This is a genomic window from Arthrobacter sp. SPG23 (assembly GCF_000876655.1).
Taxonomy (GTDB): domain Bacteria; phylum Actinomycetota; class Actinomycetes; order Actinomycetales; family Micrococcaceae; genus Arthrobacter.
This window is the reverse complement of the sequence record NZ_JYCN01000013.1, coordinates 1-115,343: the sequence shown is the minus strand read 5'-3', so window position 1 is coordinate 115,343 and position 115,343 is coordinate 1. Positions and strand designations below refer to the sequence as shown.

Genomic DNA, 115,343 nt, shown 5'->3' with positions numbered 1-115,343 from the left:
GGGCCTTCCTTATGGTGGAGGCACGGGGACTCGAACCCCGAACCCCCTGCTTGCAAAGCAGGTGCGCTACCAATTGCGCCATGCCCCCATAAGAAGCAACCCGTCAATCATACCCTAGTTCCGGAAGCCTTCTGACCAGCTTCCAGACCGGGGACCTGCGCTACTCGACTGTGTCAGTCGACTCGCTCCAGACCGTTTTCCGGGCTTCGGATTCCTGCACCTTCTTGACGAGCAAGGCGCCTGCGATAGCCACTGCAACAACCAGCAACTTCTTCACATGCACCCCGTTCCGGTTCGGTTTCATCCGAACCATTTCCAAAACCTGTGCAGGTTCCGTGGGCGTACCAGGACTTGAACCTGGGACCTCTTCGTTATCAGCGAAGCGCTCTAACCGCCTGAGCTATACGCCCCGATGCCTCATCGGGCCGAGATATGACTTTACAGCACATCCCGGCCCGATCTCAAATCGAGGCATTTCGCGGGTGAAATTCCGGCGAAATTCCGCGGACTAGTCGTCCGTGAGGGTCACGCCGATACCCCCGACAAGGGTGGCGGAAATGTTGTACAGCACCGCCGAAAGCATGGACAGGGCAGTCAGCAGTACAACGTTCACCACGGCGATGATGACCGCGAACGAGGCCACCTGGCCCAGCGACGCGACCTTCTTCAGTTCGAACCCGCCGCCTTCGGAACCGGCAAGGGTTCCGAGCAGGCTGTCCACCTGGTCGAAGATGCCGGTCAGGTCCAGGACGGTCCAAAGAACGATTGCCGCAACGACTGTGACGATGCCGAGGGCAACGGACAGCAGGAAGGCCATCTTCAGCACGGACCAGGGGTCCACCTTGCTGACGAGGAGCCGGGCACGGCGTACCTTCGCCTTAGGAGCCGGCTTGACCAGGCCGGGGGCACCCTGGGCACTGCCTTGGCCGGGACGCTGGGCGGGAACCCCGGGACGCTGGCCCTGGGGCGCCTGGCCGGGGCGCTGGCCCTGCGCCGGGCGCTGGCCGGGAACCACCGGACGCTGGGCCGGGGCACCCGGCGTCGACGGCCGCTGCTGGGGACGTACGGGGGCGTTCACGCGCGGAGCGGACGCCGGCTGCCTGATCCCGCCGGGAGTGTTGCTGTTCGGCTTGGGATATGAGTCGGAATTACTCACTCGTTACCTCCGGTATTTTCTTCGTCCAGCTCAGCGTCGTCCGATGACTCGTCGGATTCCACGGCCGGTGCTGAATCTGCCTCTGCGGACCCGTCATGGGACCCGGCACCTTCAGCCAACGTTACGTCATCCCCGGCCGCAGCCGGGCTTTCAGCCGGGTTTTCCGGGTCGATGGCTTCGGCCTCCTCAGCCTCAAGGCCGCGTTCGCTGTTCCGGGCCACCTCGATGATGCGGTCGTTCTTGTCCGGCTTGGCGAAGATGACGCCCATGGTGTCGCGGCCCTTGGCGGGCACCCCGGCCACCGAGGACCGGACCACCTTGCCGCCTTCCATGACCACCAGGACTTCATCCTCTTCCTGGACAATGAGGGCGCCTACGAGATGGCCCCGCTCTTCCTGGTATTTACCAACCTTGATGCCCAGGCCGCCGCGGCCCTGGAGGCGGTATTCTTCCACCGCGGTCCGCTTGGCGTAGCCGCCCTCGGTGACGATGAAGACGAAGGAGCCGTCCTTGACGACGTCGGCCGCCAGCAGTTCATCGTCCTCGCGGAACTTCATGCCGGTCACACCGGAGGTGGCACGCCCCATGGGGCGCAGCGCATCGTCGGTGGCCGTGAAGCGGATGGACTGGCCCATCCGTGAGACCAGCATCAGGTCGTCGGTTTCCGAGACAAGCTGGGCGGAAACCAGTTCGTCGCCGTCGCGCAGGTTGATGGCGATGACGCCGGCCGAGCGGTTGGTGTCGTAGTCCTCCAGGCGGGTCTTCTTGACCAGGCCGCGCTTGGTGGCCAGCACCAGGTACGGGGCGTGCTGGTAGTCGCGGAGGTCCAGCACCTGGGCAATGTGCTCGTCCGGCTGGAAGGCCAGCAGGTTGGCGACGTGCTGGCCCTTCGCATCGCGTCCCGCTTCCACGAGTTCGTAGGCCTTGGCACGGTAGACGCGTCCCAGGTTGGTGAAGAACAGCAGCCAGTGGTGGGTGGTGGTCACAAAGAAGTGCTCCACCACGTCATCCCCGCGCAGCTGGGCACCCTTGATGCCCTTGCCGCCCCGCTGCTGTGAGCGGTAGTTGTCGCTGCGCGTGCGCTTCACATAGCCGCCACGCGTGATGGTGACCACCATTTCCTCTTCGGGAATGAGGTCCTCCATGGACATGTCACCGTCGAAGCCCATCAGGATCTTCGTGCGGCGGTCATCCCCGTGCTTTGCGACAATTTCCGACAGCTCGGTGCTGATGATCTCGCGCTGGCGCTCCTCCGAGGCAAGGATCGAGTTGTACTCCGCGATCAGGGCCTCGAGTTCAGCGTGGCGGTCCTGGATCTTCTGGCGTTCCAGGGCTGCAAGGCGCCGCAGCTGCATGTCCAGGATGGCGCGGGCCTGCAGTTCGTCGATGTCCAGCAGCTGCATCAGGCCGTCGCGGGCAGCCTCGGTGGTGTTGGACGCGCGGATGAGGGCAATGACCTCGTCCAACATGTCCAGTGCCTTGAGGAGGGCGCGCAGGATGTGCGCCTCTTCTTCAGCCTTGCGCAGGCGGTACCGGGTCCGGCGTGCGATGACGTCCATCTGGTGGGTCACCCAGTGGCGGATGAAGGCATCCAGGCTGAGCGTCCGCGGAACACCGTCAACAATCGCCAGCATGTTGGCCGCGAAGTTGTCCTGCAGCTGGGTGTGCTTGTAGAGGTTGTTCAGCACCACCTTCGCCACGGCGTCGCGCTTGAGCACGATGACCAGGCGCTGGCCGGTGCGGCCGGAGGTCTCATCCCGAAGGTCGGCGATGCCGGAGATCTTCCCGTCCTTGACCAGTTCGGCGATCTTGATGGCCAGGTTGTCCGGGTTTGCCTGGTACGGCAGTTCGGTGACCACAAGGCAGGTGCGGCCCTGGAGCTCTTCGACGTTCACCACGGCACGCATGGTGATGGAGCCGCGTCCGGTCCGGTAGGCGTCTTCGATGCCCTTGTGGCCCAGGATGGTGGCGCCGGTCGGGAAGTCCGGGCCCTTAATGCGCAGCAACAGTTCTTCCAGCAGCTCTTCGCGGCTGGCGGTCGGATTGGCCAGGTACCACTGGACACCGTCGGCAACCTCGCGGAGGTTGTGCGGCGGAATGTTGGTGGCCATGCCGACGGCGATGCCCGAGGAGCCGTTGACCAGCAGGTTCGGGAAACGCGCCGGCAGGATGGTGGGTTCCTGGTTCTTGCCGTCATAGTTGTCCTGGAAATCGACGGTTTCCTCGTCGATGTCGCGGACCATTTCCATGGCAAGCGGGGCCATTTTCGTTTCGGTGTACCGCGGTGCTGCTGCACCGTCGTTGCCGGGCGAACCGAAGTTACCCTGCCCCAGGGCCAGCGGGTAGCGCATGGTCCAGTCCTGGATCAGGCGCACCAGGGCATCGTAGATGGCCGTGTCGCCGTGCGGGTGGTACTGGCCCATGACCTCGCCCACCACACGGGCGCACTTGTTGAAGGAGCGGTCCGGGCGGTAGCCGCCGTCGAACATGGCGTAGAGAACGCGGCGGTGGACGGGCTTGAGGCCGTCGCGGACGTCCGGCAACGCGCGGCCGACAATGACGGCCATGGCGTAGTCGAGGTAGGAGCGCTGCATTTCCGTCTGCAGGTCCACCTGTTCCACGCGGTCGACCAGCACGTCGCCCTCCAGAACGGGCTCGACGGGGCCGGCGGAATCCGCGGGAACCTCGGGTGTTTCGTCACTCATAGTCTATATTTTCCGTTTCAGGTATATGTCGATTCAAGAATACTTACGGGCCGGCTAGAGGCTCGTTAGATATCCAGGAACCTGACATCCTTGGCGTTTTGCTGAATGAAGTTTCGGCGTGATTCAACGTCCTCGCCCATCAGCACGGTGAAGATCTGGTCGGCCGCCAGGGCGTCGTCCATGGTGACCTGCAGCAGTGTCCGGTGGTCCGGATCCATGGTGGTGTCCCACAGTTCCGTGTAGTCCATCTCGCCAAGGCCCTTGTACCGCTGGATGCCGTTGTCCTTCGGAATGCGGCGTCCTGCGGCCTGGCCGGCCACAAGACGCGCGTCGCGTTCGCGGTCGCTGTAGACGTAATCGTGCGGAGCGTTGGACCATTTGATCCGGTACAGCGGCGGCTGGGCCAGGTATACATAACCGTTTTCAATCAGCGGGCGCATGTAGCGGAACAGCAGGGTCATCAGCAGCGTGGTGATGTGCTGGCCGTCCACGTCGGCATCGGCCATGAGCACGATCTTGTGGTAGCGCAGCTTGGCGAGGTCGAAGTCCTCGCCGATGCCCGTACCGAACGCGGTGATCATGGACTGGACCTCGTTGTTGCCCAGGGCCTTGTCCAGCCGCGCCCGCTCAACGTTCAGGATCTTGCCGCGCAGCGGAAGGATGGCCTGCGTTTCCGGATTGCGGCCCCGCTTGGCCGAACCACCGGCGGAGTCACCCTCCACGATGTAGACCTCGCACTTTTCCGGGTCCTTGGAGGAGCAGTCTGACAGCTTGCCCGGCATGCCGAAGGACTCCAGCGGGCTCTTGCGGCGTGCGTTATCGCGGGCCTTACGGGCCGCCATGCGGGCCTGCGCTGCGGAAATCGCTTTGCGGATAACGTCGCGGGCCGGGCCGGGATTGCGCTCCAGCCAGTCGCCCAGGCCATCGGTGACTACGCGCTGGACGAAGCCCTTAACCTCGGAGTTGCCCAGTTTGGTCTTGGTCTGGCCTTCGAACTGCGGCTCGGCCAGCTTCACGGAAATGACGGCGGTGAGGCCTTCACGGATGTCATCACCCGTGAGGTTGTCGTCTTTTTCCTTGATGATGTTCTTCTCGCGCGCATAGCGGTTGATGAGCGACGTCATGGCGGCGCGGAAGCCCTCTTCGTGGGTGCCACCCTCGTGCGTATTGATGGTGTTGGCGTAGGTGTGGACGCTCTCGGAGTACGCGTTGGTCCACTGCATCGCCATTTCCAGGGCGATCTTCCGGTCCTTGTCCTCGGTTTCGAAGGCGATGACGTCCTCGTGGACCACGTCAACCTTCTTGCCGGAGTTCAAGTGCTTCACGTAGTCAAGCAGGCCGTCGTCGTACTGGTACACCACGGTCCGGTATTCGGCGGCGACTTCACCTTCGGTGGGAACGGCGTCCAGGTCCAGGTCGCCGTCCTCGGGCGATTCCTGTGGAACACTGCGCTCATCGGTCAGCGTGATGCGCAGGCCCTTGTTGAGGAAGGCCATCTGCTGGAAGCGGGCGCGCAGCGTCTCGAAGTCGAATTCCGTGCTCTCGAAAATGCTGGCATCAGGATAGAACGTTTGCGTTGTGCCCGTCTGGTCCGTCTCTTCACCCTTGACCAGGCTGCCCTGGGGCTTGCCGCCGTCGGCGAAGGACATCCGCCAGACGTGGCCCTGGCGCCGCACTTCGGTGTCCACGCGGCTGGAAAGCGCGTTGACTACGGAAATGCCCACGCCGTGGAGGCCGCCGGAGACGGCATACCCGCCACCGCCGAACTTTCCACCGGCGTGCAGGATGGTCATGACAACCTCAACGGTGGGCTTGTGCTCGGTGGGGTGCATGTCCACCGGGATGCCGCGGCCATCGTCAACTACTTTGACGCCGCCGTCCGCCTGCAGAACAACCTCAATGTGGGTGCAATACCCGGCGAGGGCTTCATCTACGGAGTTGTCCACCACTTCGTACACAAGGTGGTGGAGTCCGCGGGGTCCGGTGGAACCGATGTACATGCCGGGACGTTTCCGAACAGCTTCAAGTCCTTCAAGGACGGTGATGTCGCTCGCACCGTATCCCTTGCGTTCGGCTGCCTCCGCCGGCGCATCGGGTGTACGGGCATCCTCAGCTGCGGGTTCCACTGCCGGGATATCTGCATTGTCGTTAGCCACAGGCGCTTTCGACTCCTCTGTATTCGTATGGCCGGCCGTCACCGTCTCCGATAGAAGAGGCTCCTGCCAACAGGCACGTCACTGATAACGCCGCTTACTTCGTTGGCTGGCGGAACCGTGCCCCGGCTGCAGGAAAAGCGCCGGAAAACGGACTCAGTCAACGTTTCACCGGCGCCCAGTTATCTATCACGATTCTACCGTGCTGGAGAGCGTAATCCCGCATTCCAGGCCCGTAAACGCGCGGGAATATGCTGCTGGCAGGCCATTGGCCGCGCCTGCAAGGCTCCAGGGGTCCGGTCTCTGGGTTCCTATACGGCCAAGGGGCGTTAGAGCGCCCTACACGCCGTTTGGCCATTTTTCAAGAGTCCGGCCCGGCGACGGCCGGGATCGCACCGGCCGTCAGGATCCGCGGCGTTATCCGTACGTGTCCCGCGGGCCGCGGCCGTTGACTGTCCGCCCGCCCTTCCGCCAACTCGGGGCCGCCGGTCCGAGGACCTGGATCTTGGTGACTACGCCCTCGCCCAGTTCGGTCCGGAACTTCTCCAGGAGGCTGAAGCTGAGCAGGCGCAGCTGGGTGGCCCACGCCGTGGAATCGCAGCGCACATGGAGCGTGGTGTCGGTGAAGCTCTCCGGGGTGCAGTGCGCCGAAATTTCCGGACCCACCAGGGTTCCCCACTCCGCCATGACGGAACCGACCGCAACCGGTGACGTCCAGCCCCGTTCGGCCACCAGCCGCCCCACCACTTTGCCCAGGCCCAGCGGGTCCCGGCCCGTGCCGTGGAACTGGGTGAAACCCCGGGTTCCGGCGCCGCTGCGCCCCGGCTTCTTGGCTGCGCCGCCGGGAAGCGGAGCCTTGCGGCGGATTTCGCCGCGGGCGGCGGCCGCCTCGCGCATCCGGTTGAGCGCCGCCTGGGCAGCGTCGATGTCGTCGGGGTCGCGGCCCGGCTGCAGGCCACCAGCGTCTTTATTCATCGGGATTCCGACTCATCGATTCCTCCGGGGACCACCTTCACCCGCCGCCCGGCCAACTCGTCCGGAATATCGGCGTCGACGGCGGCAGTCACCAGCACCTGTTCGGCACCGGATACTATTGCCGCCAGTTTACGCCGCCGCTGGACGTCCAGTTCGGCGAACACATCGTCCAGGATGAGGATCGGGGCGGAGCCGCCGGTGCGGGCGTCGTCGAGCATCACGTAGTAGGACGCGAGCCGCAGGGAAAGGCACATGGACCACGTTTCGCCGTGGGAGGCATATCCCTTCGCCGGCGCCTCGCCGAGGATGAGTTCGACGTCGTCGCGGTGCGGACCCACGAGGGAAATGCCCCGTTCCAGTTCCTTGCGGCGGGACGCAGCAAAGGCCTGCACATAGCGCTGGGTAAGTTCATCGACGGACAGTAACCGGAGGTCCTCAACGCGTTCGACGGCGGCGGGTTCCGCCGTGTAGCCCGCGCCGGCGCCGTCGTCGTCCATCATGCCCTGGAGCGTGGACCGGTAGATCGCATCCGCCGCTTTGGACCCGTCGGTGAGTTGGGCATACGCCTTCGCAAGGTGCGGCCTGATCCGTTCCACAAGTTCCAGCCGGGCATGCAGCAGCTCCGCACCGGCCCTGGCCATGTGCTGGTCCCAGACATCGAGGGTTGCCTCGTGCCCGGCGGTGAACTTCCCGGTCCGGCCGGATTTCAGGAGGGCGTTGCGCTGCTTGAGGACGCGGTCGTAATCAGTCCGCGTGGCTGAATGGCGCGGTGTGAGGCTGACCAGCAACTCGTCGAGGAAACGGCGGCGGTTGGACGGGTCCCCCTTCACCAGGGCAAGGTCTTCAGGCGCAAAAAGCACCGTCTGGCAGATACCAAGGATGTCGCGGGCACGAACGGGGTTGCTGCGGTTGATACGCCCGCGGTTGGCGCGGCTTCCGTTGATTTCCAACTCCAGCACGGTGGACTGCTCGCCGCGGACCAGCTTGGCCCTGATCAGCGCGCGCTCGGTGCCGAAACGCAGCAGCGGAGCATCCGAACTGACGCGGTGCGAGCTGAGCGTGGCCAGGTACCCGATGGCTTCCATGAGGTTGGTTTTGCCAATGCCGTTGTACCCCACGAGCACCGTCACCCCGGGTTCGAGGGTGAGGTCCACCTGGGCATAACTGCGAAAATCGGTCAGCGAAAGCTTTTCTAGGTACACGCCGTCTTCAGGATTCCCGGACTGCTCGGATTGCCGCTACTTGGCCGGACGGGTGGCATGCCCGCCAAACTGATGGCGCAGCGCGGACACCATCTTCATGGCCGGAGAGTTGTCCTCGCGGGACGAGAACCGCGCAAACAACGCCGCTGTAATGGCCGGCGCCGGAACCGCATTGGCGATTGCCTCTTCAACAGTCCAGCGGCCTTCACCGGAATCCTCGACGTAGTCGTCGATTGAGGCCAGGCCCGGGTCCTCGTCCAGGGCTTTGACCATAAGGTCCAGCAGCCAGGAACGCACAACCGTTCCCTTCTGCCAGGCGCGGAAGGTTCCCGGCAGGTCGGTGACAATGTCCTTTGCCGCCAGCAGTTCGTAGCCCTCTGCATATGCCTGCATGAGCCCGTACTCGATGCCGTTGTGCACCATCTTGGCGTAGTGGCCCGCGCCGATACCGCCCACGTGGACAAAGCTGTCCGCCCGGTCGCCTTCGGGGCGGAGTGCGTCAAAAGCCGGCATTGCCCGCTCGATGTCGGCTGCATCTCCGCCGGCCATCAGTCCGTAACCGTTCTGCAGGCCCCAGACTCCGCCGGATACGCCGCAGTCCGCGAAGCGGATGCCCTTTTCAGCCAGCGCGGCGCCGTGTTTCTGGTCTTCCGTGAAGCGGGAGTTGCCGCCGTCAATCACCAGGTCGCCTGCGTCGAGCTTGGAACCCAGCTCGGTGATTACGGCATCGGTGATCTCGCCGGCGGGCACCATGACCCAGATGACGCGCGGAGCGGGAACAGCTGCGATGAGTTCGTCCACCGTGGCCACGTCGGTGACGTCGGGGTTGCGGTCGAAGCCGGTAACTTCGACGCCTCCCTTGCGCAGCCTTTCGCGCATGTTGAAACCCATTTTGCCAAGGCCGATCAGTCCGATGTGCACGGTAGGAACTCTTTTCTGCGCTGGTGAGGTGGGGGGCTGCGGTGGTGAACCCGACCGGGCGGGCTGCTACCTAGTTGGGCAGGCGCACCGGCATGACCAAGTACCGGTAGTCGTCCTGGTCTTCACCGTCGGCATCGACCTGTGCCGTGATCATGGCCGGCTTCGGTGCCGTGGTAAAGGAGAACCGGACGAACTTGGTTTCGATGACGCTCAGGCCCTCGATGAGGTAGTGCGGGTTGAACGCAACCGTGATTTCATCACCTGTCAGCTGGGCTTCGAGCTCTTCCGAAGCCTGGGCGTCCTCGCCTGTGCCGGCGTCGAGGTGAAGCTGGCCGTCGGTGAATGCCAGCCGGACCGGGGTATTGCGCTCGGCAACCAGGGACACACGCCGGACCGCTTCGACCAGTTCCTGGGTCTGCACGGTGGCGTGGATCGGGGTGGCGTCCGGGAACAGCGAACGGATCTTCGGGTAGTCGCCGTCCACCAACAGGGACGTTGTGGTGCGGCCGCCGCTTTCGAAGCCGATGAGCCGGCTGTCGTCGTCGGCCAGGGCAAGGTTGATGTCGCCGCTGTTGCCCAGCGTTTTAGCAACTTCGTTGAGGGTTTTGGCCTTCACCAGGGCACTGGTGGAAATCCCGGGGGTGACAGGCTTCCAGGGCACTTCGCGCATGGCCAGGCGATAGCGGTCCGTGGCCAGCAGGGTGATGAGGTCGTCCTCGATTTCCATCCGGACGCCGGTGAGGATCGGCAGCGTGTCGTCCTTGCTGGCAGCGATGATCACCTGGGAGACGGCCTGGGCGAAGGAATCGCCCGGGACGGTTCCGCTGATGGTGGGCAGCGCAGGCAGCGGCGGGTATTCGGCCTCAGGCATGGTGGCCAGGTGGAAGCTGCTGCGGCGGCAGGTGAGTGTGACTTTGTTGCCGTCGGTCTCAACGTCGACAGGAGCAGATGGCAGGCTGCGGCAGATGTCCGCGAGGAGCCGACCGGAAACCAGGATGGTGCCCTCAACGCTGATGTCGGCCGGGATCTCAAGGCGGGCCGACGTTTCGTAGTCGAAGCTCGAGAGGCTGACGGTGCCGGCTTCGGCCTTGAGGAGGAGTCCGGAGAGCACCGGAACCGGCGGCCGCGGAGACAACGACCGGGCGGTCCATGTAACGGCTTCTGCCAGGACGTCCCGTTCGACTCTGAACTTCACGGAAGGGTGCCGCCTTTCATTGCTGCTGCCATTTTCTCAACGGGAACCCCACAGGGAGTTCAAAAAACCTTGCCCCCGGACACCGGAACCTGCATGGTCCGCGCTTGCTGAACCACAAACAGACCCAAGGATGGGAGCGCTGCTGACAGCTTAGCCGGAAGATTGAGGATTTCCCCATCCCCGGCCGGCCCGGAGGCCCCTCGGGGCCGAGGCCACGAGGCTCTGTGCGGCGGGGAACGAGATTGTTGTTTGAGGGAATTTCAATTTTTTGGGATTAGTAGTGTTAATAACTGCTGTGGAAACTGTGGATAACCCTGTTTCACGGTGCGGTTCCGCGGTTAAGCCCTGTTCATCCGTTGTGGGCGAAGCAGGTTTTAAACAGGGTGTGGATGGGGACAACTTTTTCGGCCGTTTCGCTGATCCACAGATGCCTTAAGGGTTTTAAGCCCATTAACCGTGGTTGTCCCCTTAACTATCCACAGGCTTATCCACATGTGCCTGTTAATAAGGTAAGGAGGCGGGGCGGAAGCCCGGCTTAGGAATCCCGCTGCTGCTGCTTGATGCGGTTGGTCAGCTCCGTCACCTGGTTGTAGATCACACGACGCTCGGCCATCAGTTCGCGGATCTTGCGGTCTGCGTGGATCACCGTGGTGTGGTCGCGGCCGCCGAGCTCCTGTCCGATCTTGGGGAGTGACATGTCGGTCAGCTCGCGGCACAGGTACATGGCGATCTGCCGCGCCGTCACCAGGGTGCGGGTCCGGGACTTGCTGCAGAGTTCCTCCATGCTGAGCTTGAAGTAGTCTGCCGTCTGCGTCAGGATCTGCGCCGAAGTGATCTCCTGGGCGCCGTCGTCCGTGATGAGGTCCTTGAGGACCATTTCGGCGAGGGCAACGTCCACCGGCTGCCGGTTCAGGCTGGCGAACGCGGTGACACGGATGAGTGCGCCTTCGAGTTCACGGATGTTGCTGGAGATCTTGGATGCGATGTACTCCAGGGCGTCGTCCGGTGCGGAGAGGCCTTCGCTGAGGGCCTTCTTGCGGAGGATCGCGATGCGCGTTTCCAGTTCCGGCGGCTGGATGTCGGTCAGCAGGCCCCACTCGAAGCGGGACTTCATCCGGTCCTCGAACCCGGCGAGCAGCTTGGGCGGCTGGTCGGAGGTGATGACCACCTGCTTGTTGTTGTTGTGGAGCGCGTTGAACGTGTGGAAGAACTCCTCCAGCGTGCGGTCCTTGCCGGCCAGGAACTGGATGTCGTCGATCAGCAGGACGTCCACGTTGCGGTACGTGGTCTTGAAGCTGGTGCCCTCATCGTCCCGGATGGAGTTGATGAAGTCGTTAGTGAATTCTTCGGAGTTCACGTAGCGGACCCGGATGCCGCTGTAGAGGCGGCGGGCGTAGTGCCCGATCGCGTGCAGCAGGTGGGTCTTTCCCAGACCCGAATCACCGTAGATGAACAGCGGGTTGTAGGCCTTGGCCGGCGCCTCGGCAACGGCGACGGCCGCCGCGTGCGCGAACCGGTTCGACGAACCGATCACAAACGTGTCGAAGACATACTTCGGGTTGAGCCGGCCGAATTCGTGGGAGGTACTCGGCAGCATGGGCTGCGGCTTCTGCTCCACGGTGGGATCAGTAGCGAGGGAAAGTTCGACGGCGGGTTCGGGCTCGGTGTGGAGGGGAACCAGATCCGTGTCCACATCGATGGCGCAGCGAATGTCGTCGGAGAAGACGTTGTGCAGGGCGTCGTCGAGGGCTTCCTTGACCTGGGTCTGGAGCACTTCGCGGGTGAGTTCGTTGGGCACTGCCACCAGGAGGGTTGAGCCGATCAGGCCCTGCGCCTGGGCGAGGATTACGAAGCCGCGCTGCCGGGGTGAAACCCGGTGGTCCTGCTCCAGAAGACTCACAACCCGCCGCCAGGAACTTCCGACAGTATTCGCGTGGTTGGCTTCGTCTACTGTCATCAATCAGTTCCTCAAACTTGCTTGCCTGCATTACCTGCAGCCACAAGTCCTGAACCAGGGGTCTGGTTCCGGCTTAATCCACAGGGTTATGCACAGAGCGTGGATAATCGGCTACTGAGCCACTCTAGGGGATGAAAAGCCTAGAAGATAGCTGGGTACAGGCTTGTGGATAATTACACCGTTGTGGTTCGAAATCGCGCCTTGTGAGCCACTTCATCCACAGGCTGTGGGCAGAGGTTAACCACAACGGCCGGAGGGTGGTGAAGACCCACCCGGTTTGACTACGCGACGCTTTTTGGCCTAACGTTGTGAAGTCCTTTGTGTCCGCTTTTCGACCTCATTTGAATCTCTCTGACGTTCTGCGTCCTACGAGCCGAGGGCAGCGTGTGCACATACAAAACTTAGCGTCGGCCAGTTCTTCCCCTTTTTGATCGGGTGGGCGCACCTTTGATCCACTGGAGTAACTAACGTGAGCAAGCGGACTTTTCAGCCGAATAACCGCCGTCGAGCCAAGAAGCACGGCTTCCGCCTTCGTATGCGTACCCGTGCCGGCCGTGCCATCCTGGCAGCCCGTCGTGGCAAGGGCCGCACCGAACTGTCGGCCTAAATACACTGACTCGTCGGTCAACATCCCTTTGCGAGTTTAAAGGTGCTAGCCACCAGGAACCGTCTGAGGACCCCAACCGATTTTTCAACAACTGTACGTTCGCGTCCGCAATGGACGCCGGAACGTAGTGTTATATACGGTAGCTATTGCTGCTGACGAACCAAGCCGGATCGGATTCATCGTTTCCAAGAGTGTTGGGAACGCTGTTGTCAGGAACCTCGTTAAGAGGAGACTGAGGGAAGCCGGCGCTTTGTCGTTGCAGGAATACGGTACCGGGTTCGCCATTGTGGTCCGGGCACTGCCTGCGGCCGCGTCTGCCAGCTGGGACCAACTGCTGGCAGACTACAACGCCGCTCTGGAAACGACCATGAAACGGCTGGGCGGCCGCCTTCCTCGGGCCGCGTCAGCGGTTTCACGGGAAACAACACAGGAAGGGACACCGCGTGCGTAACCCCATTGCCGCCGTCGTCCGCTTCCTAAAACCAACAGCGGTCCTCGTTGGCAGGACGCTCTGGAACCTGCCCCGCAACTTTCTCATTCTGCTGCTGATGACCTACCGCAAGGTGATTTCGCCCTTGTACGGACAGGTCTGCCGCTTCTTTCCTTCGTGCTCGGCGTACGCCCTCGAAGCAATCACGGTGCACGGTGCCGTGAAGGGAAGCTGGCTCGCGGCCCGGCGCCTGCTGCGCTGCCATCCTTGGAACGCCGGTGGTGTGGACCACGTCCCCGCCGGCCACCGCCACTGGCCTGAAAGCCAGACCCCCACAATTGTTGTACTGAACAACCCGGACAAGTACCTGGCTGCACAGTCTGATGGAGAAGGCCGCTCTGCGGCCTAACGAATAGGGATATCGTATGGACTTCTTTGAAACAATCATGTTTCCGTTCAAGTGGCTGGTGTCAGTCATCATGGTGGGCTTCCACGAAGGCCTGAGTGCCATTGGCCTGCCGGCTGCCAACGGCTGGACGTGGACGCTGTCCATCATCGGGCTGGTGCTGGTGATCCGTGCTGCCCTGATCCCCGTGTTCGTCAAGCAGATCAAGGCCCAGCGCGGCATGCAGCTCCTGCAGCCGGACCTGAAGAAGCTGCAGGACAAGTACAAGGGCAAGACAGACCAGCTGTCCCGCCAGGCCATGGCGCAGGAACAGATGGCCATGTACAAGAAGCATGGCACCAACCCGTTCTCGGCCTGCCTGCCCATGCTGATCCAGATGCCCTTCTTCTTCGCACTGTTCCAGGTTCTTTCGGGAATCACCGCGGCCCGTACCAAAGGCGCCGGTATCGGGGCGATGAGCCACGAGCAGGTTGTGCAGTTCGACGATTCCAGCATCTTCGGGGCCACGCTTTCGGCTTCCCTCCTGCACGGCGGCGCGGGCAACCAGACCGCCGTCTGGATCCTCTCGATCGTGATGATCCTTGCCATGACGGCGTCGCAGTTCATCACGCAGAAGCAGATCATGGCCAAGAACATGTCCGAAGAGGCCATGGCCAGCCCGTTCATGCGCCAGCAGAAGATGATGCTCTACATCCTGCCGATTGTCTTTGGCGTGGGTGGCATCAACTTCCCCATCGGTGTCCTCATTTACTGGACCACCACCAACCTCTGGACCATGGGACAGCAGTTCTTCGTCATCCGCCGCATGCCGACGCCGGGATCCCCCGCCGCCAAGGCCCTCGCCGAGCGCCGTGCCGCCAAGGGCCTTCCGGCCCTGCCCATCCTGGGAGGCAAGAAGGCCGACGTCGAGGCTGAAGCTGCCGCTGCCGCCGCGGTTGCCGAGGCCAAGAGCCAGCGCATCCAGCCACAACGCAAGAACAGGAAGAAGAAGTAATGTCTGTCGATAGCACCGAAAACGCCGTTTCCGCCGAGGCCATTGAAGACCAGGACGACGCCCAGGACGAGATCCAGGATGCTGGCAAGGGTTCCTCTGCAAGCCGGCTGGAAGAAGAAGGCGACGTCGCAGCAGACTACCTCGAGGAACTGCTGGACATCGCCGACATCGACGGCGACATCGACATCGAGGTCCGGAACGGACGGACCTACATTTCCATCGTGGCCGAGGAAGAGTCAGCCGGGCTTGAAAGCCTTGTTGGCCGCGACGGGGAAGTGCTGGAGGCCCTGCAGGAGCTGACCCGCCTGTCGGTACTGTCCGCCACCGAGAACCGCTCCCGCCTGGTCCTGGACATCAACGGATACCGCCAGGAGCGCGCAGGGCACCTGCAGAAGATCGCTGAGGATGCAGTCGCCTCCGTGAAGGAGTCCGGTAACGCAGTGGCGCTGGAACCGATGAGTGCGTACGAACGGAAGATTGTCCACGACGCTGTGGCCGATCTGGGTTTCGTTAGCGAATCCGAAGGCGAAGGTGCCGGGAGGCACATCGTTGTTTCCGCAGACTGAAGACGCCGGGACGCCGACAATGGTTGACATTACTGCCGCGGAGCTCAAGGCGGCCGAGGCGATCTTTGGTGATCGCCTGGAACTGGCCAAGCGCTACGTCGAACACCTGGCCACGTCCGGTACCGAGCGGGGCCTGATCGGCCCCCGCGAAGTGCCGAGGCTTTGGAGCCGCCACGTCTTGAATTGCGCCGTCATCGAGCGTGAGATTGCCCAGGGCAGCCACGTTGCGGACGTTGGGAGTGGTGCCGGGCTGCCGGGTCTATGCCTCGCAATAGCACGCCCTGACCTGGAACTGACGCTGATTGAGCCGCTGGAACGTCGCGTGATCTGGCTGCAGGAGGTGGTGGACGACCTCGGACTGACCAATGTCACGGTGATGCGCACCCGAGCTGAACTTGCCGTGGGTATGGTGAATGCCGATGTCGTCACTGCCCGTGCGGTGTCCGCATTGTCCAACCTGGCCGGGTTGACCATCCCCCTGCTCGCGGGCAAGGGCGAGGTGGTGGCCATCAAGGGACGCAGCGCCGGAGAAGAGATTGAGAAGGCGGCCAAAGCCATCCGCAAGCTCGGCGGCGTTCAGACATCTGTGGTGGTAGTCGGAGAAGACCTCCTCGAGGAGCCCACCACAGTAGTCCGAATCATCGTTAATAAGTCGCAAAAGATTGCCTAGCCGCTGGCCCGGTGCCGCGGGACTTTTGGGGGAAGCGGTTAGGCTAGTGAACGGCAGAAAAAGCCGAATGAGAGTGAGTGTGTCACAGTGACCAGTAGCGAAGCCTCCACACAGCGGATACCCCCGTTCGTGTCCCTGGGGTCCGCGCGGGCTATGGTCGCGCCCTCAATTGCGCCGACTGACTCGTGGAATCACCTGAATTCGGTTGCAAATCGTTCCAAGTCGGCCGCGGTTTCACGTGAAACTGCCGGACCGGCCAGCGGGAACATCATGGACTCCATTGACGACTCGAGCCCCATCGCCCGCGAACTGGCCCACGAAAACAAACGCCGTGAACGGTTGATCGGCCGCCAGCTTCCGAAGCCGGAAAAGACCCGTGTCTTCACCGTCTCGAACCAAAAGGGCGGGGTCGGCAAAACAACCACGACGGTCAACATTGCAGCCGCACTCGCTGCTGCCGGGCTAAACGTCCTGGTCATAGACATTGATCCCCAGGGCAACGCCTCAACGGCCCTGGGCATCGAACATCACGCAGATGTTGACAGCATCTATGACGTCCTGATCAACGACGTCCCCCTCAAGGACGTTGTGGCCCAGTGCCCGGACATTGCAAACCTGATTTGTGCCCCCGCCACGATCCATCTGGCCGGCGCGGAAATCGAGCTCGTTTCCCTAGTTGCCAGGGAACAGCGCCTCCGCCGCGCGATTGACGTCTATGCCAAGGAACGCCAGAAGGCCGGCGAGGCGCGTCTCGATTACATCTTCATTGACTGCCCGCCGAGCCTGGGCCTCCTGACGGTCAATGCCTTCTGCGCCGCCAGCGAGGTCCTGATTCCCATCCAGTGCGAGTACTACGCCCTGGAAGGTCTTAGCCAGCTGTTGAAGAACATCGAGATGATCCAGAAGCACCTCAATGCCGAGCTGGTAGTTTCCACCATTCTCCTGACCATGTACGACGGTCGTACAAACCTTGCCGCGCAGGTGGCTGCAGAGGTCCGTCAACACTTCCCGGAACAAGTTCTCGGTGCCGTGGTACCACGGTCGGTCAGAATCTCGGAAGCACCCAGTTACCAGCAGACTGTGATGACTTACGATCCGTCCTCCAGCGGTGCACTCTCCTATCTGGAAGCCGCAGCGGAAATCGCTGAACGTTAGAATTTTCAACAATTGCACTAGCCAGAGCCGGATCTGCCGGGCTCTTCCATTGGAGGGATTTATCCATGAGCGATAAGCGACGCGGCCTCGGCCGTGGTCTTGGCGCACTCATTCCAAGTTCCGCTCCGGCTAACGCATCCGGAAACGGCGCAGCGCCTTCACGCCCAGTGGACCTGTTCTTTCCTGAGGCCCGGAAGACCGCTACCGCAGTCCCCGCCATTCCCCTCGAGGAGGACACAGCTCCTCCGGCAGCACCGGCACCCAGGAAGTCCGCCGGCGCTACCACGCCGTCGGAGCCCAAGCCTCCGACCCGGAAACCTGCGGCCAAGTCGGCTGCCAAGCAGACAGGCACTGAGTCGTCCGAGGAGCGCCCCGACGTTTCTGCATCAGCGGCGGGGGCCTCCGACGCCGGACCGGAACTGGTGGAAGTCCCCGGCGTCCGGTTTGCGGAAATCCCAGTTGGTGACATCCACCCGAACCGCAAACAGCCTCGGTCCGTCTTCGATGAAGACGACATGGCGGAGCTCATTCACTCTGTCCGTGAAATAGGCGTCCTCCAGCCAATTGTGGTGCGTACTTCAACCGAAAAGGGTGGCGAACCCTTTGAGCTTGTTATGGGTGAGCGTCGCTGGCGGGCAGTACAGGCCGCGGGGCTGGAAACCATCCCTGCAATTGTCAGGGACACCACTGATGATGACCTCCTTCGGGACGCCCTTCTCGAAAACCTTCACCGCAGCCAGCTGAACCCTCTGGAAGAAGCGGCCGCGTACCAGCAGCTGCTCGAGGACTTCGGTACAACGCATGAACAACTTGCCGACCGCATCGGCCGGTCGCGGCCCCAGGTGTCGAACACGCTGCGCCTGCTCAAGCTGCCGCCGTTGGTGCAGCGGCGCGTTGCCGCGAGCGTTTTGTCCGCTGGCCATGCTCGCGCCCTGCTTGCTCTTCCCGATGCAGCGGCGATGGAACGCCTGGCGCAGAAGATCGTCGCTGAGGGAATGTCGGTTCGTGCAACCGAAGAAGCCGTCACCCTGTACCAGAGCCCGGGCACGCCGGCCAAGAGTAACGTTCCCCGCCCTGGTGCTCGTCACGAACGCCTGGATTACCTCGCGTCCTCCCTGTCGGATCGGCTCGATACCAACGTGAAGATCTCTCTTGGTGCCCGGAAGGGCCGCGTCAGTATCGAGTTCGCCAGCGTTGAGGACCTGAACCGGATTATGGAAGTTTTGACGCCCGGTTCTGAGAACTAGATATTTAGCAGAACGAGGGGGCTTGTTTCACGTGAAACAGGTCCCCTTTGTTGTGTCCAGACAGCTGTGTACTCCTTACGGGTGCTGCGCCCCCTCGCCTCGGGCATCGGGAGTGTTCCCGCAAGCCATAATCGCCTGGGACGTTAGTTTGGGGATCCTGTGTCCGGCCCATCCGCTGAATTGGTGTGACTTGGTGGTGAAAGGGATTGTGCCTAGGCCGCTTTTGCGTGGTTTTCGGATCGTTTGGAGGCGCCGCGCGGGTTTCCTCGCAGACGGTACGAGCGCCGTGGGGCGTCGACGTGGCTCCTGGGGCGGGGACGGGCAGCTAGCGCGTGGATTGGGCCCCTGGACTGCAGTTGGCCCCTAGGGGGCGCGGGGTAACGGACGTCCCCCCTTGGTGCCAGCGAGGATGGCCTGTACCCGTGCGGGTCCCTACTTGCGTGGTACCGACTATGCCGACGGGCCGAATGCGTGCCTGTTGTCGGCGGCGTGACCTAAAGGGCGGAGGTGGATAGCTTCACCGGTCACCGTGCGTAATCCACTATGGTGCAGCTCTGTACCCTATGGCTTGTTGGTTCGGCCTAAACGGACGTCCTTTGTCGATTCGGCCGCCGCGGTCCGGTTGAGTTGATCCCGTTTAGTCACGTTCATCGGCAGGGGGTGGTTACAGTGCCAAAGTGCGTGGAATTCCTGATGGGCAGCAGGTGTCTCTTGGCGGGGTGAAGTTGAACTACTGGACTCCGGTCGTCGATTGCTCTTTGGGTGGTGGCCTCCGACCCACCTGTCGGGGATGAGGTGGTTGTGGTTGGGCGGTTCGGTCCATCTTGATGAGGCGGGTTGGCTTTGTGCGCCCCGCTACGCATGTCGCGCCAATCCCCCGTCGCTTTTGTACGACGGGATCCCCCAAACATCCGGCGGCTCAATCGTTGCCCGTAAGGGGCCCTCTTTGGCCGGCGCCAGTACCAGGCTGCCAGTACCGGGCTGGCTCACGGGATGTTTCACGTGAAACTACCGCACTAGGGCCGCGTGGTGGGTCCTCGCGGTGTGCCCCGTCGCTCTGCGCGACCCTGTTAGCCTGCTTGTGGCTCGGCTGGGACGCTCTTACGGGGTTCGCCTGGTTAGGCATCAAACATCACCGTCACCTTCAGCACGGCTGCGTGGCAGCTGAAGGACGCTGGTTACTGGGTTACCCATCGCCCGGCTGACTCCATGCGGAACCCCCGTTCAGTACGAGTCTGAGTTTCGGGGCCGCCAGTCCCCGCCCTTCTGGCTTATGCTCATACGCTCGGAAATCGGCCCGAGCAGGATCATCAGTCCAGGCCAGATGTTACCGGTGTTGCTGCTCGCTTCAAACCCGGCCAGTGGTGCGCAGGCCATCGGCCGGTGCTCTTTTGCTCCCCCAGAACGGCGCGATCCCCGGCATCAAGACAATTATGCGGACGAGCTGCCGTCGCACCCGGGAACGAGCCGCCAATGTTTCACGTGAAACCAAGCGATCATTGGTTAGATAAAGTCATATTTATGGATCATGATGGACAGGCTCACAAGGCCTTGGGATAGGCCCGCGTGGTGGAGCGTCCCCAGTCCAACGGCAACTTGATCAGCTTGGCTCATTCGTCGGCCGGTGGATGGGTGCAGTTCTAGAGGAAAAACCGACATACAGCGTTCCGGCCATGAGCCCGTGGATACCGGAGAGGCTTCTTGGATGAATGGATCCTCCCGGGTGAGTGGACATGTGTAGTAACTGGAATGCGTCGGGATGTGGCCTTGGGCATCCGTGAGGTTGCGCGACGTCCGTGACCACCGCTCCGTGGGCGGTTCCGCTTTTGCCGGGGTTCTTTGGTTCCCCCTGGCGTGGTTTTTCGATCGGCTCCACAGAGTGCCGGAACATGCGCACCAATCGGCGGGTCTTTCTACAGCGCAGGCACCCATCGGACTCTTCTGGCCTACCCTGGGGGCCTGACGTGGTTCGGGGAACTGAGTCACCAAGGTAAGAAGCCAGACGCTACGACATCCCGAGTGGCGCCAACTGCCGCCTGTTTGGGACTGTACAGCTTTCTGGGCTTATGTGTCGTGCGTTCCTCAGACGGCACGGCATCAACTCGAACGGACCAGGAGACTCAGCAAGAGCCCATCCAGCTGGAGATTCGACGGCTCAGGCAAATGTGCTCTGGACCATGTGCCGGCTGACAGGTGAGGCACCAGCCCTACACAGGCAGGAACCATGTGCATGTGGGGCTTCGTGGCAGATGCTCTCCGCCGATTCACAACCGCCAACGACCCGGCGTCCCGGCGGTCTACCCGCCGGCATTCCAGAAAGGACTGGGAGATGGTGTTCGGCGCAGTGCAGAGCTGGCATCTTGGTGGGCGTCAGGTGCAGCCGAAGCTACTCCGCATAGTCGACGGCCGCAAGGTCTTCGCTTTCCGAAGTTGGAACTGGCTGCGTTCACTTCGGGCAGTCCCCCTGTCGTGGCGTGGAGACACCCTCCCCACGACCCTTGAGGCTTCGGGTCGCGGCATCGGGTGCGGTGTGGATCCGTGGATAAGGAGTGCATAACAAGGTGGATATCTCTGTGGATAACTTTGTGGACAAATTGGCGCCGATTGAGTCCTTGGTGTGGATTGAGACCGCGGCACCATCGCAAGTAGCGACGCTCTCAATTGGCCGCGGGGGTTCGTTTCACGTGAAACATCGCAGATCTCTGTCTCCTGTCCCATAAACGGGGGGCTCATCGGGTAAATTCCCGCGAATAACACCAAAAGACGCCTATTTGGGTAATGCATAGAGGGTCCAGAAGGCATCCTTCACTCGGACCGCAGTAAGTGACACGCGCCACATGGCGACCGCTGCGGTCGGACGTGGAGAATATGTTCAAAGTCACGAAGTGTTGATATCGTCGACGGCTGTGGACAAGCCTGTGGAAAACTTCTGTGGAGAAATGCTCAACGGGTGGGGACAACCGTGGCCGAACCAGGCAAGGAAGACGAAACGAACTGCCCGGCTGGTGCTATTTTTCGGACTATGCAGGACAGTCCGATCCAACCTTCCTTTGACGACGTCCCCGAGATCTCGCCTATTTTGGGGGTGCTGGCATCATCGCAAAAGTTCCCTAGTCCAGTCCGAGGGGCAGATCACCGGCCACGATCTGGGAGACGCTCTTGTACCTATGGAGCTTGCTCCGATGCTGGCTGGATGGGGCGTTAGCGCGGCGGGATATTCTTCGTGGAATCTCCCAGCCTGGCTGGAATTTAGGGACTGTGGGTCTACCTTGATGCCGGTCCGGCCTTCTCACTCCGCCGTCAGCCGGTGTTCTTTTGGGGCTCGCCGAAGGTGGCTGTCGGTCAGACAGACGGGCCATATGACGGGTTAGGGTTGACCGTTGTGCCAGCCGTCCCGATGATCGGCCGGCACATCCCGAATCGTCAGGAGCGGCTGCTGCTGGGCGGCGCATAGGGCGTTTGTCTGGTGACGTAGATTCATTGGCACAGCGTCCGGGAGGTCACCTCCTGGGTTGGTTGCTAAGCGACGGGTTCGCTGAGTTCGCGCAGGACCAGCACTGCGGCTGAGCCCTCTTCGCAGGCTGGCCCGTACTGCATTGTGCCAGCCCGCTCGCTTGGGCGAAGCGTTGCTCGTAGATACCGCGGTGACAGAGGGTAGTCGGCCACTCACGTGCCCGGCGACATGCCTCTGGGCGTCGTCGAACCCACGATCCAGGACCGGACTTGTGCCAGGAAACAGGGGCGTGCTTGGTGCCAAACACTGAGAGCGGTGCCTCGCGGTGGTCACTGGAAGTACCGCTAGGTGGTTGCCCTGGTGACCTGTGGGCCGAGGGATGGAGTTGCTATTTCCGGCTGGTGTCCAGAAGCTCTATGCTCTGCTTGGTCCGCCCTTGGTACTCGTGTGTTGCTGGAGGTGCATATTCCTACGGGCGGGGGCTGGGAGAGCACAAATAACTAGGTGTCAGCTCCCAGGTAGCAGTTACGAAAGATCTCGACGGGAACTTGTCGTTGACCCCCTGTCGAACCTTGCTGCTGCGATGCTGTGACTGCATAGGCGTTGCCCCGCATCGGGTCGGCGTAGGCGGCAGGAGCGGTTCCTATGCTGCTGGAGTACGCGACGGGCGGATGTGCATGCACCTCCTCTCGGTTGGTTCCGGGTCCTGATGGAGCGGTCATTGCGGGACGCATCGCCGATGTTTCACGTGAAACGTATACAGGAGTCTGTGGCGTGAGTCGTCTATTGGCGGTGAGTCCAGGCTGGCTAGAGGTTCGCTTAGCCGCATGACTCTTAGAGGCTTTCCTCTGAAGGGACGGCGGTGGTCTCCGGTGACGTCCCGCCACATCTGCTAGTCATTGAACGGATGGAATACGGGGAACCTGAGCCAAGCTGATGTGCCGGACCTGGGCCATCTCCTCGGGGGCGTCCAGAGCTGTCAGGCATGGGAGGGCGGTCTGCGCTGGCAGTCATCGAATCCGGTCCCGCTGGGAAGCCAAGCCAATTCGTCTGATTAGAGAACTTATGCTGACTCCCCCACTCTGCCGGCGTAGATGGGGCGGCCCGTGAAGACTTTCAATATGAGGTACATGGACCGGAGCAGTCATCGACCTACTGGTCCGGCAGACATTTCGGCTATTCTCAGTGATCTGATCCACCGGCGTAAGAAGATTGGCTAGGCGGATACTAGGCGAGCATTCGTGGGGTGTTTCGAACGAAGGAGATAACTCCTGCTGGGCACCCCTTGGAGGCAGCCAGGGCTCACCATGGAGCGAGCAATCCAATGGCGATGTTTCACGTGAAACACGGCAGTGCAGTGTGACCCTTCAAGTCTCCAAGAAGGTCATCGAAGGATCGTTCATGCAGAATTGTTGGAATGGTCGCCACCCCCCCCCTAGGGGCTAGTGATCAGGTGAGCTTGCGGACTTGCGGGCTACAGAGTCAACCAGGCCAGAAGTCCGCGCGTACTCCGGGATTTTATATTTAGACTGGGGTGTTCGCGTAGAGTGAGGCCGAGTCCACGAGGGGCGTTGTCTGGAGGCCCGGTGCGCGTGAGGGTGAGAACAGGAAGAGTCACTGCTAAATCACCACCGGTAGCACTCGCGAACGTCCCGAAGGGCTACGGGCAGGCTCCGACACTGACTGGCTTTGATACCGGCATGCCCGGATCGCGACTTGTGGTTCGGACAGGTATCCCCCTGGCGCATGCGTCATGAGGGAAGGTCTACATACGAATCTGGCTGTCTCTCGGTCCTGGTTACTTTGACTGGTGAGAGTTTGCCGGGATGGTTAGCCGGCTTCGAGAACGGCTGCGTCGACCTGTGGGCAAATAAGACAAACCATCACCGCAGGGAGGATTATGCTGTTCGACTCGCAGTGCACCTTGTTGTGCCGCCATCGTGGCTTCTGCCTCTTGCGCACAGATAGAGAGGTACAGCTAAGGGCGGCCTTCAATTTATGGACGGAATACGGCACGAGTGATGTGCCTTAGCCATATTTGGAGCGCACCCCATTTCCACCCTGAGTACGTTTCACGTGAAACATGGGAGGGAGGAACACTCACCAGAGCGCCACGAAAATACCACGATACCGTTCCCTCGCCCCCTCACGGTCCTTCCCAAGAGGATCTCTGTCCGTCCTGCAGGCCTGCAGGAAGGGGTCCATTGAGGTCTGTTGTCTTTGGGATTAGGCCGTGGTCGCAGACGATCCGCAGGGCGCGCCTTCGCTAAGGGCGTGGTTGGTCCGACGTTTCACGTGAAACCAAGGTGCGCAGGCGAATGATTAGCACCCTTAAATCGGCACCAGCCGCGATGAGCTCCTGAAGCGACCTTGCCGCAGCCAAGGAGATGGCGCCATGGGACACGCGGCCGCTTCATTCCGCTGCATCCCGTTGTGCGGCACCGCTCCCCTCATTGGGCTCTACACGGTGGGGAAAGGAGCCAGCCCGCACCTTGGTGCCGGGAACCGCTCACCGGGGGGGGGCTGTAACAGCCTATCCAGTCAGTAAGTGAGTGCCCGGTGCCTGCCGTACGGGTCACGTTGTCGCCCGCGTTGCTCGTTGCCCGCAACCAGCGCTGTCCCGCCGCGCGCAACGTCATGCCAGCGCCCATCACAACCCCGTTACGTCCCGGTCCGGAGACGGCCCGGTGATTCCAAAGGCGGATTGGACTACCCCAAGCTAGAGAAAATACTCCATTCAAAGCCTGGCCAGACTGGGACAAGATAGAACTGCAAAACATCCCAGGAAGGTTGCTTACAGGAATGGCAACGACGCCGGCGCCTGGGTCCGGACAGGTCGCTGCCCTGGTTCCAGCCGAACTGACTGCCCCTCAGTATCAACCGGCCACTACATACGAAAAGCGGCGGCCAGCCCTCCTTATGAGAGGGGTGGCCACCGCTTCTAGCTAACCGGATCCCCGGTTAGCACGTGAACCGCCTAGGCGGTCCTCAAGCTAGGACAGGACGTCCGCAAATTCCTTCTCGAAGAACTGCTTAGGCTTGGCGCCAATAACGGTGTTCTTCACCTCGCCGCCCTGGAACAGGTAGACGGCGGGAATGGAGGTGATGCCGTACTCGGCTGCGATGGCAGGGTTGTCGTCAACGTTTACCTTGACCACATTGACCTTCTCGCTGTACTCAACAGAGATCTCGTCCAGGATGGGGCCCAGCTTGCGGCAGGGACCGCACCACTCAGCCCAGAAATCCACGATGACCGGCTTGTCGGCCGACAGTACATCCGCGCTGAAGCTTGCATCCGTTACGTCTTTTGCGTTGCTCATAACCTTGTTGTTTCCCTTCGGATCAATAGTGCGCTGTTTAGGCGTGGAAGTCTGCGAGGTAGTGCTCCACATCGATAGCTGCGACGCAGCCCGAGCCGGAAGCGGTAATGGCCTGGCGGTACGTGGGATCAACAACGTCGCCGGCGGCGAACACGCCCTTGACGCTCGTCCTGGAGCTGCGGCCCTCAACGGCAATGGTGCCCTCTGGCGTGAGTTCCAGAGTGTCCTTGATGAGGTCGGTGCGCGGATCGTTTCCGATGGCCACGAAGACGCCAGTTACGGCGAGTTCGGACTCGGTGCCGTCAACGAGGTTCTTCAACTTCAGTCCGGTGACCTTCTCTCCGCCGAGGACATCCTCGACGGCCGTGTTCCAGACAAAGTTGATCTTCTCGTGGGCCTGGGCACGGTCGGCCATGATCTTGGACGCCCTGAGCGTGTCCCGGCGGTGCACCACGGTGACGGACTTGGCGAACTTGGTGAGGAACAGCGCCTCCTCCATGGCTGAGTCTCCGCCGCCGATCACTGCAATGTCCTGGTCCTTGAAAAAGAAACCGTCGCAGGTTGCACACCAGCTAACGCCGTGGCCGGAGAGTCGCTTTTCATTGGGAAGACCAAGCTCGCGGTACGCCGATCCGGTGGACAGGATAACGGCGCGGGACTGGAAGGTCTCCCCCGTTGCGATGGTGACCGTCTTGATGTCGCCGTCGAGATCCAACGCGGTGACGTCCTCGAACTGGATTTCCGTGCCGAAGCGGGCGGCCTGCTTTTCGAAGTTCTCCATGAGGTCAGGACCCATGATGCCTTCAGGGAAACCGGGGTAGTTTTCCACGTCGGTGGTGTTCATCAGTTCCCCGCCGGCAGTGACGGAACCGGCAAGGAGCAGCGGCTTCAGGTTGGCTCGCGCCGTATAAACTGCGGCCGTGTAGCCTGCAGGGCCGGAGCCGACGATGATGACATCACGTACCTGGGACGCGGTGTTTTCTGCGTTGCTCACTGAACGGTGAACCTCTTCCTTTGTCGATGCGCCTGCTTTTGCTGGCCGGCCACATGGCACAACCCATTGTTGATCCTGAATATTCCGGGCATGGACGGAGGCCAACAAGACGCCACCACTCAGGGTACCGTCTTGCCGGGGCGGGAGACACCGTGTTACCGGGCCTCGAGGGTCTCTAGGGTCTGTTCCTGCAGGGGGTCAGGGGGCTACTGAACCTTGATCTCGGCGAGGCGGAGGCCGTAGCCGAAGCGGGTCTTCGGTGCGGCCAGCTTGGGGAGGTTCTTGATGGACACGATCACGTACTGCGCCGTGACCGGCTCGGAAAGCGGCATGGTCAGGTCCGGTGACGTGAAGCTGTTGGTTCCCACCTGCTTGGCGCCTTCCAGCGAGGGGCGATCATTCGTCAGGACGCTGATGTTGCCGCCGCTGCCGCCGAGCTGGCTGAGCGTGATGGACGAAACTTTCGAGGGACTCTTCAGCTTCACTACGAGGGAAACATCAGGAGCAAGACCGCCCCAGTTGTCGGTGGCGAACTCCATGTCCGACCAGTAACTGGCCCCGTTGCCGTCGAACGTCTTGGAAAGGTCACCGTCGTACGTTGCGGCAAAATCAAAGTTGCCCAGCCGGGAGACTCCTTCGACGGCCGGCGGACCCGCCACGGGAGCTGAGGACTCGGTGGCTGTCGGCGCTCCGGTGGTCTGCGGCTGGGACGTGTTGCTGGAGTTCCCCGGAGCGGGATTGGTCTGGGGTTCGCTCTTGAACAGGCTTCCGAGGTTGGAAACGGCGAAGATCAAACCCACCACGAGGACGGCGGCCAGCAGCCCACCCACGAGCCAGCGCATGGACCGCGGCTCGCGCTCCGGCGGCTCTTCGTCGTCGTAGTATTCGTCAGTTTCGTCGCCGCGGCCGCCACCGGCGAAGGCCGGGAATGTGGCTGCCATCCGCTCCCGGGCGGTCCTGGCCGGCCCGGTTGAGGGGGCCTCCTCCTCGGGGTGTTCGTAGTCGTTATCTTCCCACAGGGACACTTTGGGGGATTCGGCAGCGGGAGCCTGCGTATTGATGGCTTCGGTGTCCCGCCCGCCGTTGTGGACAGCCTGCTGCGGCGTCGTGGCCTGCGGCGCGGTGGAAGGACTTTTGGAGTCCCTGCCCGCAGCGGCCGCTCCGGCAGCAAGACCCGCTGCACCGGCCGCACCGGCGGCTGCAGCTCCTACCCCGTTTCCTCTCGCCCCGCCGGGACGCGCTGCACCGGCACCGGAGCCGGCGGAGCCAACAGACGGGGCCGACGCCGGACGCACGGGTGCGGCGCGGGGAGGAACTACAGGAGGTACAACGGGCGGAGATGACTGCTTGCGGTCCTGGGCGGCCGGATGGTTGTTGCCGTAGTTGATATAGCCGGCTTCAACCTCTTCTTCGTCGTATTGGCCGTCATATGTTTCCGGTTCGTGGGACCGCGCGTGGCCGAAAATTTCGCTACCCAGGGTGTCCGTAAAGAAGGGCTCAACGTAGGGCGGATTGGAGGCAACCACAAGGTCCAGGAGATCGGCAGCTGACGTGTGGTTGGTGATCAGGTAGGTGGTGGAGTCGCTGACGCCAAGGTCAAGGATCTGCACATTTCCGGGCCGCTCCCCGGTGGCAACCTCGCGGGCGCTCTGGGCCACCTGCTCCGCGTTGTCCGGACCCGCCACCAGGATGCTCACCGGCCGGTTGAGGACCTGGTCAACGCCATCCAGCACCAGATCATGGTCGTGTGAGGTCAATACGGTGGCGGTGACCTTGTAGCGGCCGCCGAGCACTGATCCAACATCGATCGGGTGGGACACGGGTTCCTCCTAGACTGTCCGGGGAACCGCGCCTCAATGCTGCGACAGCGGATACGCCGGTTAGCCGGTTAATTTCTGGTCTGTAACTACTACCCTAGTTAGCTTCTGATCCTAGCCGATGGTGCGTTACGGCCGCGTGAGACAGGCGCGGTGAACCGCGGCGATGTCACCTTTTCTTCCGGCGCCGACTTTCTGACCGCCCCCTGAAGTACGGGTTGCGACCGGCCCTGCCTTGGAATGTCCGGCGTCCAGGCAGCGGGATTTCGTCGCGCATGAAGCTCCCGCGCGCGGTGTTGGGTTCTTCCTCGGCCGGCAGGTATTCGCCGGTGGAGCCCTGGTGCACGTCGGGGTGGGCCACCGGTTCCTCAACCTGCGGTCCCGCACGGAACGACGCTGCGTCGAACTCGCCGGAAATCCGCGGGATCAACCCGGTGTCCACCGAAACGGTGGCTCGCTCCGGCGTCGTCCGTTCCGGCTGGGAACCGGTGCCCGCCGGTGTACCGGGGGCGGACTCCGCCGGTGCGGCTGCGGAAGCGGCCCTCCGGCCCAGGCGGCCGAGGAGCGGCTGCAGCAGGTCGCGAAGTTCCGTGACGTGGAAGAGCTTCAGCAGGAGGAGGTACGCCACGAGCATTACAGGCCCGACGACGACGATGGTCACCAGGGCCTGGATCCTGCCGCTCCAGGCGAAGCCGTCCGCGCTGTAGCTGCCCATCAGCCACAGCGCAACGGCACCGGCCAGCGCGGAACCCAAGGCGGCATACCCCATCCGGATGTACGAATTGGCGATCCGCGGGCCGTCCAGGTGCCCCAGGAGGCGGCGGAGGAAGAAAGCGCTCACAATCACGGAAAGAATATTGCCGCCCGTGTAGAGGATCGCGATGGCGAAGATGATCCGGTCGAAGGGCAGGAACTGGATGGAGAAGGCCGCAACCACATTCACGATGGCCAGGACCAACTGGATGTAGAAGGGAGTGCGGGCGTCCTCATTGGCATAGAAGACCCTGGACATCATGAAGTTGGCGCTCATGAACGGTGTGCTGAGGGCGAGGATGGTGAGCGTCTGGGCGAGCATCACGCCGTCCTGCACCTTGCCGCCGGAGAAGAACATGCCCAGCGGACCGGCCAGCGCAAAGAGCGCCAAAGCCCCGAACACCGTGGCCACCGCCATGGTGCGGAGCCCGTGGGACAGCGCCTCCCGGAGTCCTGCCCGGTCGCCGTCCTGGGATGCCCGGGTCATCCGGTTGAACAGCACCGTGGCCAGCGAGAGGGCAATGATGGAGTGCGGCAGCAGGTACAGCTGGCTGGCCACCTCCAGCACGGCGTTGCCGGGCAGGAAGCTTGCTGCCGGGTCCCCCGCCCGCTCAAGGCGGAGCCGCTCGGTACCCGGAATGGTGGCAATGCGCATGACGTACAGGAAGGCCAGCTGGCCGACGGCGGCAGTGAGGAGCGTCCACACGCTCAGTTTCGCTGCCTGCCCCAGGCCTACCCCGCGCCAGCCGAATTTCGGACGGAGCCCAAGACGGAGCCGGAACACCGGTATCAGCAGGATGGCTGTCTGGGACACCACGCCGATGGTGGAGAACCCGGCGATGAGGAACGTCTGCGTAGGTCCCCAGTTGTCCAGGGTGTGGGGGTTGGTGACGTTGGCCCCGAGGATCCAGATGAACATGCCCAGGCCGGCAATGGCCACGATGTTGTTCAGGATCGGTGCCCACATTGCCGGACCGAATGCCCCGTTGGCGTTCAAAACCTGCGTCAGGAGGGCATACAGGCCGTAAAAGAAGATCTGGGGCAGGCACCAGAACGCGAAAGAGACCGCCAGCGATTTCTGTTCGGGAGAATAGCCCTGCGTGGTCAGCTCAATGACCCAGGGAGCCAGCAGGGTGACGAGCAGGGTCAGGCTGAGAAGTACCACGACAGCCAGGGTGAGCAGGCGGCTGATGTAGTCCGCTCCCCTGTCCGGTGCCTTGCTGGCTTTGATGATCTGGGGCACCAAAACGGCGTTGAAGACTCCGCCGGCCACCAGCAGGAAGATCAGGTTTGGCAGGTTGTTGGCATTGATGAAGGTGTCATTGACCGTGGAGCCGAGGCCCAGGGCCGCTCCCAGCATCCACGTCTTGCCGAAGCCCAGGAAACGGGAGACCAGGGTCCCGGCGGCCATGATGGCGCTGGAACGGGCTTCTCCGTGCTGGACAGTCCTGGATTCGGCCTGGGAATCCGCGGAGCCGGATTCGGGGGAAGCTGGATTAGCTGCTGACATGGCCTTCATCGTCTCAAAGGTGCGCAGTTAGGCACGTGGGCGGCGCTTCATGGAATCAGTCACGGGACCTCAGAGGTGTTCCGGCAGGACTTCTCTGGCGAGGTCGGCGATGCGGCGCTCATTCGGAAAGGACAGCTTGCGGGCGAGTTCCTGGATGGGGACCCAGGCGACGTCCACGGCTTCCTGGTCGGGATCGTTTTCGATGGTCAGCTCGCCGCCCGTGGCCCGGAGCAGGTAGTGGTGTACGGTCTTGTGGACGCGGTGTCCGCTGACGGTGAACCAGTAGTCGATGCTCCCCAGCGGGGCCAGGATGTCGCCGCTGATGCCGGTTTCCTCGGCGATTTCGCGGACGGCCGCTTCCTCGTTCTTTTCCTTGCCCTCCGGGTGGCCCTTAGGCAGGCACCATTCGAGGCGTCCGCCGCGGTTGAGGCGGGCGATGATCGCAACCCTCAGCTCGCCGTCGGACGTGTCAACGACGACGCCGCCGGCGGAGATTTCCTCAACGGTGGGCAGCGAGGCCGGCCCGGGGTGCTGGGCGGGCGCGACATGGGCACCGATTGCCGACGGCAACGGTGGGTTTGTCCTCCTGCCAGGAGCACTCGGTACGGGATGGGCCATGAAGTCCACTCTAACGACTCTTGCCCGTTGGTGATGACCGGAACATGACAAGAAAGTGGACTGCGTGTGACGCGAATTCCGGAACCGGGGGCGTAACGGCGCGGTTAGGCGGCCCCGATTGGTGCTTGTTGGCGTGGTTTTCTGACAAGCTTAAGTAACTATGGCGCACGCACATCAAAAGTCCGACCCGCACACCGTCGATTTCCAGGTGGACCCGGTGGTCCTGGAGCTCGGGCAGCGCTTCGTCGATGCCGGGCATGAATTGTCGCTGGTGGGCGGCCCTGTGCGTGACCTCTTCCTCGGCAGGACCTCCCCCGATCTTGACTTCACCACGGACGCCACCCCGGACCAGACCCTCGCGCTGATCAAGAAATGGGCGGACAACTTCTGGGAGATCGGACGGGCATTCGGCACCATCGGAATGCGGAAGTCCGGCTTCCAGATCGAGATCACCACCTACCGCGCCGAAGCGTACGACCCCGAGTCGCGGAAACCCATGGTCGCCTTCGGGTCTTCGCTGACCGACGACCTTCTTCGCCGGGACTTCACCATCAATGCCATGGCGTTGCGGCTGCCCTCGATGGAGCTGATCGACCCCTTCGGCGGTGTCCGCGACCTCCACGCCTCCGTACTGGCTACGCCCGGTGCGCCGGAGACGTCCTTTTCCGACGACCCGCTGCGCATGATGCGGGCGGCCCGCTTTGCCTCCCAGCTCGGTGTGTCGGTCCGCGCGGACGTGAAGCAGGCAATGTCGCAGATGGCGGAACGGATCACCATCATTTCCGCGGAGCGTATTCGCGAGGAACTGGTGAAGCTCATCTGCGGAGCCCGTCCCCGCGTGGGCATCGACCTCCTGGTGGACACCGGCCTGGCCGAATTCGTCCTGCCGGAAGTCTCCGCCCTGCGCCTGGAAGCCGACGAACACCACCGGCACAAGGACGTCTACCAGCACTCGCTGCAGGTGCTGGAGCAGGCTGCGTCCCTGGAGACGGATTCCGACGGCGCCGTGCCCGGCCCCGATTTTGTCCTGCGGTTTGCGGCGCTGATGCACGACGTCGGCAAGCCGGTTACGCGCCGTTTTGAACCGGGCGGCGCGGTGAGCTTCCGACACCACGACATGGTGGGCTCCAAACTGACCAAGAAGCGGATGAAGGCCCTCCGCTTCGATAACGACACCATCAAGGCGGTTGCCCGGCTGGTAGAGCTGCACATGCGCTTCTACGGTTACGGAGAGGCCGGCTGGAGCGACTCGGCGGTCCGCCGCTATGTTACGGACGCAGGTCCCCTCCTGGAGCGGCTGCACCTGCTGACGAGGTCCGATGTGACCACCCGCAACCAGCGCAAGGCGGACCGGCTGTCCTTTGCCTATGACGACCTTGAGGCGCGCATCGCGGGGCTGCGTGAGCAGGAATCACTGGAAGCGGTCCGGCCCGACCTGGACGGCGGCCAGATCATGGCCTTGCTCGGACTGAAGCCCGGCCCCGTGGTGGGCAAGGCCTACAAGTTCCTGCTTGAACAGCGGATGGAGCACGGCCCGCTCGATCCGGCAGTGGCGGAGGCCAGGCTCCGCGAGTGGTGGGCGGACCAGCCCGAAGCCGCCGAACAACAGCCTGCCGCCGGCGTCGAACTTTCCACTACCGAGGAGTCCTAAGTGGTTTCACTTAACAGCACTGCCCGCCCCCAGCTCTGGATCCTGCGCCACGGCGAGACCGAATGGTCCAAGAGCGGCCAGTACACCGGACTCACCGACCTGCCCCTGACGGTGGAGGGCGAGCAGCAGTCTGTCGAGGCACGCAAGATCCTCGACGCCGTCGACTTCGACCTGGTGCTGACCTCACCGTTGCGGAGGGCACGCCGCACGGCGGAACTGGCGGGATTTCCCGATGCCGAACAGGAACCGCTCGCAGTGGAATGGAACTATGGCGATTATGAGGGAATCAGCTCCGACCTGATCCGCAAGGACAATCCGGAGTACCTGATCTGGACCCACGGCGTGCCCAACGGCGAAGCCCTGGAGGAAGTTGCTGCACGGGCGGACAAGATAGTGGCCCGTGTGCTGGAATCCGGACTGGACAATGTCCTCATTGTGGCCCACGGACACTTCTCCAGGATCCTGACGGCGCGCTGGCTGGGGCTGGACCCGCACGAAGGCCGCCATTTCATCCTGGGTACAGCGAAAGTCTGCACCCTTGGATGGGACAAGAAGACTCCAGCCATAGTCCGCTGGGGACTATAAAGACGATTTATAAAATACTTCCGGGAATCTTCTGAATTCAGTAGTCAAAGGCCCGGAGGATAGTGTAATTTTATTCCTGACCCTAGAGCGTTTTGCCAGGGTCATCGGCGCGCGTTGTTCGGCTGGTCAATTGTCCAGTCAGTCAACCGAACAGCGGCATAGCAGAAAAGGAGGTTGGGAAATGATTACTTTGACTAGCGGATGGAAGATGACCATCACCGCGTTCCCGGCCCCGGCTGCTTCCAACGCCCACTTCACGGACTGACTGCCTCCTAACCTGCGGACTCCGGCCCTTCGGCCGGCATCCTGGTAGCCGGCTTCCTGTCCAAGAAAACCGGCCGGCAGTCGGCCGTCCACGCGGGCCCATGCGGTTGCGCAACACCCCATAGTTCGGAACCAGCTTCTTGTCGGGACTGAGGCGTACCTGCATTCGGGGGCCATTCTTCGCTTAGCGAAATCCACCAATTGCTCCTGGCGTTTTTTGTTCCGGGAAATATCCACCCGGGCATTTCCATGCCCTAATTCCCGCCGTCAATTCCGTCAATTAACTGGCCCTAATTGTCATGCCCAATTTCGGGTGCAATCCAACTAACAAAGGATCCACGTGAGCATCACCGCCAGCACCACCACACAGGCCGATCGTGTCCGACGCCGCCGAACAACGCCGCGGGAGGAGGTAACCATGATGGAAAGACTCCGACGCGTTCTGCGCCTGGGTTGGCAGCCAGCGCTCAAAGACCAGACGCTGTTCAACGGCCAGCTCTTGGACCAGAAGCGTGAAGATGTCTACGTCGTACTGCACCAGATGGGCGGCGTCATCCGCTGAGCCGCGTCCTTCCTTTCTGAACATCCCGGGCTGCAGCCGGGAAGGAAATATCAAGGAGGAACCGATGGCATCGAGCCGTATCCATGCCCAAAAAGCCCACGCGGCGACGCGTGGGCTTTTTGTTTGCCGGAACGCCTGTCATTCCGGGGCAGTCGGAGCGCAACCGCGACGGTAAGCTCGGGGGATGCAGGAGACATTGCCGCCGGCGCACCGAAAGAGAACGCGCCTGGTCATCCCGAGCCGTAGCGATCTCCTGCTCAGGAACTTCACTGAACTCATCGGCGGCCCGATGGGGAGGCGTACCGCGCCGGGCATTGTCGCACCCGGAGTGTTCACCGTGGAACGCGTCCTCATCATCCTTACCGTGATGGCAGCCATGGCAAGCGTCCTGGTCAAGAACTACTGCCGGTCAAACGGCTGGGAGTCGCCGGGACAGTTCTACTCCACCTGCTACTCGGACTTCCCGGAGCTCTTCCGCAACAGGGGACTCGGCGAGGGCACCTTCCCCTTCTTCAGCGAAGGCAGTTTCTTCGAATATCCGGTCCTGATGGGCATCATCGCCGGGCTGACGGCCATGCTGCTCCCCGGACAGGGCGCCACGGACGCGCGCATCCTCGGTTACTTCGACGTCAACGCCACCCTCATCGCCGCCGTCTGGATCGTCACGGTCCTCGCAACAGCCCGCATGAGCAGGCGCCGGCCCTGGGACGCCGCCATGGTGGCCGTAGCCCCCGGAATAATCCTCGCCGGGGTGATCAACTGGGACATGTGGGCGGTGGGCCTGCTCGCCGTCGGCATGTATTTCTTTTCCCGCAAACGGCTGGTGCTGGCCGGCGTCTTCATTGGCCTGGGGACGGCCACCAAGCTGTATCCGTTGTTGGTCTTCGGCGCGATCCTCCTCCTGGCCCTGAGGACCGGAAAGATCCGGCCGCTGCTCGTCACGGCAGCGGCCGCCGCAGCGGCCTGGCTCGCCGTCAACGTTCCCATAGCCGCCATGAACCCCTCGGGCTGGACGTACTTCTACCAGTTCACGGAGGACCGCCCCGCCGGTTACAGCTCCCCCTGGTTCGCCTACAACCTGGTGGCCGGTCGCCTGCAGTGGCTGCCGCTGGGGTCCGAGGCCATCAACGCCCTCGCCCTCAACCTCTTCCTCATCAGCTGCATACTCATCGCCGTCCTGGCCCTGACAGCACCGCGCCGGCCCCGGCTGGCGCAGCTGGCGTTCCTGATCGTTGCCGCATTCATCCTGACGAACAAGGTGTACTCACCCCAGTTCGTCATCTGGCTCATCCCCCTGCTTGCCCTGGCCCGTCCGCGCTGGCGCGACTTCCTCATCTGGCAGGGGATCGAAGGACTTCACTGGGCGGCCGTGTGGATGTACCTGGGGCAGGCGACCAGCGGCGGCCCGACGCAGCACAACATCGATATGCCGTATTACGTACTGGCGGTGGCCCTGCATATGATTGCCACGGCCTACTTGATGGTCCGCGTGGCGTGGGACATCTGGGACCCGGGTTACGACGTGGTCCGCCGCCACTCGCTGGACGATCCCCAGGGCGGCCCGTTCGACGGCGTTGGGGACTGGCTGCGGATAAACCCGGCAGACCCCGCGGCCTCAACACTCCCCTGGCGGCGGGCGGCCAGCGATGCCTGACGTCGCCGTCGTCGGATCCGGCCCGAACGGGCTCGCCGCTGCCGTGGCCATGGCCCGCGCGGGCCTCAAGGTGCACGTATTCGAAGCCGCGGGCACCCCCGGAGGCGGCCTGCGGACGTCGGAGCTGATGCAGCCCGGCCACCTGCACGACATTTGCTCTGCTGTCCAGCCGATGGCCCTCGCCTCACCGTTCTTCCAGGCCTTCGAGCTGTCCCGTCGGATTGACCTCGTTACTCCGGAGCTTTCCTTCGGATCGCCCCTGGACGGCGGCCGGGCCGCCCTTGCCTTCCGCTCCCTGGACCGCACTGCCGCAGGGCTCGGCCGGGACGGCCCGGCCTACCGGCGCCTGATGGCACCGCTGGTCCGCCGGGTGGAGGGCATTGCCGACTTCACGCTCAACCAGCTCCTGCGGGTCCCCCGTGACCCGCTTGCCGCGGTGCTCTTCGGCCTGCGGACCCTCGGGCAGGGCTCAGCGGCCTGGAACGCCGGATTCAAGGACGAACTGGCGCCGGCCCTCCTGACCGGCGTCGCCGCGCACTCCGTGGGGCGGCTGCCGTCGCTGGCACCCGCGGGGGCGGGTCTGATGCTCGGGACGCTGGCGCATGCGCAGGGCTGGCCGATTCCCGTGGGCGGATCAGCGTCCATCGCCGGTGCCATGGTGCGGGATATCGAGGCCCACGGGGGCACGGTGGAAACAGGACGTCGGATCGAATCCCTGGCCGAACTTCCGCCTGCCAGGGCCACGCTGCTGGACATTGCCCCGCCGGCACTGCTCAGGCTTGCCGGGGACAGGCTGCCAGCCGGTTACCGCCGTTCCCTTGAGTCGTTCCGCTTTGGAAATGCCGCCTGCAAAGTCGATTTCATCCTGTCCGGTCCTGTTCCGTGGGAGGCTGCGGGACTGGCAGATGCGGGAACTGTCCACGTGGGCGGCACACGTGCCGAGATGGCCGAAGCGGAAAACCAGGTGGCCGCGGGGAAACATCCGGAACGGCCCTATGTCCTGGTGTCCCAGCCGTCACGGTTCGACGATTCCCGGGCACCGGAAGGGCGGCACATCCTGTGGACGTACTGCCATGTACCGGCAGGGTCAACGGTGGACATGGCGGAGGCGGTGACGGCCCAGCTGGAACGCTTCGCACCCGGTTTCCGGGACCTCGTGGTCCAGGTGCACGTGACGACGGCGGCGGGGCTGGCGGAATACAACCAGAACTATGTGGGCGGAGACTTTGCCGCCGGCCTGATGGATCTCCGCGGACTGATCCAGCGGCCGGTGATCAGCGCCGTACCCTGGCGCACCCCCCTGTCAGGCGTGTACTTGTGCTCCTCGTCAACACCTCCCGGGCCGGGCGTTACCGGCATGCCCGGGTTCCACGCTGCAAGATATGCCCTGAAAGATATATTCGGATTGCGTATGCCCGTTCTCGGACTGAAGCTTTAGGCAGGCCTTCCGGATCAGGAGACGGGGTACCCCGACGGAACCGCGTCCGGGTTCGGGTCCGGGTTTGCGACCGTGAAGCGGGAGCGGGGGTGGGACGGTGATTCCAACTCGTCCAGCATGGCCACGGCGAAGTCCTGCGTGGTGATGGACCGGCCGGCGGGCGAATTGTCCGCTGTCACGTACCTGCCGCTCCGGGTTCCCGGCTGCATGACGGGGGCGGGCGCCAGCATGGTCCAGTTGAGGGTCTCCGGAGCTGAGCGGATTTCATCGTAGGCGGCGGCCATGCTGCGTGCCTCGGGACGGTAGGGTTCGGGAAACTCGGGGGAATCGCAGAGCCGCGTTCCATTGATTTCGAGCGCCCCGGCTCCGCCCACCACCAGCAGCCGCGTGGTGCCGGCACTGGCAAAGGCTGCCTTCATGGCTGCCAGCCATTCGCCATGATCGCCGCCCGTCCGGCTGGGCACCGTGGCCAGCACAACGGCGTCGTGGTCCTGGGCGACGTTACTGAACGTGCGCAGGTCCGCCAGTTCTGCGCGGCATGCAGTGGCGCCCGGTACCGCTGCGCCCGTCCGCGAAATGGCGGTGACGTCATGGCCGCGCCGCAGCGATTCCTTGACGATCTGTCCGCCCACCATCCCGGTGGCACCGTACACTGCGATTTTCATGGCGCTCCTTGTATTGGGTACCGTAGGAATTCACAGTATCTCTAGGATACCTAGGGACGAAGCAGAAACGAGGTGCTGAATGGATACCATTACGACCGACGCCAGGCCCGGTGCAGACATCATGGATCCGCGGTGCCCGTCCAGGGTGGTTTTCCAGAGAATCGGCGACAAATGGGCGTCGCTGGTGGTCCAGGTGCTGGCCGATGGACCCGTCCGCTTCTCCGAATTACGCAAGCATGTCCATGTGATCACGCCCAAGGTGCTGACCCAGACCCTGAGGGCGCTGGAAAGGGACGGGCTGGTGACCCGGACCGTGTTCGCCCAAGTCCCGCCGCGGGTCGATTACCAGCTGACCGACCTGGGGCGGTCACTGCTCGGCCCCCTCGCCGTCCTCCGGGAATGGGCCGAGTCCAACGTCCCCACCATCCTGCACGCCAGGGATGCCTACGACGACGCCCGTGAGGGGACGCCGCCGGAGGGATGAAGGGCGGAAATCCGTCCATCCCGCATGGTGGCCACGGCATCCGTCAGCGGCACGAACTCGGTGTCGTGCGTGACCATCACCGTGGCCACGTTGAATTCGTCGGTGACCTCGCGCAGGAGCCGGACAATCCCGGCACTCCGCTCGTGGTCCAGCGCCGCAGTCGGTTCATCCACGAGCAGTACCTTGGGCCGGCCCATCAGTGCCCGTGCAATGTTGACGCGCTGCCGCTGTCCGCCCGACAACTGGTGAGGGCGCTTGTCCCCGACCGTCCCGAGTCCGACCACGTCCAGGAGTTCGGCCGCGCGCTTGCGGGCGGCCGGCAGCGGCTTCCCGCGCAGGTGGTCCGCCAGCAGGAGCTGTTCGGCCGCAGTCAACGACGGCAGGAGATTGGGTTGCTGGAAAATGATGCCGATCTTCTCCCTGCGCAGGGAGGTTAGCTCGGCGTCCCGCAGGGCCGTGACCTCCTGGCCATCGATTGCCACAGTGCCCGATGTGGGGCGGAGCAGCGCAGCGGAGACTGCCAGCACGGAGGACTTTCCGGAGCCTGAGGGCCCTACCAGGGCGAGGAAGTCCCCTGCGCCAAGGGCAAGGCTTACCTGGTCCAGCGCCTTGAGGGTGGAGTCTCCGTCCGGGTACTCGAGCGTGACGTTGACGAGGTTGAGCGGGGTATCCAATGAGTATTCCTTTCGAGGAATATAGCTGTGGTGGGAGAAATTAGTTGCCGCCGAGGGCGAGCAGCGGGTCAACCCGGGTAACGCCGCGGACTGCCACCGCGGCTCCGCCGAGGCCCAGGAGCAGGATTCCTGCGACCGGCACGAGGGTGGTGGCCGGCGTGACCAGGAACGGGGCAGCTTGTGCCGCAAGAAGCCCGCCCAGCAGTCCTGCCCCGCCGCCGGCGACCGTCCCTGCCGCCAACACCATGCCGGCCTGCGCCAGCGCATCCCGGAGCACATAACCCGGTGAGCCGCCCATCGCCTTGACCACGGCAATGTCCCGGGTCCGCTGAACAGTCCACACCGTCAGGAACGCCACGATCACCAGGGCCGAGATGCCGTACAGGAACGCCTGCATCAGGACCAGCGAGCCGTTCTCGCTTTTGTATGACCCCAGCGCCTGGAACGAACCTTGCCGGCTTGCGCTGACTGTTCCGGCCGCTGCATTGGCGGCCTCGACGTCAACCCGGGCGCCGGCGTCGAACGTCACGGCCAGCACGGTGCCGAGGGAGCCGCTGCCTGCCCGGGCCAATTGCCGCCAGTCATTCAGCGACGTCCAGATAACGCCCGTATGTGAATACCACTCGTCCGGGACGATGTCCGCGACGGCGAGTTCCAGCCCGCCCACTGACAGGAGGCTGCCGGGGCTGAGGCTAAGGTCCGCAGCGAGGGTTTCGCCCACCAGCACAGTTCCGTCCCCTGGAGAATCAGGCAGAACGGGCCGGTCCCCGGACAGTCCGTTGCCGGTTCCAAAGACGGCCACGTTTGCGGTGCCGCCGGGGGCGCCGGCGGGACCGACAGCCTGCGCGCGGGCCTGGCTGATGCCGAGCGCCTCCACGCCCGAAACACCGTCCTGTCCGGACCAGGCGGCAAGCTGGTCCCGGTTGACTTCCGACTCGGTGAAGGATGCCTTGGCCGGAGTGCCGTCGGGGGCGCCGAACACGATCTGGTCGGCACCCAGCGCGGCGATCGCCGACGTCGACTGGTTTCCCAAACCGGCGGTCAGGCCCGAGAGCATCACGAGCAACAGGGTGATCAGGGCGATGACGGCTGCCATCAGGGCAAAGCGTCCTTTGGCAAAGCGGAGATCTCGAATGGCGAGAAACAAGGGGTTCCTTTCGTGGCGGTGTGGACTGCTGGTTCCACTCTTCCGCCGCGTGCGGCAGTGCACATCGGCAGGCCGGTTGGTCGGCAGGGGCCACGTGATGGAGCCGAGTATCAACCGAAAGGTTGATCTCCGGCGGCACTGCCCCGTTTCGCCGGGAAACCCGGGCCCCGGAGGATACGCTGGATTGATGCGAGGCAAGTGTTGATACCTGGTGAATCCAGCGGTTCCGGGATTATCCTGCGGCTGCTGAGGGTCAGCCTCCACGTGGGCTTCGCCGTCCTGCTGCTGGTGGCCACGGCGCGCGTCCTGATGTCCGGCCCGGGGCTTTCCGGCTGGTTGGCCTTCATCCCCGCCCTGCTGCTCGCAGCCGTCTACTTCATCGGCACCGTGCTGGAGAAACGCCACTCCACGGATACGAAGCGATTCGATCCGCACCCTTATGCGGGGTGGTGGCTTGGTGCGGTCTCGGTCCTGTGGCTGGTGCTGATCTGGTTCAGCGCGGACTTCGTCTGGCTGGCCTTCCCGCTCTTCTTCCTGCAGCTGCACGTGCTGCCGAGACGCGTGGCCCTGCCGGTCATTGCGGCATCCACTGTGCTGGTTGTCGTTGCGCTCTGGTTCCACAATCGGGGTGCTGCCGGGCCGGCGCTGGAGATGCCGATGGTGCTGGGGCCGGTTTTCGGAGCAGCCTTCGCCGTGATCACCGGCCTCGCGTACCGGGCGCTGTACCTTGAGGCGGAGAATCAGCGCCTCGCGGCCGAGGAATTGCGCCGGACGCGCGGGGAACTGGCCCGCAGCCAGCACGACGCCGGAACGCTGACCGAGCGGGCACGGCTGGCCCGCGAAATACACGACACCCTGGCCCAGGGCTTCTCCAGCATCGTGCTGATGAGCCGCTCAGCTGAAAAGGCGCTCGACGACGGCGACACGGCCGCGGCGCGCGAGCGGCTCCGGACCGTGCAGGAGACTGCGTCCGCCAACCTCGCCGAGGCGCGGAACTTTGTCCGCGGCCTGCAGTCGCCGGCGCTCGAGCAGATGTCCCTGGTGGGCAGCCTCCGCCGGCTCTGTGAAAAGACGGAGACCGAGGCGGCGGCACGCGGGGCAGGCTTTCGGTGCCGATTCGACCTCGAGGGCACCCCCGTTGAGCTATCCAATCCGTACTCCACCACGCTCCTGCGTGCCGCCCAGGCGAGCCTCGCCAATGTCTGGGTGCACGCGAAGGCACGCAACGCCGTCGTGACCCTGTCCTTTATGGGGACCGAAGTGGCCATGGACATTTACGACGACGGTGTGGGGTTCCGCCCGCCGGCGGCGGCCGGCGGAGATCAGCCACAGCCACGAGACGGTTCCGGGTACGGCCTCCGGTCCCTCCGGGAACGCGTGACGGCCCTGGCCGGAACGCTGGACATCGAATCGGCCCCGGATGAGGGAACGGTGGTGGCCATCCGGCTCCCGCTGGTGGACAGTGCGGCGGCCGGGAAGCCGGCAAGCGGGTTGAGGGCATGAGCGGAATCCGGATCCTTCTGGTGGACGACCACCCCGTGGTCCGCGCCGGCCTCCGGGCCATGCTGGGCGACTTCGAGGGCATCACCGTGGCGGCCGAATCCGGCGACGGTGCCGCCGCACTGGCCCAGCTCGCCAGGTTCCGCGCGCTGGGCGAGCCCGTGGACGTGGTCCTGATGGACCTGCAAATGGGGGCAGGCATGGACGGCGTCACGGCCACGCAGAAAATCAAGGCCGGCGAGGCGGGAACTCCCGCCCCGCCGGTGCTGATCCTGACCACCTACGATTCCGACGCCGACATCCTCGCCGCCGTCGAAGCCGGCGCCAGCGGCTACATGCTCAAGGATGCGCCGCCTGAGCACATCCGCCAGGCCGTCCTTTCCGCCGCAGCAGGCAGGACGGCGCTGGCCCCCGAAGTGGCCGCCCGGCTGATGGGCAGGATCCGGAACCCCGAACCGGCGCTGTCCGCACGGGAAATCCAACTGCTGCAGCTCCTGGCCACCGGACTGACGAACCGCGCCATCGCCAGGCAGCTGTTCATTTCCGAGGCCACCGTCAAGACCCACCTGGTGCATATTTACGGGAAACTCGGCGTGGACAACCGCACGGCGGCGATCTCGGCGGCAACGCAGCGCCGGATCATCCGGCCCGTGTGAGCCGGCATCGCGGCCGGCGCCCTGTAGCCGCCGGGCAGGTGTCTTCCAGCACGGTCCATGTGACAAGAACTTTGTCCGTGCTTGCGGGCATAATGGCGCGATGGGGAACTTTCAGAAACTTTCGCTTGCTCTTGTCGGACTCATTATGGGTGGATCGCTGGTGGCCTGCGATGACGGCCGTGCCGGGGCGCAGGACGCAGCCAAGCAGCTCGCGTCCGCTGTGGCCGCCCTGGACGTCGGCTCCATCGCTTTTGAAGGTACCGACGCCGCGGCAGCAAACGAGCGCCTGAAAGAAGTCTTCCAAGGGCTCGGTCCCGCCAAGCCGGCTGTCGAGGCCGGAGAATTGACGTTTGATAAGGACACCGCCACGGTCCCGCTGAACTACAGCTGGAAGGTCGGCTCCGGCGAGTGGAAGTACACGGCCTCTGCCGAACTGAAGAAATCCGGCGACAAATGGCTGACCGTGTGGAAGCCTGCCCTGCTGGCCCCTGAACTGGCCGACGGCGAAGTCCTCGCCGCAGCCACCCAGTCGCCTCAGCGGGCGGACATCCTGGGAGCTGGCGACGCGAAACTCGTCACCTACCGTCCCGTGGTGGACGTTGGCATAGACAAGCCCAAGCTGGGTGCGGCCGACCCTGCCGCGTCGGCCGCCAAACTTGCCCAGCTGGTAGGAGTGGATCCCGCCGCCTACACTCAGCAGGTCCAGGCGGCCGGCCCCGAGGCCTTCGTCACCGCCATCACCCTGCGCCAGGACGGCCGAACCATTACGGACGAGCAGATCGCCCGGATCCCCGGCGCCCGGTCCATCGCCGGAGTCCTGCCGCTGGCGCCAAGCCGCACCTTCGCGCGCGCCCTCCTGGGCACCGCCGCCGAGGCCAACGCCGAACAGATCGAAAAATCCGGCGGAGCGCTCAAAGCCGGCGACACGACAGGTACCGGCGGGCTTCAGCAGCAGTACGACGCCCAGCTCCGCGGAACGGACGGAATCCAGGTTTTTGCCGAAAAGGCAGGACTGACAGCCGAGGAGAAGCAGGCGTTGCCCAACGAGGGCCGCCGGACCCTGTTCCAGGTCGGGATGGAACCGGGCACCCCGGTGAAAACCACGCTGGACCCCAGGCTGCAACAGCTCGCCGAGGATGTCCTGGCCGATGTTGGCCCGGCGTCCGCCATCGTTGCCCTCCGTCCCTCCAGCGGTGCGGTCCTGGCCGCAGCTTCGGGACCGGGCAGCAACGGGTACAACACCGCCATGCTGGGACAGTACGCTCCGGGTTCAACATTCAAGGTGGTGGATTCACTAGCCATGATCCGCAACGGAATGACCCCGGATTCCAAGGTTGAATGCACACCGACGCTCACGGTGGACGGCCGCACGTTCAAGAACGCCGAGGGCTATCCGGAAGGCTCCCTGGGGTCTGTCACCCTGCGGGACGCGTTTGCGCACTCCTGCAACACCGCCTTCATCGCCGCCCGCGACTCCGTCAGCCAGGCCCAGCTTGAATCCGCGGCCACCTCCCTCGGGGTCGCCGTCGAGGCGCCCGGCCTGGGGGCCGACGCCTTCCTGGGTTCCGTCCCCGGGGAAGCTGCCGGTACCGAGCATGCCGCCTCCATGATCGGGCAGGGCAAAGTACTGCTTTCCCCGCTTGCTGCGGCCGTGATGGCCGGTTCGGTGGCCAAGGGATCCCCGGTGTCTCCCACGCTTGTCCTGAACACGGACGCAGGATCCGGCACGGCAGCCCCCGAGGGCTCCGGAACCCCGACGGCGGCCGGAACGTCGCCGTCGTTGTCCTCCACCGCGCCTGCCCCCGCAAAAGCCGCCGAGAAGCCGGTTACGGCGGCGGAAGCAGCGGCCCTGGCCGACATGATGCGGGCCGTAGTCACCTCGGGCCACGCAGGATTCCTGGCATCCGTGCCGGGGGAACCGGTGGGAGCGAAGACGGGCACCGCCGAATTCGGCAACGAGAATCCGCCCAAGACGCACGCCTGGATCGTGGCCGTGCACGGAGACCTCGCCGTTGCCGTCTTCGTTGAAGAGGGCGGCCTGGGCGCCACAACCTCCGGTCCGTTGCTCAAGGAGTTCCTGACCTCGGCGGGATGACCCGTCCTCCCCTCAAAACTCAGAGGGTGCTGCCGTGGGAAGATTGAAGGCGTGGCTCATATTGACGTTTCCGGCATCGACTACTTCCTCTCCGACGGCACCCAGCTGCTCAACGGGGTGACCTTCAAGGTCCCGGACGGCACCAAGACGGCGTTGATCGGGCCCAACGGAACCGGCAAGACCACCCTGTTCCGGATCATTTCCGGCGACCTTGTGCCGGATGAAGGCGTGATCGGCCGGTCCGGCAACATGGGCATCATGCGCCAGTTCGTGGGCCAGGTCCGCGACGACTCCACCGTCCGCGACCTACTGGTGTCCGCCGCCCCGCCCGCGCTGGCCGCTGCCGCGCGCGCCGTCGACGACGCCGAACTCGCCATGATGGAGCACGACGACGAGCCCACCCAGATGCAGTACGCCCAGGCCATCGTGGACTGGGGGGACGCCGGCGGCTACGACGTCGAGACGGTCTGGGACGAGGTCTGCATGGCCGCGCTGGGACTTCCGTTTGACCGCGCGCAGCACCGCCCGGCGTCGAGCCTCTCCGGCGGCGAGCAAAAAAGGCTGGTGCTGGAGGCGCTGTTCGCCGGTCCCGACGAACTGCTGCTCCTCGATGAGCCGGACAACTACCTCGATGTCCCGGGCAAGCGCTGGCTCGAGGCCAAGCTCAACGAGTCCAAGAAGACCGTGTTCTTCATCAGCCACGACCGGGAACTGCTGAACAACGCAGCGGGCCGCATCGTGACCCTTGAGCCGGGCATCAACGGTGCCGGCGCCTGGATCCACGGCGGTGGCTTCGGCTCCTACGTGGACGCCCGCGCGGACCGTAACGCCCGCTTCGAGGAGCTTCGGAAGCGCTGGGACGAGGAGCACGTGAAGCTCAAGGAACTCGTCAACATGTACAAGAACAAAGCCGCGTTCCGCTCGGACATGGCCAACCGGTACCACGCCGCCCAGACCCGGCTGGCGAAGTTCCTGGAAGCCGGTCCGCCCGAGGCGCTGCCGATCGAGCAGAACGTGCAGATGCGGCTCAAGGGCGGCCGCACCGCCAAGCGCGCCATCGTGGCGGAGAAGCTGGAACTGACCGGGCTGATGAAGCCGTTCTCCACCGAGGTCTGGTTCGGGGACCGCGTCGGTGTGCTGGGCTCCAACGGCTCCGGCAAGAGCCACTTCCTGCGCCTGCTCGCCACGGGCGGAACGGATCCCGAGCGGGAGCACCTGCCGGTGTCCGACGTTGATATCGCCGAAGTGCCGCACGAAGGCACCGTCAAGCTCGGCGCCCGCATCCGTCCAGGCTTCTTCGCCCAGACCCACGTCCGCCCCGACCTGCTCGGCAAGACCCTGCTGGAAATCCTGCACCGCGGCGACGAACACCGCTCCGGCCTTGGCCGCGAGGCAGCCGCGGGCGCCCTGGACGGGTACGGCCTGGCGTCCCAGTCGGAGCAGAAGTACGAATCGCTGTCCGGCGGGCAGCAGGCGCGGTTCCAGATCCTGCTGCTGCAGCTCTCCGGGGCCACCCTGCTGCTCCTCGACGAGCCCACGGACAACCTGGACCTGCACTCGGCCGAGGCCCTGGAACGTGCCATCGACCACTTTGAGGGAACTGTCCTGGCCGTGACGCACGACCGCTGGTTCGCCCGGACCTTCGACCGCTTCCTGGTGTTCGGTTCCGACGGCAAGGTGTACGAATCCGCGGAGCCGGTCTGGGATGAGAAGCGCGTGGAACGCGCCCGCTAGAACGGTGCCGCTAGAACGGTGCCTGAACCGCGCCGCTGAACCGGCGTGTCAGTTGGTCCGGGAAACAGGGGCCAGTTACTCCGGCAGCAGTTCGGAGCGTACCCCGGCTTCCGGGCCGGCGGTCCCTCCCATGGCGGCCACCAGCCGTTCCCGCGCGCGCCCGAGGTGCTCGTCGAGCACCTCTGCCGCGGCGTCCCCCTGGCCGGATTCGATGAGTTCCAGGATTTTCTGGTGTTCGGCCTGGATCAGTGCGGTGTCCAGGAGGCGCAGGGACTGGATGCGGACCATGCACAGCCGCACCTCGCCCACGAGCGAGCGGTACATCCTGCTGATGCGCTCGTTGCCGACGGCGTCGATGAGACTGGTGTGAAACCGCATGTCCGGTTCGACGACGTCGAGCGGGGCACCCGTCTGCACCGCTGCGATGTCGCGGTTGGCCTGCAGGGCCGCCTCCGGGACGTCCCTGGTACGGGCGAGCCTGCGGAGCACTTCGCTTTCCAAATATGCGCGGGCCAGATAGATGTCCCGCACGGAGTCCGGGCCGAGGTCCACTACGCGGGCGGTCTTGTGCGTGCCGCGGTCCAGCAGTCCCTCTGCGACGAGCTTCTCGATCGACGCCTTCGCCGTGGGACGTGCCACCTCGTAGGACGAGGCGACGTCTGTCTCGGTGAGGGTCTGGCCGGAGCCGAGGTCACCGGCATAGATCCGGCTGCGCAGATCTGCGGCGATAGCGTCCACGATCGAGACTGCTGCAATTCGGCCGGCCACCGGAGCTCCATTTCCGCCTAGGGTTTCTTGATTTACCTCCATCTTGCCAGACAAGTCAACAAGTCTCTCTTGACCATCATGTGTACTTGTTAGACAATCGTAGGGCGCCACGGTGTTGTGACGCCTAACACAATCTGGAGACACATGTTTCAGCAGATCCTCGATCCCATTGCCGGGTCCCTAGTCATTTCAGCCCTTTGCGCGGCACTTCCCCTCGTCCTGCTCTTCGTCCTCCTGGGCGTCTTCAAGGTCAAGGCACCCAAGGCGGCCCTCGCCAGCCTCGCCCTCTCCCTCGTGCTGGCCATCGTCGGCTGGCGGATGCCGGTCAACCAGGCCTTGAGCGCCACCGCGGCCGGCATCTTCTACGGACTCTTCCCGATCCTGTGGATCCTGGTCAACGCGCTGTGGATCTACCGGCTCACCGTGGCCACCCCCTGGTTCGAAGTGCTGGGACGGACCATCCGCTCCATCTCGAACGACCTCCGCATCCTTTCAATCCTGATCGCCTTCTGCTTTGGCGCCCTGCTGGAATCCCTGGCCGGCTTCGGCGCGCCGGTGGCCATTTCCGCCGCCATGCTGATGGCCGCCGGCATGAAACCGCTGAAGTCGGCCGTGGTGTCGCTGCTGGCCAACACGGCTCCCGTAGCCTTCGGCGCCATGGCGGCGCCGATCATCGCCCTTAATGGCGTCACCGGCCTGCCGCTGCACGACCTTTCTTCGATGGCCGGACGCCAGACGCCTTTCATTGCGCTCATTGTGCCGTTGCTGCTGGTGTTCATCGTCGACGGACGGCGCGGCGTGAAGCAGACCTGGCCCGTGGCCCTGGTGGCCGGTGTCGCTTTCGGCGCGGCCCAGTTCGTCACCTCCAACTACTTCGCGGTGGAACTCACGGATGTTGTGGCCGCCGTCGTGACAGTGGCCGCCGTGCTGCTGATGCTCAAGGTCTGGCAGCCGAAAGAAACTGTCGGAATGGGAGGCGCCGTGGAGGCCGCACCGGAGGCCGCGCACGCCGCCGCCGCCGTCGGGGCCGTTGCCGGCTCCCGTGATGGCGGTTCCGCAGCCACGCCGGCGACAGGTTCCGGCGCGGAACACCCTGCAGCCGCCTCAGGGCCTTCGGTTCCGACCGACAACTCAAGGCCTGAACCGCGGCAGATCTGGATGGCGATCGCTCCCTACCTGATCATCATCGCTGTGTTCTCGGTGGCGCAGATCCCGTTCGTCAAGACCTGGCTGGGACAAGTGGGAAGCGTGACGTTCGCGTGGCCCGGGCTGGACATCACTGATTCGGCCGGCAAGCCGGTCGCGGCCACCAAATTCAAGCTCGACCACCTCAAGGCGACCGGCACCCTGCTCCTGTTCTCCGGCCTGCTCACCATGGTGCTGTACAAGATCTCTGCCTCAAAGGGCCTGCGGATCTACCGGGAAACCATTGTCCAGCTGCGCTGGACCATCGTCACCGTCACTGCCGTCCTGGGGTTGTCCTTCGTGATGAACCTGTCCGGCCAGACCACCACGCTGGGCTTTGCGCTGGCCTCCGCGGGCGGCTTTTTCGCCGTACTCTCACCACTGATCGGCTGGATCGGCGTGGCCCTGACCGGTTCTGACACCTCCTCCAACTCGCTGTTCGGCCAGATGCAGGCCACGGCCGCGGCGCAGACCGGCCTGTCTCCGGTACTGATGGCCGCGTCCAACTCCTCCGCCGGCGTGATGGGCAAGATGCTGTCACTGCAGAACCTGGCTGTTGCCTCCGCGGCGGTGGGCCTGGACGGCGCCGAGGGAACCCTCTTCCGGAAGCTCCTCGGCTGGAGCCTGGGCCTGCTGGCGTTGATTACTGTGCTGATCTTCCTGCAGTCCACCCCCGTACTGGGCTGGATGGTCCCCTGATGGCACCCTTGGACATGGCTGGCCTCCGCGCGGCGGTGAAGGATCCGGCCCAGGTGAAGACCCGGGCCATTGACCTGCACGCGAACGCCCATGACGCCTCTCATTTCCTGCTGATCCCGCAGGCCGTGGTCACCGCCGGGAGTGCTGCCGATGTGGGCGGACTGCTGCGCGCCAGCGCTGCCCAGGGCGTGCCGCTGACTTTCCGATCCGGCGGCACCAGCCTGAGCGGCCAGGCGGTCACCGACGGCGTGCTGGTGGACGTCCGGCGCAACTTCCGGGACATTGAAGTGCTTGACGACGGCGCCCGGGTCCGCGTCCAGCCCGGCGTCACCGTGCGGGCGCTCAACGCGAGGCTCGCCCGCTACGGCCGGAAGTTCGGCCCGGATCCGGCCAGCGAGGCGGCGTGCACGATCGGCGGCGTGGTGGCCAATAATTCCTCCGGCATGAACTGCGGCACCGTGGACAACACCTACCGCACACTGGAGTCCCTGACCGTGGTGCTGCCCTCCGGCACCGTGATCGACACCGGAGCGCCGGACGCCGACCGGAAACTCCGCGCCCTCGAACCGGAACTCTACGAGGGACTGGCCCGGCTGGCGGAACGGGTCCGGAACAACGCGGACTCCGTCCACAGGATCCGTCAGCAGTTCTCGATGAAGAACACCATGGGCTACGGGCTGAACTCCCTGCTGGACTTCCGGACCCCGGTGGACATCATGGCCCACCTGATCGTCGGCAGTGAAGGCACCCTGGGTTTCGTGGCGGAGGCGGTTTTCCGCACCATCCCGCGGCTCCAGCACGCTGCCGCGGGCCTGCTGGTGTTCCCCGACCTTGAGGCCGCCAATGCGGCCCTACCGGCGCTCGTCGACACGGGAGCCGCAACTATCGAGCTGATGGATGCCCTGTCCCTCAAGGTGGGGCAGACGCTCAAGGGGACTCCCGCCGTCGTGCAGGATCTGGCGGTCCGGGAGCATGCCGGCCTGCTCGTCGAGTATTCCGCCGGCAACGCCGGGGACCTGGCGGAACTCCAGGGCAACGGCGAGGGCATCCTCCCCGGGCTGGGACTTTCTGCTCCCGCCCGGTTCACCGGCGATGCCCGGGAACGCGGGCAGCTCTGGCAGTTGCGCAAGGGCCTCTACGCTTCGGTTGCCGGCGCGCGCCCCCAGGGCACCACCGCGCTGCTGGAAGACATTGTGGTCCCGGTTCCGGTGCTGGGCCGCACCTGCCGGGAACTGATCCGGCTCTTCGACAAGTACAGCTACGGCAACAGCGTGATCTTCGGCCATGCCAAGGACGGCAACGTCCACTTCATGCTCACCGACGGCTTCGCGTCCGCGGCCGAACTGGACCGCTACAGCGCCTTCACCGAAGACATGGTGGAGCTGGTGCTGGCCGAGGGCGGATCGCTCAAGGCCGAGCACGGGACCGGGCGCGTCATGGCCCCGTACGTCCGCCGGCAGTACGGCGATGAGCTCTACGACGTCATGCGCACCATCAAGCAGCTCTTCGACCCTGCCGGGATGCTCAACCCGGGCGTTCTGATGGACGAGGACCCGCTGGCACACCTGCGGCACATCAAGACTGCGCCGCCGGTGGCCGAGGAAGTGGACCGCTGTGTCTCCTGCGGCTACTGCGAGCCGGTTTGCCCCAGCAAGGACATCACCCTGACGCCGCGGCAGCGGATCGTCACGCTGCGCGCCATTGAATCCGCGCGGTTGGCCGGGGACCTAGCACTGGTCAGGGAGCTGGAAGAAGACTACGAATACGAGTCCGTGGACACTTGCGCCGTGGACGGGATGTGCCAGACCGCCTGCCCGGTGGACATCAATACCGGTTCGCTCGTCAAGAAACTGCGGAAGGACGACGCCGGCCCGCTCGCCAACGGCGTCTGGAATGTGGCGGCCAAGCACTGGGAAGGCGTCACCCGCGGTGCTGCCCTGGCGCTGACGGTAGTGGACAAGCTCCCGGCTGCCGCCATCGCACCGCCCAACAAGGCCGCGCGGGCCGTGCTGGGGAAGGACACCGTGCCGCTGTATTCCGCTGAACTGCCGGGCGGCGGTTCCGTACGGAAGCGCCCGACGCCGGCCGGCGAGGTTGACGCGGTCTACTTCCCGGCCTGCGTGGGGACCATGTTCGGACCCGCAGGCGGGGGCCCTGACGGCGAGGGACGCGGAGTGCAGTACAGCTTCGAACAGCTGTGCGCCCGGGCCGGGCTCACGCTCCTGGTCCCGGAAGGCATCGACGGCCTGTGCTGCGGCACCCCCTGGTCCTCCAAGGGCATGGACGCCGGCCGGAAGACCATGCGCGAGAAGACCCTGGCTGCCCTCCGGCTGGCAACCCGGGACGGCGAGCTGCCCATCGTCTGCGACGCATCCTCCTGCACCGAAGGCCTGCGCCAGGCCGTGGAGTCGGACGAACCCGCGGCCGGGCAGCGCGCCCTGCGCATGGTGGACGCCGTGGACTTCGTGGCCGAACGGATCCTTCCCGGCCTGCCCGACCACGGGAAGCTGGAGTCCCTGGCCCTCCACCCCACCTGTTCGTCCACCCGGATGGGGCTTAATGATGCCCTGGGTGCGGTGGCCGGTGCCGTGGCCGACCGGGTTGAGGTCCCCGAAAACTGGGGCTGCTGCGCGTTCGCCGGGGACCGCGGCATGCTGCATCCCGAGCTGACGGCGTCGGCCACCGCGAAACAGGCGGCGGAAGTGGCGGACATGGACACGGCCGCACACGCCTCGTGCAACCGGACGTGCGAACTGGGCATGACCCGGGCCACGGGCGCGCAGTACCGCCATGTGCTGGAGCTGTTGGAGGAAGTCACCCGCTAACCCGGACGCTCGTTAGGGCATCGCCGTCCATACGCTCATTCGTTCTGATTAAATGATCATTTTCGGCTAGCATTTGAACATGAGGACTGAAGAGCGGCACCGGCTGATCGGTGACCTGCTGCGGAGCCGTGAAGAGGTGACCGTCGACGAGCTGATGGCTGAGTGCGGAGCGTCCGGCGCCACTATCCGCCGCGACCTCGATGCCCTCGCGGTCCACGGCGTCCTCCGCCGGGTGCACGGCGGAGCCAAAAGCCTGGTCCTCCGCGGCGAGCTTCCAGGCTACGGGCAACGGGAACTTGAAGGGCAGGACGCCAAGGCCCGGATCGCCGCCGGAGTGGCAGGCCTGCTGCAGGACCGCGAACACGTCTGGCTCGACAGCGGCACCACAGCCACCGGGATCGCCCGCCAGCTGCGGCAACGCGAACTGACGCTGATGCCCATGTCGTTACCAGCCCTCAACGCGTTGACGGCGGAAGGCCAGTCCGGGCATCGGCCTGCCCTGCTGGTGCCGGGCGGAAGCCTGATCCCTGGCGAGCTGTGCTTTCGCGGGCCGCTGGCCGAGGCCAACATCCGCTCCCTCCGCTTTGATACCGCCGTGGTGACGCCCTGCGCCGTGAACCTCAAGGACGGGCTGCTGGCGCACGACCTCGACGACGCCGCCGTCAAGCGAGCCGGCCTGGAATCCGCCAGCCGGGTCATTGCCGCCTGCGCGGGATCCAAATGGAACGCCGCCGCCGTTGCACTGGTGGCTGGTCTGGGCGCCGTGGACGTCATCGTCACCGACAGGTCCTTCAGCCCGCAGGAACTCACACAACTTGGAAAATACTCAGTGAAAGTAGTGAATGTATGAGCATCGCCGTGTCCACACAGAAGCTGAACGCCGCGGCAGCCGCCACGTTCCTGATCTTCGGGATTAACGGCCTGGTGTTTGCCAGCTGGGCCGCCCGCATCCCCGCCGTCACCGAAATCCTGCATGTGACCTCCGGACAGATGGGAACGCTGCTCCTTTGCACGGCCGTGGGATCGCTGATCGCACTCCCCACTGCCGGGTGGGTGGTGGGACGGATCGGAACCGCCAATACGGTCCGGGCCAGCGGACTCCTGGCTGCGGTGGCCGGGGTGGGCATCGCCCTCTCCCTCACGGCCGAGTCAGTGCCCGGGACCGCCGTTGCACTGTTCTTCTTTGGCGTTGGCATCGGCCTGTGGGACGTCTCGCAGAACATCGAAGGGGCCGACGTCGAACACCGGCTTAAGCGCACCATCATGCCGCAGTTCCATGCGGCTTTCAGCGGCGGCGCCTTCGTGGGCGCCCTGATCGGTGCCGGCCTCTCCGGCCTGGGTGTGGGACTGCCTGCCCACCTGCTGGTCATTGCCGCCGTCGTGGCCGTGCTGACCATGGTGGCGCCCCGCTACTTCCTGCCGCACATTGCCGCTGAAGTCCCGTCCAGCGGTGACGCCGCTGCGCCGAAGGGGGCATCCGCGTGGCGGGACAGCCGCACGCTGCTGATCGGGGTGGTGGTCCTCGGCGCCACCCTGACAGAAGGTGCCGGAAACGACTGGATCGCCAAAGCCTCCGTTGACGGCCTGGGGACCAGCGAATCCACCGGAGCGCTCATGTTTGCGGTCTTTGTCCTGGCCATGACGGCCATGCGGTTCTGCGGCGGTTTCGTCATTGACAAGTACGGCCGGGTTGCCGTGCTGCGAGCCAGCATGGGGGCGGCCGCCGCGGGCCTTGGCCTCTTTGTGCTGGCGGGCAATGTGTGGCTCGCCACCGCCGGGGCCGCGCTCTGGGGAATCGGCGCGGCACTGGCCTTCCCGATGGGAATGTCCGCCGCGGCCGACGATCCCAAGAAAGCTGCCGCCCGTGTCTCGGTGGTCTCCACGCTGGGCTACATCTCCTTCCTGGCTGGACCGCCGCTCCTGGGCTACCTCGGCGACCTGACCGGAATCCACCTGGCCCTGCTCGCGATCATGGTGCCCATCCTGGTGGCGCTCCTCCTCGCCGGAGCGGCCAAGCCGCTGCCCGGGGCGCCGCTGCGCAACGAGTAGCCGCGGCCGCAGCCAACCCCGGCATCCGCCGGCGCGGCGGTAGGGTGGGGAAATGCGAAGGATGCTGAGGAAAGGCCCGGGCTTGGTGGCAGGGCTGGACCGGACCCTACTCAAAGCCGTGTCCAACCTGCCCGGCGGAAACCATGATGTCCTGTTCCGCCGGCTCTCTGCGGCTGCGAACCATGGAAAGCTGTGGTTCGCTGTGGCCGGTGGACTGGCCCTCGTTCCCGGCAAGCCCCGGCGCGCGGCACTGCACGGGCTGATTGCCCAGGGGGTCGCATCGGCGGTCACCAATGTGGTGTTCAAAACCCTCCTTCCGCGGGCCAGACCGCTGCCGGAGCATCTTCCCGTGTTCCGGTTCGTCAACCCGCAACCCACCAGTTCGTCGATGCCTTCAGGTCATTCGGCGTCCGCAGCCGCCTTTGCGGTGGGCGTAGGGCTGGTCCAGCCTGCCATTGGCTCCGCGCTGGCGCCGCTGGCCGCCGGCGTTGCATACTCCCGCGTGCATACCGGCGCACACTGGCCCTCGGATGTACTGTTCGGGTCCGCCATAGGAGCGGGCGCGGCCATGATCACCCGCAGGTGGTGGCCCGTCCGGCCGCCCTTCCCGGCGACCACCCGCACCGCCACCCAGGCAGCACCACTGCCCGGCGGCGAGGGGCTCAGCATAGCTGTCAACACATTGGGCGGCTCCTATGCGCCTGAAACCATCAAGGCGTTGCAGGATGTATTCCCCTTAGCGTATATACAGGAGATTGACGAGGACGGTGACGTCGCCGCAGAAATCAGGGCGGCCGCTGCCCGGCCGGGCGTGAAGGCGCTCGGCGTCTGGGGCGGGGACGGAACGGTAGGCACCGCGGCGGCGGTCGCCGTCGATCTTTCCCTCCCGTTGCTTGTGCTGCCCGGCGGCACGCTGAACCACTTCGCCCGTGACGCCGGAACCTCCAGCCTCGAGGATGCCGTGGAGGCGGCGTCCGCCGGCGAGGCGGCCCGGGCGGATGTGGGGCACGTCCGGGTGGAGCGGGGGCTCGCTGGAAGCCCGGAAAGACTGGAACGGACCATGCTCAACACAGCGAGCATCGGCCTCTACCCCAATCTGGTCCGACGCCGGGAACAGCTCCGGCCCGCACTCGGCAAACCGCTCGCCGGAGTCGCGGCCATGTTCCGGACCTTTGCGGCCGGAACGCCCACCACCATGATCGTGAACGGCGTCCGGCACAAGCTGTGGATCCTCTACGTTGGCCGCGGCCGTTACTACCCCCGCGACCATGCCCCGCTGGTGCGCCCGGTGATGGACGACGGCGTCCTGGACTTCCGGATGATCACTGCCGACGAATCCTTCGCACGGATCCGGCTGCTGTGGTCCGTGCTGACGGGCACGGTGGCCACGTCCAAGATCACGCATCTGAGCGAATCCACGAAAGTGACCGTGGAAGCGGCGGAGTCCCCCATGGCGCTGGCCGTGGACGGGGAAGCCCTGCCGGGCGTCCGCCGCGTCGAATTCTCGGTGCTGCCCGGGGCGCTCACCTATTACACCCCGAAGCCGGCGTAGGAGGCCGGCGCAGGCTTCGCGCCCGGCAGCCAGCACAGCCTCGCAGTCATCCCTTGGGACTACCCTGATTCCACCCTGAATCATCCCTGAGACCGGCGAAACGGGAGGCTTGCGTCTGTAGCGTGGGAGGTACGAACGGATCTGCGGCCAGCAGAAGCCGTCACAGCATCCACAGCTACGCAAAGGAACGCTTCCATGATTGAAGCAAGAAGCCTGTCCAAGGTCTACGGTGACAAGACCGCAGTGGGCGGCGTGGATTTCACGGTCCAGGCGGGCCGGGTCACCGGCTTCCTGGGTCCCAACGGAGCCGGCAAATCCACCACGATGAGGATGATCATGGGGCTGGACGCCCCGACGTCGGGCTCGGTCACGGTCAACGGAGTTCCGTTCACCAAGCATGCGGCCCCCCTGCGTGAAGTGGGCGCACTGCTGGACGCCAAAGCCGTCCACACCGGCCGTTCAGCCTACAACCACCTCCTGGCCATGGCCGCCACCCACAGCATTCCCAAGAAGCGCGTCAACGAGGTCATCGAAATGACCGGCCTGGCCGACGTCGCCAAAAAGAAGGTCAAAGGCTTCTCGCTCGGCATGGGCCAGCGGTTGGGCATTGCTGCGGCACTGCTCGGGGATCCCCAGACAGTCATTTTGGATGAGCCGGTCAACGGGCTGGACCCGGAGGGCGTGGTGTGGGTCCGCAACCTGGTGAAGTACCTGGCCTCGGAAGGGCGGACTGTCTTCCTGTCCAGCCACCTTATGAGCGAAATGGCCGTCACGGCGGACCATCTGATCGTCATCGGCCGCGGAAAAATCATCGCGGACGCCCCCATCAAGGACATCATCACCGGAAAAGGCGCGGTCCGCACCCGCGTCCGCACCGATGAACCGGACCAGCTGATGCACCTCCTTGCCGGAACGGGAGTTTCGGTGGAGGCCCAGGACCACGAACTATTGGAGGTCAAGGGCCTGGACCCGCGCCAGATCGCCCGTGCAGCCCTGGACAACCACGTCATGATCTATGAACTCACCCCGCTCCAGGCCAGCCTTGAGGAGGCCTACATGGAGCTGACCAAGGATGAGGTCGAATACCACTCGCTGATCACCACGGGAGCCCCCGTTCCCGCCCGGACCGGAGGCAAATAAGCCATGAGCTCTACAACTTTGGAACCCAACCCCTCCGGCCGCAGGGCTGAGGGCGGCGCATCCCGGGCCGGCGCCCCCTCCGGGCAGTCCGCCCGCCCGGGCACTCCGGCTTCCCCCGGACCCGGTCCCAGTTTCCTGCGGGTGCTGAACTCGGAATTCATCAAGTTCCGCACCCTGCTGTCCACGCTGATCCTGCTCGGCTCCACCATGCTGGTGATGGTGGGCTTTGGTGCCCTGGCGGCGTGGTCCACCGGCCAGTTCCGCGAGCAGATGGCGAACGACCCGGAAGCCGCGGCGCAGATGGCGGCCCAGGGCGGGGATATTGCGGTGAGCGCCCCCACGTCCGGCATCGCTTTTGCCCAGCTGATCCTCGGTTCCCTCGGCGTGCTGCTGATGAGCTCCGAGTTCACCACCGGAATGGCGCGGTCCACGTTCGCGGCAGTGCCGAAGAGGACCCCGGCCTTTGTGGCCAAATTCCTTGTGGTGGTAGCAGTGTCCTTCGTCCTGACCGGCGTTTCGACGCTGCTGGCCGGCCTGGTGTCGGTCCCGATCCTGGACAACTACGGCCTGAGCCTGGACCTGGCCAGCTCCCAGTCCGTCAAGCTCCTGCTCGTCAACAGCCTCTACGTGGCCGCGGTGGCCTCCATCGGCATGTCCTTGGGCAGCATCATCCGGAATTCCGCCGGCGGCATCATGAGCCTGGTGGGCCTGTTCTTCGTGGCTCCCATCGCCTTCCAGCTGATTCCCGGCGACTTCTTCGAGGAGGCGCGCAAGTACCTTCCCGGCAATACCGTGACGCCCCTGACCGCCGTGGAACACGTGGACGGAACCCTGGAGGCGTGGCAGGCAGCCCTGGTGCTTGGCGCGTGGGTGGTCATTCCGGCAGTCCTGGCCATGGTCCTGTTGAAGAAGCGGGACGTTTGAGCGGGGAGGGCGGCCGGACCGCCGTCTAGGCCCAGCACATGCACGCAGAACTCACGGCAAAGGACGCATCAGCCCTCATTCAGGTTGATGCGTCCTTTGCCGAGCTCGCCGACCGTCGCCGCGGCCGGCTCCGCCGCTATCTTTACCGGCGGCCCAGAGTCATGGATGCGGTGGTGGTGCTCTGCTACCTGCTGCTGGTCACGCCCACCGCCGTGGACGCCGTGCTCGACGGCGGGCGGCTGGCTACGGCGCTGCTCGCCGCCGTCGCCGTTTCACTCTTTTTCCGCCGGTCCCGGCCGGTGGCCGTTCTTGCCGCCGTGGCCGTGCTGGAAGTGGGCATCACCCTGCTGCACCCCTGGGGCTCCAATGTTTCCGCGGGCCTGTGGTTTGCCCTCTACGCGCTGGCGGTGCAGCGGTCCCGCCGGTTCTCCATCACGGCGCTGGCATTGGCTAACGCCCCGCTGTCCCTGTTGTACTTCCTGACCCTTGTGGGACCGCTGGAACGCGCCCTTCCCAACGGCGGTCCCGCGGCGCCGGAGAATTCGCAGCTGGTCTTTGGCATCGTTGCAGGGATCACCATCACGCTCTCCAACATCATCGCCACCGGCATCGGAATTTCCGTCCGGCAGCGGCGGGAACACGAAGAGGAAATCGCCGCCTGGGCGGCCCGGACCGCGGCACTGGGCTCAGTCACCGAGCGCAACCGGATCGCCCGGGAGATGCACGACGTCGTGGCCCACTCCCTGACGGTGATGCTCACCTTGTCCGACGGTGCCGCCGTGGTGGTCAGGAAGAGCCCGGAGCGCGCTGCTGAGGTCCTGGCGGAGATTTCCCGGACCGGACGGACGGCCTTGGGGGACATGCGCCGGGTGCTGGGCGTCCTGCGCGAGGAGTCGCCGGCAGGCCAGGCGCCCCGGCAGCCGCTGAGCGCCGGAAACAGCCTGGCCAAGCTCCTTGAGGGCTTCCGCACGGCGGGGTTGCCGCTGCACTATTCGCACACCGGGCCGGCCCTTCCCGAGGATGCAGCCTTCCAGCTGACCGTCTACCGGATCGTGCAGGAATCGCTCACCAATGTCCTCCGGTACGGCCGGGCGCTGAGCCGGGTGGAAGTGAGCATGGTCCGCGCTGGCGGCGCGGTCACCATTGAAGTGTTCGACGACGGCAAGGGCACCCTGGGCCACCGGGCGGTAGTCCTGGGCGGACCGGGGGCAGCGGCTGGCGGTGCCGGGCCGATGGGTTCCGGCCAGGGCCTGAACGGCATGCGCGAGCGTGCCGGCATTTACGGCGGTACGGTGGAAGCCGGACGCCCCGCAGGCGGCGGATGGCGCGTCCGGGCAGTTCTGAATTGGAATGGGGACCAAGGAAAAACATGAATGGCAGTGCACCGATCAAAGTCTTGCTGGTGGATGACCAGCCGCTGCTGAGGATGGGCTTCCGCCTGATCCTTGAGGGCGAGGATGACCTTCGGATCGTGGGCGAAGCATCTGACGGGGCGGAAGCAATCCGGCAGGTCAGGGAAGCGGACCCCGACGTGGTGCTGATGGATGTCCGGATGCCGGTGCTGGACGGCATCGAGGCTACCCGTGCAGTGACCTCTTCGGGCTCCAATGCGAAGGTGATCATCCTGACCACCTTTGATCTCGACGAATACGCCTTTGCCGGGCTGCAAGCGGGCGCTTCGGCATTTCTGCTCAAGGACGTGGCGCCGGCCGAACTGGTGAGGGCCGTGCGCGTGGTGGCAAGCGGCGATGCCGTGGTGGCGCCCCGCGTCACGCGGCGCCTGCTGGAAGCCTATGTCCGCGAGGGGCACCCCTCGGCCGTCCACGGACAACAAGCGGGCGCTTCCGCTCCGTCAGCCGGCCGGGCCCGGCATTCGCCTGGCGAAGAGCTGCAGAGGGATCCCCTGCTGGACGCCCTGACACCACGCGAAACGGAGATGCTGGAGGTCATGGCGGAGGGTCTTTCCAACGCCGAGATCGCCCACAGGTTCTTCCTCTCGGAAGCTACGGTAAAAACGCACGTGCGCCGGATCCTTGCCAAACTGCATCTCCGGGACAGGGTGCAGGCGGTGGTCTACGCCTATGAAACAGGGCTGGTAGTGCCCGGCAATCCGGACTACTAGCTACCCGGAAGTAGATTTCGAGCACATTTCAAAGTTGTCCTGAAGGTCACCGCTGTTGCCTATTGATGCGCTTCATTGTGTGAAGCTCCCTATGCCGGAACGTCAAAATGTTCGACTGCACATGATCCGAGCGGTGGCATCCGGTCTAGGGTGAAAAAGAAATGTGGCCTGAAACACGGTGATCCGTGTATCCCGGGGCCCATACCCTCAACGAAGGACGGCGCTTCCATGCACGCTGACCAACAGCTTTCCAAGTCCCTGAAACCAAGGCACCTTTCCATGATCGCCATCGCCGGCGTCATTGGCGCCGGACTCTTTGTGGGTTCCGGTGCTGCCATCCAGCAGGCCGGTCCCGGCATCCTGCTCGCCTACACGGCCGCAGGAATTGTGGTGATCCTGGTGATGCGGATGCTCGGTGAAATGGCCGCCGCCAACCCCGAAACCGGATCGTTCTCCACATACGCGGACAAGGCGCTGGGCCGGTGGGCCGGATTCAGTATCGGCTGGCTCTATGCCTGGTTCTGGATCATCGTCCTTGGGATCGAAGCCACGGCCGGAGCGGCCATCATGCACCGCTGGGTTCCGGGCATCGACCAGTGGGTGTGGGCCCTGATCCTCATGGTGCTCCTGACGCTTACCAACCTGGGCTCGGTGAAATCGTACGGCGAATTCGAGTTCTGGTTCGCCTCCATCAAGGTGGCCGCCATTGTGCTGTTCCTGCTCTTCGGCGTGGCTGCCATCCTGGGCCTGATTCCCGGAGTTCCGGCGCCCGGGCTGGACAACCTCGTCAACAACGGCGGATTCCTGCCCAACGGACCCGGGGCAGTCCTCGCCGGCATCCTGGTGGTCGTCTTCTCTTTCTTCGGCGCTGAAATCGCCACCATCGCGGCCGGCGAATCCGAGAACCCTGTGGACGCCGTCAAGAAGGCCGTCAAGTCCACCGTCTGGCGCATCCTGGTGTTCTACATCGGCTCCATCGCCATCGTGGTCACCCTGCTGCCGTGGAACTCGGCGTCCGTGGCCAAAAGCCCGTATGTCGCAGTGATCGAACTGTTCGGCATCCCCGGCGCCGGCACCATCATGGACATTGTGGTGCTGACTTCGGTGCTGTCCTGCCTGAACTCCGGCCTCTACACCGCCAGCCGCATGCTGTTTTCCCTCGCACGCCGCGGAGACGCACCCCGCGCCTGGACACGGATCTCCGGCCGCGGCGTGCCGGCCTCTGCCGTGCTGGCCTCAACGGTGGTCGGGTTCATCACTGTGGGCCTGAACTACATCGCCCCGGACACCGTGTTCCTGTTCCTCGTCAACACCTCGGGTGCGATTGCGCTGTTCGTCTGGCTGGTTATTGCCACGTCCCAGCTCGTCCTCCGCCAGCGGATGGGTGCCGCCGCCAAGGACCTGGCACTGAAGATGTGGCTCTTCCCGTACCTGACCTGGGTGGCCATTGTCAGCATCGTCGCGCTGCTCATCGGCATGGTGATTCTTGAATCCACCCGGGAGTCGTTGCTGCTCTCGCTGGCCCTGGCCGCTGTGGTGGTGGGCGTAGGCGTATGGCGTTACCGCAAGGGCCTCGGGGCCACTGGCACTGTTGCGGAAGAAACCGCGCCGGAAGAAGCCGGCGTGAGTGCCGGCCCGGCGTCGTAATTCACAGGCGCTAGCCCGGAAAGGGGCCGGCGCAGCACGGGCGGGCACCGCCCGCCCGGAAACGGAGTCCGGCCACCTTCAGTCCAGGTGGCCGGACTCCGTTCTGTTTGGATCCGAAGCGTCGCCCGGGGCGGCGCTGCCCGGCTGCCCGGCGTCGAAGAAACGATGATCCCCGCTTGGAGCCGATGAACTGTGAACCCGGGAGCGGATGAAGCTGACGTCTGCCGCACTGAGCTGGATAGCACCGTGCTGGTCGCGGACCACGGGCTCATCGGCAACCCGGGCGACGATGGTCGAAATTGTCCTGGGCAGCACGACGCACCCCGGATTCTCCATGAGCCACCGGCGGGTGGCGGGATCAAGCCGGTGCCACTGCGATTTCAGTTCCATGCGGGGAGCCGTTCCATGTTTTGTGTTGCCTCTTTCCCGCTTGCGCGGCTGGTGGTTGGTGGAGCCGCAGTCAGTCGCGGCTGATGGGAAGCCGTTTCTCGGCAGCATCGGTTCCAGGTGCCGCGGGAAGGGGGGTCCTGACTTCCAGGACCCCGTTCCGGAAGGACACCTTGATGTCCTTGTCCGTCACGCCCTCCGGCAACGGCAGGTTGCGGGTGAAGCGGCGGTACCGCAAGGCAGAATGGAAGCGGTCCCTGTCGGAGTGGCCGCCGGCGTCATCGCGGCCGGCGCGGATATGCAGTACTCCGCCGGCCACGGAAACCTCGATGTCCTTGTCCGGATCGGCCCCGGGCAGCTGTGCCCGGACCACGAGGGTCTCCTCGTCGACGTACTCGTCGACGCCGACTTCCTCGACGCCGAAGGGGGTCGGTGCATTCACGGGTTCGAAGGGGCGCTCCATCGCGCCGAAGGACGGTGACGGCTTGCTGCCGGGCCCCTCCTGGGCAGACGGCCACCGGGCCGATTCGAACGGGAACCATTTCAACGCACCGGACATAGCACTCTCCTGATTGTTCTCCTGGCAAGCCGGCCGCCACTGGCGGCCCGGACCCAAACCCCAGTAGATACCCGTGCCCCGACCGGACAACAGGGCCCAAAGTCCCCGGATGATCCGGGCTTGAACCCGGTCCGGGGAGTGTGGCTCTGAGGTACGGGATTTTCTCCAAGCAGAGGACTTTCGCCCCTTACCCTGGCGAAGGCATGCGGGCACCATGGAGAGGAATCCCCACGCCCCCCTTGGAAGGAAACCATGGCCGGACAATTTGAACTTTTCGTGGACGAGACAGCCGAGGTGCGGTTCAGGATGATCGGCCCCGACGGTACGGTCCTGGCCGTTTCCCGGCCGTTCCCGGACACCGCGGCGGCCGCCGCAGGTATTGAGGCAATGCGGGAATGCGCCGGAACAGGCCTGATCAGCAACCTCTGCCCCAGCAGGCACGAGCCGTTGAAGGCACGCACCATGAAAACCCCCGCGCCCTCGGCAGTCGCACAGCGGGCGCACAGGAAAGGCCTATGCGCGGCATAGCCCGTCGGCGTTTGATGGGTCAATGACAACGCCACCTCCCCACGAACCCCACCCCAACCACGACCGCGGCCTGGAGTTTGACCTCTCCACCCTGATGAGCCGGCGTTCGCTGGGCATCTTCTTCGGTGCCGGCACCGCGGCCGCCGCCCTTGCAGCCTGTACTCCCGGCGGGTCCGTTTCCGGCGCCGCGAGTTCAACGGCGGCCTCCAGTAGTTCCGCAACCACGACGGCGGCGCCCTCCGCTACGGCGTCTGCCACGCCCTCAGCGTCTCCCACGCTGACCCGGGCCATCGCGGAATGCGGCGTCGAAATTCCGCAGGAAACGGCAGGGCCCTATCCCGGGGACGGTTCCAACGGGCCGAACGTCCTGGAGGCGTCCGGTGTGGTCCGGCAGGACATCACGGCCAGTTTCGGGACCTCCGCCACCAAGGCGGAGGGCATCCCCCTGACCGTCACCCTGACTCTCCTGGACAACGCCAACGGCTGCAGGCCCCTCGCCGGAGCCGCCGTGTACGCCTGGCACTGCGACCGGGACGGCAAGTACTCGATGTACGACGCCGGACTTGAAAATGAGAACTTCCTCCGCGGGGTGCAGGAAGCGGATGCCAACGGGCAGGTCTCCTTCACCACCATCTACCCGGGGGCATACAACGGCCGCTGGCCGCACATCCACTTCGAAGTCTTCGAGTCCATGGGCAACGCCACCGCGGCCGGCCAGGTGCTGGCGGTCTCCCAGATCGCCATGACCGAGGCAGCCTGCAACGAGGTCTACGCCACGGCGGGCTACGAGACCAGTGCCCGGAACTTTCCAAACACCACGCTCACCTCCGACAACGTCTTTGGCGACGACGGCGGCATCCACCAGCTGGCCACCATGTCGGGTTCGGTTGCCGGCGGCTATGCCGCCGGACTCAACGTCACTGTCTAGGCACGGTCTCCGGCGCCGGCCGCCGCGGCACGGCTAGACTCGGTGCCATGCCTTCCGACGCCACTGCCGCACACCACATCCAGGACCTTGGCGCGTACGTCAGCGCCTCGCCGTCGAGCTTTCACGCAGTACAGGAAGCCGCCAGGCGGCTGGATGAGGCGGGCTTCACCGGCATGGACGAACTGGCGGCATGGCCGGCCGGCGGCGCGGAAGCCAGCGCCGCAGGACGGTTCTACGTGGTCCGCGACGGCGCCCTGATCGCCTGGGTGACGCCGGAGAATGCCGGACCCACCACCGGCTTCAACATCCTGGGGGCGCACACCGATTCGCCGTCGTTCAAGCTCAAGCCCAAGCCCACCACCGGCAAGTTCGGGTGGCTGCAGGCAGGTGTGGAAGTCTACGGAGGTCCCCTGCTCAATTCCTGGCTGGACCGGGAACTGCAGCTGGCCGGCCGGCTGGTGATGCTGGACGGTACGCAGTGCCTGACCGCCACCGGGCCGCTGCTGCGGTTCCCGCAACTCGCCATCCACCTGGACCGCGCGGTCAACGAGGGCCTGGCGCTGGACAAGCAGCAGCACATGAATCCCGTCTTCGGGCTCGGCGATCCGGCAGGCGAGGACCTCCTTGCGCTGCTGGCCGAACGGGCCACCCAGGCGGCTCCCGGTTCCGAGCCGGTGGATCCGGCACAGATCGGCGGGTACGACGTCGTCGTGGCGGATACGCAGCCGGCTGCGGTTTTCGGGGCCAAGAGCGAGTTCTTCGCCTCCGGACGCTTGGACAACCTGTCTGCCACCCATGCCGGCCTGACCGCGCTCATCGCGCATGCCGAAGCCGGAGACCAGGAGGACGGCGGGCCCGTCGCCGTACTGGCCGCGTTCGACCACGAGGAAATCGGGTCCAACTCGCGGTCGGGAGCCTGCGGACCGTTCCTCGAGGACGTCCTGGTACGCATCTCGGACGGACTCGGGGCTTCGGTCAGCCAGCGGCGCCAGGCCCTGGCGGCGTCGTTCTGCGTGTCGGCCGACGCCGGCCATGCGGTGCACCCGAACTATGCGGAGCGCCATGATCCGGTCAACCGGCCGGTGCTTAACGGCGGTCCGCTGCTGAAGATCAACGCCAACCAGCGCTACGCGACCGATGGGCCGGGTGCCGCGTTCTGGGCACGCCTGTGCGGCGATGCCGGGGTCCCGTACCAGGAGTTCGTCTCCAACAACGTGATGCCGTGCGGGTCCACCATCGGACCGCTCACGGCGACGCGGCTGGGCATCAGGACCGTGGACGTGGGTGTGCCGCTGCTGTCAATGCACTCCGCCCGCGAGCTCTGCGGCGTCGAGGACCCGTTCAGGCTGGCCCGGGTGACCGAACTGTTCTTCCGGACGGCCGCTTAGGCGGGACCGCGCGGGTCAGGAGCGCACTTCGGTGCGGTCCCGGGCGGCGGTGACAGCGTGGCGGAGTTGGCCGCGCCGGCCGGCAACATGCGTCGAGAGCCGGTCTGCAAGACCGGCCGCGCCCAGCGCCAGCCCCACAGCGAGGACGGCCAGTGCACTGGCCGCATAGGCGGGTTGGGCCGGCTGGTAGCTGATTTCGGGAACGCCGGGCGAAAGACTTGTGGTGATGTACGACTTCGGAATCACCCCCAAGGCTTCCTGCCGTTCCGCGGCAGTTCTCTCAATCCTGTCCACGATCCCGGTGAGCACCCTGCTCACGTCATCCCTCGTCTCCGCCACCACTTCCACTGTGATGGCCGAGCGGTCGAATGAGCTCTGCCACTGACCGCCTGAACTGGGGACGTAGACGGAGTAGCCGTTCCGGATGCCGGTGCCATACAGGTCGGCACTGGTAGTTCCGGGTTCGGTGTCGCCGCCCTCTCCGTTCACCAGCCGCTCCACCATCGCGGCGTAATGGATGGTGGCCTGCGAATCGGCCCGCAGCGGGTTCCCCCCCGCCGCGCCGCTCGGCGGGTAAAACACGACGTCGACTTTGCTCCAATAGACGCCGGTAGCGCCGGCTGCGTGCATAACGGCCGGAACCATCAGGGCCATCACAGCCAAGACGACATACCAGCGCCGAAGGACGGCCCGTATGCGCAGCCGGTGTTGGGGCCCGGGGCTAGGCATAGCGCTCCGTTCCCCGTGAATCCTTCATCCGCCAGTAGGCTCCGGACAGTCCGGCCACGAAGAACAGCATGCCTGCAGCCTGCGGGAAGGAGAATGCATCGAAGAATCCGGTGAGCACGGCGCCCGCAGCCAGGGAGGCTGCCAGCGCCGGGCCGAGGTTGGCCAGAAGCGGTTCCGTGTAGTGGCGGCGCGCCCTGATGGCGACGACGATCCCCACAGCCGGAACGGTGCACAGGGCGATCAGTCCGAGGATGCCCATGTCGATGAGGGTGACCAGGTACTGGTTATCGAGAATGCGGTACTCCGGCAGGAACGTCCCAAAGCCACGCCCCAGGAGTGGATTCATTTCCACGAAGGTAGCGGCGACGTCGTAGCTGTCCGTCCGTGATTTCAGGCTTGGGTCCTGGCCCCCAAACAGGCCCTTGATGGTGCCCACCATGCCGGGCACCGCCACCCAGACTATGCCCACCAGCGCCGCCGCTGTAAGGCCCGCCCGGCGCCGCACGGCCGGACTCCACGAGGGCAGGAGGACCACAACTGCCACCAGGACGCCGATAATCGCGGACCTCGACACGGACAGTAGCGCGGCCACGGTGATGGTTCCAACAGGGAACCAGCGCAGCAGAAGGCGGGAGCGGGTGTCGTGCAGGGCCAGTGTCAATGCGAGGGGAAGGATCATGGCGAGCACAAACGCGTATTCCAACGGGTTGCGGGCCGTGGCCATGGACCTGTTGAATCCGCCGCGGTCCTGGAGGGCGCCGAAGTCAGAAACGTTCAGGCCCGGGATGCTGAGTCTGTCGACGAAGGACTGACCAGAGAAGAACTGAAGAAGGCCAAGGGCCGCAAACGTGCCGCCCAGAAAGCAGAGCCAGCGCAGGAGCGTTATCAATCGTTCCCGGTTGGGGATACCGTCCGTGGCCAGCAGGAGGATACCGGCGAAAGCTGCAATCCGGAGCAGCCCGAGATTCAGTGCGTTGATTTCAGCCTCCGGGAGCGCACGGGACGCCCCGGCGGCGTAACTGGCCAGGGCTGCCGCTACAAAAAGGAGCAACGCTATCCGGATTGGTTGGGAGTCCCGGGCGAGGGACGGCGTCGGGCGTTGAACGTGGTACCAGCACCACCAAAGCAATGCGACGATGGCGAAGAGCGCCGCCGGGGCGCCCGCACCACCGAGTGCCGCCACAGTCCTGTTGGACGGGATGGCCAGAAGAAGGAAAAGGTAGACGGCCAGGACGGTCGCCGCGTCCGGTCCGGGCGGTCTTCGCTCCAGGCCGGGAAGAAATACCCGCTGCGGGGTGCCGCTGATGGTAAACATGCACTACCGCCGCAGATCGGCAACAGGCACGTGCGGGTCGGGAAGAGGCTCGGCCGTCCGGATTGCGCCGGAAAATGATGAGGAAGGCAGAGGCACCCGGTCCGCGCGGTTCCGCCGCGTCAGTTCCCCCTCGGCGAGGGGAAAGTCATCCGGGAGCGAAGCGGGGGTGCCAACATGCTTCTTCCCGCGCCGCTTAATCAGCCGCTTGTCGGCAAGCCCCGTCACTAGCAGCGTGCCTGCTAAACCGAGGGCCGCAACCACCAGCAGGGCCCGTGTCCGGGCCTCGCCCACAAGTGTCGTGTCCTTGTCGATGCCAAGGGTCAGCAAGGAGATCCGGGATGCTTGCGGGAGGGACAGCTCATCCTGGAGCGAGGTAATCGTCGCAGGCATGACCTCCAGCACGCGGTTCAGGACTTCCAACGTTGTTGCGGAGGAGTCTCCCGAGACTTTCACCCGCACGATGGGGCCGCTGGTAGTGGTGTCATGCTCGGTGGAGTATTCCGCGCCCGGGTAGGCCTCCTCAATCGGGCCGCGCACGGAGTCCGAATTCACTTTTACCGTAAGCACGCCCATGGCTTGGTCAAGGCCACCCATGTACAGGAACGGGTTGTCGCCCGAGATCACGGCTGTTGGGGGCGGTATGAGGGCTACATTTGCGGTCGCCTCGTAGGTCACCGGCGCCACACGGAATACCCAGAAGGACATTCCCGCCGTGATCAGCAGTCCGGCGAGCACGAAATACCAGCGACGCCTTGCGCTGGCGTATAGGTCACGTAAGAACACAGAATTTCCCCCGCCTCAACAGTTCTTGGAGCGCCTCGTAGCCTGTCATCGCAGTTTCCCCTTATCTTCGATGTACCGGGCGGAGCGCCCAGCCCGATTTGAGTTGGTCCAGGCCCTCTTTGCCCAGCACATTCAGGGCCAGCTTTTTCAGCGTCGAACGGCCGGCTTCCTTGACGAACCGGTGGGGCCTTCCGACCACCAAATCCTTGAGCTCCTCCAAGGCGCTGAGATCGGGCACGCCGTCCAGCAGTCCGCCGAAGGTGCCGCGGTAGGGGTCCGGAGAGACGCGCCTGCCGCGGATTCTGTTGCTGACGTTGGAATCGTGGACTAACTGGAGCCAGGCCGGGTCGCCCGAGATTTCCCTAACACCCATGGATCGTCCGAGGAGATTGTGCCAGTCGGACCAGCACGTGCGGGCCCCGCTCCAGTCCTCCCTGACTGAGCAGAAAGCGTTTGCCCGGTCTGTTCTCACGTAAAGTCCGCCGCCGCAGCGAATCAGGCCGTTGACGAGGTAGATCGCTGTGCGCGTACCTTGGTGGCCGGCCGCCTGGAGGCGTTCTACGAAGTCACTGCCAAGTCCGTCATCGTTGTCCAGGTTTGTGGTGAGGAGGTCGTTGTGCCTGGCCCCGGTGACGGCCCGCAGGTCCTGCAGCAACTCTGCACTACTGACCTCGGCGCGGAAGATCGGGGTGAAGACCGAGTCCTGGTTGAGCTCTGCAATGCGTTCCCTGAGCCAGGCGGGGCTTTGCGGGTCGAAATAGATGATCCAATGGAAATTCTGGTTCGACTGGCCCCGGACGGAGGGTAGGCAGTAGCTCTCGAAGAGGCCAAGGCGGGTCTGTAGCCACCCGTCCCTGGCCCTTATCCTGCTCTCGGCGCCCCGTGAGGGCAGGTTGAACCTGGTGAGGAGGACGTGGTCTGCCGGCGAATTCATAGTTTCACCTTGTAAATGTGGTAGGTGTATTCCGATTCGAAGGTGTCAGTAAAAGAGCCTGCCGCATCAATCGGGACGGTGCGGTTTTCGAAGAGGACTTCAGCCTGGTTCGTTTTGATGCCGTCGGGAAGTTTGAAATTCCTGCTGCCTGGCGTGGAGCTTCCGTCCACCATGGAAAAAATATAGGCGTAACCATCGCGGATTTTCAGCATGGTATCCAGCTGATTTCCCAGTGAATAATCGTAGGACTGCGTATTAATCACGGGCGCAAGCTCCCGGATGCGGGAATTCACGGTTTTTACCGCTTCCATCTGTTCGGCCCCGCAGAAGCCAGTCATGACCTGCGAGAGCCGCAGCACGCTTCCGCCGCCACAGGGTCCGCTCAGGCTTTGATTGAAGTACACAATCCCGCGCGCCTCATTAATGACGGAATTCATCACGGCTCCCTGCAGCTGGCCAGCCGAAATATTTGCAACAAAGGGGCCTTCCCCCGGACCGCCGTTGAGGTTTTCCACGAACTGCCACAGGGGTTGCAGCTTTCCATCCGCAGCGTCCTGCATCCGGAGGGCCTTCATCGTTTTCCCATAACTGGACGCTGTGCGGCAGTTTTGTTCGGCAACAGGCGCCAGATGGGCGTTTGTATAGGGTTTCAGGCCGCAGTACGGAATCGTGTACCAGTACATGTCCACCGAGACGGCGTCGGTGAAATTGTTGACGAATTGCTGGGCATCCGGCGCTGCCATGTAATGGCTGATGACCATTTGGGTGAAGTTGGCGTATTTGAAGAACCCTTGGGGCGTCCCGCCGGCCAGCGCCTGCAGGTGCTGCCGGCCGGCTTCCGGGGTGAACCGCCCGTCAACCTCGTCGTCGAGGAAGGAGCCAACCCAGTTGCGGCTCTGCTCCGTGAACGTATCGTTCAGTTTTCCGCCGATCCAGAAGACACCGTTGGCCTCAAAGATCGAGTAGGGAGTGGTGTCTGACATCCCCATGTAGGTGTTGATGCCGTGATCTTTGTCGTACTGGACTTCGGCGTCGCTGCTGATCCCGTTGTACCAAATGGCTATGGGAAAGAAGCTCGGATCATCCCAGCCGGCGCCGTCGGCCTTGGCGAACTTCTTCCAGTAATCAGGACCGCCTTCCCAAGGGATCTTGGGTAGATCTTGAACGGCCACAACGGGTGCTGCCTGGATCCGGGAACTGTCGGGGGCTGTGCATCCCGCAACAAGGAGCCCCACGGCTGATAGCAGGGCTGTTGAGGCCAGCCACGCCCGCATAGTAGATCCCCTGCCGCCGCCCGCCCTCCGCTGGAAGCTGTTGCGTTTTCCTGTCGTTCTGATTCCGCGCATGCCTTGTTCCCTTCGCTCCTGTGGCTCTGTTGCCCGCGTTGCTCTGGTTACGCTCATCGCTGTCACTCCGCTCAACCGTCATTGCTGCACTACTCCGTTATGCCTCCTGCTTGGATGTGCGCGCTCCCAACATTTGAAGGAGCTGGGTGGCCCTTGCGTCCCATGTGTGGAGTCCCGCGAAGTGACGGCGCCCTTCCTCCGCCACGGGATCGTGCGGCCGGGCTAATGCCTGCTGCACGCGGTTTGCGAACTCTTCACGGCCGCTGCCGATGGCCACCAGCCCCGTGTTCAACCACCGGACGGCCGGCAGGTCGGTGGCAACAACAGGGATGCCCGCGGCAAGGTAGTCGAGGGTCTTGAGCGGGAAACTTGCGCGGTTGAAGGCGGTATCGGCGTACGGGGTGAGGCCTACCCCTGCTGTTGCGAGGTGTTGCCCCAGTTCCGTGGACGGAAGTTCCCCCAGCCAGGTCACGTTCTCGGAGGCCAGAAATAGGTCCAGGCGACGCCCCGTTTGCGGGTCGCGCTCCGTTCGGGGACCGATGACGAGGATCGGAACCCCCGCATCGTTGACCGCCTCCAATAGGTCCATGTCCAGCCGTTCGTTCAACTGGCCCACGAGGGCGGCATTGTCGGAGCGTTCGACGCGGAGCGGTGTTTCTTCCCGAATATCACAGCCGTTGGGCAGGACCACGACGGCGGACTGGCGGCCCGGGAAGCCCGCCTCCAGGCTTTCGGCCAGATGCGGGGACACGGCCGCGGCGATGTCCGCATCGCGGAGATTCCGGCGCAGCGTCCGGCGTACCAATGACGCCGACAGGCCCATCATTGGCGCTCCGGCCACCCAGTCATCGGTGACAAACAGGATTTTCCGGCCCGCCAGCCGGGGGGGGAAACCGGAAGTGGGCGCTGAGACCATCACGGCAACGGGCGTGGCAGCCATTGCCCGGAGAGTGAGCCGGATAGCTCGTCCCAAGAAGCGGTTGGCAAGCATGGCAAGGATCGGCCGGGTGAAACCCGGAACTGAAAGTGAGCGAAGGCGGGTGATGCCGGGTGCAACGTTGCTCAGTTCGGTGCGGCCATGAAGTACGTTCATGCCGTGCCCGGCGGCAAGGTTCAACGGGAGCGGTGGATCGACCCACAGCACTGGAACCTGGCGGGCCAGAGCTGCCGCCAGCCTGTGGTCGGTCCCTTGAACATTCTCCCAGCGGCTTCCGGGGACATACACGAACACCTGCCGCCCTTGCTTGCAGTCGCCACTGCCGGCTTGAAGCATGCGGTTGCCTTCCTCTGTCACAAAGCGACCATGCACTCTGTGATTCCAAGGTGCACGGACCGGTGGTGATGAACTGAGGCAAATATAGTGACCGGTTCTACCCGGCACTAGAGAATGCACCACTTGGGTGAGGGGCTCCACCACTCGCATGACGCCCCCCGCAGCGAGAGGGTCACGCGGCTAGAACCGGTCAGTTCCCTTAGGGGCGCGCCCGGTTCCTAGGCGAGTCCGATCACCAGGTTAATGGTGGTGGCCAAGATGACGGTGCCGAAGAGATAGGACAGCAGACTGTGTTTGAGGGCTTCGGCCCTGATGAGGTGGTTCTGCAGATTGGTATCGGACACCTGGTACGTCATGCCCAGGCTCGTGGCCAGATAGGCGAAATCCGTGTACTGCGGCGGCCGGTCCTGGTTGAAATCGATGCCGCCCGCGTCTTTTGCGCCCCTCTTCCCGGGACTGTAGTACAGCTCTGCGTAGCGCAGCGTGAAAAGGGTCTGCACCAGGATCCACGACAACGCGACGCACGCCAGGGCCAGAAGCCCGCCGCTCAGTCGCGAGCCGCCGTCGGACCGGTGCGAGTCCACCACCACGGCGGCAACTGCGGCCAGGCTGGCGACGTTGGCTACCAGGATCAGCAGGTCGGTGGTCCTGCGGGACGGGTCCTCAGACGTCGCGTGCGCGCGGGTCCCTGCAGGGTCCAGGCGTCCCACCACGAGCCAGACCCAGGCCACGTAGACCAGCGCGGCGCTGCCCCAGCCGACGGCTGGCGCCTCCACCCAATATCCGGACAGTCCTGTCGCCGCCGCGGCAGCCAGCCCGGTCAAAACCATGGCAAGGAACCGCAGCCGGCTTCGTTTGACCCTGGCGGGCAGGGGACTGGTGTCCATGTGTCGATACTCTAGCCAACCAAACGGGCCGCACCCGGTTCCGGACGGTTTTTCCACATAGGGTCCCGGCGTGTTTTCGCCCGGGACGGCTCCGGGACTAGCCTGAAGCAGTCGCGAATCGCCGAAACCGACCTAAATGCACTAAGATATTGAAGTCTGTGCTGCGTCCTGACTCCGTTTTGGGGCCGGACGCGCACGGCACCGCAAATGAACCTCCTGTTACGGAAATGCCGTAACCGCTTAGCCCAAAGGAGGTGGGTTCACATATGCGTCCTTACGAATTGATGGTAATCATCGACCCCGAGGTCGAAGAGCGTACCGTTGAGCCGTCGCTTCAGAAGTTCCTGAACGTCATCACCAACGATGGTGGAACCATCGAAAAGGTTGACATCTGGGGCCGTCGTCGACTGGCTTACGAAATCAAGAAGAAGTCTGAAGGTATCTACGCCGTGGTGAACTTCACCGCCAAGCCGGACACCGCCAAGGAACTTGACCGCCAGCTGAGTCTCAACGAGACCATCATGCGCACCAAGATCACCCGCCCCGAAGAGCAGAAGGTCGTTGCTGAGTAATTTCAGCACCGTTCATTCAATCTTTACCCCGCAGGAACGAACAAGGAGGCAGTAGATGGCAGGCGAAACCACTATTACGGTCATCGGTAATCTCACCAATGACCCCGAACTGAGGTTCACACCGTCAGGTTCGGCAGTAGCGAATTTCACCATCGCTTCTACGCCCCGCACCTTCGATCGCCAGTCGAACGAGTGGAAGGACGGGGAAACCCTGTTCCTCCGCGCATCCGTTTGGCGTGAAGCAGCCGAAAACGTCGCCGAATCCCTCACAAAGGGTATGCGGGTTATCGTTTCCGGCCGTTTGAAGAGCCGTTCCTACGAAACCAAAGAAGGCGAGAAGCGCACCGTTATCGAGCTCGAAGTCGATGAAATCGGCCCGAGCCTGCGTTACGCCAATGCCAAGGTCAACCGCACCCAGCGCTCCGGCGGACAGGGTGGACAGGGTGGCTTCGGCGGCGGCAACAGCGGCGGTGGGTTCGGTGGCGGCCAGGGCGCAAGCCAGGGCGGCAATACCGGAGGAAACTGGGGCGGCAACCAGCCCGCAGCGCAGGAAGACCCTTGGGCGACGCCCGGAGTCAGCAATGCAGGCGGCGGCTGGGGCAACGGCCCGGATTCCGAACCTCCCTTCTAACCAATAATTCAGGTCCGGCGCCGGAACCCGCCGGGATGCCTCACGGCTCCCGGTTGAGTGCCGCCGTCGAACCACCACCATCCCGTGGATCAATATCCACGGGCTCCCTAGAATAGGAGCTCCACGATGGCTAAGGCTGAACTCCGTAAGCCCAAACCAAAGTCCAACCCCTTGAAGGCCGCTGACATCACTGTCATCGACTACAAGGACGTAGCATTGCTGCGCAAGTTCATCTCCGACCGCGGAAAGATCCGCGCCCGTCGCGTCACTGGCGTCACGGTGCAGGAACAGCGCAAGATCGCCCAGGCAATCAAGAACGCCCGCGAAGTTGCTCTGCTGCCTTACTCCGGCGCTGGCCGCGGCTAAGGAAGGGATTAACTAAAATGGCAAAGCTCATTCTGACCCACGAAGTAACCGGTCTCGGTGCTGCTGGCGACGTTGTCGAGGTCAAGGACGGTTACGCACGTAACTTCCTGCTGCCCCGCGGTTTCGCTCTGACCTGGTCCAAGGGTGGCGAGAAGCAGGTTGAGTCCATCAAGGCTGCCCGCGCTGCCCGCGAGCACGCTTCCCTGGAAGACGCTCAGAAGCAGGCCGCTGCACTTCAGGCCAAGCCGGTCAAGCTCGTTGTCAAGGCTGGCGAGACCGGACGTCTGTTCGGCACCGTCAAGCAGGGCGACGTGGCGGACGCTGTTGAGGCTGCCGGCCTCGGCCGCATCGACAAGCGCAAGGTTGAACTGCCGGCTCACATCAAGTCGACCGGTTCCTACCAGGCCAACGTCCGTCTGCACGACGACGTTGCGGCTGTGATCGAACTCGACGTAGTCGCAGGCAAGTAGTCCCTCCGGCCACTCGCCAGAGCGCTACGCAGTCCTGAACTGCTGAGGGCCCCCGCCTCGGATTCCTTTTCGGAACCGAAGGCGGGGGCCCTTGTTCTTTAGTCCTCCGGTTGTTCACACGGGTGCTATTCCCAATGCCTGCTGCGTCCGGCGGCTACTCCTGGTGCATCACGGTAGTGGAGTGCCGGTGGCCCGCCCGGATGAGTTCGACCAACACGGCCTCATCCACGTCCTCGAGCTTGTTGATGTACAGGCACCCTGCGCCCACCTTGTGCTTGCCAAGGCGCGGCAGCAGCTCCGCGGCCTCAGGTGCGTAGGTCAGTCCGTAGAGCGAAAGGCTCCCCTTGCGCGGGGAGAATCCCACGGCCACAGTGTCCCCCTCCCTGCCGCTCTCATATCGGTAGTGGTAACTGCCAAAACCCACGATGCCGGGGCCCCACATCACAGGCATTTCGCCGGTGTTCTCCTTCATGAGGGCCAGGAGCCGCAGGCCGTCCCGACGGCGTGCAGGATTCTCCACGCCGTCAAGGAAATCCTCGACAGAGGCGTCGGTTGCGCGGGTCTTGTTTTCAACCATGAGGGCAGTCTGGCAGACGCCGCTGCGCTTGTCAGCAGGGTTCACGGCAGCGTTCCGCAGCGGTGTTCCGTTGCTGCGGAATAAATGCGGGGGCGGGCAGGTTGAGTCGGTAGATGCAAATGCATGTAAGCTCGATTTACCGCCGACCTTCAGGAGCAGACCGTGGAAACCCGCCGCATAACCGTCCTCACCGCCGGACTGGGCGTACCGTCGTCGAGCAGGCTGCTGGCCGATCAGCTCGCGGCCACAGCCGAACGCAAGCTCGCTGCCGCCGGCTACGCGGTGGCCGTAGATGTGGTGGAACTCCGTGATCTTGCCGCGGACATTGCCAACAACTTTGTGACCGGATACGCGCCGCCGCGCCTTGCAGAAGTGATTGCCGGCGTGGAGGATTCGGACGGCATCATCGCCGTCACGCCGGTGTTCAGCGCCTCCTACAGCGGACTGTTCAAATCCTTCTTTGATGTCCTGGACCCCAAATCGCTGGAGGGCAAGGCCGTCCTCCTCGGAGCAACCGGCGGCACCGACCGCCACCAGATGGTCCTGGACTACGCCATGCGGCCCCTGTTCAGCTACCTGCGGACCCGCACGGCTGCCACCGGTGTCTTCGCCGGACCCCAGGACTGGGGCAACACGGACGACGGCGGCTCGCCCCTTTCGGTGCGGATCAACCGGGCGGCTGATGAGTTTTCGGAGCTGGTCACCGCTTCGCGGCCGCGGCGGACGCCGGACGCAGGGTCCCTGCCGTTTGAGCAGCTCCTGGCCGGCATCTCGAACGGCCGTTAGACAACGGCCGTTGGGCACCGGCGGGGTGTGGTCCGAACTTTTCCGAGGTTCCAGTCGTTGTGCGGGACATGAAATGCCCTGTGGATTCGATTGACCTGGTGATGAGTGAGCGCAGCGGAGTGGAGATCGACTACTGCCCGCAGTGTCGGGGCGTGTGGCTTGACCGGGGTGAACTCGACAAGATCATCGACCGCGCCGCCGAACTGATGGGCCCGGGGACCCCGGCCGCCCCGGCCGCTCCGCCAACTCCCGGGCTTGTTCCGCCGCCGCTGTACGGCAACCTCGACCCGCGCCGCGATGCCAGGCGACCTGATGACCGCCGCTATGACGACCGCCGGGACCGGCCGCGCCACGACCAGCCCCACTATGACGACCGCCGCTACGACGACCGTCGGCGGCCCAAGAAGAAGGAAGGCTGGCTCGGCGACCTCTTTGATTTCTGAGGCGCTTCGCCTGGGCTGGCGTCCTGCCCCCACGGCGGCGCATCGGGTCAGGCTGGCGGCTCAGTCGTCGAGCAGTGCAATGAATTCCCTGGCCTGCTTCATGGAAATGTCCGAGTGCCGGGTCAGCGCCGTTGCAGCGGCCTCGGTGTCACCGCTCTTGGCAAGAGTACGGATCCGGCCGTAAATCTCGTCGTTCAGCATGTTGCTGCTGACCTCACGCGTGACATCGCCCTTGCTGGCGATGGCGCGGTAGCGGTAGGGGAAACGCTCGGGTGCGTCGTCGTCGTCATGCTCCAGGGTCTCCGGGGCCTCGGGGGCCGCTGAGCGGAACGGCTGCGGATGCGCGGCCAGGGCGCCGACGGCGTCGCGGGAGGCCCGCAGGCCCTCACCTGACGCTTCATAGTAGAGCTTGATGGCCGCCATGGCCTGGCCCTGGGCGATCAGGGCGTACAGGCGCCGGTGCTGGTCCTCGGTGAGCTTGGCAGCCGCGGCCCTGGCCACTTCCTCGGGATCGCCGGGCGGCGTGCTGCGACTGGCTGTGCCGCGACTGGCTGTGCCGCGACCCGCTGTGCCGGGAGAAGGCTGGGCGCCGGCGGTGCGGCGTCCTATGGCACGGGCCACCATCAGGACGGCGGCTCCTGCGATGAGCAGGATCAGGACGGGGATCACCAGTGATTCCATTGCTACAGCCGATCTACATAATTCTTGGCGGTCAAAAGATCAGAATGCGTTGCCTGCCGCAGCATCCTGATGGCCTGCAGTTTCTGGCCGTTGCGGGCCATGGACTGCAACTGCAGTGCGAACTGCGGGTTTAACTGGCCCCCGGGGAGGACCGGACCTTGGTAGCCGTGCATCCCCACGCCCGGGCTCGACCCGGCCTGGGCGCGCAGGGCCGCCCGGGTGTTGTCAGCCTGCTGCGACTGCTGTTGCTCGTTCTGGCTTGGCCGGGTGGCGGCATCAACCCGCGCCCGTGCGGCGGTGGCTGCCCGCACCTGGGCGGCGTAGTGTGCCTGCGATCGGATGGCCAGTTCCAGCTGATAGCGCTCGGCATCCGAGATGCCGCTGTCCCGCGGCTTGAGGGCCGTGGAAACCGCCCAGATAACTGCCACAAGGATGAGGGCAGGCAGCATAACCATCAATACATCGCCCATGAATAGAGCTTATGCCAGTTCGCTGTTATCCACAGCATATTCTCGACGGCGCATACAGCCCTGCAGGGAATGCGTCAATTCGGAAGCCGGGGAGTGGCCGGGATCACGGCGCGGGTATATTCTCCGTCACGTCGACCCGAGTTACTGGCCGGTATCCCCAAAGGGAACCTGCAAGCTGTGGATGAACGTTTCTAAAAAGAATCTTTCATCCACAGCCCAATCTGAAAGTTTTCGCAGGTCAGGGCCATATGGGGGCTCAAAGTTTTTTGATTTCCACAGGTAGCCTCACAGGCTGTGCACAAGCAGTGGCAGGTAGTCCACAACTTATCCACAGGTGTGCATGTATGTGGGCTTGGTGGCCGGGGGGAGGGGTACTAACGTAGCGGGATACCTGTTTTTGGGGCCTTAGTACTTGGTTTCCGGAGTTCCGACAGGCCTGCCGGAGGAGATCCGGATGGGGACCCCGAGGTTCAATTGTGGATAACCTCCGCAAATTGGGGATAACCGGGTTCTACGGCCGTCGCGGCGGGCGCGGGCGCAGGCCCGTGCAGGAAGACTGTCGGTGCCGGGTGGTAATACTGGCACTGCCGCACAGCGGGGTTCCGCTGCCCCGCGGCAGCCCAATGGCAGATAGCTACAGCACCGACGGCATTGGGAAATACGCCGCGGTACACAATGGAGGACGGCAGCTTTGTCAGTTACGCACCTGGATTCAATCGAGGGCACCCGGAGTTCCGAAGGCAGCCGAAAGCCGCCTCAGGACATCCCCGCTGAGCAATCAGTTCTTGGCGGCATGATGTTGTCCAAGGACGCCATAGCCGATGTGGTTGAGATCCTTCGGGGCCAAGACTTCTACCGCCCCGCCCACGAGACTATCTACGAGGCCGTGATAGACCTCTACGGCCGTGGCGAGCCCGCCGACGCCGTGACAGTGTCCGATGAGCTGACCAAGCGCGGCGAGATCAACAGGATCGGCGGACCCGCCTACCTGCACGAGCTCATCCAGACCGTACCCACGGCAGCCAACGCCGGGTACTACGCGGAGATCGTTGCCGAGCGTGCAGTCCTCCGCCGGCTGGTCAATGCCGGAACCAAGATCGTCCAGCTGGGCTACGGCTCGGACGGCGAAGTGGAAGACCTGGTCAACCAGGCCCAGGCCGAGGTGTACGCCGTTGCCGAGCGGCGTACCGCCGAGGACTATGTGGTCCTCAAGGACGTCATGGAGTCCACGGTGGACGAGATCGAAGCGTCCGGCCACCGCGGCGAGGGGATGGTAGGTGTCCCCACGGGTTTCTACGAACTGGATGAACTGACCCACGGTCTGCACCCGGGCCAGATGATCGTTATCGCCGCCCGCCCGGCGGTCGGTAAGTCAACGTTCGCGCTGGACTTTGCCCGGTCCGCAGCGATCAAGAACAACCTCGCGACGGTGATGTTCTCCCTGGAAATGGGCCGGAACGAGATTGCCATGCGCCTTCTCTCCGCGGAGGCCACGATCGGCCTCCAGGATCTCCGAAAGGGCACCATCAAGGACGAGCAATGGTCCAAGATCGCCACCACCATGGGCCGGATGAACGACGCCCCGCTGTTCATTGATGACAGCCCCAACATGTCGCTCATGGAAATCCGGGCCAAGTGCCGCCGCCTCAAGCAGCAGCACGACCTCAAGCTGGTCATCCTCGACTACCTGCAGCTGATGAGCTCGGGCAAGAAAGTGGAATCCCGCCAGCAGGAAGTCTCCGAGTTCTCCCGTGCGCTGAAGCTGCTGGCCAAGGAGCTCCAGGTGCCAGTGATTGCCCTGTCGCAGCTGAACCGTGGCTCCGAACAACGCCAGGACAAGCGGCCCATGGTCTCGGACCTCCGTGAATCAGGGTCCATCGAGCAGGACGCCGACATGGTCATCCTGCTGCACCGCGAGGACGTGTACGACAAGGAGTCGCCGCGCGCGGGCGAGGCGGACATCCTCATTGCCAAGCACCGTAACGGCCCCACCAAGGACATTGTGGTGGCCTTCCAAGGGCACTATTCGCGGTTCGCCAACATGGCGGCGGACGCCGGCGGGGGCGGCTTCTAGTCAGCCGGACTAGGCCGTCTCCTGGACCCCGCCGTCCTGCACGCCGCCAGCTGTGAGCAGATGGTTGGGCAGCCGGTTCCCCGGGGCCCGGCCCCGGATCTCCAGCAGCTCCCGGGCGTGGGCGTGCAGGCGCTTGTCCTCGTCCGAGACCGGAACCCAGGGGGGAATCGGCACCGAGTTCCCGGCGGCGTCCCTGGCCACCATGACGGTCAGGCAGTACGTGGTGAGGTTCATCTCCCGGCCCTTGGGATCTCCGGACCGGACGTGCACGGCAATGTGCATCCCCTTGGTGCCGGTGTACACGAGCCGCGCCTCCACCTCCACCACGTGGCCGATCAGCAACGGCCGGTAGAAACGCACCCCGCCGGAAAATACCGCCACGGTGTCCTTCCCGCAGTACCGGGACGCGCATACGTAGGCGGCCTCGTCGATCCACTTCATGACGATTCCGCCGTGCACCTTGCCGCCCCAGTTCACATCCGTGGGGGCAGCCATGAACCGCAGGACAACGCGTTCTGCGGTGCCGGCGTCCGTATATTCCTGCGCGTTCATCGCCTGGACGATGTCCTCGCGGACCTTGATCCGGGCCAGGGCATGGTCGCGCTGCTCGATCTCCTCCGGTGTGGAGGGGTCGAACTGCGGTACGGGCACCGGCTTCCCGTCCGGACCCACGGCCACAAAAATCACCATGCACTGGCTGCGCATTGTGGCCGGGCCACCTTTGGGGTCGCCCGAAGAAACCACTGTGCGGATATGCATGGAAGAGCGCCCGGTATAGACGATCGTGGCGGTGACTTCCACCATGTCCCCGCTGTTGACCGGATCGGCAAAGTGGATGTTGCCGACGTAGGCCGTCACGCAGTACGACTTGGCCCAGCCAACGGCTGCGGCATAGGCCGCTTTGTCCACCCACTCAAGTACGGTTCCGGCGTCCACGGAACCGCTGTGGCCGACGTCCATGGGGGCCGCAAGGAAGCGGAGGGTCACTGAATTGGCGGCAGTCTCGCTCATGCTGAGAGTTTACTGATGACCCGGCACACCGTGCGGTCGGAATGACACAAAGGCCGGCCCACCCGCCATATGAGGCGGCCCGGACCATTCCCGGGCCCTGACCGGCCTGCCGTGCTGCATGCAATTTGCATCGTTAATGAGAATGAATATCATTTAAGCCATGAGAGCCCGCAACAGTATCATTCGTCGCCTGAAACCCACGCCCCATTTCGCCCGCACGGTTCCCCGGCGCGGTCTGCGGGCGCCCCTGGCAGTAATTCGTGGCGCGGCCGCAGCTGCCGGCGCGGCGCTTGTGCTGAGCGGTTGCGCCGCGGCTCCCGCCCGCAGCGGTGGCAGCTCCCAGCCGCCAGCAGGCGCGCCGGCCGCCGGGCAGTCCGCCGAGCCATCCAGTGCAAGCCGGGAAGTCCAGGGGCCGGCGCCCAGATTGGTGCTGACCCACGCCGGAGGCCTCACGGTCCTCGACGCCGCCTCCCTGGAGGTGGTGGGGGAGGCGGAGCTTGCAGGCTTCAACAGGTTGAACCCCGCGGGCGACGGCCGGCATGTCCTGGTGTCCACCGGGGATGCCTTCAGGGTGTTTGATGCCGGCGTGTGGACTGAAAAGCATGGTGACCACGGGCATTCCTACGCGGCGCCTCCGGCCCTCACAGAAGCCTCCTTCGAAGCCAGCAAGTCCGGCCACGCCGTCTTCCATGCCGGGAGGACCGCACTCTTCAGTGACGGTTCCGGAAAAGTGGAGATCTTCGACCCGGCGGGGCTGGGGGAGAAGCCCGGGGGTCTTCCCGTAACGGATATCTACACCGCGCCGGAAGCGCACCACGGCGTCGCAGTGCCTCTCGAGGGCGGCAAGTTGCTCGTCACCCTCGGAGGCAGCGAGTCGAGGCGGGGGGTTGCCGTGATGGCTGCAGGAGCCGGCCAGGACCGGGTGGAACTGGAGCGCAACGAGGACTGCCCCGGCGTGCACGGTGAGGCGGCGGCGGGCCATGACGCCGTGGTGGTGGGCTGCGAAAACGGCATGCTCATCTACCGGGACGGGCGGATTTCGAAAGTGGCCAGCCCGGACGCTTACGGGCGGATGGGAAACCAGGCGGGTTCCCCTGCGTCGCCCGTGGTTTTGGGTGACTACAAGGTGGATAAGGACGCCACGCTGGAGCGGCCCACGCGTGTCTCCCTCGTCAATACGGACACGGCCACCCTCCGGCTGGTGGAACTCGGCACGAGCTATTCGTTCCGGTCGCTGGGAAGGGGTCCCTCGGGCGAGGCCCTGGTCCTGGGGACCGACGGCGCACTGCGGGTCATCGATCCTTTGACGGGAAATATCGCATCCACGATTCCCGTGGTCGAGGAATGGGAGGAGTCCGAAACCTGGCAGGACCCGCGGCCCGCCTTGTTTGTCCAGGGTTCCACCGCCTATGTCACCGAGCCGGCAAGCAGCACGATCCATGCAGTGGACCTTTCGTCAGGCAAGCTCACCAAATCCGCGGAACTCCCGCACGTGCCCAACGAGTTGACAGGCGTGTCCGGATAGTATTCCCGTAGGAGAATACTTCGAATGCCCAGCTCGAACGACGACGGGCCGGCCACTCGCGTGACCGGCCCGTCGTCGTGCAGGGTCTTTGTTCTGGGCGGCTCCCGCTTTAGGCGAGGACGCTGAGCTTCGAGTTGCTGCGGCCGAACAGTGCCCGGTCCACAGCCACCTTGCCGGCGCCGGTCAGGGCAATGGCCAGCGCTCCGGCTGCCAGCAGCAGTACCAGTTCATAACCGCCCGTCGCGGCAAAGACACCGGCGGAGGCGTGGACCAGGAACAGGGCGCCCAGCATGTCCAGTGCGAGGAGTGCCGCGAAAACACGGGTCAATACGCCCAGGATCAGGGCGGTGCCACCCACAAGCTCCAGGGTGGCCACGGCGGGAGCTGCCAGCTCGGCCGCCGGAACGCCCATTTTGGCGAATGAGGCCTGGGTTCCGGCGATGGTCCACTCGTTGAACTTCTGCCAGCCGTGGGCTGCGAAGAGGAAGCCTGCGATGACGCGCAGGATAGTGAGTGCTGTGGTGGTCAGTGTGGACTGGTTCATGGGAATTTCACCATTTCGGAGGTCGGGGGCATTGCCGCGCGCCCTTCAGGGACACGGTTGAACTTTCAAGACTTAACTGTGCCCCCAATTACTTGAAGAGTCAACTAAATGGGTCGGCATGTGACAGTTCTCTCCAGCTAGGCTGGCTCCGTGCCAAAATCACGTGCCGCTTCCCGGACTGTTCCCGCCGGCCGGAACACCCGGGAAATCCTCCGCCTTGCCGTGCCGGCATTCGGTGCCCTCATCGCGGAACCGCTGTTCCTGCTGGCGGACTCGGCCATAGTGGGCCACCTCGGCGTGTCCCAGCTGGCAGGGGTGGGGCTGGCCTCGGCTGTGCTCCATACGGCCGTGGGCCTCATGGTGTTCCTGGCATACTCCACCACGCCTGCCGTTGCCAGGGCCATCGGCGAGGGGAAGCTCCCCAAAGCCCTCGCGGCAGGACGGGACGGTGTCTGGCTGGCGCTCGTCCTGGGCCTGGTGCTGGCGCCGGCGGGATTCGTCGGTGCCGAGCTGCTCGTCGACCTGATGGGCGCTACGGGAGAAGTCCGGCAGTTCGCCGTGGACTATCTCCGCTGGTCCATGCCCGGACTCGTAGCCATGCTGCTGATCTTCGCCGGCACCGGCGTGCTGCGTGGCCTCCAGGACACCCGCACACCCCTGGCCGTGGCCTCGGCGGGGTTCACCCTGAACATCCTCCTCAACCTGGGCCTGGTCTACGGCCTGGGCTGGTCCGTGACAGGTTCCGCCGTGGGGACCAGCATTGCCCAGTGGGGTATGGCCCTGGTGTATCTGGTGATCGTCCAGCGAAACGCCCGCGACCACGGAGTTACGCTCCGGCCGGACTGGCGGGGCATTCGTGCCATGACCAAAGTGGGGTCCTGGCTCATGCTCCGCACCCTGAGCCTGCGCATTGCGATCCTTGCAACCGTCCTGGTGGTGACGGCCCAGGGCCCGGTGAACCTGGCTGCCCATCAGCTGGCCATGACCATTTTCACCTTCCTGGCCTTTGCCCTGGATGCCCTGGCAATTGCGGCCCAGGCCCTGATCGGGAAGGAACTGGGGGCCGGAAATCCCGCCGCGGCGCGCGAGTTGACCCGGACCATGATCCGCTGGGGTACGGGATTCGGGGTGGTCACCGGCGTATTGCTGGCCGCTGCAGCCCCATGGGCGGGTGCGCTGTTCACGTCCGACGCCGGCGTCCGGTCCGCGCTGACGCTCGCCTTGTGGGTGCTCGCCGCCGGGCAGCCGGTGGCCGGCTATGTCTTTGTGCTCGACGGCGTCCTCATCGGCGCCGGTGACGCGAAATACCTGGCAATTGCCGGCGTCGTGAATCTTGCGGTGTACGTGCCGCTGCTGGCAGCTGTGCGGGTCTCCGCCGTCGACGGGGCCGCAGGGCTCGCGTGGCTATGGCTGGCTTTTTCGCTGGGGTACATGTCCGCCCGGGCGGTAACGCTGGGCCTCCGGGCAAGGACGGACAAGTGGATGGTCCTCGGGTCGCCCTAAGCCGGTTCGTCCCGGTCACGAGGTCCGCATTTTCCTGCAGGTCCGGCGGGCTGCTCCTGTCCCCGGTTCGCGCCATGTCCCCCGCGCACTAAACTGGACCCGTGACCCCTCCCGCAACTCCTTCCGATCCCGCTGCCCTGACCGCTCCCGCCGCGGACCTGTGGCAGCCGGTGCTCACCAGGGCCGTGATTGCCCTTGTCTTCGGTGCGGTAACCGTGTTCTGGGCGTCGCCGTCGGCATCCGAAATGGGGTGGGCCGGCGGGCTCTACCTGCTGGCCACCGGCGTGATACTGATCCGCGGAATCGGGAAGTTCGGCCTTGCTGCCAAGCAGCCGGCCGGCAAGGTCATGGCCGCAGCGGGGGCTGTCCTCACAGGCGCCGGTGTGGCCGTGGCGTTCCTGGGCAGCGAACTGGTGTTCGGGGTCCTGGCTGCGCTGGGCGTGGGCCTGCTGGGGGCCGCGGAACTCTACCTTGGAGTCCTGTACCGCGGCCGCAGCGTACTGGCACGCGACTGGCTTGCCTCAGGCGTGATCGGGCTGGGGACGGCCGTGGCGCTGCCCTTCTTCATCAGCCTCGGAGCGCACGCCCTGCTCGGAGTGGCCGGTGGCGGAGCGATCATTTCCGGCGTTCTCTGGATCCTGGCGGCCCTGACGCTCCGGCATGATGCGCGGTCCGTTTCGGTGAGGCCGTAAACTAGTAGGGAACGGTTCTACTTCGTGTAGAACAATCGCTTGACTTAAGCGGCAGGGCCCCGGCCGTGCCGCACGGGAGGAAACACCTTGGCACAGCAGAAACCAGGAGAACCGCGCAATCTGCGGACCTCGGTCAAGGGGCCCCTCATGTTCTCCGCATTCTGGGCCGTCCTGGCCTTCTTTGCCGTGCTGATCTTCGCCTCCGGCGGCAGCTCCCGGACTCCGCGTTTCGACCTCGCCTTCACCGGCGCGGGAATTGCCTTCATCGTGACGCTGGTGATCGCGGCGATGCTTTCGATGAGCTACAAGGACAATGCCGACCACCTGGGTAAGGGGTCCGGCGTGAATCTGAGTTCCAAGAAGTCCGCCGGCCACGGAGGCCATTCCGCGCGCCCGGATTCGCAGGCTCCCGGTGCGCCGGATGCCGCTCCCGGCACCGACCCCCGGTAGGTTTCCTGAGGGCCGGCTCCTCCGTAGGATAATTCCAGCTGGTTCCGGTCCCTACGAAGCGGCCTTTCGTGCGCGGTAAGCGGCGACGTGTGCCCGGTTGGCGCAGTTCCCGGTATCGCAATACCGCTTGGACCGGTTCCGGCTGAGGTCCAGCACCACCGCGTCGCAATCCTCCGCGGCGCACACCAGCATCCGGTCCATTTCCTTGCTGCGGATCACATCCACCAGCGCCATGGCGGCCTCGGTGCCCATTCTGTCGGCCAGCGGAGCCTCCCGAGTGGTGGCATGCAGGTGCCAGTCCCACTCATCGTGCTTGATCAGCTGCGGCAGCGCATTGGCTTCGCGGAGCAGGCGGTTGACGGTCGCGACGGCTGTGTCCTCATCCATGGTCCAGAGCTCGGTGAGCTGGCTCCGCAGCTTATGGACGCTGGTGAGTTCAGCCGCGTCGCGCGACCGCGCTCCGGAGAAGCCTTCCGCCTGGAGGAAGCGGTCCAGATCCTCAATCGTCGCGAGATGCTCTTCGCCGTTGGCCGCGCTGTTGATCAACCCCACCACGGTGCGGAGCGCCACTTCAGTGTCAGGGGCAAAAACCATCTTGACTCCTTACAGGGCCGGGCGTAATGTCATGACCATTACCCCACTTTACTCCTGACAGGAGGCAGCCGTGCCTGCCGTAAGCAAACGCGAAGAAGCGTCGGTCAAGAGCGCGGCTTCCCGGCCGGACGCCGCCCGCCGGGCCGCTTCCGGTTTCCTGGCGTCCGGGCTTGGCGTTGCACTGTTCTCCTCGGCGGTCTTCGGCCTTTCCGGATCGTTCGCCAAGTCCCTGCTCGAAACCGGCTGGACTCCGGGCGCCGCAGTGACCGCACGCCTGACCGGAGCAGCACTCATCCTCGTGATCCCTGCCGTGCCGGCCTTGCGCGGCCGCTGGGGCCAGCTGAGGGACAACTGGGTGACCATCCTGCTGTTCGGGCTCATTGGCGTTGCTGCCTGCCAGCTCTTCTACTTCAACGCCGTCGAGCGCCTCTCCGTTGGCGTTGCCCTGTTGCTGGAGTACCTGGCTCCGGTGATCATCGTCCTCTGGCTGTGGGCCGCGAGCCGCCGGCGTCCACGCCCGCTCACCATTGCCGGAACGCTGCTTTCGCTGGGCGGACTGATCCTGGTGCTGGACCTTACGGGTGCGGTGAAAATAGACGTCGTCGGGGTCCTGTGGGGAATTGCCGCAGCCGTCTGCCTGGCGATCTATTTCTTCATTACAGCCAAGGAGAATGACACCCTCCCGCCGATCGTCCTGGCGTCCGGCGGCCTGATGGTGGGCGCCGTGGTGATGTGGCTGGCGGCAGCGACGGGCCTGCTGCCCATGGCGTTCAGCGTGGCGGACACCAAACTCGGGCCGTGGGTCACCCCGTGGTGGGTTTCGTTGGGCGGCCTGATTGTCCTGGCCACGGTCCTCGCCTACGTTTCGGGCATTGTTGCCGCGCGGGCGCTCGGTTCCAAAGTGGCATCGTTCGTGTCGCTCACCGAGGTGCTTTTCGCCGTCATCTGGGCGTGGCTCCTGCTGGGTGAACTGCCCGGCCCCGTCCAACTCCTCGGCGGGATGCTGATCGTTGGCGGCGTGGTTCTGGTCCGCGTGGACGAGCTGCGCGGCCCGGCGGCCGTGCCTGCCGCGGCAGGAGGTCCTGCTTCGGACGCCGGTGCAGCGCCGTTGCCGGCGCCGCTGGACCACGCTAACGACGTCGAACCGGTCCCCTGAACCGGTTACGCGCCGGCAGCAGCCCCCCTGTTAAATGCGGATGCTCCGGACGCTGTGGTGCGTCCGGAGCATGCGCATTTAGGCGTTAATTCCCACCTCGGAGGGTGGCGGGGCGTTCCCTAGCGGGAAGCCTCTTCCTGCTGGGCAGCGTTCTTGCTGGCCTGCTTGCCGGCCTCTTCCAGAGCACGCGCCACCCGGGCCAGGTCCGCTACGTGGCGGCCGGACCATTCGCTGCGGAACTTCTCAGCGTCCGGGCCCTTCCAGTCGGTGCTGTCAAGAGCCTTCGTCAGCTGCGACTTGGCCTTCTCGATCTCGGACGAACCAGCCTGAAGCTTGGTTCCCAGTGCCTTGAGCTGAGCAATGTCTGCACCCCAAATAGCCATTAGTTTTCTCCTTCAGTCAACGGACCCGATCCGATCGGCATCCCCAGCGGCCCCCGGCTCATCCGGAAGATCCATTACCTAGAAACTATCCCGCGGCCTGGGCGCCGTCGATGGGCACCGCTCCCCATGGAGCAGTCCCCATGTGGTCCGCTCACCGTGATGCTCCCACCCTGTTGAGGTCCGGATCGGCCTGGCTGCGGTTTTCCGGTGGCAGCGCAATCTGCAGCTTGCGGACCTTCCCCCGGCCCACGATGTAGCCGCGGCCTGGAATGAAATCGGAACTGATCTTGCCAAGCGAGGTACTCAGCAGGCTGTCGCCTTCGATGTCGCCGGGGTTGATCAGCAGTCCGCGCCGTCCGGACTTGAACGGCTGCGACAGTGACCACGCGGAGGACCAGGTGGAGGTCTCGGACTCCCCCACCACCCACTGGTCGGCCTTGATGGACGTGGTGACCAGCTGCTCGATGCCGGACTCTGCACCTGTGTCCGTGAACTCGGTCAGGCCCTCGATGAAGATGGCCAGCCGGCCCGGGTTCTCCGCGGAGTAGTCCACCAGCCCGTCGATTGCTTCTTCGACGTCGTCAGCGCCCACGACGGCACGGTTCCAGACCTTCAGCGATGCGACGGCGGAGCGGCGGGAGCCGATGTAGATCAGTTCGGTGCCGGGGTTGGACCGGCGCAGCGCGTAGGCCATGGTGACCAGCGCCACCGTGCGGCCGGCGCCGGGCGGTCCCGCGACGAGCAGGGGTCCCTTGGCCATGATCTCGGCCGGCTGGAGCGTCTCGTCGTCGACGCCGATAACCGGCAGGTCCTGGCTCCCGGCGGGGAGGATGTCCAGGTCCACCTGCTCGGGCAGGCGTTCGATCTGCGGTGCCTTTTCCACGCCCTGGCGCAGCATGGCTTCGCTGAGCTTGTGCACTTCGCGGGCCTGCAGTGCCAGGTTCGAGTCGCCGCCGAGGACGGCAAGCTGCACCTCGTGCCCTCCCAGCAGGCCGCGGCCCGGGGGCGAGGCCTGGCTCAGGACGTCCTTGGGCACGTCCAGCGAAATGTAGTCGTCCTCGGAGGAGAGCCGCAGGACCAGGCGCCGCTGGATCGAAGCCAGCAGCGAGGCCGGCACGGAGTTGGGCCGGTCGCCGGTGACAACCAGGTGGATGCCCAGCGGCCGGCCGTCCGTTGCCAGCTGCAGGAAGATGTCCCACAGCGCTGACAGCCTGCTGTATTCGTAGGCCTCCCGGAAGTTGGACATGCCGTCCACCAGGATGAAGATCCGCTTCTCGTCCGGATCGTCGGCCAGCTTCCGGTATTCCACGATGGTGGCGGCCCGCACTTCTGCGTAGCGGGCAGCGCGGTCGTCGGCAACATCGCGCAGCCACCGCAGCAGCCTGCCCACGCGTTCGACGTCGTCACCGTTGATGATCTCCCCGACGTGCGGGAGCCCGTCGAGCATCTTCAGGCCCGACGAACCGCAGTCGATGCCGTAGACGTGCACGGGCCCGCCGCGGGGCGTCACTGCCGCGGCGATGGCGATGCCGCGCAGTGCAGCTGACTTGCCTGAGCCGCCAGTCCCGTAGATGGCCATGTTGCCGTCCCTGTCGGGTTCATAGAAGACGGTGGGCTGGTCCTGGTGTGCCGGGTCGTCGGCCACGCCCAGGAGGAGGCGTTCATCGGTCCTGGGGTTGGGAAGCTTGGAGAAGTCGTAGGTCTTTGCCAGCTCGTTGAGCCACGGTTTCCGGGGCGGCGCGATGGACAGCACGTCCGCGGCCTTGATGATATTGGCCGTCATCCGGGCAATATCGTTGGGCCCCGCCGGTTCCTCCCGCGTCGGCTTCTCCGGCGCCGGCGCGGCCCAGCTCGGTCCCGAGCCAAAGGCCATTTCCACGATGTCGATCTGGGGTGCCTGCGGCTTGTCCGTGGTCCAGCCGCCTGCGTAGCCGGTCTGGAAGCCCTGGATCCGGCCGGGACCCGTTTTCGCGGCGCCACGGCCCGGGATGGAGGGGTCGAAGTATGCCGCCGTCGGAACACCGAGAATGTCCGTGGCGTCGTCCTCGTCGGCCATCCGGAGGGCGACGCGCAGGTTGGTGTTGGCGCGCAGGCTTTCCTTGATGACGCCGGCGGGCCGCTGGGTGGCAAGGATCAGGTGCAGGCCCAGGGAACGGCCGCGGGCTGCCACGTCCACTACTCCGTCCACGAACTCGGGGACTTCCGTGGCCAGGGCAGCGAACTCGTCCACAATGATGATGAGGTACGGCGGTGCCTCGGGGTCGGCCTCGCGCTGGAGGCCCAGGAGGTCCTTGGCCTTCTTCCGGTTGAGCAGATGCTCGCGGTAATGCAGTTCAGCCCGCAGGGACGTCAGGGCGCGGCGCACCAGGTGCTGCGAGAGGTCGGTCACCAGGCCCACGGTGTGGGGCAGGTGCACGCAGTCGGCGAACGCGGCACCGCCCTTGTAGTCGACGAACAGGAAGCTCACCCGGTCCGGGCTGTAGGCGGCGGCCATGCCCATGACCCAGGACTGCAGGAATTCCGACTTGCCGGCGCCGGTGGTGCCGCCCACCAGAGCGTGCGGGCCCTCATTCTTCAGGTCCAGGTACAGCGGTTCGATGCCCTTGGACCCCACCAGGGCCCGGAGGGTGCCGTTGTCCTTGCGGTTCGCGACTGCAGTGGCGTGAACGGAGTTGTTCTCTTTCCACCGGTCAGCCACCGCCTGCGGGTTGTCCATGAAGTCCTTGCCGATGAGGCTCACGTAGGACACCGCGCGGGGAAGGTCTGAGTCGTCATCCACGGGCTTGCCCACATCGATGACCGGTGACAGCATCCGGGCAAGCTGGGTGGCCAGGCCGGCGTCGAGGCTTTCGCAGCTGACCGGGTAGGTGTGGCGGCCCAGCCGGACCTGGCCGGTGGTGGTGCCGTGGTCGCCATCCACCACCATGAAGTCCCGGCAGGCGGCCGGGAGTGACTGGACACTGGTGGCCACCCACATGACGTGCACGCCCGAATCCGGGCCGCGTTCCACGAGCCGTGTCAGGCGTCCGCGGTCCACCGGTGCGTCGTCTTCCACGATCACCAGCACGGAGGGCAGCACCGGGCCGGGGATGTCGCCGTTCTCGCCGTTGAGGGCAGGCCGCGGGGCGGGACGCGGGGACTGGGCGCCCGCTTCGCGCTGGTCGATAAGGTCCTCCAGCCGGGCCAGCAGGGAAGACCCGCCGGCAGGTCCCGCAGCCAGGTGGTCGCCGCTGAGCGGGCTGTGCCCCGAGCCCACGTGCGGCAGCCACTGAAGCCAGTTCCAGCGTTCCCTCGATTTGGCCGACGTGATGGCCGTAACCACCACTTCGGCCGGGGAATGCAGCCCCACGGTCTGCAGGACCATGCCGCGGGCCACGTCGTCCACCAGTCCGCGGGCTCCTGCGAGCCCGAAGGCGCCGGCGGAGCGGAGCTGGGACACGATCGGAACGCCTTCGATGTCCTGGAACTGTTTGAGGCAGGCCTGGATTTCCTGCATGTATTCGGCTTCGGTCTCGTTGTTGGCGGGCTCGTCGAACGAAATGCGCGACGGCGCCGTGCCCAGCCCGAACCGCAGGCCGAGGAACCCGTTGTGCTCGGGCCGGTGCGTCCAGAGCAGCGGTCCCAGCTTGTAGATGGAATCCACGGTGTCGCTCACCGACGGAGCTTCCTGGAGGCGCACGGACCTCTCGACGTGCTGCAGTTCGGTGATGTCCTTGCGGAACGCCGCCATTGCTTCACGGAACTGCTTGAGTTGCTCCTTGCGCTCCCGCTTGCTTTGCATCTTTTGGTCCACGTAGTGGCCGATGATGAACAGCGGCATCATCATCATGAACAGGACCGAAAGGACGTTGCCCGTGACGGCAAACAAAACCGCACCCATCATGAGCGGTGCGATCAGCATGATGTAGGGGAACGGGTGGTGCTCCTGGCGTTTGGGGCCCGCCGGGAGTACGCGTTTGGAGGGGGCGAAACGCGGGACCACACGCGGCGAGCGGTTGAAGTCCACCAGCGGCGACGTCGGTGCACCCCCGTGGTGGCCCAGCCCGACGACGGACACGGTGGTGTCGCCCAGGGTCACGGTGTCGGAGGAGTTCAGGGTGGCCCGGGTGACCGGCAGCCCGTCCATGATCAGCCCGTTGGCGGAATTCGTGTCCACGATTTCAACGGTTTCCCCCACGGTGATGCGGGCGTGCCGCTTGGAGGTCATGGGGTCCGACAGCCGGATGTCGACGTCCCGGTCCCGGCCGATGTAGCTGGTGCCGGAGGGCAGCGAAAATTCCTGCCCGACGTCGGGCCCGGACAGTACGCGGAGGGTCGCCGCTGCGGGGCCGCGGTTGGCGCCCGGCGCCCCGAACTGCTCGCTGACCTGCGCCAGCGACACAATGGACCCGGGTCTGAGCCCGGATTCCAGGAGGTTGTCCGCACGGTTGAGGATATTGCCGCGCATGCCGCCGGCCACGAATGCCTCGTCGATGCAGAGCGACAGGTTGTCCGGCGGCCGGGTGCCCCGCCGTTCAGGATCGGCAGCCCACAATTGGGTGGCGATGTCCGCCACCGTTGCCAGGCCGTCAACGGTGACGGCCAGGTCTTTGGCGTCGGCGGGGTCCCGGCGCAGCGTCAGTCGGATTTTCATCCTTCGTCGATCCCCCTCATCTTGTCGATCAGGTGCAGGTCTGCGGCGGTGACCAGGTGCGACGTCACGGCGTGCTCAACGAGCCGGGCACGACGGTTGGTGGCCAGTTTTCCGCCGCCGCCGCGCAGCCCTGCCACCCCGACGCGGTCAAGTTTGTCGCACACATTGTCCAGCTTTCTGTTGAACCGGGTGAGTGCCCAGCCGAGCGTCCTGGCGGCATCCGCCGACGACGGGATGGCGCTGAACCCGGTGCCGTCACGGCGGAGCATGGGCTCGGCGAGGGCAACGATGAGCGCCTTCTGCGAATCGGTGAAGACCACCGGCCCGATGGTGGTGTCACCGCCGCTTTCGTCATCGGGGGCCTCCTGGCGGAAAGAAGGTGTCTTGAGGTGCACGGCAAACTCGTAGGTGGTGGGTCCGGCCGTGAAAATCACATTGGTGTGACTGAAGACAAGCGGAATCCTGGCCCCGGGTGAAAGCCACGCCTGCATCCCGCCGGTACCGTCCGCCACCGTGGCTGAGAGCATGCTCCCCACGTTGCTGAGCCACCAGATGCCGTCGTACCGGGCGATCTGGAGGAACCGCCGGTGCAGGTACGGGTTGTCGTCCACTTCCAGGTCGCCCTCGCGTCCGATATTGAAGACGTCCTCGTCCGACGGCTCGTACCATTCGCCACAGAAATCTACTGCTAGATCCCCCATTTTCCGTGCCTCCTTAGTGGAAAGTTCAAGGTGTCATGCTGTTTGTGGCCGGCCCCTGTCCGGTGCGTGGCGCCGTCCTGGCGACGTGCGCCAATCACAGTCATTGGGGGGCGCACTGAAAGGCTGCGTCGGGCTCCATGGGAGACGCCGACCCGTCGCGACGCACGATCATTACCCCAATACATGCGAAATCGCGGGATCCGAGAGCCACTTCCGCCTCGGGCGTTGTGGTGGCGTTGTAGTCCTTGCTGGGGCCGTCAGTCGACAAAAACCACTTGTAAGTGTCCCCGGGCCGAGGGTCCGGATTGACCCATGTAAACCGGACCTTTCCGGTGCTGGTCAACATGCCGGATAGGTTCACTACGTCAGGTACCGTCCCCTCACCGATGGCATCCGCCGGCGGTTTGGAAACCTGTCCGGTGGGTTCGGCAACAGGTTCCGGCCGGGATGCCCCCAGCACCAACCCCACCACGACGGCGACGACGAGCACGGCACCGCCGGCCACGGCCAGCCAGAGGTTCCGTTTGCTGTGGTCAGCAGGCTCTTCGGCTGTCGCCTCCTGCAGCGCCTGCGGCCTGTTGACGGTGGCGGCCACAGGCTCGTCGCCCCGCTCGTCCCGGCCCGCAGGACCGGACTGCCACCCGGCCGGGCGGCCGGGAGCGCCACGGTGGACGGTGGCGTCGTCGGCCGCATCGTGGCCGCCGCCGGGCCGCAGCCCTGACGCTACGCTCCCCCGCAGCATGGTGCCCTGCGACCAGTCATCGTGTTGGTCCGGACGTGCGCCCGGTCCCGGGACAGGCCCGGGAGCGGGCCCTGCCGGCGGGACCGCTGGCACGACCGGAGTGTAGGCAGAGGGCGCTGAAGGACGTGTCCTGGCCGGGAACGTCGGAGTGTTCCCCGTCTGGTCGGGGTCCACCGAGGCGATGCTGCGGACCCGGGTCTCTTCGAAGCCGTCATCCGGATGGCTTTCCTCTGCGTGGGCGTCCTCGAGGACCTCGAAGGGCGTGACAGAGAGATTCAGTTCGGCCTGGATCCGCTGCAGTGCCAGCGCAAAGGCATGGGCCGAGGAGTACCTCGAAGCGGCCGACTTCGCCATCGCCGTGGCCAGCGCGAGTTCCAGCGATTCGGGAACATCCGCGCGCCCCAGCCGGGGCACGGGCGAGTTGGTGATCCGGGAAATCAGTTCGCGCTGGGAGTTGTCGGCTCCCGGCAGGACGAACGGCGAGCGTCCGGCCAGGAGGGTGTACAGCGTGGCGCCCAGGGCCCAGACGTCCACCATGACGCCGTCCACCGGGCCGTCCCGGAACTGCTCCGGCGGGGACCACGGAATGGACATCCCGGCGTCCTCATCCGTGTCGCTGCCCAGCGTGCCGGAGATGCCGAAGTCAGTCAGTGCCGGACGGTTGTAGTCAGTGACCAGGATGTTGGCCGGTTTGATGTCGCGGTGGGCAATGCCGGCGCGGTGGGCGGTCTCGACGGCGGAGGCCACCTGGATCCCGACAGCAAGCACTTCGTCCACGCTGAACCGCTGGCGGCGGTAGCGGACGTCCAGGCTGGGCCGGGAGCAGTACTCCATGGCCAGGTAGGAGTGGCCGTCTTCGGTGACCTCGGCTTCGAAGATGGTGACGATGTAGGGGTGCGAGGACAACTGCGCCATGAGGTTTGCTTCGGATTCGAAGCGGCGCCGGGCACCCTCTGTCTTCAGGTCGGAGAGAAGCACCTTGACGGCCACCTTGCGGCGCGGCCTGTCCTGTTCGTACAGGTAGACGTCGGAGAAGCCGCCCGAACCAAGGAGGCTGACGTACGTGAATCCGGGAATGGCGGGCGGCGGTGCTACTGGCCGCTTGGTACTCATAGAATCTCCTCGAACCGCAGCGACACGTCATCGCCGAGTTCTGCAATATCACCGTCAAGAAGGATGGCCATCTCGTTCTGGGCGAGCCGCCTGGGCGGTTGCCCCTCCCGGACCAGGACGGTGCCGTTCGTGGCCTTGAGGTCGCACAGCATCACGTGCCAGCCTTCAAGGCGGACCTCAACATGGGAGCGGGAAATGTCGCCGCTGGGACTGGCCACCTGGACGAGCCGCGGCATGCCTCCGCCCTGGACCCTCGATACTGACGGCTGGCGGCCGATCACCAACGACTGGTCCAGGTCGATCAGTTCACCGGTTGACACCCGGACGCGGCCCAGCCGCGGCCTCCGGACCTGCACCGCGTCCGACGCCAGCGCCATGCCGCAGCCGGCGCACTGTGAATGCGTGGGCGGGTTGGCGTGGCCCTGCGGGCAGACACGGGCCAGGACCATGGGCCCGGTGGCCGGTTCGTTTCCGCCTGCCGGGGCGCGCACCTGCGGTGAGGTCCCGAGCCCGGCGAGGTCGCTCTTCATGATCGTTTCGCCGTCGTGGTCGCCTTCGAGTGCCGGCGGCACTGCCGCCGGGCTGCCCCAGCCCGTCATGTCTTGGGATCCGGCAGCTGAAGATCCGGCACCGAACGACGGCGGCCCTGAGGGCCGGGCGGGCTTGTCGCCGCCGGTGTTCCAGGGAACGGAATCGATCAGGCCGCCCTGGCTTGCAGGGATGAGGGGTTGGGCTGGGGCAGCGGGCTGGGCCGGGGCCGGCTGCTGCCCGGGGGCATTCTTTTGTTGCTTCGGGGCAGCCGGTTCCTGATCGCCGTCGCCGTCAGCGGTTTCTTCCGGGCTGTCCGCAGCCTCGGCAGCGGCAACGGCAGGCTCGTCCTCGGGCTCGTCCCGCACCGCGGCGTCCTCAATGCGGCGCACCACGGTCTTCTCCCACAGGTGGTCGTAACTTCCCGTCAGCTCGTTCGCTGGAAACGGGTCCTGCGATTCAGCAGGGGCGGGGGTATCGGGCACATCCGTACCGGCGTCGTCCGATCCTGCATCTTCCGAACCCGCGTCATCCGAACCCGCGTCATGCGGCAGCACGGTGACTCCGTCATCCGTGATCTGGAGGTCTTCGTCGGGAATGCCCATCACGGTTTCGGCTGATGCACCGTGTTCAGCAGGCACCTGTTCAACAGGCACTGGCTCAACAACCGCCTGTCCGACAGGCACCTGTTCAACAACCACTGGCTCAGCGGGCACGGCGTCAGCGGGAACGCAATCCACGGTGAGGCTCTGCAGCAGGACAACCCCCTCCCCCAGCGGGAGTTCAGCTGCACCGGCCGCGTTGTCCGGAACCGACACTTTGTACCATTGCGGTTCGCTGAGCCGCCGCTCCGTCCAGGTGGTGACGTCGCTGCCGTTCAACTCCACCGCTCCTGCGGCGAGGCGTGCGGTCAGCTCGACGTCGCCGCGGAGGAAGACCCGCAGGGACTCCCGGAAGTCCACAATGCCGAACCAGGGAATCTGCGCCAGCGAACCTGAGGAGGCGCTGGTCACCGCGTGCAGCACTTCGTGTGCTTCAGGCTCGCCGCCCAGGAGTTCCCAGAGCGAGTCCACCAGCGCGGACGGAGTCGCGGGCGGCAGCAGCACAGCGGTCCCTGCCCGGATCACACCAAGCCAGGTCCCCGGGGTGTAGTTAGTTGCGACCATCGTGGCGGCCCTCGTGGTCGGTTGCGGAGTGGTTCCCGGTCTCCGGATCGTCCGCGGGCTTTTCAGCGGACACCGGCGCGTCCGCGGGCTGCACGGCCCCGGGAGCCTCGGGGAGCTCCTCGGTGTCCACCTCGGTACTGTCCAGCCCGTCGCTGTCCACCTCAGCGCTGTCCAGCACCTGGGTGCGGGGCAGTGTGTCCTCGTCTTCGACGCCCGTGGCAGGCCGGGGCGCGGTGTCCGTTCCGGCGTCGTTCATCACGTTCTTGGCGTCCACAACGATCACGGTGACGTTGTCGCGCCCGCCGCTGCGCAGCGCGGCCTGGATGAGGGCGTCGACGGCATCCTGGGGGTGGCCGACGGTGCTCAGGATGCGGAACATGTGATCGTCCGTGAGCTCGGCGTTCAGCCCGTCGGAGCAGATCATGATACGGTCGCCTTCCTCGACGGGCAGCAGCCAGTAGTCAGCTTCCGTCTCGTCGCCGGTCCCCAGGGCGCGGGTCACCACGTGCCTGCGGGGGTGCACCGCCGCCTGTTCCCTGGTGATTTCGCCGGCGTCCACGAGCTCCTGGACTTCGGAATGGTCAACGGTGACCTGCGCGAATTCGCCCTGGCTCAGCCGGTAGGTCCTGGAGTCGCCGATGTTCATGACCAGCCAGTACGGGACGCCCATCTGTTCCACAACCACTACCCCGGAGAGCGTGGTGCCGGCCCGTGAGCCGGTGGCGGTGCGGATCCGTTCGTCCGCGCTGACGAGATACTGCTGGACGACGGCGGCTGTGGCCGTCCTTTCCCCGGTGGCCAGCTGCGGCATTCCGGCGAGCGTCCGCACGCATATTCCGCTGGCGATTTCGCCCGCTTCATGGCCTCCCATGCCGTCGGCGACCGCAAACACGGGGTCGGAGGCGATGAAGGAATCCTCGTTGAGTTCCCGGCGTAGGCCACGGTCGGTACCGTAGCCGCAGCTCAGTTGGAGTCCGGGCTCCCGGCCCGTTGCGGAGGTGGCTGCTGCCGGCTGGGGATTCATGCCTGTCCTAGGTGGAAGGTGCGGTCACCGAAGTGCACGGTGGACCCTGGGCGTACGTAGGCTGGTTCCCCGGCCTGCAAAGCAGTCCGGACGCCGTCCGGAGTGGTGACGGCGCTGCCGTTGGTTGAGTTGCGGTCGGTGACCCAGACGCCCCCGTTGTCCTCGCGGAGGTGCAGGTGGGTCTTGGAGATGGACCGGCCGGGATCGGCCACAGCGAGCAGCTGCGCAATGTGTTCGCCCGGAAAGCCGCTGGGATTCCGGCCGATGAGCACCGTCTGGTCAAGCTGGAAATCGCGGCCGTCGTCCAGCCTGATCCGCAGCACGGCCACCGGGGCCGGAACGGTCTGCCCGCGCATCTGCGTCCGGTCGTGGTCGTCATCGGGGTGGAGGGCCCAGCCGGGCGAAGGCACCTGGACTGCCGGGCTCTGCGCTGCCGGGCTCTGGACTGCCGGGTCCGGCAGGGTCTTGGTCTGCACCGGGTCCGGCGCGGGCTGCGCCTGGACAGCGGCGGGCGCTGCAGCGGTGGGCGCTGCAGCGGTGGGCGCTGGCGGAGCGGATGCTGCAGCGGCGGGGCCAGCCAACGGCCGGGGCTCGGCCGGCGGCTGCCACTGGTTCGGGTTCAGGGGCGGCTGCGGGATGGCGACAGGCTGGTTGAACCCCTGCTGCGCTTCCGGGGTGCGTGCCGTCACGGCGTGGCCGGTCCTTGCGGCCGCACCCGCAATCGGTGAGGTGACCTGCTGCACGGGGGGCAGGTCCAGCGGCGCGAAGCTGTAGGGGCCCTGGATGCCTCCGGTGGTCAGCGGGTTCCGGCCGGCGTTGACATCGAACATGAGGGTCTTGGCTGCGGCATCGTGCCAGCCCCTGAGCTTGCCGTTCTTGTCCCAGGCGTTGGACACCACCACAATGAAGGCCCACGCGACACCCAGCAGGACCAGGGGCGCGAGGATCCACAGGGCGGCTTCGAACCACTTGAAGACCACCAAAAACACCGCTGCCACTACTGCCAGGAGGATGCCGGCCCCGGTGATGAGGCCGCGCAGGAAGAGGGCGCCGGTGCCCGGGGCGTAGCCGTCCTGGTCGGTGCTGCGGATTCCCATCAGCCTGTTGCCGATCGTGTTGCCGGAGCGTCCCTCGATTCCGAGAAGCACCAGCATGTAGGCCACGGTGATGCCGACGGCGATGCTGCCCAGCAGCACCAGCATCGCCGTGTCGTAAATGATGAAGCCGCCGCTCTGGGTGCGGGTGATGCTGGCGAATCCAATGGTGAACATCACGATGAGAAGTGCTGCCGGCCCCACCCAGTCGAGCACCGCGGCGCCAAGGCGTCGTCCGGCCGCCGCGGGAACCACGTCCAGCTTGCCACTCATTCCGGTACCTCCCCCTAGTACGTGCCCGCCCTGTGCCTGGGCGTCTTGTGCCTGGACTCCTGGTCCGAGCCCGCCCGTTCCGGCGGCCTGTCCCTGGGCGCCCGGTACGGCGGCTTCCGTCCGGGCCTGCACTACGGGGATACTACCGGGGATCCGGCTGCCATGCGCGGCGGCCCGTTCCATCAGTTCCCACTGCGAGTGGTCGATGTTGCGGCTGTTGCGGGCGGCCCGGTTGCTCAACGGGGCGCCGCAGGCCGGGCAGAACGTCGCTCCCGGACGAATCAACTGCTGGCAGCGCTGGCAGCGCTCGGCGTCATGCGTCATGGTTCGTTGCGGTTCTCTCTCAGATCGCGCCTCAGCACGGTGGGTTCATTCTCCGGCCCGGAAGGTGCCGGGCCGGACGTCGTCTGGCCAGCGGGGGCCGGTCCTGGTCCGGCCGCCGGGGAGTCCGGCGCACCGTTCGAGCCGGGTGCCGAAGACGGGCCGTCAACCACCCTACCGGCGGGATCCGTTTTTGCCGTGCGGACAAGCTTGAGACCGCGGAGGTTGAGCGCGGTCCGGCCGTCGGACAGGAGGGAACGCGGCGAGAACCGGGCAGCCTGCCGTCTCCAAAAACCGACCGTAGCCGTCATTTCCTTCAGCGAACCGTCCACGATGGTCCAGTACTCACGGACCTCCGATTCGCTCGGCTGGCCGGCGCCGAAAATGGAGGCATCAGCGCGCCGGGCCAGCAAGGTGGTGGTGCCCGCCGTTCCCGGGAAAGCCTCACCGAGGACGACGGCGGACTCCCGCCGTGTGGCCCGGGTGTCGATGGCGGCGCCCATGTCAGTCGCGAGGCTGACCACTTCGTTCCAGCCGCCGCCGACGCGCTGCGCCGGGTGACCGTCGGAGAACCGGGCCTTGCGGCGCCGGCTCTTGAGCAGCGCGATGAGCAGCAGCGGCAGCGCCAGGATACCGATGGGGATCAGCGCGATTCCGATGGCCGTCAGGATGGGTCCCCAGAAGAGCCACGGATTGTTCTTCTTCTCGTCTGCGTCCAGCGCATCCGGGGAAGAGTCCGGCGGCAGGTCGGCCGGCTCCTGCGGCGGTGGCGGCGGCTGCAGGACCTGTGGCTTGGGCTTGGACTTGTTCTCAGGGTCCGGCGGAATCGGGACGTTGTCCTTGGGCGGCGTGGGGTCGAAGGACACCCAGCCGACGCGGTCGAAAGCGACCTCAACCCAGGCATGGACGTCCTTGCCGGTGATCTTCACTTCGCCGGCGCCGTTTTCCGGGCTCTTGGGGTCCGGGTAGAAGCCCATCACCACGCGCGAGGGGATTCCCAGGTGCCGGAGCATCAGGGACATCGCCACCGCGTACTGTTCGTCGTCGCCCAGCATCTGCTTGGCGGTCAGCAGGCTGCGGATGCGAGCCGATCCGTGCCCTGAAACGCTGGGCAGCTGGCCTTCGTCGATCAGGCCGTTGCTGAAGGCGCCCTTCTTCTGGAAATGGGCTTCGACCTGGCGGACGCGGTCGATTGCCGTCGGAGCATCGGCGGACAGATCGTTGGCCTGCGAGCCGACTACCGGCGGCACCTCCGAGGCGTCCGGGAGGGCAACCTTGGCGAAGTCGTACTGTGTCAGCTGGCCGTGTTCGAGCCTGGCGGGGTCGGACACCTGGACGGTGTAGGCATCGCCTTTCGCAAGGCCCTTGGTGGTGACCGCGGTGTCGGTTCCGGAGTTGAAGTACAGCCCGGACGCGGCACCCGAGGAATCCCCGGTGAAACTGATCCCGGTGGTGCGGCGGCCGCCCGGCAGGAAGTACCCCTGGTAGTCCTCGATGGTGATGTCCAAGGTGTAATCGTTGCTGGGGACGATGCCGTCGGAGTCGGCCAGGGTGTTCAGGGACTTGGCATCCCCCACCTTGCTGAAGTTGCCGGAGCTGTCCGGGTCCATGTTGTAGTTGGTGCCGTTGAACGCGTCCAGGGCAGCGAGCCGGACGCGTCCGTCCCGGGGCAGGCCCTTCACCACGAACAGGTTGTCGTCCTTCTTGTCCTTGACGAAGTTGCGGAAGCTGGCCAGCGGGGTGATGTAGTCCTTGGGGTCGAACGGCGGAACTATCACGTTTCGAAGGACCGTCCGGTCATCGCCGGCCGTGACCAGGGGCGAAGCCACAGCGGTGATGGCAACGCAGGCGGCGATGACGCCGGCGGCGGAGCCGAGCCGGCGCACTTTGGCGCGGCGGGCGGTGGCGGCATCCGCCTCAGGGCGGTTGACGGACACCTTGCGTGTGTCGCTGCGCCGGTGTGCGTCGCGGCGGAACGTTGCCCACGCCACGGCCACCACCGTGAGGGAGATGCCTCGTTCCACATTGAGGAAGCCGGCGTTGGTGCTGAAGGCGATGCCGGTCACGAAGAGCACCAGGACGGGCAGCAGCGGCCAGTACGGGCTCTTCAGCCGCCAGGTCATGAGTCCCGCGGCCAGCGCAGTGAGCAGGGCGCTAAGGAACGGGACGATGAGCATCCCGCCCGCGGTGCCTACCGGGACACCCACGGTGAGCATATCCTTCCAGGCAAACACGACGCCCAGCAGCAGGGTCCGAAGCGACTCGAGGGTGGGTACAAAGCCGGCGATGGCCGCATCCGGCACGGCGAACAGTGTTCCAAGAACCAGGTAGGAACCGAGCACGGCGGCGGCCGTGATGAGCGTCCCGAGCCTGAAGTGGGCATTGGCTGCGGCTATGCCGAGGCCCAGCAGGATGCCGCCGAATCCCGCGATCAGATAGTAGGGGTCGCCGCCGAAGCTCAGGCTGAACCCGAGGACCCCCAGCCCCAGCAGGACAACCAGGGCCCCGGCGTCGAGCGCGAAATGCCAGGCCGGCTGGCCGTCGCTGAATGCGGACGGCTGAGATTGCGCGGGCTGCTTGCGCGGGCGGGAAGCGGGCGCGGAGCTCATGCAGCCGCCTTTCTGAGGATGATGGCGAGGTCGGACAGGTCCCCCAGCGTCAGGACCGTAAGATCTGCGATGTTGGCGCGTGCGGGCGCGGCCCCGGTCTGGAGCCTGACAGCGAGGCTGCGGACTCCCGGCGGTACGGATGCGGCTGCCGAGCGAAGCTGGGCGGGGGTGACCCGGCTGCCCACCACGAAGAAGACCACCGAAGCGTTGGGGACCGTGTCCGCCAGTGTCCGGGCAAGGTCGACGGCGGTCTTCCGCATCGGTGTGCCCACGATCCGGGTCATGTCGTCGAGCATGTTCCGGCCGGTTTCACACCGGAGGGGCCCCTTCTGGGTGAGGACGTCGAGTTCGCGCTGTTCGCGGATGGCCTGGCGTCCGATGGAGGCGGCGGCGGAAATGGCCATCTCGAATTCCTGCTCGGAGTCGTACTCGTCGGTGTTGATGGACAGTGAGATGGCGAGGTGCGCGCGGCGGGTCTCTTCGAACTGGCGCACCATGAGTTTGTTGGTCCGTGCGGTGGTTTTCCAGTGGATGTGGCGGCGGTCGTCGCCGGGCACGTAGTCGCGGAGGGCGTGGAACGAAACGTCGGCGCTGGACAGGTCGGTGGTGGGCATGCCTTCGAGGTCGCGGATGAAGCCTGCGGCCGAACCGGCCAGGGCAACGGTCCGCGGGTGCACGTAGAGGTCTTCCGGTTCCGTCCAGAGCACCTGGCGTCGCAACAGGTGCAGGGGGTCGGCGCGGACGGAGCGCACCGGGCCCACCACAATGACGGCCCGGCGGGCGGTGGGGATGGTAAAGAGATCCTCGTGGACCTGCTGCGGTTTCATCCGCGGCAGGTGGAACACGGCGGTGGCGGCTCCCACGGGAAGTTCCAGCGCGGCCGGCAGGAGGGGGCGCGCCGAAGTATTGGAGACCGCGATGCTGCCGACGGCGCTGTCCCCCACGGCCACCCTGGTCCTGGCGAGGTCCAACACCACTCCGTAGGAGGAGCGGCCCAGGATGAATCCGACGGCAAGGACGAAGAGGACGAAGGCCGCCACGGCGGCTGCCTTCGCCTCCTGCCAGCCATAGGACTGGCCCACGCTCCACAGCAGGATGGATGCGGCCAGGACGGACCAGCCCAAAACGCTCACCACCGAAAGTACCGGCCAGACGTATCTCAGCCAGAGTTCCCGGGCTTTGGACCCGGCGGGTGCCAATGCGAGGCCGGCTGTGCCGACTGCCTCGGACCAGAGGGAGGCGGGATGGAGCCGGGTGGGCCGGCCGTCGCGGCGAAAGGGCCGTTGCAGCTGTTCAGCAAGCCGGGTCAGCGGAGTGCTGGGGGACATATGGGTGCCTTTGTTCGTGCTGGTTTACAGGGGTACCGGGATCCCGCGGCGCCGGGGCTGTCGGGGCTAGACGACAGCGGCGCGCTGCTGCGGTGCTGCCACCTCGGACAGGACGCGCGTCAACACGGCCTCGGCTGTGGCACCGGAGAACTCGGCTTCCGGATCCATCACCAGCCGGTGGGTCCAGACCACGGATGCGAGGTCCTTGATGTCGTCCGGGAGCACGAAGTTTCGGCCCTGGCTGGCCGCCCAGACCTTTGAGGCACGGACCATCGCCAGCGCGCCGCGGACGGAAACGCCGAGGCGGGTTTCCGGGGCGCTGCGGGTCTCCTCGCAAAGCCTGGAAATGTATTCCAGCACTGCGGTGTCCACGTGCGTCGTGGCGGCCAGGTCAGCCATGTCCCCGATTGCCTGCGTCGTGATCACGGGGTTGATTTCCTTCGACCGGTCCTTGAGGTTGGCGCCGCCCAGCAACTGCACCGTGGACGCGTGGTCCGGGTAGCCAATGGACGTCTTGATCAGGAAGCGGTCCAGCTGGGCTTCGGGCAGGCGGTAGGTGCCCGCCTGCTCGATCGGGTTCTGGGTTGCCATCACCATGAACGGGCGGCCGGCCTCGTATGTGGTGCCGTCCACCGTGACCCGCGATTCCTCCATGACCTCCAGGAGTGCGGACTGCGTCTTGGGCGAGGCCCGGTTGATTTCGTCCGCCAGCACGATGTTGTTGAAGATGGGGCCTTTGTGGAACTCGAACTTCTGCGTCTTCTGGTCGTAGATGGTCACGCCCGTGACGTCCGACGGCAAGAGGTCCGGGGTGAACTGAATGCGGTTGTTGGAGCCTTGCACCGTGGCCGCGAGGGCCCGGGCCAGTGAGGTCTTGCCCGTTCCGGGCGCGTCTTCGAAGAGCACGTGCCCTTCGGCCAGCATGGCGGTGAAGGTCAGGCGGATGACGTGCGACTTGCCCAGCACGGCCTGTCCTACGTTGGCAACGAGCTTCTCGAACGTTCCTGCAAACCAGTCGGCCTGCTCAGTTGTCATGGTCATGGGTAGGTCCTCTTCCGGGTGTCGGCTGACGCGGCGGGCCGATGCCCGCTTCGTCCAGCGATTAGTCTAATTGTTTGCTTGGGCCCTGATTACCCCGGCATTACCGCTTGGGCATGCCGGCCGGCGGGTTTGTGCCCAGGGACGTGGTGTCGCCGCGGGCGAAGTTGCCGCTGGCGGCTCCTGAGGTGAGGTGGTACCAGATCCTGGTACCCCACTGCACGTAGTAGTCGGCCTGCGCCGTATAGCCGGTGTCGAACCACCGTCCGGGGCTGAGGCACTGGTCCGGGTTAGTGTTCCGGTAGCTGTTCGTGCTGCTATTCGCCTCCGTGCAGGTCCTGACCGGGGTCGCCCTGATGTCCCACGACGTCGGTGCCGGCGGCGGCGGCTCCGCCCCGCTGCGCGAGGTATCGCTGCCGATGCGCCCCGCCTGGCCCGCGCTGATGGCACGGACCTCAAGGCGATGGGTTTCGCTGAAGCCTACGGTCTTCGAGAACGACCGCTGCCCGGTGTCCTGCCAGGGTCCGTTGTCCAGGCTGTACTGGTAGCCCGTCACCGCACGGCCGTTACCGCTCGGCTGGTTCCAGTTCCAGGAAACGGTCCTGTCCCCGACGCCGCTGCTGTTGCTGCCCGTCACGGTCGGCGCGAAAGCGAGCCCGTAAGGGTTGACGGTGTTGGACGCAGGGCTTGCGTCACCGGCCGTGGAACTGCGGGACGAGACGGCCCACACAACGACGGCGGTATCCGTGCCGTTGGCAGCCGGGACGACTGCTCCGCCGGCAGCAATGTTTCCGCTGCCGCCGCCCGACGTCAGACGGTACTTGTAGGTGATTTCACCAGGAGTCGATCCGTTGCGCTGGGCATCTGTCAACACCGGGAACCTCACATCGATCCTCCCGCCGTCTCCGCCGGTGTCGACGAGGGCCGCGGTGGGTTTGCCCACCATGTCCGGCTTGCCCACCGCCCGGACGGCCGCGGATTGCGCGCTCGTGCCGGAGGTGCCCGCCTTGTTGGTGGCCGACACGGTGAAGGTGTAACCCGACTCGGAGTTGTCCACCGTGACGTTCTGCGACGTCCCGGCGACCTGCTGGGTGGCGACGACGGCCCCGCCCCTCAGCGTGGTCAGTGTGTACGCCGAGATGGCATCGCCGTTGTTGTTCGGCGCCGTCCAGGTCACCCTGAGCTGGCTCTGCGTACCGACGGACTGCGCCGCTGCCGCACTGGGAGCGCCCGGAGTAACCGGGACGCCGGCAGGGATTTCCGCGGCGGAGTAGGCACTCCACTCGGAGGGTTCCTTGGCATCGTTCCGCGCGAGGACACGCACCTTGTAGGAAACGCCGTTCTGCAGCCCCTTCCACACATAGCTGAGCGAAGTCAGGTTCTGGATCTGGGCGTTCTGCCCGGCCGGAGCAGGTGAGATTTCCAGGTCGTAGGACTTGACGGGCGAGCCCTTGCTGGCCGGAGCCGTCCACGTCACGCTGAGCTGCTTGTCCCCGAACTTCAGCGCAGGGGCAACCGGGGTGTCGGGCTTGACGTCCGGGCGGACTTCGGCCGAAGCCGGGGACCGGTCGGAGTCGCCGAACTCATTCGTGGCCGTCACCTGGAAGTGGTACTTGGTGTTGTTGGTCAAACCGGTGAGCGTGCACGAGTTCGCCGGGCAGTCCTGCTTGTAGCCGCCCTCGCCGTAGACCGTGTACCTGGTAATGGGTGAGCCTCGGTCCGCGGGCGCAGTCCAGTTCAGCAGGGCCGTCTGGTCGCCCACGCTCTGGGCCTGCGGCGTGGCAGGTGCCAGCGGTTTGTCCTTGACCGTCAACCGGAGCCGGGCCGTGGCGTGCCGGGAGGCCTCCCCTGTCTTGTCCTCTACGGTGTAGGCCACCACCAGCGTTCCGGTGAAGCCGGAAGCGGGAGTCACGGTGACGTCGCTTCCGGATACTTCCACGTTGCCGAGTCCGGTTTCGACGGACGCCTGCACGATTTTCAGCGGCGTTTCCGGGAACGGGTTGGAGTCGTTGGCGAGGACATTCACGGACACGGCCTTGCCGGCGGCCGCGTTGGGCTCGACGTCGTCACTCGCCACCGGCTTCGGCCGGTTGGAGGCCGTGACGGCAAGCTGGAATGTCGCGGTTGCTTCCAGTCCCCGCGGATCCTTCGCCTTGACCTGCACGGCGCCCGAGGTGCCTGTGGCCATGGCACCGTCGACTGACGCTTTGAGGACCTTGCCGTCAATGCGGGAGTTGAAGCCGGCGGGGCCGTCGCCCACCAGCTCATACTTCATGTTGTCCACGTCGTCCCGGTCGGGGTCCGAGGTCAGCCGGCCAAGGTCCAGCTCCGCGGACTCCCCCTTCGGCACGTCCACCGAGCTTCCCAGCAGGGTGGGCGGGTTGTTCCGGTTCGGGTCCGGCAGGACCTTGGTCCGGATGCTGAGGGTCGATTTCAGTCCGGCCGGATCATCCGGGCCGGTGCCGTCCGTGACTTCAAAGCTGATGGAGCCGGGCCCCACATAGTCCTGGCCAGCGGTGTAGCTGATCGCAGTGCCGTTGCCGGCAACAGGGTCGCCGCCGTCGGAGCCGATGAGCTTGATTCGGTCTGTCTGGGTCAGTCGCGGGGACTTTCCGTCGCGGACCTTCACCCATTCCTTCAGGTCGACCGTTACCGACTGGCCGGCAACGACCTCGAGCACCTCGTCCTTGGCAAGCGTCGGCACTTGCTGGCCGATGCCCGGCACCCAGATGATGGCGGTGGATTTCTGGCCGTCCACGTCCTCCACCGTGTACGGAATCAGCTGTGGCTGCTCGGTCAGTTCCACCACCATGTTTCCGTCGGTGCCGGGCCGGGCGGTGGTGGCTTGCGTGGCGATCTTCAGGTTCTCGCCCACTCCGTCCGGATCCTCGTCGTTCTTTAGTACGGGCACGTCAACGGCGGTCTTGCCCAGGGTCTGTGCGGAGGTCACGCGGTCGTCCCGTGCGATGGGTGCCTTCAACGGAACGTCACCGCGGACGTTCACCCGGATGGTGGCCTGGGCCGATGCTCCGCGGTCGTCGACGATCGTGTAGCGGACGTTGACGGTGCCCTCGCTCGCCGGAGCCTGCAGGAGGATTCGTCCGCTGGCCTTGCTCACGGTTGCTTGGAGTTCCGCGGGCGCCTCGATGCCGTCGGCCACAATGCCGATGGGGTCGCCGTCGGGATCGGTGTCGTTCCCGATGGCGTCCACGGCGATCTGGCGTCCGGGACGGACCTGGACGTCGTCGTCAACGGGCATGGGCTTTTGGTTCGCGTCCCCGCGGGGCGCGATGCCTACGGTGACAGTGCCGGTATTGACGGCGCCCTGCCGGTCCACCACCTTGTAGCGGAAGGTGTCCGTGCCCGCGCCGTCGCCTGCCGCGGTGAAGTCGATGAAGTTGCTGCCGACAGTGGCGGTGCCCATGCCGGGGGTGCTGTCGATGCCGGTCAGCTGGACCGAGTCTCCGTCGGGATCAATGCCGTCCAGGTCCACCGGAATGCGGACAGAGCCGGCGGCCACCACCCTTGCCGTCAGGTTCTTCGGCTGCGGCCGGGAGTTCTCGGCGCCTTCCAGCGGCAGGATGTGGATGGTGACGGCCGCGGCGCTTTTCTGGCCCTGCGGGTCCACGGCGTTGTAGATGGCCCGAACCGTCTTGGGCTGGGGTCCGGCGATGAACCTGAGCGTGTTTTCGGAGACGAAGCTCTTGCCGTCGGCTTCCGCCACTGCCTGCGGCAGCACCGGATCCACGGTCAGTTTTTGGCCCTGCGGATGGGTGTCGTTGGCCAGCACGGGAATAGTGACGACGTCGTTGACGCGGACGTTCACTTCGTCCGGTTTAGGCTGGGGAGCTTCCACGACGGCGGGCGCCGGCACCGGCACCACGGAGACGCTTCCGGTGGCGGACTTCTTGCCGTTGGACATCGTGTATTGGAACATGAAGGGGTCTTTGGTGCCCAGCACGTCAGTGATGCGCAGCACGCTGTGGTCGATCACGCTCACTGAGGCCGTGGTGTTTTCCGGAAGCTGGACCGACTGCAACACCAGCACTCCGCCGGAGGGATCGGAGTCGTTGGCCAGCGGGTCAAGGAGCACGCTGCCGCCGGTCGGCATCAGCGCAACGTCATGGACCGCCACGGGATCGCCGGCGTCCTTGCCTGATTCCACATCCACGCGGATGAGTCCCTGGCTGCTTTGCGGACCGTTGCTGGCGATGTACGTAAGGTAGACGGGGCCCGCGGTTTCGCTGCGGAAGGTGAACGTGCCGCCGTCGGTGACGGGGCCGAGTTCGGCCGGGCCGGAGGCTTCCACCTGGGCGAGCCGCAGGGCTCCGCCGTTGGGGTCGACGTCGTTCTTCAGCGGTGCGATCACCAGATCCTGGCCGACGACGGCGGTCACGTGGTCGGCATTGACCACCGGCGCCAGGGCGCCTGGCGGCTGCACGTTCACCACCACCTGGCCGGTGGTGGTGTCGCGGCCGTCCCACACGGACACCGTGACGGTTTTCTTGCCGGGCGCGGCGCCGGAATCCTGGTAGGTGAGAAGCCCGTCGCGGCGGACCTTGACCTGGTCCTGGTCGTTGTCCGCCTTGGCGTCCAGCAGCACGAGGTCGTCGCCGTCGGGGTCGGTCCAGTCGGTCAGGATGTTCTGGCTGACGGTTTTGCCCTGTTCCACCAGCATGGTGGTGGGGTCGCCGCGCTTGAAGACGGGCGGCTTGTTCTCGTCAGCGCCGACGATGTTCAGGGAGACCTGTCCGCCGGCGGAGAGCCCGCGGCCGTCCGCCGCGTTGTAGCCGAAGGTTTCGGAGCCGGGCTTGGCGTCCGCCGGAACGTTGATCTGGAAGGCCGTGCCGCCGTAGATGCTTTGCAGTGTGCCCGACGTCGGCCCGGAACCGCCCACGGATGCCGTCAGGACGTCGCCGTCGGGATCGGAGTCATTGTCCAGCACGCTGAGGATAGTGGTGCGCCCCGGCCGGACGCCGACGGTGTCGGGTTTGGTTTCCGGCGGACGGTTGGGCTTGGTGCGGTCCGGCAGGATGTTGATCGTGTTGTTGTCCGCAGATTCCTGGTCCTGGTCGTTGGACTGGTTCTTGGGCGGGACGACGTCGTCCCAGTTGTTGACCAGCTGCATGTTCTGGTTCACCAGCCACACATTGCCCGAGTTCACATCGTTCAACACCACCAGCTCCCGGTTCACCCGGAACACATACGACGGCGACGCACTGGCCTTGGGCACCTCAACGTTCTTATCATCAGCATCATTCACACAGTCACGGACATACTTGTTCGCCCCCGACCACGCCGCATGAACACACCCGCCCAGCTGCACCGGCGCCGCCGGAACACCCTCACCATCAAACGACACCGCCTTCGCCTCCGAACCATCCAACGGCTGCTTCAACAACGCCTTCCGCGTCGCCACCGCAACAACATCCGACCCCGGACCGGACTGCTGCAACTTCGCATCCCGCGCATTCTCCAACGCCAGCTCACGACCACCCGGCAGGAACAACTTCCCCCGCCCCGCATCCAGGACCACCGGCTTATCCCCCACCACAGCCAGCTGCAGATCACCCGCACCCTTCAACCCGTCCCACGTGCCCGACTCAGTGGAGGTCGCTGCGCCATTGGCGTCAACAGCCGTCACAGTCACAACACCCGACTTCGGATCCGCACTGTAAATCCGGTTATCCGCACCGACAGCGGACACCAGGCCCTCCGAACCGGCCAGCACCGGTTCAGAGGCCTCCTCATCGAAACCGTTCACCGTCGACGGCGACAGAGCCCACACCTTGCCCTTGGCCGGATCCGTCACCGAAATGACCGACGAACCAAAACTGACATCAGCCGAACCCGGCAACTGCTTATCCCCGCCCAGCTGCATATTCGCCGGCGACACCTGATTCAGGGTCGAACCGGTCTCATCGTCAACAAAAACGTTCCCGGAGTTCTGCAGGATATCGAACGTCGTACTCGCCGGCGTCACCGCACCATCCAAAACACGCGACGGATAATTCAACCGGCCCACAGCATTCCTGGCTTTGCTGACAACCCAAACGCCGCCGTCGTTCAACTCCACCTCAGTGGTCTTAAACCCCGGATAAATAATCGCACCAGCCACCAACGCAGCACCGGCCACCGCAAAAACCGTGCCCGAAACCAACTTCCTGCGGCGCTCCTTGAGACCCAGCTTGCCGAACAGAGTTGTCACAAGTTTTCAAATCCCTCAAAATCGCAGCCGCCCCCAGGGCAGCGTTTCCAAAGACCCGGTACCGGGCTCTCTGTTTCCCGCGACAGCCTACCCAACCTTCCGCGGGACTGCGATGGGGAGCACTCCCCAGCCGCCTGACCTGCGGTTACGCCCGTCATGAACATTGCGGAATCCCGTGACCCTCGGGTTCGCCCAGGGTGGTATTGCCGACCTGGATGGTGCGGCCCACGAAGCGGCCGTCAGGATGCGTATTGATGCGGTACCACTTATAGGTCCCGCGGGCGTCAGGCACAGTGCGCCACATGAAACAGTTGACCGTGAAGGACGGCCCGGAGCCGTAGATCCAGGGATAGCCACGGATGACTCCGTCGCAGGTATGTTCCGCGTTCGTCGGCGACCGCCACGAGGTTTGCCCGGAGGCAGGCGCGTCAGTGCACGTGCGGTAACCGTTGACCGCCGTGTCCCAATTTGTCTTGGCCGGGCCGGACTGGGCCGTGGCTTGGGCAACGGGCCCGCCGGTGCCCACGGAGTTGACGGTTTGCACCTGGATCGAGTGCCGTTCGTCAAAGCCGCCGGTGTTCACCGTCCGTGTTCCGGACGCCGCGACAGTTTCCCAGCCCCGGCCGTCGATATTGATCCGTGTGTAAGCGACGTCGTTCGTCGCCGTCGACGGTGAGGACCAGCTGAAGCTAAGGGACTTCTGGTTCTGGCCGCCGTTCTGGCCCGACACCGAGGGCGTACCCGGGGCGCCGTACGGCGTGGCCTTGGCTGCGGCGCTGGCGTCCGAGCTTGGTGCCACGGTGGAGTTGGCCACCACGGTGATGGATGTGGCGTCACCATTCGTGAAGCCTCCCACGGTTTGCCCGGGCTTGATGGGTCCGCCCTGGCCGGTGCTGGCGTTGTAGCTGTAGCTGACTTCACCGTAGGCAGAGCCGTTGCGTTCGGCAGCGGTCAGCTCCTTGAAGTTGATGGTCACCTTCCGCCCTGCTCCCCCGGTGTCTGCCGGGGTAACGCTGACCCCCGAGACCTGGCCGAGTTTGCCGGTGGCGCGCCGCGGCGCGGATGGCGGACTGACTGCACCCTTTCCGGCTTTGTTTTCGGCCTGCACGGTGAAGGTGTACTCAGCTTCGGAGTTGTTTGCCGTGAAGTTTGCGGTTCGCACTGTGCCCGCAACTGTCTGGGTCTGCGGCGCTCCGCCGCCTCCGCTCATCGTGACGAAGTAGTTCCTGATCGGATCACCGTTGGTGTCGGGTTCCGACCAGTTAACGCGCAGCTGGTTCGTGGTTCCGACGGCTGAGGCCACGGCAGACGTCGGCGCTGCCGGAGCCGCGGGCACCCCGGCAGGATTGTCTTCGGACGAGTAGATGCCCCAGTCGGAGGGGCCAAGCTCGTTGACGGCTTGGGCGCGGACCTTGTAGCGTACGCCGTTGGTCAGTCCCGGCCAGTTGTAGTTGAGGCCGGTGACCCCGTTTTTCACGGCAACCCCGTTGGCCGGCGGCGGCGAAATCTCCAGGTTGTAGCCCTTGACGGCTGAGCCCTCGGTCTTCGCCGCAGGCCAGGCAATGACCATATTCTTGTCGCCGGCTTTGACGGTGGGTGCCTCCGGCGGCGAGGGCTTCTCATCCGGCCTGATCTCGTTGGACGCCACCGATGCCGCCGAGACCCCCACTTCGTTGGTGGCCGTGACGGTGAAAACGTACTTGACGTCGTTGGTCAGGCCACTGAGTGTGCAGGTGGTGGTGGCACAGTCCTGGCTGAAGCCGCTGGACGTAACGGTGTATTTGCTGATGGCCGCGCCGTTGTCCGACGGCGGCGCCCACTTGAGTACGGCGGTGCGGCTGCGCACGTCCGTCGCGGACGGGGCCGAGGGGGCATCCGGTTTGTCCCGGACGGTGATGCGCACACGGCCGCTCGCCTGCCGGGAGGGGTCCCCGGTCTTGTCCAGCACGGTGTAGCGAATCACCATGACTCCCTTGGAGCCCTCGGCGGGAGTGACTGTGATCGAGTCCCCGTTCACGGCAGGTGCACCGGCGGCAGAACCGGTTTCGACCGTGGCAGAGATGATCTTCAGCGGGGTTTCACCGAAAGGATTGAAATCGTTGGCGAGGACGTTGATGGTCTCGGTCCGGCCGGCGTTGGCCTTGTCGATGACGTCCTCGTTGGCGGCGGGGAGCGGCCTGTTGGAGGTGACGACGGTAGCGGTCACTGCAGCCTTCACTGCGCCGGAGCGGCCGTCGGTCACCTTGAGTGGGATGATCCCCTTGCGGCCTGCGGCGATGCCGGAGTCAGCGCTGACCTTGAGCGTCTGCCCCTCAATGGTTGCCTTGAAACCTTCCGGCAGGGTGCCGTCCAGCTCGAAGGCGAGTTTCTCCTGGTCCCCCTCGTCAACGTCCTTGGCCAGGTTGCCCAGTTCCAGGCTGGCAGTTTCGGCCAGCGGCACCTCGAGGTCGGTTCCGCTGAACGTGGGCTCGTGGTTGGCATTGGGGTCCGGGATTACCCGGGTGATGACGGTCAGCGTGGACGTCAGCCCCTGCGGATCGTCCGGGCCGGTGCCGTCCGTCACTTCAAAGGTGACAGAGCCCGGCCCCACGTAGTCACTAAGCGCCGCGTAGCGCAGCGCGTTTCCGTTGCCGGTGATGATGTTCCCGGGGTCCGCTCCCTGGACGCGTACTTTGTCCGCCTGGGTGATCCGGGCGGTGCGCCCGTCCCGTACGCGGACGTACTCGCCCAAGTCGATGGTCGCTTCTTTGCCGGCCATCACTTCCAGGACGTCGGTGCGGGCCAGGGTGGGGTACTGCTCGCCCTGCCCTGGAACCCAGATGACCGCCGTCGCGCTTTGGCCGTCGACGTCGGTGACGGTGTACGGAACCAGCTGGTCATTCGGGGCGAGTGACACGACGACATTGCCGTCACCTCCGACGCGCGCGTTCGGGTTGCCGTCCGGCAGGGCGACCTTGAGTTCGGCGGCGACGCCGTCGGGGTCCGAGTCGTTCTTGAGGACCGGGACGTCGACGGCGGATTTGCCCAGCGTCTCGGCCGGAGTGACCACATCGTCCTGCGCGACCGGGGACTTGAGGGCGGCATCGGGACTGACCCGTACCCGGATCACGGCGCTCCCTTGGGCCTTCTTGTCGTCCTGGATCTTGTAGCTGACGCTCTCGTTGCCGGCGGCGCCGGGTGCCGTGAGCAGCACTTTGCCCCCGTCGGCGCTCTCGACCCGGAGTTCGGGGCGCGCCTCGAAGCCGTTGGCCACCAGGCCGATGGGGTCGCCGTCAGGGTCCGAGTCGTTGCTGAGTGCGTCGACGGCGATCTGGCGCCCGGGGCGGACATCCACGGCGTCGTCCACCGCAATGGGCTTCTGGTTGTTGGCCTCCGGCGGGGCAATTCCGACAATTACGGTGCCTGTGTTTTCGGCGCCGATCCGGTCCCGGACACGGTAGGTGAAGGTGTCGGTGCCGGCGGCCGTTGCGGTAGCAGTGAACTCGAGGTACCCGTCCTTCACCACGGCCGTTCCCATTGCCGGAGCCTTGTCCACGCCGATCAGCTGCACGGAGTCGCCGTCGGAATCGATCCCGTCCAAGGGCACCGGAATCCGCACCACCATCCCGGCCACCACGCGCGCGGTCAGGTTCTTCGGCTCGGGACGGGTGTTCCGTTCGTCGTCGCGGGCACGGATGCGGATGGTGACCTGCTGGGAGTCCGACTGCCCGGATTCATTGGTGACCTTGTAGATCGCATAGACCGTCTTGGGAACGTCCCCGGCGATGAAGCGCAGGGTGCCGCCGGAGCGGAACATGCGGCCGTCGGCGTCGTCGGGCTTCTGCGCCAGTTCGGGTTCAAGGGTGAGCTTGCCGCCGTTGGGGTCGGTGTCGTTCTCCAGCACCGGGATGGTGACGACGTCGCCCGCCCGGACCGATACCTCGTCAGGCTTGGCCTGCGGGGCCTGGAGCTTGGCCGGTGCCGGCACCACCAGCACGGCGATGTCTCCGCTGGCGGAGGCCTTGCCATTCGAAATCGTGTACTTGACGTTGAGCTGCCCCTCTGCCCGGATGTCGGTGATCCTGATGACCGAGTGGTCCAGCACCGATGCGCTGACCGGCTGGCCCTCGGCCGCTGTGACGGATTGAACCACCAGCACGCCGCCCGAGGGGTCAGAATCGTTGCCGAGGACGTCCACCAGCACACTGCCGCCGCTGGGCAGCAGGGCGGTGTCGCGGACGGCGACGGGGGCGCCGTCGCCGTTGCCGGGAACTACGTCCACGCGTACCAACTGCTGTGCGCTGGCCGGGCCGTTGGTCACGAGATAGGTCACATAGTGGGCGCCCTCGGCAGTGGAGTTGAAGGTGAAGGTCTGCTGGTCCGCTCCCATGGTGGCAGTGGAGTTTCCGTCGGGAGTGACCTGGGCGAGCCGGAGCGCGCCGCCCTGCGGGTCCGAATCGTTCTTCAGCGGGGCGATGACCGTGTCCACGCCCGCGACGGCGACGATGTGGTCTGCGTTGGCGATCGGCGGAAGCGCTCCCGGGGCCCGCACATCCACGGTGACCTTGTCTTCGGCAGTGGACTGGCCGTCCGAGACCGTAACGGTGACTACTTTGCGGCCGGGCTCGGAGCCGCCGTCCTGGAAGCTGAGCAGTCCGTCCGGCCGGGCTTTGACCTGGTCCCGGGGGTCGCTGCTGGTGGCGCTGACGACGTACAGGTCGTCGCCGTCGGGGTCGGTCCAGTCGGTCAGGATGTTCTGGCTGACGAGCTTGCCGGCCTGCACCACCAGGGTGGTGTTGCGGTTCGGCTTCCGGCGGGGGGCCGAGTTCTCCCCTGGCGGGATGATGTTGAGGGTGACATCGGAGGAGGCGCTGAGGCCGCGGCCGTCGTCCACGGAGTATTTGAATGTCTCGGAGCCGGTCTTGTCCGCCGGCACGCTGACCTGGAAACCGGTGGAACCGTAGATCGGGGCAAGGAGCCCGGAGCTGATCGCATCCGGGGCGCGGACCGTGAGGATGTCGCCGTCCGGGTCGGTGTCGTTGTCCAGGACGGGGAGGATGGCGGTCTTGCCCGCGCGGACTCCGAAGGTGTCCGGTTTGGCAACCGGCGCACTGTTGGGCTTGGTCCGGTCCGGCAGCACGGTCTGCTGCACCTCGTCCGCTGAGTCCTTGTCCGCGTCATCCGAGGTCTGCTGCGGCGGGATAACGTCGTCCCAGTTGTTGACCAGCTGCATGTTCTGGTTCACCAGCCACACATTGCCCGAGTTCACATCGTTCAAGACCACCAGCTCCCGGTTCACCCGGAACACATACGACGGCGACGCACTCGCCTTAGGCACCTCAACGTTCTTATCATCAGCATCATTCACACAGTCACGGACATACTTGTTCGCCCCCGACCACGCCGCATGAACACACCCGCCCAGCTGCACCGGCGCCGCCGGAACACCCTCACCATCAAACGACACCGCCTTCGCCGCCGAACCATCCAACGGCTGCTTCAACAACGCCTTCCGCGTCGCCACCGCAACAACATCCGACCCCGGACCGGACTGCTGCAACTTCGCATCCCGCGCATTCTCCAACGCCAGCTCACGACCACCCGGCAGGAACAACTTCCCCCGCCCCGCATCCAGGACCACCGGCTTATCCCCCACCACAGCCAGCTGCAGATCACCCGCACCCTTCAACCCGTCCCACGTGCCCGACTCAGTGGAGGTCGCTGCGCCATTGGCGTCAACAGCCGTCACAGTCACAACACCCGACTTCGGATCCGC

Annotated in this window: 88 protein-coding genes and 2 tRNA genes; 43 read left to right on the top strand and 47 right to left on the bottom strand. The window is 65.1% G+C overall.

Annotated elements, in window-relative coordinates; all coding sequences use genetic code 11:
• Positions 1-12 precede the first annotated feature (12 nt).
• From TV39_RS06470 to dnaA, 11 genes are all read right to left on the bottom strand, one after another.
• Positions 13-88 (bottom strand) — tRNA-Ala (locus TV39_RS06470).
• Between the two features lie 72 nt (positions 89-160).
• Complete coding sequence (locus tag TV39_RS22230; protein ID WP_160292485.1) at positions 161-304, bottom strand: DLW-39 family protein; 144 nt, start codon at positions 302-304, stop codon at positions 161-163.
• 32 nt (positions 305-336) lie between these two features.
• Positions 337-410 (bottom strand) — tRNA-Ile (locus TV39_RS06465).
• Positions 411-508: 98 nt separating this feature from the next.
• Entirely contained in the window at positions 509-1,156 is a 648-nt protein-coding gene (locus TV39_RS06460; protein ID WP_043479808.1) for a DUF3566 domain-containing protein, read from the bottom strand.
• A complete protein-coding gene (gene gyrA / locus TV39_RS06455; RefSeq protein ID WP_043479806.1) occupies positions 1,153-3,861 on the bottom strand; it encodes a DNA gyrase subunit A in 2,709 nt (902 codons plus the stop codon). The genes TV39_RS06460 and gyrA overlap by 4 nt, the downstream gene beginning before the upstream one ends.
• 65 nt (positions 3,862-3,926) lie before the next feature.
• The gene (gene gyrB, locus TV39_RS06450; RefSeq protein WP_043479804.1) at positions 3,927-6,017 is read right to left on the bottom strand and encodes a DNA topoisomerase (ATP-hydrolyzing) subunit B; all 2,091 of its coding nucleotides are present in this window, start codon (positions 6,015-6,017) and stop codon (positions 3,927-3,929) included.
• A 414-nt stretch (positions 6,018-6,431) separates the two neighbouring features.
• Positions 6,432-6,989, bottom strand: coding sequence for a DUF721 domain-containing protein (locus TV39_RS06445; RefSeq protein WP_043479803.1), 558 nt, complete (start codon positions 6,987-6,989; stop codon positions 6,432-6,434).
• Positions 6,986-8,191, bottom strand: coding sequence for a DNA replication/repair protein RecF (gene recF / locus TV39_RS06440; protein WP_043479801.1), 1,206 nt, complete (start codon positions 8,189-8,191; stop codon positions 6,986-6,988). Before recF ends, TV39_RS06445 begins: the two co-directional genes overlap by 4 nt.
• Positions 8,192-8,227: 36 nt before the next feature.
• Positions 8,228-9,112 (bottom strand): phosphogluconate dehydrogenase (NAD(+)-dependent, decarboxylating), encoded by an 885-nt coding sequence (gene gnd / locus TV39_RS06435; protein WP_043479798.1) that lies wholly within the window; start codon positions 9,110-9,112, stop codon positions 8,228-8,230.
• Positions 9,113-9,182: 70 nt separating this feature from the next.
• Positions 9,183-10,307, bottom strand: coding sequence for a DNA polymerase III subunit beta (gene dnaN / locus TV39_RS06430; RefSeq protein ID WP_011689873.1), 1,125 nt, complete (start codon positions 10,305-10,307; stop codon positions 9,183-9,185).
• Positions 10,308-10,842: 535 nt separating this feature from the next.
• Positions 10,843-12,264 (bottom strand): chromosomal replication initiator protein DnaA, encoded by a 1,422-nt coding sequence (gene dnaA, locus TV39_RS06425; protein ID WP_043479795.1) that lies wholly within the window; start codon positions 12,262-12,264, stop codon positions 10,843-10,845.
• Between the two features lie 469 nt (positions 12,265-12,733).
• Between dnaA and rpmH the strand changes: the two genes are divergently transcribed.
• The 8 genes from rpmH to TV39_RS06390 all read left to right on the top strand — a co-directional run bounded on the left by rpmH (position 12,734) and on the right by TV39_RS06390 (position 18,339).
• Positions 12,734-12,871, top strand: coding sequence for a 50S ribosomal protein L34 (rpmH, locus tag TV39_RS21600; protein ID WP_003800212.1), 138 nt, complete (start codon positions 12,734-12,736; stop codon positions 12,869-12,871).
• Between the two features lie 127 nt (positions 12,872-12,998).
• Entirely contained in the window at positions 12,999-13,322 is a 324-nt protein-coding gene (gene rnpA, locus TV39_RS06420) for a ribonuclease P protein component (RefSeq protein WP_043479793.1), read from the top strand.
• The gene (yidD, locus tag TV39_RS06415; RefSeq protein ID WP_043479792.1) at positions 13,315-13,710 is read left to right on the top strand and encodes a membrane protein insertion efficiency factor YidD; all 396 of its coding nucleotides are present in this window, start codon (positions 13,315-13,317) and stop codon (positions 13,708-13,710) included. Before rnpA ends, yidD begins: the two co-directional genes overlap by 8 nt.
• 16 nt (positions 13,711-13,726) lie before the next feature.
• The gene (gene yidC, locus TV39_RS06410; RefSeq protein ID WP_043479786.1) at positions 13,727-14,701 is read left to right on the top strand and encodes a membrane protein insertase YidC; all 975 of its coding nucleotides are present in this window, start codon (positions 13,727-13,729) and stop codon (positions 14,699-14,701) included.
• Positions 14,701-15,267: a Jag family protein gene (locus TV39_RS06405; RefSeq protein WP_043479784.1), complete on the top strand. Its 567-nt coding sequence runs from the start codon at positions 14,701-14,703 to the stop codon at positions 15,265-15,267. Before yidC ends, TV39_RS06405 begins: the two co-directional genes overlap by 1 nt.
• Positions 15,268-15,286: 19 nt before the next feature.
• Positions 15,287-15,937 (top strand): 16S rRNA (guanine(527)-N(7))-methyltransferase RsmG, encoded by a 651-nt coding sequence (gene rsmG / locus TV39_RS06400; protein ID WP_043479783.1) that lies wholly within the window; start codon positions 15,287-15,289, stop codon positions 15,935-15,937.
• Between the two features lie 87 nt (positions 15,938-16,024).
• The gene (locus TV39_RS06395) at positions 16,025-17,092 is read left to right on the top strand and encodes a ParA family protein (protein ID WP_082049536.1); all 1,068 of its coding nucleotides are present in this window, start codon (positions 16,025-16,027) and stop codon (positions 17,090-17,092) included.
• A 65-nt stretch (positions 17,093-17,157) separates the two neighbouring features.
• Entirely contained in the window at positions 17,158-18,339 is a 1,182-nt protein-coding gene (locus TV39_RS06390) for a ParB/RepB/Spo0J family partition protein (RefSeq protein WP_043479781.1), read from the top strand.
• A 6,447-nt stretch (positions 18,340-24,786) separates the two neighbouring features.
• Here the strand turns inward: TV39_RS06390 and trxA are convergent.
• From trxA to TV39_RS06365, 5 genes are all read right to left on the bottom strand, one after another.
• Positions 24,787-25,113, bottom strand: coding sequence for a thioredoxin (gene trxA / locus TV39_RS06385; protein WP_043479779.1), 327 nt, complete (start codon positions 25,111-25,113; stop codon positions 24,787-24,789).
• A gap of 37 nt (positions 25,114-25,150) precedes the next feature.
• Positions 25,151-26,107 (bottom strand): thioredoxin-disulfide reductase, encoded by a 957-nt coding sequence (gene trxB / locus TV39_RS06380; RefSeq protein WP_043479775.1) that lies wholly within the window; start codon positions 26,105-26,107, stop codon positions 25,151-25,153.
• A gap of 206 nt (positions 26,108-26,313) precedes the next feature.
• On the bottom strand, positions 26,314-27,927 hold the full coding sequence (locus TV39_RS06375; RefSeq protein WP_043479773.1) for an ABC transporter substrate-binding protein: 1,614 nt from the start codon (positions 27,925-27,927) through the stop codon (positions 26,314-26,316).
• 166 nt (positions 27,928-28,093) lie between these two features.
• A complete protein-coding gene (gene murJ, locus TV39_RS06370) occupies positions 28,094-30,187 on the bottom strand; it encodes a murein biosynthesis integral membrane protein MurJ (RefSeq protein WP_043479771.1) in 2,094 nt (697 codons plus the stop codon).
• 69 nt (positions 30,188-30,256) lie between these two features.
• Positions 30,257-30,805, bottom strand: a complete 549-nt coding sequence (locus TV39_RS06365) for an NUDIX hydrolase (RefSeq protein WP_011693979.1) — start codon at positions 30,803-30,805, stop codon at positions 30,257-30,259.
• Between the two features lie 160 nt (positions 30,806-30,965).
• On the opposite strand from TV39_RS06365, the gene TV39_RS06360 reads away from it, so the two are divergent.
• From TV39_RS06360 to TV39_RS06345, 5 genes are all read left to right on the top strand, one after another.
• A complete protein-coding gene (locus tag TV39_RS06360) occupies positions 30,966-32,456 on the top strand; it encodes a CCA tRNA nucleotidyltransferase (RefSeq protein ID WP_043479768.1) in 1,491 nt (496 codons plus the stop codon).
• Positions 32,457-33,041, top strand: a complete 585-nt coding sequence (locus TV39_RS06355; RefSeq protein ID WP_043479767.1) for a histidine phosphatase family protein — start codon at positions 32,457-32,459, stop codon at positions 33,039-33,041.
• 682 nt (positions 33,042-33,723) lie between these two features.
• Positions 33,724-33,867: a hypothetical protein gene (locus tag TV39_RS22330; RefSeq protein ID WP_200890964.1), complete on the top strand. Its 144-nt coding sequence runs from the start codon at positions 33,724-33,726 to the stop codon at positions 33,865-33,867.
• 184 nt (positions 33,868-34,051) lie between these two features.
• Positions 34,052-35,521 carry a glycosyltransferase family 87 protein gene (locus TV39_RS06350; protein WP_043479766.1) on the top strand — a complete coding sequence of 490 codons (1,470 nt, stop codon included), beginning with the start codon at positions 34,052-34,054 and terminating at the stop codon, positions 35,519-35,521.
• Complete coding sequence (locus tag TV39_RS06345) at positions 35,514-36,959, top strand: phytoene desaturase family protein (protein WP_043479764.1); 1,446 nt, start codon at positions 35,514-35,516, stop codon at positions 36,957-36,959. Before TV39_RS06350 ends, TV39_RS06345 begins: the two co-directional genes overlap by 8 nt.
• Positions 36,960-36,973: 14 nt before the next feature.
• On the opposite strand, the gene TV39_RS06340 is transcribed toward TV39_RS06345, so the two are convergent.
• Entirely contained in the window at positions 36,974-37,624 is a 651-nt protein-coding gene (locus tag TV39_RS06340) for an NAD(P)-dependent oxidoreductase (RefSeq protein WP_043479762.1), read from the bottom strand.
• A 79-nt stretch (positions 37,625-37,703) separates the two neighbouring features.
• Here TV39_RS06340 and TV39_RS06335 point away from each other — a divergent pair, with 79 nt between their 5' ends.
• Positions 37,704-38,108 carry a winged helix-turn-helix transcriptional regulator gene (locus TV39_RS06335; protein WP_043479761.1) on the top strand — a complete coding sequence of 135 codons (405 nt, stop codon included), beginning with the start codon at positions 37,704-37,706 and terminating at the stop codon, positions 38,106-38,108.
• On the opposite strand, the gene TV39_RS06330 is transcribed toward TV39_RS06335, so the two are convergent.
• Complete coding sequence (locus TV39_RS06330; RefSeq protein WP_043479759.1) at positions 38,069-38,782, bottom strand: ABC transporter ATP-binding protein; 714 nt, start codon at positions 38,780-38,782, stop codon at positions 38,069-38,071. The genes TV39_RS06335 and TV39_RS06330 overlap by 40 nt on opposite strands.
• A gap of 40 nt (positions 38,783-38,822) precedes the next feature.
• A complete protein-coding gene (locus TV39_RS06325) occupies positions 38,823-39,929 on the bottom strand; it encodes an FtsX-like permease family protein (RefSeq protein ID WP_043479758.1) in 1,107 nt (368 codons plus the stop codon).
• Between the two features lie 201 nt (positions 39,930-40,130).
• Between TV39_RS06325 and TV39_RS06320 the strand changes: the two genes are divergently transcribed.
• From TV39_RS06320 to TV39_RS06305, 4 genes are all read left to right on the top strand, one after another.
• Positions 40,131-41,432, top strand: a complete 1,302-nt coding sequence (locus tag TV39_RS06320; RefSeq protein WP_052500515.1) for a sensor histidine kinase — start codon at positions 40,131-40,133, stop codon at positions 41,430-41,432.
• The gene (locus TV39_RS06315) at positions 41,429-42,085 is read left to right on the top strand and encodes a response regulator (protein ID WP_043479754.1); all 657 of its coding nucleotides are present in this window, start codon (positions 41,429-41,431) and stop codon (positions 42,083-42,085) included. Before TV39_RS06320 ends, TV39_RS06315 begins: the two co-directional genes overlap by 4 nt.
• 100 nt (positions 42,086-42,185) lie before the next feature.
• On the top strand, positions 42,186-44,180 hold the full coding sequence (locus TV39_RS06310) for a penicillin-binding transpeptidase domain-containing protein (RefSeq protein WP_043479753.1): 1,995 nt from the start codon (positions 42,186-42,188) through the stop codon (positions 44,178-44,180).
• 51 nt (positions 44,181-44,231) lie between these two features.
• Positions 44,232-45,914, top strand: coding sequence for an ABC-F family ATP-binding cassette domain-containing protein (locus TV39_RS06305; RefSeq protein ID WP_043479751.1), 1,683 nt, complete (start codon positions 44,232-44,234; stop codon positions 45,912-45,914).
• A gap of 75 nt (positions 45,915-45,989) precedes the next feature.
• On the opposite strand, the gene TV39_RS06300 is transcribed toward TV39_RS06305, so the two are convergent.
• Positions 45,990-46,682, bottom strand: a complete 693-nt coding sequence (locus TV39_RS06300) for a GntR family transcriptional regulator (protein WP_043479750.1) — start codon at positions 46,680-46,682, stop codon at positions 45,990-45,992.
• A gap of 144 nt (positions 46,683-46,826) precedes the next feature.
• Between TV39_RS06300 and TV39_RS06295 the strand changes: the two genes are divergently transcribed.
• From TV39_RS06295 to TV39_RS06250, 10 genes are all read left to right on the top strand, one after another.
• Positions 46,827-48,566 carry an L-lactate permease gene (locus tag TV39_RS06295; protein ID WP_043479749.1) on the top strand — a complete coding sequence of 580 codons (1,740 nt, stop codon included), beginning with the start codon at positions 46,827-46,829 and terminating at the stop codon, positions 48,564-48,566.
• Positions 48,566-51,391, top strand: coding sequence for an FAD-binding and (Fe-S)-binding domain-containing protein (locus TV39_RS06290; RefSeq protein ID WP_043479748.1), 2,826 nt, complete (start codon positions 48,566-48,568; stop codon positions 51,389-51,391). Before TV39_RS06295 ends, TV39_RS06290 begins: the two co-directional genes overlap by 1 nt.
• A gap of 79 nt (positions 51,392-51,470) precedes the next feature.
• Positions 51,471-52,241, top strand: a complete 771-nt coding sequence (locus tag TV39_RS06285) for a DeoR/GlpR family DNA-binding transcription regulator (RefSeq protein ID WP_043479746.1) — start codon at positions 51,471-51,473, stop codon at positions 52,239-52,241.
• Positions 52,238-53,440 (top strand): MFS transporter, encoded by a 1,203-nt coding sequence (locus tag TV39_RS06280; protein ID WP_043479744.1) that lies wholly within the window; start codon positions 52,238-52,240, stop codon positions 53,438-53,440. Before TV39_RS06285 ends, TV39_RS06280 begins: the two co-directional genes overlap by 4 nt.
• Before the next feature lie 52 nt (positions 53,441-53,492).
• A complete protein-coding gene (locus tag TV39_RS06275) occupies positions 53,493-54,992 on the top strand; it encodes a bifunctional phosphatase PAP2/diacylglycerol kinase family protein (RefSeq protein ID WP_043479742.1) in 1,500 nt (499 codons plus the stop codon).
• Positions 54,993-55,187: 195 nt separating this feature from the next.
• Positions 55,188-56,132: an ABC transporter ATP-binding protein gene (locus TV39_RS06270; RefSeq protein ID WP_043479741.1), complete on the top strand. Its 945-nt coding sequence runs from the start codon at positions 55,188-55,190 to the stop codon at positions 56,130-56,132.
• A 3-nt stretch (positions 56,133-56,135) separates the two neighbouring features.
• Positions 56,136-57,056, top strand: a complete 921-nt coding sequence (locus tag TV39_RS06265; RefSeq protein ID WP_043479739.1) for an ABC transporter permease — start codon at positions 56,136-56,138, stop codon at positions 57,054-57,056.
• A 38-nt stretch (positions 57,057-57,094) separates the two neighbouring features.
• On the top strand, positions 57,095-58,429 hold the full coding sequence (locus TV39_RS06260) for a sensor histidine kinase (protein WP_043479734.1): 1,335 nt from the start codon (positions 57,095-57,097) through the stop codon (positions 58,427-58,429).
• Entirely contained in the window at positions 58,426-59,178 is a 753-nt protein-coding gene (locus tag TV39_RS06255) for a response regulator (protein WP_043479732.1), read from the top strand. The genes TV39_RS06260 and TV39_RS06255 overlap by 4 nt, the downstream gene beginning before the upstream one ends.
• 228 nt (positions 59,179-59,406) lie before the next feature.
• Entirely contained in the window at positions 59,407-60,825 is a 1,419-nt protein-coding gene (locus TV39_RS06250) for an amino acid permease (RefSeq protein WP_043479731.1), read from the top strand.
• A 78-nt stretch (positions 60,826-60,903) separates the two neighbouring features.
• Here TV39_RS06250 and TV39_RS06245 read toward each other — a convergent pair whose 3' ends face one another.
• Complete coding sequence (locus TV39_RS06245) at positions 60,904-61,215, bottom strand: hypothetical protein (protein ID WP_043479729.1); 312 nt, start codon at positions 61,213-61,215, stop codon at positions 60,904-60,906.
• A gap of 70 nt (positions 61,216-61,285) precedes the next feature.
• Positions 61,286-61,771, bottom strand: a complete 486-nt coding sequence (locus TV39_RS06240; RefSeq protein ID WP_052500511.1) for an Hsp20/alpha crystallin family protein — start codon at positions 61,769-61,771, stop codon at positions 61,286-61,288.
• Between the two features lie 252 nt (positions 61,772-62,023).
• On the opposite strand from TV39_RS06240, the gene TV39_RS06235 reads away from it, so the two are divergent.
• The 3 genes from TV39_RS06235 to TV39_RS06225 are packed head-to-tail and all read left to right on the top strand — an operon-like array spanning position 62,024 to position 64,615.
• Positions 62,024-62,299 carry a YegP family protein gene (locus TV39_RS06235; protein WP_043479728.1) on the top strand — a complete coding sequence of 92 codons (276 nt, stop codon included), beginning with the start codon at positions 62,024-62,026 and terminating at the stop codon, positions 62,297-62,299.
• 22 nt (positions 62,300-62,321) lie between these two features.
• A complete protein-coding gene (locus TV39_RS06230; RefSeq protein ID WP_043479726.1) occupies positions 62,322-63,227 on the top strand; it encodes an intradiol ring-cleavage dioxygenase in 906 nt (301 codons plus the stop codon).
• Between the two features lie 47 nt (positions 63,228-63,274).
• A complete protein-coding gene (locus TV39_RS06225; protein WP_043479724.1) occupies positions 63,275-64,615 on the top strand; it encodes a M18 family aminopeptidase in 1,341 nt (446 codons plus the stop codon).
• Between the two features lie 15 nt (positions 64,616-64,630).
• On the opposite strand, the gene TV39_RS06220 is transcribed toward TV39_RS06225, so the two are convergent.
• The 7 genes from TV39_RS06220 to TV39_RS06190 form a co-directional block, all read right to left on the bottom strand.
• Entirely contained in the window at positions 64,631-65,278 is a 648-nt protein-coding gene (locus TV39_RS06220) for a hypothetical protein (protein WP_144406339.1), read from the bottom strand.
• Positions 65,279-65,336: 58 nt separating this feature from the next.
• Positions 65,337-66,659, bottom strand: coding sequence for an O-antigen ligase family protein (locus TV39_RS06215; RefSeq protein WP_043479721.1), 1,323 nt, complete (start codon positions 66,657-66,659; stop codon positions 65,337-65,339).
• Positions 66,660-66,662: 3 nt separating this feature from the next.
• Entirely contained in the window at positions 66,663-67,394 is a 732-nt protein-coding gene (locus TV39_RS06210; RefSeq protein WP_043479719.1) for a hypothetical protein, read from the bottom strand.
• Between the two features lie 109 nt (positions 67,395-67,503).
• Positions 67,504-68,376 (bottom strand): glycosyltransferase, encoded by an 873-nt coding sequence (locus TV39_RS06205; protein WP_043479717.1) that lies wholly within the window; start codon positions 68,374-68,376, stop codon positions 67,504-67,506.
• Entirely contained in the window at positions 68,373-69,722 is a 1,350-nt protein-coding gene (locus tag TV39_RS06200; RefSeq protein WP_235347296.1) for a hypothetical protein, read from the bottom strand. The genes TV39_RS06205 and TV39_RS06200 overlap by 4 nt, the downstream gene beginning before the upstream one ends.
• Positions 69,723-69,819: 97 nt before the next feature.
• Positions 69,820-70,995 (bottom strand): glycosyltransferase, encoded by a 1,176-nt coding sequence (locus TV39_RS06195; RefSeq protein ID WP_043479715.1) that lies wholly within the window; start codon positions 70,993-70,995, stop codon positions 69,820-69,822.
• A gap of 218 nt (positions 70,996-71,213) precedes the next feature.
• On the bottom strand, positions 71,214-71,882 hold the full coding sequence (locus tag TV39_RS06190) for a DUF1345 domain-containing protein (RefSeq protein ID WP_043479713.1): 669 nt from the start codon (positions 71,880-71,882) through the stop codon (positions 71,214-71,216).
• 266 nt (positions 71,883-72,148) lie between these two features.
• Between TV39_RS06190 and rpsF the strand changes: the two genes are divergently transcribed.
• The 4 genes from rpsF to rplI all read left to right on the top strand — a co-directional run bounded on the left by rpsF (position 72,149) and on the right by rplI (position 73,921).
• Positions 72,149-72,454 (top strand): 30S ribosomal protein S6, encoded by a 306-nt coding sequence (gene rpsF, locus TV39_RS06185; RefSeq protein ID WP_011693941.1) that lies wholly within the window; start codon positions 72,149-72,151, stop codon positions 72,452-72,454.
• 55 nt (positions 72,455-72,509) lie between these two features.
• Complete coding sequence (locus TV39_RS06180; protein ID WP_043479711.1) at positions 72,510-73,085, top strand: single-stranded DNA-binding protein; 576 nt, start codon at positions 72,510-72,512, stop codon at positions 73,083-73,085.
• Between the two features lie 126 nt (positions 73,086-73,211).
• Positions 73,212-73,451 carry a 30S ribosomal protein S18 gene (gene rpsR / locus TV39_RS06175; protein ID WP_003800144.1) on the top strand — a complete coding sequence of 80 codons (240 nt, stop codon included), beginning with the start codon at positions 73,212-73,214 and terminating at the stop codon, positions 73,449-73,451.
• A gap of 17 nt (positions 73,452-73,468) precedes the next feature.
• Entirely contained in the window at positions 73,469-73,921 is a 453-nt protein-coding gene (gene rplI / locus TV39_RS06170; protein WP_043479709.1) for a 50S ribosomal protein L9, read from the top strand.
• Between the two features lie 154 nt (positions 73,922-74,075).
• On the opposite strand, the gene TV39_RS06165 is transcribed toward rplI, so the two are convergent.
• Positions 74,076-74,498: a DUF1801 domain-containing protein gene (locus TV39_RS06165; protein ID WP_043479891.1), complete on the bottom strand. Its 423-nt coding sequence runs from the start codon at positions 74,496-74,498 to the stop codon at positions 74,076-74,078.
• A gap of 162 nt (positions 74,499-74,660) precedes the next feature.
• Between TV39_RS06165 and TV39_RS06160 the strand changes: the two genes are divergently transcribed.
• Both TV39_RS06160 and TV39_RS06155 read left to right on the top strand, forming a co-directional pair.
• A complete protein-coding gene (locus TV39_RS06160) occupies positions 74,661-75,284 on the top strand; it encodes an FMN reductase (RefSeq protein ID WP_043479707.1) in 624 nt (207 codons plus the stop codon).
• Positions 75,285-75,352: 68 nt separating this feature from the next.
• Positions 75,353-75,727 (top strand): TFIIB-type zinc ribbon-containing protein, encoded by a 375-nt coding sequence (locus tag TV39_RS06155; protein ID WP_043479704.1) that lies wholly within the window; start codon positions 75,353-75,355, stop codon positions 75,725-75,727.
• A 60-nt stretch (positions 75,728-75,787) separates the two neighbouring features.
• Here TV39_RS06155 and TV39_RS06150 read toward each other — a convergent pair whose 3' ends face one another.
• Positions 75,788-76,408: a hypothetical protein gene (locus TV39_RS06150; RefSeq protein WP_043479703.1), complete on the bottom strand. Its 621-nt coding sequence runs from the start codon at positions 76,406-76,408 to the stop codon at positions 75,788-75,790.
• Positions 76,409-76,410: 2 nt separating this feature from the next.
• Positions 76,411-76,878: a hypothetical protein gene (locus tag TV39_RS06145; protein ID WP_043479701.1), complete on the bottom strand. Its 468-nt coding sequence runs from the start codon at positions 76,876-76,878 to the stop codon at positions 76,411-76,413.
• 691 nt (positions 76,879-77,569) lie between these two features.
• On the opposite strand from TV39_RS06145, the gene dnaB reads away from it, so the two are divergent.
• On the top strand, positions 77,570-78,952 hold the full coding sequence (gene dnaB / locus TV39_RS06140) for a replicative DNA helicase (RefSeq protein ID WP_043479700.1): 1,383 nt from the start codon (positions 77,570-77,572) through the stop codon (positions 78,950-78,952).
• 9 nt (positions 78,953-78,961) lie between these two features.
• On the opposite strand, the gene TV39_RS06135 is transcribed toward dnaB, so the two are convergent.
• Complete coding sequence (locus TV39_RS06135; RefSeq protein ID WP_043479698.1) at positions 78,962-79,963, bottom strand: acyl-CoA thioesterase; 1,002 nt, start codon at positions 79,961-79,963, stop codon at positions 78,962-78,964.
• A gap of 160 nt (positions 79,964-80,123) precedes the next feature.
• On the opposite strand from TV39_RS06135, the gene aztD reads away from it, so the two are divergent.
• The gene (gene aztD, locus TV39_RS06130) at positions 80,124-81,488 is read left to right on the top strand and encodes a zinc metallochaperone AztD (protein ID WP_144406337.1); all 1,365 of its coding nucleotides are present in this window, start codon (positions 80,124-80,126) and stop codon (positions 81,486-81,488) included.
• Positions 81,489-81,597: 109 nt separating this feature from the next.
• Here the strand turns inward: aztD and TV39_RS06125 are convergent, their stop codons facing one another.
• Positions 81,598-82,032, bottom strand: coding sequence for a DoxX family protein (locus TV39_RS06125; protein ID WP_043479696.1), 435 nt, complete (start codon positions 82,030-82,032; stop codon positions 81,598-81,600).
• Positions 82,033-82,182: 150 nt separating this feature from the next.
• Here TV39_RS06125 and TV39_RS06120 point away from each other — a divergent pair, with 150 nt between their 5' ends.
• From TV39_RS06120 to TV39_RS06110, 3 genes are all read left to right on the top strand, one after another.
• Positions 82,183-83,535, top strand: coding sequence for an MATE family efflux transporter (locus TV39_RS06120; RefSeq protein WP_043479694.1), 1,353 nt, complete (start codon positions 82,183-82,185; stop codon positions 83,533-83,535).
• Between the two features lie 101 nt (positions 83,536-83,636).
• The gene (locus TV39_RS06115; RefSeq protein WP_043479693.1) at positions 83,637-84,227 is read left to right on the top strand and encodes a hypothetical protein; all 591 of its coding nucleotides are present in this window, start codon (positions 83,637-83,639) and stop codon (positions 84,225-84,227) included.
• An 87-nt stretch (positions 84,228-84,314) separates the two neighbouring features.
• Positions 84,315-84,677, top strand: a complete 363-nt coding sequence (locus tag TV39_RS06110) for a hypothetical protein (protein WP_043479692.1) — start codon at positions 84,315-84,317, stop codon at positions 84,675-84,677.
• A 51-nt stretch (positions 84,678-84,728) separates the two neighbouring features.
• Here the strand turns inward: TV39_RS06110 and TV39_RS06105 are convergent, their stop codons facing one another.
• Positions 84,729-85,271 (bottom strand): CGNR zinc finger domain-containing protein, encoded by a 543-nt coding sequence (locus TV39_RS06105; RefSeq protein WP_043479691.1) that lies wholly within the window; start codon positions 85,269-85,271, stop codon positions 84,729-84,731.
• Between the two features lie 157 nt (positions 85,272-85,428).
• Between TV39_RS06105 and TV39_RS06100 the strand changes: the two genes are divergently transcribed.
• Positions 85,429-86,427 (top strand): EamA family transporter, encoded by a 999-nt coding sequence (locus TV39_RS06100; protein ID WP_043479886.1) that lies wholly within the window; start codon positions 85,429-85,431, stop codon positions 86,425-86,427.
• Between the two features lie 119 nt (positions 86,428-86,546).
• Here TV39_RS06100 and TV39_RS06095 read toward each other — a convergent pair whose 3' ends face one another.
• The 12 genes from TV39_RS06095 to TV39_RS06040 form a co-directional block, all read right to left on the bottom strand.
• Positions 86,547-86,810 carry a hypothetical protein gene (locus tag TV39_RS06095; protein WP_043479689.1) on the bottom strand — a complete coding sequence of 88 codons (264 nt, stop codon included), beginning with the start codon at positions 86,808-86,810 and terminating at the stop codon, positions 86,547-86,549.
• A gap of 151 nt (positions 86,811-86,961) precedes the next feature.
• Positions 86,962-91,443 carry an FtsK/SpoIIIE domain-containing protein gene (locus tag TV39_RS06090; RefSeq protein WP_043479687.1) on the bottom strand — a complete coding sequence of 1,494 codons (4,482 nt, stop codon included), beginning with the start codon at positions 91,441-91,443 and terminating at the stop codon, positions 86,962-86,964.
• Entirely contained in the window at positions 91,440-92,144 is a 705-nt protein-coding gene (locus TV39_RS06085; RefSeq protein ID WP_043479686.1) for a hypothetical protein, read from the bottom strand. Before TV39_RS06085 ends, TV39_RS06090 begins: the two co-directional genes overlap by 4 nt.
• Positions 92,145-92,244: 100 nt before the next feature.
• A complete protein-coding gene (locus TV39_RS06080) occupies positions 92,245-93,999 on the bottom strand; it encodes a serine/threonine-protein kinase (RefSeq protein WP_043479684.1) in 1,755 nt (584 codons plus the stop codon).
• On the bottom strand, positions 93,996-95,693 hold the full coding sequence (locus TV39_RS06075) for an FHA domain-containing protein (RefSeq protein ID WP_043479682.1): 1,698 nt from the start codon (positions 95,691-95,693) through the stop codon (positions 93,996-93,998). The genes TV39_RS06080 and TV39_RS06075 overlap by 4 nt, the downstream gene beginning before the upstream one ends.
• Complete coding sequence (locus tag TV39_RS06070; protein ID WP_043479680.1) at positions 95,680-96,717, bottom strand: PP2C family protein-serine/threonine phosphatase; 1,038 nt, start codon at positions 96,715-96,717, stop codon at positions 95,680-95,682. Before TV39_RS06070 ends, TV39_RS06075 begins: the two co-directional genes overlap by 14 nt.
• Positions 96,714-98,408, bottom strand: a complete 1,695-nt coding sequence (locus tag TV39_RS06065; RefSeq protein WP_043479678.1) for an RDD family protein — start codon at positions 98,406-98,408, stop codon at positions 96,714-96,716. The genes TV39_RS06070 and TV39_RS06065 overlap by 4 nt, the downstream gene beginning before the upstream one ends.
• Positions 98,405-101,014, bottom strand: coding sequence for a transglutaminase family protein (locus tag TV39_RS06060; RefSeq protein WP_043479677.1), 2,610 nt, complete (start codon positions 101,012-101,014; stop codon positions 98,405-98,407). The genes TV39_RS06065 and TV39_RS06060 overlap by 4 nt, the downstream gene beginning before the upstream one ends.
• Positions 101,011-102,342 (bottom strand): DUF58 domain-containing protein, encoded by a 1,332-nt coding sequence (locus TV39_RS06055; protein ID WP_043479675.1) that lies wholly within the window; start codon positions 102,340-102,342, stop codon positions 101,011-101,013. Before TV39_RS06055 ends, TV39_RS06060 begins: the two co-directional genes overlap by 4 nt.
• A gap of 66 nt (positions 102,343-102,408) precedes the next feature.
• Complete coding sequence (locus tag TV39_RS06050; RefSeq protein WP_043479674.1) at positions 102,409-103,383, bottom strand: AAA family ATPase; 975 nt, start codon at positions 103,381-103,383, stop codon at positions 102,409-102,411.
• Between the two features lie 100 nt (positions 103,384-103,483).
• Positions 103,484-109,588 carry an Ig-like domain-containing protein gene (locus TV39_RS06045; RefSeq protein WP_043479672.1) on the bottom strand — a complete coding sequence of 2,035 codons (6,105 nt, stop codon included), beginning with the start codon at positions 109,586-109,588 and terminating at the stop codon, positions 103,484-103,486.
• A gap of 154 nt (positions 109,589-109,742) precedes the next feature.
• Positions 109,743-115,343 (bottom strand): Ig-like domain-containing protein (locus TV39_RS06040; protein WP_043479670.1); only part of this gene is annotated, 5,601 nt, incomplete at its 5' end.

Coding starts and splice junctions, on each gene's coding strand:
- TV39_RS22230 (WP_160292485.1), bottom strand. CDS start 304: ATGAAACCGAACCGGAACGGGGTGCATGTGAAGAAGTTGCTGGTTGTT.
- gyrA (WP_043479806.1), bottom strand. CDS start 3,861: ATGAGTGACGAAACACCCGAGGTTCCCGCGGATTCCGCCGGCCCCGTC.
- TV39_RS06445 (WP_043479803.1), bottom strand. CDS start 6,989: ATGAATAAAGACGCTGGTGGCCTGCAGCCGGGCCGCGACCCCGACGAC.
- dnaA (WP_043479795.1), bottom strand. CDS start 12,264: ATGACAGTAGACGAAGCCAACCACGCGAATACTGTCGGAAGTTCCTGG.
- yidC (WP_043479786.1), top strand. CDS start 13,727: ATGGACTTCTTTGAAACAATCATGTTTCCGTTCAAGTGGCTGGTGTCA.
- TV39_RS06405 (WP_043479784.1), top strand. CDS start 14,701: ATGTCTGTCGATAGCACCGAAAACGCCGTTTCCGCCGAGGCCATTGAA.
- rsmG (WP_043479783.1), top strand. CDS start 15,287: ATGGTTGACATTACTGCCGCGGAGCTCAAGGCGGCCGAGGCGATCTTT.
- TV39_RS06390 (WP_043479781.1), top strand. CDS start 17,158: ATGAGCGATAAGCGACGCGGCCTCGGCCGTGGTCTTGGCGCACTCATT.
- trxA (WP_043479779.1), bottom strand. CDS start 25,113: ATGAGCAACGCAAAAGACGTAACGGATGCAAGCTTCAGCGCGGATGTA.
- murJ (WP_043479771.1), bottom strand. CDS start 30,187: ATGTCAGCAGCTAATCCAGCTTCCCCCGAATCCGGCTCCGCGGATTCC.
- TV39_RS06365 (WP_011693979.1), bottom strand. CDS start 30,805: ATGGCCCATCCCGTACCGAGTGCTCCTGGCAGGAGGACAAACCCACCG.
- TV39_RS06360 (WP_043479768.1), top strand. CDS start 30,966: ATGGCGCACGCACATCAAAAGTCCGACCCGCACACCGTCGATTTCCAG.
- TV39_RS22330 (WP_200890964.1), top strand. CDS start 33,724: ATGATGGAAAGACTCCGACGCGTTCTGCGCCTGGGTTGGCAGCCAGCG.
- TV39_RS06350 (WP_043479766.1), top strand. CDS start 34,052: ATGCAGGAGACATTGCCGCCGGCGCACCGAAAGAGAACGCGCCTGGTC.
- TV39_RS06345 (WP_043479764.1), top strand. CDS start 35,514: ATGCCTGACGTCGCCGTCGTCGGATCCGGCCCGAACGGGCTCGCCGCT.
- TV39_RS06340 (WP_043479762.1), bottom strand. CDS start 37,624: ATGAAAATCGCAGTGTACGGTGCCACCGGGATGGTGGGCGGACAGATC.
- TV39_RS06335 (WP_043479761.1), top strand. CDS start 37,704: ATGGATACCATTACGACCGACGCCAGGCCCGGTGCAGACATCATGGAT.
- TV39_RS06315 (WP_043479754.1), top strand. CDS start 41,429: ATGAGCGGAATCCGGATCCTTCTGGTGGACGACCACCCCGTGGTCCGC.
- TV39_RS06310 (WP_043479753.1), top strand. CDS start 42,186: ATGGGGAACTTTCAGAAACTTTCGCTTGCTCTTGTCGGACTCATTATG.
- TV39_RS06295 (WP_043479749.1), top strand. CDS start 46,827: ATGTTTCAGCAGATCCTCGATCCCATTGCCGGGTCCCTAGTCATTTCA.
- TV39_RS06290 (WP_043479748.1), top strand. CDS start 48,566: ATGGCACCCTTGGACATGGCTGGCCTCCGCGCGGCGGTGAAGGATCCG.
- TV39_RS06285 (WP_043479746.1), top strand. CDS start 51,471: ATGAGGACTGAAGAGCGGCACCGGCTGATCGGTGACCTGCTGCGGAGC.
- TV39_RS06280 (WP_043479744.1), top strand. CDS start 52,238: ATGAGCATCGCCGTGTCCACACAGAAGCTGAACGCCGCGGCAGCCGCC.
- TV39_RS06275 (WP_043479742.1), top strand. CDS start 53,493: ATGCGAAGGATGCTGAGGAAAGGCCCGGGCTTGGTGGCAGGGCTGGAC.
- TV39_RS06270 (WP_043479741.1), top strand. CDS start 55,188: ATGATTGAAGCAAGAAGCCTGTCCAAGGTCTACGGTGACAAGACCGCA.
- TV39_RS06265 (WP_043479739.1), top strand. CDS start 56,136: ATGAGCTCTACAACTTTGGAACCCAACCCCTCCGGCCGCAGGGCTGAG.
- TV39_RS06260 (WP_043479734.1), top strand. CDS start 57,095: ATGCACGCAGAACTCACGGCAAAGGACGCATCAGCCCTCATTCAGGTT.
- TV39_RS06255 (WP_043479732.1), top strand. CDS start 58,426: ATGAATGGCAGTGCACCGATCAAAGTCTTGCTGGTGGATGACCAGCCG.
- TV39_RS06250 (WP_043479731.1), top strand. CDS start 59,407: ATGCACGCTGACCAACAGCTTTCCAAGTCCCTGAAACCAAGGCACCTT.
- TV39_RS06245 (WP_043479729.1), bottom strand. CDS start 61,215: ATGGAACTGAAATCGCAGTGGCACCGGCTTGATCCCGCCACCCGCCGG.
- TV39_RS06240 (WP_052500511.1), bottom strand. CDS start 61,771: ATGTCCGGTGCGTTGAAATGGTTCCCGTTCGAATCGGCCCGGTGGCCG.
- TV39_RS06235 (WP_043479728.1), top strand. CDS start 62,024: ATGGCCGGACAATTTGAACTTTTCGTGGACGAGACAGCCGAGGTGCGG.
- TV39_RS06230 (WP_043479726.1), top strand. CDS start 62,322: ATGACAACGCCACCTCCCCACGAACCCCACCCCAACCACGACCGCGGC.
- TV39_RS06225 (WP_043479724.1), top strand. CDS start 63,275: ATGCCTTCCGACGCCACTGCCGCACACCACATCCAGGACCTTGGCGCG.
- TV39_RS06215 (WP_043479721.1), bottom strand. CDS start 66,659: ATGTTTACCATCAGCGGCACCCCGCAGCGGGTATTTCTTCCCGGCCTG.
- TV39_RS06205 (WP_043479717.1), bottom strand. CDS start 68,376: ATGAATTCGCCGGCAGACCACGTCCTCCTCACCAGGTTCAACCTGCCC.
- TV39_RS06200 (WP_235347296.1), bottom strand. CDS start 69,722: ATGCGCGGAATCAGAACGACAGGAAAACGCAACAGCTTCCAGCGGAGG.
- TV39_RS06195 (WP_043479715.1), bottom strand. CDS start 70,995: ATGCTTCAAGCCGGCAGTGGCGACTGCAAGCAAGGGCGGCAGGTGTTC.
- TV39_RS06190 (WP_043479713.1), bottom strand. CDS start 71,882: ATGGACACCAGTCCCCTGCCCGCCAGGGTCAAACGAAGCCGGCTGCGG.
- rpsF (WP_011693941.1), top strand. CDS start 72,149: ATGCGTCCTTACGAATTGATGGTAATCATCGACCCCGAGGTCGAAGAG.
- TV39_RS06180 (WP_043479711.1), top strand. CDS start 72,510: ATGGCAGGCGAAACCACTATTACGGTCATCGGTAATCTCACCAATGAC.
- rpsR (WP_003800144.1), top strand. CDS start 73,212: ATGGCTAAGGCTGAACTCCGTAAGCCCAAACCAAAGTCCAACCCCTTG.
- rplI (WP_043479709.1), top strand. CDS start 73,469: ATGGCAAAGCTCATTCTGACCCACGAAGTAACCGGTCTCGGTGCTGCT.
- TV39_RS06165 (WP_043479891.1), bottom strand. CDS start 74,498: ATGGTTGAAAACAAGACCCGCGCAACCGACGCCTCTGTCGAGGATTTC.
- TV39_RS06155 (WP_043479704.1), top strand. CDS start 75,353: ATGAAATGCCCTGTGGATTCGATTGACCTGGTGATGAGTGAGCGCAGC.
- TV39_RS06150 (WP_043479703.1), bottom strand. CDS start 76,408: ATGGAATCACTGGTGATCCCCGTCCTGATCCTGCTCATCGCAGGAGCC.
- TV39_RS06145 (WP_043479701.1), bottom strand. CDS start 76,878: ATGGGCGATGTATTGATGGTTATGCTGCCTGCCCTCATCCTTGTGGCA.
- TV39_RS06135 (WP_043479698.1), bottom strand. CDS start 79,963: ATGAGCGAGACTGCCGCCAATTCAGTGACCCTCCGCTTCCTTGCGGCC.
- aztD (WP_144406337.1), top strand. CDS start 80,124: ATGAGAGCCCGCAACAGTATCATTCGTCGCCTGAAACCCACGCCCCAT.
- TV39_RS06125 (WP_043479696.1), bottom strand. CDS start 82,032: ATGAACCAGTCCACACTGACCACCACAGCACTCACTATCCTGCGCGTC.
- TV39_RS06105 (WP_043479691.1), bottom strand. CDS start 85,271: ATGGTTTTTGCCCCTGACACTGAAGTGGCGCTCCGCACCGTGGTGGGG.
- TV39_RS06095 (WP_043479689.1), bottom strand. CDS start 86,810: ATGGCTATTTGGGGTGCAGACATTGCTCAGCTCAAGGCACTGGGAACC.
- TV39_RS06090 (WP_043479687.1), bottom strand. CDS start 91,443: ATGAAAATCCGACTGACGCTGCGCCGGGACCCCGCCGACGCCAAAGAC.
- TV39_RS06085 (WP_043479686.1), bottom strand. CDS start 92,144: ATGGGGGATCTAGCAGTAGATTTCTGTGGCGAATGGTACGAGCCGTCG.
- TV39_RS06080 (WP_043479684.1), bottom strand. CDS start 93,999: ATGAGTACCAAGCGGCCAGTAGCACCGCCGCCCGCCATTCCCGGATTC.
- TV39_RS06075 (WP_043479682.1), bottom strand. CDS start 95,693: ATGGTCGCAACTAACTACACCCCGGGGACCTGGCTTGGTGTGATCCGG.
- TV39_RS06070 (WP_043479680.1), bottom strand. CDS start 96,717: ATGAATCCCCAGCCGGCAGCAGCCACCTCCGCAACGGGCCGGGAGCCC.
- TV39_RS06065 (WP_043479678.1), bottom strand. CDS start 98,408: ATGACGCATGACGCCGAGCGCTGCCAGCGCTGCCAGCAGTTGATTCGT.
- TV39_RS06060 (WP_043479677.1), bottom strand. CDS start 101,014: ATGAGCTCCGCGCCCGCTTCCCGCCCGCGCAAGCAGCCCGCGCAATCT.
- TV39_RS06055 (WP_043479675.1), bottom strand. CDS start 102,342: ATGTCCCCCAGCACTCCGCTGACCCGGCTTGCTGAACAGCTGCAACGG.
- TV39_RS06050 (WP_043479674.1), bottom strand. CDS start 103,383: ATGACCATGACAACTGAGCAGGCCGACTGGTTTGCAGGAACGTTCGAG.